This is a genomic window from Rhizobium sp. RU20A (genome assembly GCF_900155885.1).
Lineage (GTDB): Bacteria > Pseudomonadota > Alphaproteobacteria > Rhizobiales > Rhizobiaceae > RU20A.
Map to the genome: position 1 here is coordinate 1583590 of NZ_FTMB01000001.1, position 109439 is coordinate 1693028.

The following is a 109439-nucleotide window of genomic DNA, read 5'->3' on the forward strand; positions in this document are numbered from 1 at the left end:
TGCGCACCCGTCACGGAAAAATGAGCGCCGGCCATGGCGCCAGCGCCGCCGCCCCCTCGGAGAAACGCTCAAAGCCTCCCATATCCCGTCGCAAGACCCGGCCAGATCCGGCAGCGCCCAAAACCCGAACGTCACGATGACGAACCGGTCCAACCACGGAAGTCCGACAATGCCCCGCTTCAATCCCCGCGTCGCAACCCTTGCCCCGCCGCCGATTCCGTCCGTCTTTGCCTGGGCGCGGGATTACGACGGCAGCCAGGGCCCGCTGATCGATCTGTCGCAGGCCGTGCCGGGCTATCCCGCCCATCCGGACATGCTCGCCTGGCTCGGCGAGGCCGCCGCCTCCACCGCCTCGACCGGCTATGGCCCGATCGAGGGCGAGCCGGGCCTTCGCGCCGCCTATGCCCGCCATGCCGGCGCCGTCTATGGCGCAGCGCTCGAGGCCGGCAACATCCACATCACCGCCGGCTGCAACCAGGCCTTCATCGTCACGATGATGGCGCTGGCCGGCGCAGGCGACACCGTGCTCGTCACCAACCCCTTCTATTTCAACCACGAAACGACGCTGACCATGCTTGGCATCGGCGTGGACCTCGTGCCCTGCGACCCGGTGACCGGCTTCCTGCCGGACGTTGGCGCCCTCAAGGACGCGCTGACACCGAAGGTCCGCGCCCTTGCACTCGTGTCGCCCAACAACCCGACCGGCGCCATCTATCCGCCCGAACTGCTGAGCGAGATTTTCGCGCTGTGCAAGGCGAACGGGACCTGGCTGGTGCTCGACGAAACCTACCGCGACTTCCTGCCGGGCGATGCCGCACCGCATGCGCTGTTTTCGCAAGAGGGCTGGGAGGACACGCTGATCGGCCTCTATTCGTTCTCGAAATCCTTCTGCATTCCCGGCCACCGGCTCGGCGCCATCACGGCAAGTCCGGCCGTTGTCGCCGAAATCGCCAAGGTGATGGACAATGTGCAGATCTGCGCGCCCCGCGCGGGCCAGATCGCGCTGGAAAAGGCACTGCCGGCGCTCGACGCCTGGCGGGCCGGCAACCGCGCCGAGATCCTGCGCCGTGCCGAGGCGCTGAAAGCGGTCATGGAGGACGTGCCGGACTGGTCGATCCAGGCGATCGGTGCCTATTTCGCCTATATCCGCCACCCCTACCCGGATATCGACAGCGCCTTCGTGGCCGAAAAGCTCGCCAAGGGCGCCGGCATCATCTGCCTGCCCGGCGATTTCTTCGGCGCGGGTCAGGATGGCTTCCTGCGCTTTGCCTTCGCCAATGCCGGCGTGGATGTCATCGGGCAGGTGCGGGAGCGGCTGCGCCGCTTCGTGCTGCCCGGCATCTGAACGGGGAGGCACGGCAGATCCCCAATAGAAAAGGCCGCCACGGTCAATCGTGGCGGCCTTCTCACGTCAAGGAGGTGGAGTGGCGTCAGAGGGCGCCGAAGACGATCGCGCAGACGAAGCCGAAGGCTGCGAGGCAGACGACACCGGGCACAATCTGCTGGACCCGCACCTTGCGGGCCGGAAGCGCGGCGCAATTCGAATAGGGAACCGACAAAGCCTGACGATGTACCTGCATGGGACCTCCTGCCAATCTTGCAGCCGGAACGACTGCCTTGGAATTGTCACAATGTTTATCGCCTAATCACGACCCAATTGATAGAGATTATTTTGCGTTGTGGGCCGTCGGCATGAAAAATCCGTGCAAAGTCGATTGTTCCAGCCCAGGACGCCCGGCCTGCAAAAAGCCCATCGCCGTTGGGCGCCGTTAACCTGTCAGGCGTAAACGGGGCGGGCGCCTACAGAAATTTGGTCGGACGCACCCTGACTTTCCAGCGTCGAAACCTATATCGTGTGCCGGATATCGCTTTTCCGCTGCGCAGGTCGGACCCAACCCGTGCACAGTCATCGGCGAAAGCGACATCCGCCCCGGGCGGCAGGCCAGCCGCGCCGACCCTGCGGTCGAAGAGTGGTGTAGATGAACGATCCCTTGTTTCCCGCCCCGGCGACGGGACCCTCCGGCAGGCTCGCAGACAGCGAGATGCGGCGCCTCATCGCCGAGCACCCCTGGGAAACGACAGAGCTCGGGCCGATCGCCGACTGGCCGATGACGCTCGTCGTCATGATCCGCACCATTCTCGCCTCGCCAATTCCGATGGCGCTGCTGGTCGGCGAGCGCGGCGCTCTGATCTACAATGATGGCTATGCCCAGATCGCCGCGCGCAAGCACCCCGGCTGCCTCGGTCGCTCCGCCCTCGACGTCTGGCCGGAAGTCGAACCCTTCAATCGCAGTGTCATCGAGGCCGTCGCCCGCTACGAAACGGTGAGCTTCGAGGATCAGAAAATGATCCTCCACCGCAATGGCGTTCCGGAAGAGGTCTGGTTCGATCTCGATTACAGCCCTGTGGTGGACGAGACCGGCAAGGTGCTGGCCGTCCTTGCCATCGTCGGCGAGACAACCAAGCGCGTCGAGGCCGAACGGGCGCTGGCCGCCAGCCGGGAGCAGATGGAACTGGCGCTCGGCTCCTCCTCCATTGTCGGCACCTGGGACTGGCTGGTTGTCGAGGACCGTGTGGAGGCCGACCCGCGCTTCGCCGCGATCTTCGGCATTGAAGTCAACGCGCCGGGACAGCCGATCGAACGCTTCCTGAACGCCATCCATCCCGACGATCTCGACCGTGTGAAGACGGCGATGACCGAAGCCATGGAGACCGGCGACACCTATTCGCAGGAATACCGCATCCGCCAGAGCGATGGCTCCAGTCGCTGGATCCTCGCCGAAGGACGCCCCCTCCTCGATGAGGACGGAAAGGTCGTGCGTTTTCCGGGCGTGGCCGTCGACATCACCAAGCAGCGTAAGGCGCTGGATGACCACGCCCGCGCCGAAACGGCTTTCCGCACCTTGGCCGATGCGATGCCCCAGATGGTCTGGTCCACCCGGCCGGACGGCTTTCACGACTATTACAATGCCCGCTGGTACGAATTCACCGGCGTTCCCGACGGCACCACCGATGGCGAAGGCTGGAACGGCATGTTCCACGAGGAAGATCAGGAGCGCGCCTGGGCCCTCTGGCGTCATTCGCTGGAGACCGGCGAGCCCTACCAGATCGAATACCGTCTGCGGCATCGCTCCGGCGCCTATCGATGGGTGCTCGGCCGTGCACTTGCCGTGCGCGACGGGGCCGGTCGCATCACCCGCTGGTACGGCACCTGCACCGATATTCACGATGCCAAGATTGCAGCAGCCGAGCGCGAGATCGTCGCCCACGAACTCTCCCACCGCATCAAGAACATCTTTTCCGTCATCAACGGCATCATCAGCCTGCAGGCCCGCCAGATGCCAGACATCCGGCCCTTTGCCGAGCAACTGCGGCGCCGTCTCGACGCCATGGGCCGCGCCCATGATTTCGTGCGTCCCCACAGCCGCGATTCCAGGCCCGTCGATATCGACAAGACGCTGATGGGCCTGATGAACGAGCTCCTGGCGCCCTTCTCGGAAGCACGCGAGCGCATCCTGATCGAAGGAGACGACATCGAGATCGGCGACAGCGTGGCAACACCGCTCGCCCTCCTCTTCCACGAGCTCGCCACCAATTCGGCCAAATACGGCGCCCTCTCCACAGACGATGGTCGCCTGATCATCCGCACCCGGCGCGATTCCAACGCCTATGTGGTCTCATGGATCGAGGCGAACGGTCCGCCGATCACCGGTGAGCCGTCCGCGCAAGGCTTCGGCTCCCGCCTGATGGCAATCAGCGTCGAAGGCCAGCTCGGCGGGAGGATCGAGCGTCAATGGGGCGCCGATGGCCTCACGGCAACCATCAGCCTGCCGGTGGAAGCGCTGGTGCGCAGCGGCACGCTACGAAGCGGAGAGCGATAGGGCAGCGGCGCTCCCCTCTGGCTTTTATGGCATCCGGGCGCAGCACCGCTGCCGTCGTTCGCTGCTCCTGTCCTATCCCGCCAGTGAGCGGTGGTGTTGTCCATTGCCGTTTTCGCGCGCGGCTGCATCAGCTTCCCACCAGCCATGGAAATGATGCACCGGCCCGTGACCGCTGCCAACAGACAGATGCCGACCAGCCTCCAGCGCCGCCTGCAGATAGGTTTTCGCCTGCCGGACCGCCTCCGTCAGGCAAAGCCCGCGTGCCAGCCCGGCAGTGATCGCCGCCGCCAGCGTGCAGCCCGTGCCGTGATCGTTGAGCGTATCGACCCGCGGCGCCGTCAAGGTGAGGATGCCGTCCTGCTCTACAAGATAATCGACGCAGAGCGGCCCGTGCCCGTGCCCGCCCTTCATCAAGACGCTCGCAGCGCCGGCCGCCAGCAAGTGCGCGGCCTGGGCCCGCACGGCCTCGGGCGTTGCCGCGACGGACTGTCCCGTCAGGAGCGCGGCCTCCGGCAGGTTGGGCGTCACGACAGCCGCGCGCGGCAAGAGACGATCGATGAGGACGGCAATGGCATCTGGCCTCAGCAGCCGGTCGCCCGAGGTCGCGACCATGACGGGATCCACCACCACCGGCCCGGTGAAATCGCGCAGTCCGTCCGCGATCGCCTCGATCGTCTCGACGCGGGAAACCATGCCGATCTTCACGGCGCCGACATCGAGATCGGAAAACACCGCCTGCATCTGCGCCGCCACCATGTCAGGTGCGATATCGGCGACCGCGCTCACCCCGCGCGTATTCTGCGCGGTCACAGCCGTGATGACGCTGGCGCCGTAGACGCCGAGCGCCGAGAAGGTCTTGAGATCGGCCTGGATGCCGGCACCGCCGCCGCTGTCCGAGCCCGCAATGGTCAAGGCAATCGCCGTCATGCCGCTTCTCCCTTCAACGCATCATCCACCGCACCGCGCAGGGCCCGTGCCGCACCCGCCACATCCGCCGCGCCGAAAACCGCGGAAATCGCCGCAATGCCATCGGCACCGGCCAGCACCAGCGGCGGCACCCGTGCAGCCGTGATGCCGGCAATGGCCCCGACCGGAAGCTCCGGCCGCGCCGCGCGAATCATCGCCCGCATCTGCCGGAAGCCGTCGAGACCGACCGGCGGATCCGGATTGTGCTTGGAAAGCGTCTCGAACACGCCGCCAATGCAGGCATAGTCGACCGGCAACTGCCCGGCCGCGCGCGCCTCCGCCTCGCGCTTAACCGTCATGCCGATGATGGCGGAAGGGCCCAACAGGCGTCGTGCCGTCTCGATCTCCATGTCGTCAGCGCCGAGATGCACGCCATGGGCACCGGCCGCCAGCGCCACGTCCACACGGTCGTTGACGACGAGCGGCACGCCGGAGGCGGCGATGGCCCAGAGAATGGCCCGCGCATTGTCCACCATGCGCCGCGTCGACCCCGTCTTGTCGCGATACTGGAGGATGGTCGCCCCGCCGCTGACGGCGCGGGCCGCGAGCGCCGCAAGCCGCGCGCCACCCGCCTCGCCTTCTGCCTCGACGAGCCCGGCATCGAGAATGGGGTTCAGCCGGTAGTCGACGCGCCGGTTGCCAAAGCGTGCGTCTCGGTAGGCGCCAGCGTGATCATGTCCTGTCATCGAAAATCCTCGCATGGGTCAGAAGCTCGTCCGGCGAAAGCGTCGCCAGAACATCCAGAAAGGCGATGCCGAAGCTCGCCGGTCCGCGCACCCCCGGTGCGGCAAGCTCGGCGGCAACGCCGGTGGTCGAGAGCGCCGCGGCTGCGGCAAGCTGCGCATCCGGCTCGACGGCGAGGAAGGCCGCGATCACCGCGCCGGCAAGGCAGCCCGTGCCCGTCACCCCCGCCATGAGGCGATCGCCGTTTTCGATCCGCAGCGACCGGCGCGCCGTCACCAGCCGGTCCACCGGCCCGGTGGTGATCACGAGACCCGGCGCACAGGGGGCGCCCGCCTGAAGCCCGAGCGCCATCATTTCCGCCGCATTGCCGCGCACGGCGGCGGGGCCGAGCGCTGCCAGCGTTTGCGCGAAAGCGAGTCGCGACGGCGAGTAATCGCAGTGAACGGGATCGACGATCCACGGCTTGCTCTCCGTCCCGGCCACCTCGACCGCCAGCCCGATGGCGCGGCGGCGCGCGGCATCAAGCGTACCGAGATTGACGGCGAGGCTGTCGGCCCGCCGCACGAAGGCACCGACCTCCTCCTCCGACGCGGTCATGGAGGGAATGCCGCCAACGGCGGTCACGCCATCGGCAACGAATTTCTGCACCACCGTGTTCATCAGGCAATGCACGCGCGGCCGGCGCGTGCGCACCCGCTCGAGCAGCGTCGCCGCAACCATGGGATCGACGGGCACATCGACAGGGGCAAGCGCGATCGTCACCGGCCCACCTCCACGGCGATCTCCTCGACCGCCGGGGCAAGGTCGATCAGCCCGCTTTCCGCCATGAAGGCCCCGAAGCGGCGGTAGCGCGCCGTATCGAGTGCCGCCGGGCGCTTGGCAAAGCGCGGCAAAGTATCGGCAAAGGCCTGCCGGTTCAGCCTGTCATCGAGGTCGGGATAGGCCTTGAGGAAGGTGGCAAGCCCTTCCTCGGGGTGGTTGGTGAGGTCGATCGTCGCCTTTTCCACCGCCGCCAGGAAGCGCGGCAGGCGCGGATCGGAAAGCTTTGTTTTGTCGACGACATAGATCAGCTCGTCATAGGCGGGCACGCCGTGCTCTTCGGGATAGAAGGCCCGGCCCTCATGCCCCTCGATCGCCATCTGCGTCAGCTCGAAATTGCGAAAGCCGCCGACCGTGGCGTCCACCTTGCCGGCAATCAGCGAGGGGCTCAGCGCGAAATTGACGTTGACCATCGTCACGTCATCCGCCGTCAGCCCCTGATTGGCCAGCATGCGGCCCAGCAGCGCCGTCTCGAAGCCCGCGACGGAGTAGCCGACCGTCTTGCCCTTGAGGTCGGCGAGCGATTTGATCGGGCCATCTTTCAGAACCGTCAGCGTATTCAGCGGCGTTTCCACCAGCGTCCCGATCCGCATCAGCGGCAGGCCGGCGGCATGGTCGAGGTAAAGGTTTGGCTGGTAGTGGATGCCGATATCGGCCTCTCCGGCCGCCACGAGACGCGGCACCGAAGACGGGTCGGCCGGCGGCACGAGCGTCACATCGAGACCCTCGGCGGCGAAATAGCCCTTCTCTTTCGCGATCACCAGCGGTGCATGGTCGGGGTTCACGAACCATTCCAGCATCACCGTCAGTTTGTCGGCCGGCTTGTCGCTCGCATGCGCGCTCGCGGTAAGGGTGGAGAAAAGGGTCAGGGCGGCAGCAAGGGCGGTCGAGAGGCGGCGTGTCATGCGGTTTCCAGTCGGTGGGTTGGGGGATGGTGGGGTACCGGGCGTTGGGGTGCCGGACGGTGAACTGAAGGGGTGGAAAGCGTGTCGTCGCGCGCCCAGGGCGTCAGCCCGGCCGTCAGACGGTCCACGAGAAGACGAAGCGCCACGCTCATGGCGGCAACGAGGATGAGCGCGGCAAAGAGGGTCGCCGTCTGCATGCGGGCATTGGCCTGCACCATCAGGAAGCCGAGGCCGGAGGAGGCCCCGACCCATTCGCCGACAACGGCGGCGAGCGGGGCAAGCGGCGCGGCGATGCGAAGGCCGGAAACGAGCGCCGGAAGCGCCAGCGGCACCCGCAGCCGCAGCAGGACCTGCAGAGGCGAGGCAGGCGTCAGCGCGGCTGCATCGAGAAGCACGGGGTCGGTGCGCCTCAACCCATCGGCAAAGGCAGAGGCGACGGGGAAGAAGATGACGAGCGTCGCCATGGCGATCTTCGAGGCCAGACCGAAACCGAACCAGATGACGAGCAGCGGCGCGAGCGCGAAGACGGGCACCGCCTGCACCACCATCAGCACCGGCCAGGCAAAGCGCCCGAAGGCCGGAAATGCCGCAACGGCGAAGGCGGCGCCGGCGCCAAGCAGGCTGCCGATCACGAAACCCGCCACGGCCTCCAGCCCCGTCGCCCCGGCATGGGCAGCGAGCGACCCGCCCATGCGCGCAAAGACGGCGGCAACCTCGGCGGGCGCGGGCAACAGATAGGAGGGCGGCGCGGCGAGCGACACGACGGCCTGCCACAGGGCAAGCACGAGCGCGAGGCCGCCGAGGGCATCGGCCGGGCGCATGGCTCAGCGTGCCGTGAGGCTTCGCCGAGGGGTGTGGACGCACGCAGGCGCGGCGCAGAGGGCGCCCGGCGGTGCGCCAAAGGTGGAAACGTCAGCCATGGTCGATCTCCCGATTGTCATCACGGAGATCCAGGTGAAGCGGGGAATGGGAGAGGAGCAGCGCAAGCCGCCTTTTTCCGTTCCTACGCCGGTATGACCCGGATCAGGTTCAAGGGTCCGGCTCACCGCCATCTCAGCATCGTACGATGCCCCCCTCGGAATGACCGAAAGCATCGCGGCATTTTCGCCCCCTGTCAACACTCTCCGTCATGGCCTCTTGACCTTCCCATGATGGGAAGCCCTATCTCTGGAACACCGCCACCACAGATCGGGTTCGGATTGACGATTGCCAGCCGACCCGACGCGGGCAAGGAGACGACGATGGACGCGCACAACGCACACAGGCCGCAAACCGGCCCCACCGGAACACCGGGCCCGACGCTCGCGACCGATATTCCCGTTGAAGGCATGCACTGCGCCTCCTGCGCCGGCCGGGTGGAAAAGGCGATCCGGGCCGTGCCGGGTGTCGCGGATGCTGCCGTCAATATCGCCACCCACCGCGCCACGGTCCGCTTCGAGGAGGCGTCGGCCCTGCCCCTGGCCATGCCGGCCGTCATCACCGCCATTCAGTCCACCGGCTTCAAACCCGTGCTGGAAGAGCGCCGCTTTGCCGTCACCGGCCTGCATTGCGCCTCCTGCGTCGGTCGCACGGAAAAGGCCCTGCTCGCCGTGCCCGGCGTTGCCGCAGCCAGCGTCAATCTCGCCGCCGGCACCGCCTCGGTGTCCACGACGCCGGCGACGCCGCAGTCGGCCCTCGACGCCGCCGTCACGGCTGCCGGCTTCGGCACGCTGGCGCTGGAGAGCACGGCCGGCAAACCAGCGCCCGACCTCGATGCGCTGCGCCGCGCAGAAACGGCGGCACTCGGGCGCGATGTGGCGCTCGCCGCCCTTTTGACCCTGCCACTCTTCATCGTCGAAATGGGGGGGCACCTCTTCCCCACCTTCCACCACGCCCTTGCCGGATTGGTCGGCAATACGCCGTTGCGGATCGGCGAGTTCGTGCTGGCCACGCTGGTGCTCGCCCTTCCCGGCCGCGGCATTCTGATGCTTGGGCTGAAAAGCCTGCTGCGCCGTGCGCCGGAGATGAATGCGCTCGTTCTGCTCGGCGCCGGTTCCGCCTGGCTCTATTCGACCATCGCCACCTTCCTGCCGGGCCTGTTGCCCGAGGGCCGCGCCGATATCTATTTCGAGGCGGCGGCCGTGATCGTCACCCTCATTCTCGCCGGCCGCTATCTCGAGGCCCGCGCCCGGGGCCGGGCCGGCGACGCCATCCGTAAGCTCGCCGGCCTTGCCCCGAAGACCGCGCGCCTTCGCCGCGACGGCGCCGAGATCGACGTCGGCATCGAGACGGTGCGTCCCGGCGATATCGTCCTCATCCGCCCCGGTGAGCGCATCCCGGTCGATGGCACCGTCATCGAGGGACGCTCGCATGTGGACGAGGCCATGGTGACCGGCGAGCCCATGCCGACGGAGAAGACGCCCGAAAGCCCGGTGCTGGCTGGCACCGTCAATGGCACCGGCTCCTTCGCCTTCGAAGCGACGAAGGTGGGCGCCGATACGCTGCTGGCACAGATCGTCCGGCTGGTGGAAACGGCGCAGGGCGCCAAGCTGCCCATCCAGGCACTCGTCGATCGCATCACGGCCCGCTTCGTGCCGGCCGTGATGATGGCGGCGCTCGTCACCCTCGTCGCCTGGCTGGTGCTGGATCCGGCGGCCGGGCTGGGCGGCGCGCTCGTCAATGCCGTCGCCGTCCTCATCATTGCCTGTCCCTGCGCCATGGGGCTTGCCACACCCACCTCCATCATGGTCGCCACCGGCCGGGCCGCCGAACTCGGTATCCTCTTCCGCAAGGGCGATGCGCTGCAGCGCCTGCGCGATGTCGATGTCATCGCCTTCGACAAGACCGGCACGCTGACGGAGGGCCGCCCGGAACTGACCGACCTGTGGACGGTGCCCGGTTATGACCGCGCCAGCGTACTCGCCCTCGCCGCAAGCCTCGAAAGCGCCTCGGAACACCCCGTCGGCGCCGCCATCGTCGCCGCAGCGAAAGCGGAGGGCCTCGCCCTGTCACCGGCGTCAAACGTCACCACCGAGCCCGGCGCCGGGATCACCGGCACCGTCGAAGGCCATCAGCTCCGCGTCGGCACGGCAAGGGGGCTGGAAGCCCATGGCATCGACCTTTCTTCCGTCGCGCTGCAGGCCGAGGGCCTGGCGGGTGCCGGCCGCGCGCCGCTCTTCATCGCCCTTGACGGGCAGTTGGCTGCCATTGGCGCGGTCGCCGATCGCATCAAGCCGACGACCCCAGCCGCGCTGGCGGCGCTTCGCCATGCCGGCGTCAGGCTCGCCATGATCACCGGCGACAATCCGCAGACAGCCGCCAGGATCGCGGCCGATCTTCAGATCGAGCATGTCGTTGCCGGCGTGCTGCCCGGCGGCAAGGTGGACGCGCTGAAAGAATTGCGGGCAAAGCTCGGCGGTGACGGCCGCCCGAGCAACGGCAGGGGCGGCCGCATTGCCTTTGTCGGCGACGGCATCAACGATGCCCCGGCACTGGCCGCCGCCGACGTCGGTATCGCGCTTGGCACCGGCACCGACATTGCCATCGAAAGCGCCGATGTCGTGCTGATGGCCGGCGACCTCACTGCCGTCGTGCGGGCGCTGAAGCTGTCGCGTGCCACGATCCGTAACATTTGGGAAAACCTGTTCTGGGCCTTCGCCTACAATGTCGGGCTGATCCCCGTGGCCGCCGGTGCACTCTATCCTGTGACGGGTACGCTGCTGTCGCCCATGCTGGCCGCCGGCGCCATGGCACTCTCCAGCGCCTTTGTGGTGGGAAATGCCCTGCGCCTGCGCAGCTTCGGCACCGGAAATGATGAGATGGGTGCATGAACATCGGCGAAGCGGCACGGTTGAGCGGCCTCTCGGCCAAGATGATCCGCTATTACGAGGAGATCGGCCTGATCGTGCCGGATCGCACGCCGGGCTCCCAGTATCGGGTCTACGGCACGCATGATCTGCACCGCCTCGGCTTCATCCGTCGCGCCCGCGACCTCGGCTTTTCCGTCGAGCAGATGCGCACCCTGCTGGCGCTCTGGCAGGACCGCGACCGCGCCAGCGCCGACGTAAAGGCCGTCGCGCTCGCCCATATCGCCGAGCTCGAACGCAAACAGGCTGCCATTGCCGCCATGACGAAGACCTTGAAGGACCTCGTGTCCGCCTGCCATGGTGATGCACGCCCGGATTGTCCGATCATCGAAGACTTCGCCGCCGGGCCGTAGACGAAAAATCAAATCGTTTCGCATGTGCACAAAGTGAATTTTTCATCTAAAATGTAAGGTTAACAATTGGTTGATATTGCACTCACGCAAGTTTGTGACATGCTGCGCCGCATCACAAAACGCGCACGCTTCGGCAGAACCCGCCGGAAGGGAAGCGGCACACACAGGAGACGTAGAGATGCAGACGCAGTACGTGATTCTCGATCCGCTCGGCCCGCTCGCCGCCGATCCCACCGCGCTGGAAGGCCAGTTGATGGAATTCGGCATGGACCGTGAAGCCTTCTCGATCTCCCGCCGCAAGGACGGTCGTACGCGCCTGGAATTCTGGGAGCCCGATGGCAGCGAGGCTGAGCGTCTTCTCTCCCGCCTCGGCGGCCTGCCGGCCTGAGAGGCAGATGCTGCACACTTTCCGGTCGCGTCACACGTGAGGCCGCGCATCGCTTGGTCCGTTCGCGCACCAGCGCGGCCCGATCGGAGCGCATCGGGCGAGAGCTCCTACCGCAGCGTGCCGCTGACCAGCGCGCTGCGGATATAGGCCCGTTCCGCTTCACTGACCACTGTACCGGCAAGATGCGCCCGGCCCGCCGCCGTTAGCCTCAACACGCTTTCGCGCTGACGAACCTCGCGCACCGCCGCCCAGACAGAATAGGCCGTGCGCCGCTCCAGAACCACATATCCCCTGCGGATCAGCAGCCTCAGATCCGGCGTCAGGGGCGGTGAATCCTCGGCATTGACGACATAGCCATCCGGCCAGCGTGCGATGTTCCACAATAGCGCCACCAGCCGGCGGCTTTCGGGTGGCTGGGTATGGGGTGCGCGTTCACGTTTCTGCGGGCCGCGCCCTTCCCGCTTCGCCTCGCGCTCTGCGGCGACCCTCGCCTTCCACGTTTCCCGCGCCTGCTGCGCGATCGATATCCCCGCCAGACGTCCCATGCTTGCATCCCTTGCGTGTCATCCGGACACCTGGCCCGCAACGAGGATTGCTGCGGTATCCGGTAGCTTTAAAATCAGGGCGTTAACCCGACGTTCCAGACGCGCTGGCATCGAGAGACCCCTCTTGCCCCACAATGAGCCAGTCATTTCCGCGACGCTGTGACGTCGGGAACAGGGCCGGCACAGGGAAGAATGCAATCACAGACTGCGCGCCCTCAGGATTTATATAGCTGCGGAAAATCAACCTTTAGAAGAAAATAAACCAGCTATCTATCAGTAACAATTATTTAATCAGAAATATAAAAAATAAAAGAAATGAACATTTTCGCATGGCAGGAGGATCTATGCTGCGGCACATTCGTCTCGTTCCCAAAATTGTTGGCATGCTTGCCTTGCTGGGTGCTTGTGGCGTCGGCGGCGCCGTGGTCAGCGGCTTCCAGCTACAAGAGATCGATGCCAATTACTCGCACATGCTGGGGTCCAATCAGGAGAGCGTTCTCTATACCGTTCGCTCGAACCGGGCGACTCAGACCTTCCGCGCCACCGTGGCCGAGATGATCTTCACGAAGGATCAGGAACAGATCAACGATCTTCAGGCGCAGCAGGATTCTACACTTGCAGACATCGACAAATTCTTCACGAAGGCACTGGCGGCACTGCCGGATGACGCCGGCCTGAAGCAGTTGAAGACCGAAGCCCATCGCGTCGTGCACGACGTCTGTCTGCCGATCTCCAAGCGCGGAGGCGAAGCCACAACGGAGGCCGCGATCGCCGCCGTTGCCGCGGACTACTACAGCCAGTGTCAGCCGCAACTGGTGACCCTGACGAAGCTCTACGCAACGGAAACCAACCGGCTGGTCGAAGGTGCCAAGGCGCAGTCTGCCATTCTCACGGCCTCGGCCCGCTCGGCAACGATCTGGCTCGTGTCCTTCATGACCCTCGTCTCTGCCGCCTTTGTCACTCTGGCTGCTCTTCTGGTCAAGAAGGGCGTTACCGGTCCGATCGCCAACCTCAGGGAAACCATGAGCCGTCTGGCGGGCGGTGACCTGAGCGCGCCCGTCACGGATGCCGACCGTCGCGATGAAATCGGCGACATGGCCAAGACCGTGCAGATCTTCAAGGACAACGCCCTGCGCGCCGAAGAGCTGGAGGCGCAGGCCCGCCGCGAGCGCGACATGAGCGAAAGCGAACGTGCCCGCAACCGCGAACTGGAGCGCGACCGCGCCGAGAAGATGGCGACCGCCACCGGTGGCATCGACGAGGCGCTGAAGCATCTCGCCCGCGGCGACCTCACCTATCGCCTCGAACGCCCCTTCTCGGAGGAATTCGAGGGACTGCGCCAGAACTTCAACGCCGCCATCGCCCAGCTTACGGAAACGCTGCGCGCCGTCAGCACCGCCGCCGCCACCATCGACAGCGGCACGCAGGAGCTTTCCGTCTCCGCCAACGACCTGTCCAAGCGTACCGAACAGCAGGCCGCTGCCCTTGAGGAAACCGCCGCCGCGCTGGACGAGATCACCTCCAACGTCGCCTCCTCCACCAAGCGCACTGAGGAGGCCCGTCACAAGGCCGAGCAGGCCAACGAATCGGCCCGCCGCTCCGGCGCGATCATGACGGATGCCGTCAACGCCATGCAGCGCATCGAGAAGTCCTCCTCCGAGATCGGCAACATCATTTCGGTCATCGATGAGATCGCCTTCCAGACCAACCTGCTCGCCCTCAATGCCGGTGTCGAGGCCGCCCGCGCCGGCGAGGCCGGCAAGGGCTTTGCCGTGGTCGCCCAGGAAGTGCGCGAACTCGCCCAGCGCTCGGCCAAGGCTGCCAAGGAGATCAAGGACCTCATCAAGACCTCCGCCGACGAAGTGGCAACAGGCGTGCGCCTCGTCACCGAGACCGGCTCGGCCCTGCAGGTCATCGAAAGCCACGTCGTCGATATCAACGAGCAGCTGAACGCCATCGCCACGGCCGCCAAGGAACAGTCGGTCGGCCTCCTGCAGGTCAACACCGCCGTCAACCAGATGGACCAGTCGACCCAGCAGAACGCCGCCATGGTCGAGCAATCCACTGCCGCGAGCAGCGCGCTCGCGAACGAGGCGGATCGCCTGCGCAACCTTATCGGCCAGTTCCGCACCGACACCGGCGCAAGCGCCGGCCGCCCTGCGGCGACGGCGCCCACCTCCGCCGCGCGCCAGATGGTCACCCGCGTCGCGGAGGCCTTCACCCCGAAGAAACGTGCTGCCGGCGGCGGCAGCGCCGGCGGCTGGGACGAATTCTGATCTCGCCCACCGACTTTACTTCACGCAAAAGCGCGTCATCCGCAAAGGATGGCGCGCTTTGCTTTTGGAAAGTCGAAACAGCGCGCTCCCCTCTACGCAAGACGACATGAACGGGATGTAACGAAACGGACATGTCGGCGTAGGCTTGAGAGGCGCAATCTCCTCTCCTTGGCCCGTACGGCACGTGATCTTCCCCCGCCGACCGGCCTTTCAAGGAGCAGGACGATGTGGATCAACAGGAACAGCTTTGTCACCGCTGGTCTGGTTGTTTTGACAATTGCGGGTACCACAATTGCCGCGACCGGCCAGGCAGAAGCACGCAACAATTTCGGCCGCGGACTGGCCGCCGGCATCGCCGGCACGATCCTCGGCGGCGCCCTCATCGCCGGCGCCTCGCAACCGGCCTACGCGGCACCCCGCCCCGTCTACGGGCCACCGGTGGTGTACGAGCCCGCCTATCCCGTCTGCCACGTCGTCTGGCGGCAGGACGGCTACGGCGACATGTACCGCGCCCGCGTCTGCAATTGACGGGCGCCCGGCCGCACGGGAGAGGGTCTGGTTGCCCCGGTCCACGCTGGGGCTCTTGCTTGGAAGAAATCGGGTGGTGCCCCATGCCGGGATCGAACCAGCACTCCTTTCGGAACTCGATTTTGAGTCGAGCGCGTCTACCAGTTCCGCCAATGGGGCACGGAGGTAGCCGGGCTCGTTTACACGGGCGGCCAAAGGGCGGTCAACGGGATTTTTGGCCTGCGGGGTGCGATCAGCGTTGTCGCATTGCAGCAACGACCTTCGCATCCGCGTTAACGCCGTCGCGAAATTCCGGGGCCGCGGCCTTTTCGTCCGGGGCGTGGATGCAGTAGAACCAGCACATCTGCACCGCCTCTACCGGTGGTGCGCCCTTCCGGAAGCCTTTGCCATGCTGCGCCGCCTCTATGACTGGACCCTCTCGCTCGCCGCCAAGAAATCGGCGGAAGTCTGGCTGGCGGTCATCGCTTTCGTCGAAAGCTCGATCTTTCTCGTTCCGGCCGACGTGCTTTTTCTGCCGATGGCGCTGGCGCGACCGGGGCGCATCTGGCGCTATGCCCTCATCGCCACGGTCAGCTCCGTGCTGGGCGGCATTGCCGGCTGGTATCTCGGCCACTACGCCTATGAGGCCGTCGCCAAGCCGGTCCTTGCCTTCTACGGCAAGCTCGATGCCTTCGAGCAGCTGAAGAACTCGGTCGACTACGAAACGATCGTGCTTTTGCTGATCACCTCGGGCCTTGCGCATCTGCCGCCGATCAAGGTGGTCACGATCCTCTCCGGCGCGGTCAACATCAATCTCTGGCTCTTCGTTGCCACGGCCATCGTGGCGCGCGGCGCGCGCTTCTATCTTCTCGCCTGGCTGCTGCGCCGCTATGGGGAGAACATCCGCCACTTCATCGAAAAGCGGCTGGGCCTGATCGCCGGCCTCGTTTCCGCCGCACTCATCCTCCTCTTCGTCGGTTACCGCCTCGTCCAGTGACGGACGCGGCATGCTGAACGAGACCTACCGACGAGACGTGATCGAAAGCTCCTCACCATGATCGCCACCCGCCCCAGCGCCCCGGCCCTACTGCCCACCCTTCTCCTGACCCTCGGCATGGCCGTCACCGTCGGCACGGCATTGGGCTTCGAGCATCTCGGCGGATACATACCCTGTGCGCTCTGCCTCCTGCAGCGCGAGCCCTATTATTATGGCATCGGGGTTGGCATCGCGGCGCTGGCCGCCATCGGCTTCGGGGCGCCGCGCTGGATCGTGCGCCTGCTTCTCGCCGTGCTCGTCATCATGATGCTGGTCGGGGCCGGCATGGGCGTCTATCACGCGGGCGTCGAATGGGGCTTCTGGGAGGGACCCTCGAGCTGCGCCACGGGCGCCCAGGGTGTCTCCAGCAACGTCAACGATCTCCTTGGCGACCTCGACAGCAAGCACGGGCCTTCCTGCACGCAGGCGGCCTTGCGCGTGCTCGGCCTCTCCTTCGCCGGCTGGAACGTGATTGCAAGCGTCATCCTCGCCGCAATCGGTGGATATGCGCTGCGCAAGGCGTAAGCGCCCGGACGCTGCCGGCAAGCCTTACGGCTGCAGTTCCACATCCCAATAGAGATAGTCCATCCAGCTTTCGTGCAGATGGTTCGGCGGGAAGAGCCGGCCATTGTTGTGGAGGTCCTGCACCGTCGGCGGATAAGGCTTCTGGTTGGGGAACATGCCGGCCTGCTTCGGCAACTTGCCGCCCTTGCGCAGATTGCACGGCGAGCAGGCGGCAACGACATTCTCCCACGTCGTTTCGCCGCCGCAGCAGCGGGGGATGACGTGATCGAAGGTCAGGTCCTCCGTCGCGCCGCAATACTGGCACTCGAACTTGTCGCGCAGGAAGACGTTGAAGCGGGTGAAGGCCGGGTGGCGAGAGGGTTGCACGTAGCTCTTGAGGCACACGACACTCGGCAGGCGCATGGAAAAGCTTGGCGACGACACGGCCTGATCGTATTCGGCCAGGATTGTCACACGGTCAAGGAAGACCGCCTTGATCGCGTCCTGCCAGGACCACAGCGACAAGGGGTAATAACTCAGCGGCCGGAAGTCAGCGTTCAGAACGAGCGCCGGCAAGGCCTGCGGTGAGACTGCAATCGTCAAGCAACTTCTCCTGATCGATTCGGCATCTGCCCTTCTATATTAGGCGCGTCACGACAGGATTGTGAAGCGGAAACAAAAAGGGGTGCCTCACGCCTGTCCGCCGGCCGCCGCCCCCTCGCCTGCCGCGATGCCGCCGTGGCGCGCATAATAGGCCCAGAACAGCCGGGCCGCCACACTGCGAAACGGCGCCCAGAGCGCAGACTGCGCGCGGGTCGCGGCAATATCCGGGCGGGGGTCAAGACAGAAGGCGCGGCCAAGCGCCGCACGCAGCGCCACATCGCCAGCCGGGAAAATGTCGGGGTGGCCGACATGGACGAGGAGATAGACCTCCGCCGTCCAGGCACCTATCCCCGGCAGCGCCGTCAGAGTCGCGATGGCCGATTCGCCCGGAAGATGCCCGACAGCCTGAAGATCGAGCGCGCCGGAAAGGCAGGCCGCCGCCGCGCCCCTCAGCGCCCGCGCCTTCGCGTGCGAAAGGCCGGCGGCCCGGCAGGCAACGTCGTCCAGGCCGGCCATGACCTCCGGCGTAAGGTCTTGGGCCGGCGGGGCGAGACGCGCCCAGATGGCCGCCGCACTCGCCTTCGACACCATCTGCCCGACGATCACCTCCGCCAGCCCCGCAAAGCCCGGCGGCCCGCGCCGCAGCGGCACCGGCCCTGTCGCGGCGATGATCGGCACGAGGCGTGGATCGAGGCCGCCAAGCGCCGTCAGCCCCGCGGCGATGTCGCCCTCGGTCTCGATCGGCCGCAAGCCGCTCCAGTCGTGCTCTGCCATGCGTTCTTCCCCACCGTCCAGGGCGCGATGGCGCCCGGCCCGAATTCATGGCAGAAGGCCAACAGGATCGCCATGACACAGCAACCCGTTTTCCGTTTCGCGCCGAGCCCGAATGGCCGGCTGCACCTCGGCCACGCCCTCTCCGCCCTCCTCAATGACGAGATGGCGCGAAGGGTCGGCGGCGCCTTTCTGCTGCGCATCGAGGATATCGACCAGACCCGCGCCCGGCCGGAATTCGAGGCTGGGATCATCGAGGATCTCGACTGGCTTGGCCTCACCTTTCCCGAACGACCGCGCCGCCAGTCCGAGCATCTGCCGGCCTACCGCAACGCGCTCGACCGCCTCGCGGCGATGGGCCTCGTCTACCCCTCCACCCTCAGCCGCGCCGAAATACGCGCCGCCGTCGCCGCAGCGGAGACGAAGACCGGCCAGCCCTGGCCGCGCGACCCGGACGGCGCACCGCTCTACCCCGGCACCGAGCGGGACTTTTCCACTGCTGCCCGCGCCGAGATCGTGCAGGCAGACAAGCCCTTCTCCTGGCGGCTCGACATGGCGCGCGCTATCGCCGCCACCGCCCGTCCGCTGACCTGGCTGGAGACGGGCGCCGGTCATGCAGGGGAAACCGGCGTGGTCACGGCCGATCCCGCCGCCTGGGGCGATGTCATCCTCTCCCGCTCGGATGCGCCGTCGAGCTACCATCTGTCGGTGACCGTCGACGACGCCGAGCAGGGCGTCACGCATGTGGTGCGTGGCCGCGACCTCTTTCACGCAACAAGCGTGCATCGCCTCATCCAGACGCTGCTCGGCCTGCCGGTGCCCGTCTACCACCACCACCGCCTTATCCTCGGTCCCGACGGCCGGAAGCTCTCCAAGAGCAACGGCGATACGGCGATTGCAGCCTATCGGGAAGCCGGCATGGAAGCGCAGGCGTTACGTGCGCTGGTTCTGGGCGATCAGGGCTGACGCCTCCGCATCGCTGACGGCGCTTTCATCCACATGCCCCGCCTCCCGGCGATTGCGCCAGTGCTGGATCACCATGCGCTTGACCTTGTACTTCATGATCGCCGCATTGATCTCCGCACCGATGATGAACATGGCACCGATCATGTAGAGGAAGACCAGCGCGATCATGATCGAGGCCAGCCCCGCATAGGTGGAGGCGTAGGTCGCGAAACTCGAGAGATAGACGGCAAAGCCATAGGCACCGACCGTCCAGAAGATCATCGTCAGCAGGATGCCCGGCAGGACGTCGGCGATCTTGCGCCGTCCGGCGGGCAGGTAGAGATGGCAGATGGCGAGCGCCATCAGCAGGATCACCAGCACGCCGAGAAAACCCCAGTCGTCGATGATCGCCAGCACGCCGCTGAGGAAGGGAAGCCACTCGCCGGCAAAGCGCAGGGCGAGCGGAACGGCGACGAGGAGGATGCTGATCAGGGCGAGCGCCACGACGCCGGCGAGCACGAAACCGATGCTGACGACGCGGGTGCGATACCAGGGCCGTTCCTCCGTCACGCGATAGGCGCGGTTGAGCGAGACGCGCAGCGCCTCGACGCCGTTGGACGCAAAATAGGCGGCGGCCAGCACCGAGATCGTCAAGAGCCCGCCGCGCGGCGTCGTCAGCACCGCCACCACCTCGCGGGAGATGGGCGCCGCGATCGATTCCGGCCAGGTGTCGAAAATCACGTGAACGGCGGTTTGCGCGAACTGGTCGGCGCCGAGGAAAGAGCCGAGCGCGGTGCCGAAGATGAGAAACGGAAAGAGCGCGAGAAGGCTTGAGAGCGCCACATGGCTCGCCATGGCCCAGCCGTCGTCCTCGGAAAAGTGCCAGACGGCGTCGAAGACCACCTTCCATGCCACGCCGAGCGCGTTGCGCATCCTCTTTCGCCCCGTCTTAGCTCCGCCCACGATGCTGCGGAGCAATTGTAACCTTGGCTGGAATATGGGAAACGGGACCGGAAATTCCACCGGCACCGCCGAGATTCCCTCCTCACGACGCTGTCAGAAAGGCACGGCCATGGCCGAGACGAGCGCGCCGCCGAAGGCCGGCAACGGCGCACCGAGCATCCTCATCACCGGCTGCTCCACCGGCATTGGCGCCTACTGCGCCCGGGCGCTGAAGGCCGAAGGATGGCAGGTTTTCGCGACCGTGCGCCGCGAGGAAGATCGCGCCGGCCTTGAGGCCGACGGCATCGAAACCCATATCATGGACTACACGCAGCACGACACGATCGCCGCGTTGGTTAAGGCCGTGCTTGAAAAGACCGGTGGGCGGCTCGACGCACTCTTCAACAACGGTGCCTATGGCCAGGCTGGCGCCGTCGAAGACCTGCCGACAGAGGCACTGCGGCTGCAGCTCGAGACCAACGTCATCGGCTGGCACGACCTGACACGGCGTATCATCCCCGTCATGCGCCGGCAGGGACACGGCCGCATCGTACAATGCTCATCCATCCTCGGCATCGTGCCGTATAGGTGGAGAGGCGCCTACAACGCCTCGAAATTCGCCCTTGAAGGACTGACATTGACCATGCGCATGGAGCTTGCCGGCACCGGCATCGAGGTGAGCCTCATCGAGCCCGGACCGATCGAGTCCCGCTTCATGGCCAATGCGCTTGTCCATATCGAGCGGCACATCGACATCAAGGGCTCGGTGCACGCCGCCGAATACGACCGCCAGCTTCGCAGGCTGAAGGGCACAAGCGGCCCCGCGACGGGCAAGCTCGGGCCGGAAGCGGTGCATGCGGTGCTGAAGAAGGCGCTGACGGCACCCCGCCCGAAGGCACACTACATCGTCACGACGCCCGCACGCCAGGGCGCCCTCCTGAAGAAGCTGCTGCCGGCAGACCTCTTCTATCGCTTCATCGGCCGGCTCGGCTGATCGTCTGAAAGGGAAGTCCCATGTCCAGTTTTCTCACAGGCCTCACGCTGCTCGTCATGGGCCTCGTGGTCATCGTGCTCGTGCGCGGCCTCGTCAACATGGCCAAGGGCGGCAGCGGCAACACCTCGAACAAGCTGATGCAGGCCCGCGTCGCCCTTCAGGCCCTCGCCATCGTGCTCATCATGCTGGTCCTGTGGATCACCGGCGGCGGACGCCCGGCATAATCGCCGGCATAATCGAGAGACATCAGGAACGACACAGGCATGGTCAAGCTCAACAAGATCTACACCCGCACCGGCGATGACGGCACCACAGGCCTCGTTTCCGGGCCGCGCCGGCGCAAGGACGACCTGCGCATCGAGGCCTACGGCACCGTCGACGAACTGAACAGCGTCATCGGCATGGCCCGGCTGTCGACGGCAGATCATCCCGAGATCGAGGCGATGCTGTCGGCGATCCAGAACGACCTCTTCGATCTCGGCGCCGACCTCGCGACCCCCGACACGGATGAACCGCCGGCCTGGGAACCGCTGCGCATCGTCCAGCCGCAGGTGGACCGCCTCGAGGCGGAGATCGACCGGCTCAACGCCGAGTTGGAACCGCTCACCTCCTTCGTCCTGCCGGCCGGCAACCCGCTCTCGACCGCGCTGCATCTGGCCCGCACCATCGCGCGGCGCGCCGAGCGGCACATGGTGGCGCTCGCCGCGCACGAAACGGTGGGCGCACCCGCCATTGCCTATGTCAACCGCCTCTCCGACCTGCTCTTCGTCGCCGCCCGCACCGCCAATGACCGGGGGCGCACCGACGTGCTATGGGTGCCCGGCAAGAACCGCTGAGCAACCGCATGGAGGCGGAGCAGACGGGCCCGGAGGACGGATGTTCATACCCCTGCACGATGCCAACGATCTGAAGCATATCGACCGGCAATATGTGACGATCATCCTGATCGTCATCAACGTGCTGATCTGGCTGGTGACGGGGCCGATGGCGAGCGATCAGACCGCGGAAGCCGCCGTTCTCGGCCTTGGCTACATCCCTGCCGTGGCCTTCCAGTATGCCGACCTCGACCCCGCCTTCGTTCTCGTGCCGGAACAGGCAACCTACCTGACCTACGCCTTCCTGCACGGCGATTTCTGGCATCTGGCCGGCAACATGCTGTTCCTCTGGGTCTTCGGCGACAATATCGAGGATGCGTTGGGGCATCTGCGCTTCCTCGTCTTCTACCTCGCCTGCGCCGCCGCCGGCGCCCTTGCCCATGGCCTTGTGAACACGGGATCGGAAGCGCCGCTGATCGGTGCGTCCGGCGCCGTCTCCGGCGTCGTTGCCGCCTATCTGATGCTGCATCCCAGGGTGCGCGTCTGGGTGCTGGTGCTGATGCGCATTCCGCTGCCGCTGCCGGCCGCCATTCCGCTGGTGCTCTGGGTGGGCCAGCAATTCCTCATGCTGGCGGTCGACACGGAAGGCACGACCTCCTGGGGCGCCCATGTCGGCGGTATCCTCGCCGGCCTCGTGCTGGTGGTCTTTTTGCGACGTCCGGGCGTACCGCTCTTTGATCGCACGCTGGTCACCCCGCGCGCCGTGCATCCCCGCTCCGTCCCCGTGGTCAGCGCGACGGCCCCGCAGCCCGGCGCGGACGGTCCCGGCCCCTGGGGCAAGCCCCGCTGAGCACCTGGACCGCGCGAAACCGCGGCAAACGCTGGCTTCGACGAACCGTGCAGCGGCAGTGCACCGAAGACGATCCGCCGTACACTTCCCGTCACCGGCATGTCGCCCGGCCCCTTGATCCCGTCAATATTTACGTGTACGTAAACGTCGCTCAATTCTGTGGGAGGAAGCCGCAGGGCCACGGGCAAAGATTGAATTTGGACAAAAATCGCGTATCGATGTCGCCAATCGACAATCGGCCAAACGGCCGAAGATGCATTTTGCGCGCAACGTGTTCTCAGGAAGGGTTCCCATGAAAATCCTCGTCACAGTCAAGCGAGTGGTGGACTACAACGTCAAGATCCGCGTCAAGCCGGATGGCTCGGGCGTTGAGCTTGCCAACGTCAAGATGTCGATGAACCCCTTCGACGAAATCTCCGTCGAGGAGGCGCTGCGCCTCAAGGAAGCCGGCAAGGCGAGCGAAGTGGTTGTCGTCTCGATCGGTCCGGCCAAGGCCGAGGAAACGTTGCGCACCGCGCTCGCCATGGGCGCCGACCGCGCCATCCTCGTTGAAACCGAAGATGCCGTCGAGCCGCTCGCCGTCGCCAAGATCGTCAAGGGCGTCGTCGAAGCCGAACAACCCGGCCTCGTCATCGTCGGCAAGCAGGCGATCGACGACGATTCGAACCAGACCGGCCAGATGCTCGCCGCCCTGCTCGGCTGGGCCCAGGGCACCTTCGCCTCCAAGGTCGAGATCGTCGATGAGAGCAAGGCCAATGTGACGCGCGAAGTCGATGGCGGTCTGCAGACCATCGAAGTCAAGCTTCCGGCGATCGTGACGACGGACCTTCGCCTTAACGAGCCGCGCTATGCCTCGCTGCCGAACATCATGAAGGCCAAGAAGAAGCCGCTCGACAAGAAGAGCCCGGCCGACTTCGGCGTCGATACCGCCCCGCGCCTCAAGGTCCTCAAGACCGAGGAACCGGCAGGCCGCAAGGCCGGCATCAAGGTGAAGACCGTTGCCGAGCTGGTCGAAAAGCTCAAGACCGAAGCCGGCGTACTCTGATCAGCCAGACAAAGGGAGACTAAGACCATGGCCATTCTTCTTCTGGCTGACCACGACAACAAGACGCTTTCCGACCAGACCGCCAAGACGCTGACGGCTGCCACCCAGATCGGCGGCGATGTCCACGTCCTCGTCGCCGGTGCCGGCGCCTCCGCCGTTGCCGAGGAGGCTGCCAAGCTCTCGGGCGTGTCGAAGGTGCTCGTCGCCGATGACGCGGCGCTCGGCCACAGCCTTGCCGAACCGCTCGCCGCCCTGATCGTCTCGCTCGCCGGCTCCTACGACGTCATCCTCGCCGCCGCGACCTCGGTCGGCAAGAACGTCATGCCGCGTGTTGCCGCCCTGCTCGACGTCGCGCAGGTCTCCGAGATCATCGAAGTCGTCTCGGCCGATACGTTCAAGCGCCCGATCTATGCCGGCAACGCCATCCAGACGGTGCAGTCGAGCGAGGCCAAGAAGGTCATCACCGTGCGCACGGCCTCCTTCGCCGCCGCCGCGGCCGGTGGCTCGGCTGCCGTCGAGACCATCTCGGCTGCCGCGAACCCGGGCGTTTCCGCCCATGTGGCCGACGCCCTCTCCTCCTCGGACCGTCCGGAACTGACCTCGGCGAAGATCATCGTCTCCGGTGGCCGCGCCCTTGGCTCGTCCGACAAGTTCAAGGAAGTCATCCTGCCCGTCGCCGACAAGCTCGGCGCTGCCGTCGGTGCCTCGCGCGCCGCGGTCGATGCCGGCTACGCGCCGAACGACTGGCAGGTCGGCCAGACCGGCAAGGTCGTGGCACCGCAGCTCTACATCGCCTGCGGCATTTCCGGTGCCATCCAGCACCTCGCCGGCATGAAGGATTCGAAGGTCATCGTCGCCATCAACAAGGACGAGGAAGCCCCGATCTTCCAGGTCGCCGACTACGGCCTCGTCGGCGACATCTTCGATGTCCTGCCGGAACTCGAAAAAGCGCTCTGAGACGAATGGCCGCAGGGGCGAATCCGCTGGAAAAACATCCCCCATCGCTTTAACAATCAGACCGGGCCGTTCCCCAAGGACGGCCCGGTTTTTCGTTTCGGATGCCGGAGCGCCCGGCCGATCACAATGGAAGCGGGATCGATGATCAAGAACGTCGGAATTATCGGTGCAGGCCAGATGGGATGCGGCATCGCCCACGTCTCGGCCTCAGCCGGCTACAACGTCCACATCTACGATATCTCCGCCGAGCGGATAGAGGCCGGCCTCGCCACGATCAACGGCCAGCTCGCCCGCCAGGTCTCGTCCGGCAAGATGACCGACGAGGACCGCAAGCGCGCCCTGTCCCACATCAAGGGCTCCGCAGACGCCCATGACCTCTCCTCCATGGACCTCGTCATCGAGGCCGCCACGGAAGACGAGCAGGTCAAGCGCAAGATCTACGGCCAGATCTGCCCGGTGCTGAAGCCGGAGGCGCTTCTGGCAACCAACACGTCCTCGCTCTCCATCACCCGCCTTGCCTCCGCCACCGACCGCCCGGAACGCTTCATGGGCATCCATTTCATGAACCCCGTGCCGGTCATGAAGCTCGTGGAACTCGTGCGCGGCATCGCCACCGAGGAATCGACCTTCGCGACCGCCCGCGCCTTCGTCTCCTCGCTCGACAAGACCATCACGGTCGCCGAAGACTTCCCCGCCTTCATCGTCAACCGCATCCTGCTGCCGATGATCAACGAGGCGATCTACACGCTCTATGAAGGCGTCGGCTCGGTCGAAGCCATCGACACCGCCATGAAACTCGGCGCAAACCACCCGATGGGCCCGCTGCAACTCGCCGACTTCATCGGCCTCGACACCTGCCTCTCCATCATGCAGGTCCTGCACGACGGCCTCGCCGATTCCAAGTACCGCCCCTGTCCGCTGCTGGTGAAATATGTCGAAGCCGGCTGGCTCGGCCGCAAATCCGGCCGCGGCTTCTATGACTATCGCGGGGATGTGCCGATTCCGACGCGGTGATCGTGGCGGCACCCACGCGGTCGTCGGACCGACGAGAGGAAGCCCCCTCATCCGCCCTTACGGGCACCTTCTCCCCGCCGGGGAGAAGGAGGATTTGCCACCGGCATCGCCACAACGGCCTTCTCCCTTCGGGGAGAAGGTGGCGGCAGCCGGATGAGGGGGCCACGCCCCCTCCATTCAACCGCCCTCAATCAGCTTCCCACCGCCGCTTTCACCAGCGCCTTGGCATCCTCGCTGTCCCACACCGCCGGGCCGTTCATGGCGCCGACGAGGCAGCCCTTGCCGTCGATGAGGAGGGTCGCCGGCAGGCCGAAGGCGAGGCCTTCTTTTTTCAGGACGTTGAAGACGCCCATGCTGGCGTCGCGGTAAAGGCCGAGCGCATCGACGCCGGTCTCCGTCAGGAAGGTCTTCGGCTTCTCGTCGTCGCCGACATCGATGTTGATGGCGAGAACCTGGAAACGGTCGGAGCCCTCAGCCTTTTCCAGATTGTTCAGCGCCGGCATTTCTTCGCGGCAGGGCACGCACCAGGTAGCCCAGAGATTGACCAGCAAGGTCTTGCCGGAGAAGTCGGCAAGCGTCATGTCCTTGCCCGTGGCGTCCTTGAAGGTCATGGGCGGCAGGGCGTGCGGCGTATCGACGGCGGTCATGGCCGCAACCTGTCCCTTGAGGAAGGGCTTGATCGCCGCGAGCGTGCCGCTGGCCGCTGCGCAATCGCCCTGAACGGCGGCCGTTTCGGTCCCGGCGCCATTGCCAGCACCCGTTTCCCTGACGTATACGGCAGCCGCACCGGCCACGATGCCCGCAAGGGCGGCGAGCGCAAGATAGCGCATGGGCGGCAGCATCGATTTTCTGTCGTTCAAGTCCTGTTTCTCCAAGGCGGAACCGGGGGCGCGGGCGGCACTTTTGAAGGCGGGTTTCCTATGGCTGATGGTACATCCGAAAATGCTTCCTCCAACCAGATGTGGGGCGGCCGCTTCGCCTCCGGTCCGGATGCGATCATGGAGGAGATAAACGCCTCGATCGGCTTCGACAAGAAGCTCTATGCCCAGGACATCCGCGGCTCCATCGCACATGCGACCATGCTCGCCCATCAAGGCATCATTTCGGCCGAGGACAAAGACAAGATCGTTCACGGGCTGAACACGATCCTGTCGGAGATCGAGGCCGGCGGTTTCGAATTCTCCCGCAAGCTCGAAGACATCCACATGAATGTGGAAGCGCGCCTCGCCACTCTCATCGGCCCGGCCGCCGGCCGGTTGCACACCGCCCGCTCGCGCAATGACCAGGTGGCGCTCGATTTCCGCCTCTGGGTGAAGGAAGAGCTGCAGAAGACGGAAAAGGCGCTCTCGGCGCTTATCGCCGCCTTCCTCGACCGCGCTGAAGAGCACGCCGAAACGGTGATGCCCGGCTTCACCCACCTCCAGACCGCCCAGCCGGTCACCTTCGGCCACCACTGCATGGCCTATGTCGAAATGTTCGGTCGCGACCGCTCGCGGGTGCGCGACGCGATCGTGCGGCTTGACGAATGCCCGATCGGCGCCGCCGCGCTCGCCGGCACCGGCTACCCCATCGACCGCCACATGACCGCTGCAGCCCTCGGCTTCCGCGAGCCCACCCGCAACTCCATCGACACGGTCTCCGACCGCGATTTCGCGCTGGAATTCCTGTCGATCGCCTCCATCGCCGCCACGCACCTGTCGCGGCTTGCCGAAGAGATCGTCATCTGGTCGACGCCGCAATTCGGCTTCATCCGCCTGTCGGACGCCTTCTCCACCGGCTCCTCCATCATGCCGCAGAAGAAGAACCCGGATGCGGCCGAGCTGGTGCGCGCCAAGACCGGCCGGATCAACGGCTCGCTGATCGCGCTCCTGACCGTCATGAAGGGCTTGCCGCTCGCCTATTCCAAGGACATGCAGGAAGACAAGGAACAGGTCTTCGACGCCGCCGAGAGCATCGAACTGGCGATCGCCGCGATGACCGGCATGGTGCGCGACATGACGATCCGCGCAGATCGCATGAAGGCCGCCGCCGGCTCCGGCTATTCGACCGCGACCGACCTTGCCGACTGGCTGGTGCGGGCCGTCGGCCTGCCCTTCCGCGACGCCCACCATGTGACGGGCCGCGCCGTGGCGCTCGCCGAACAGAAGGGCTGCGACCTCTCCGAGCTCTCGCTGACCGAGCTGCAGGCAATCAACCCGGCGATCACCGAAGCGGTCTACGACGTCGTGACGGTGGAAGCCTCCGTGGCAAGCCGCAAGAGCTTCGGCGGCACGGCACCGGTGGAAGTACGCCGGCAGATCGCCTGGTGGCGCGAGCGCGTCTGAGCGCTCCGCCCAAAGCTGGAAACAGGCCCTCTACAAGCGGCGCCAAACCGGCTATGAGAAACGTCAAATGGCTTCCGCGCGGAAGCATCCGGAAGGACGACGGACAGATGAGAGCATTGAAGATCGGGCGTCTGGCGCTTCTCGCCGCGGCACTCGCCGTTGCCGCAAGCGGTTGCGGCCGCAAGGGCGACCTCGACCCGCCCGGCACACCCGCGGACCAGATCAACCGGAACGCATCCAAGGACGACAAGAAGACGGCGCCGGAAGATCGCCCGTTCCTGCTGGATCCGCTGCTCTGATCCCTGGCTGACCGAGACCGCCGGCGCATGAAGCGCCCGTGGGACAACGCATTCAACGAGACCTGATCCCGTGAACCACTTCGACTATCGCGATGGCATTCTCTACGCCGAGGATGTGGCCGTTTCCGACATTGCCCGGGCCGTCGGCACGCCCTTTTACTGCTATTCGACGGCAACGCTTGAGCGCCACTACACGGTGTTTGCGAAGGCCTTCGCCGATGTCGATGCCCTCGTCTGCTATGCGATGAAGGCCAATTCGAACCAGGCCGTGCTGAAGACGCTGGCCGCCCTTGGTGCCGGCGTCGATGTCGTCTCCGAAGGCGAACTGCGCCGCGCCGTTGCGGCCGGCGTTCCGGCCAACCGCATCATGTTCTCCGGCGTCGGCAAGACGGTGCGCGAGCTGGATTATGCCCTCGAGGTCGGCATCTACTGCTTCAACGTCGAAAGCGAGCCGGAGCTGGAAGTGCTCAACGCCCGCGCCGTTCGTCTTGGCAAGCGCGCGCCGGTCTCCTTCCGCATCAATCCCGATGTCGATGCCCGCACCCATGCCAAGATCTCGACGGGCAAGAAGGAAAACAAGTTCGGCATTTCCTACGACCGTGCCCGCCACGTCTATGCCCATGCCGCCACGCTTCCCGGCATCGAAGTCACCGGCATCGACATGCATATCGGCAGCCAGATCACCGAGTTGCAGCCCTTCGACGATGCCTTCCGGCTGCTGCGCGAACTGGTGGACCTGCTGCGCACCGACGGCCACACGATCGAGCACGTCGATATCGGTGGCGGCCTCGGCATTCCCTACAAGGATGACAACAATCCGCCGCCGCTGCCCGATGCCTATGCGGACATCGTCAAGAACCAGCTGCGCGGCCTCAACTGCCGAATCGTCACCGAACCCGGCCGCCTGATCGTCGGCAATGCCGGTATTCTGGTGACAGAAGTCATCTATGTGAAGGATGGCGGCGACAAGACCTTCGTCATCGTCGATGCCGCCATGAACGACCTCATCCGCCCGACGCTCTATGAGGCCTGGCACGAGGTGCGTCCGGTAAAGATCCAGGCCGCCAGCGCGCCGCGCATCCGCGCCGATGTCGTCGGTCCGGTCTGCGAGACCGGCGATTATCTGGCGCTGGACCGCGAAATGGCGACGCCGCGCCCCGGCGACCTGATGGCGATCAGCTCCGCCGGTGCCTATGGCGCCGTTCAGGCCGGCACCTACAACAGCCGCCTTCTCGTGCCGGAGGTTCTGGTCAAGGGCGACCGCTTCCACGTGATACGCCCGCGCCTCACCTATGACGACCTGATCGGCCTCGACAGCGTTCCGGACTGGCTCGCCTGAAGGCCTGGCCCTCCCGAAAGGCACCCCCAATCAAGTGCGCCTTTGCGCTTCATTGCGATCACAAGGGCGTCAACGGGCGGTTGTTCAATCCGAGTGCCTCTCCACTTCCCTCCGGTCATCAATGATCGAAGGACATGACATGAACATGCGAAACGCTCTCGTTCCCACGCTTGCGGCCCTGATGGTCTGCGCGCCCCTCACCGCCGCGCGCGCCGACCGGGATCCCACACCGGACGAACGCGGCAGGATCGAATCGGTGCTCAAAACGGCCGGCTATGTCAGCTGGGGCGACATGGAATGGGACGACGACCGCTGGGAGATCGACGATGCCCGCGACGCAGCCGGCAAGAAGTTCGACCTGAAGCTCGACGACGCCCTGACCATCACCCAGACCGAGCCAGACGACTGAGTCGTCGAGCGCTGATCGCCCCTTGTAGCCTCCCGTCGCGAAATGGGAGGCTGCTTTCCCTTCACATTTGCGTTCGCGCCCTCGTCTTCGCCACAAAGACTGGTATCCTCCTCCAATGAGCGGGTGGCTTTGCCGGACCTGTCCACCGCCTGCCCGACCGACGAGGAAAACGCCGGATGACGACTGCCCCGCCGCCAACCCCTGAAAAGGCCCTGCCGCTGAAGCGCCTGCTGGCCGGCAAGCGACTTGCCGCGCGCGCCGTGCTGCTGGCGGAGGCCGTCGCGCCGAGGCTGCTGCTACCGATTTCGATTCTCCTCCTCTTTGCCGCGACCGCGTGGTTCGGCCTCTTCCGCCTCGCACCTTTCTGGCTGCATGTCGCCACGCTCAGCCTCTTCGTCATCGCTTTCCTCGCCTCACTCGTGCCGCTCGCGCGCCTTCGCCTGGCGGCACCGGAGGCGGCCGATCGTATGCTGGAGGCCCGCAATGGCCTGCGCCATCAGGCGATCCGCATCCAGAACGAAACCGTCTCGACCGGCGGGCCAGCCGCCGACGCGCTGTGGCGGGAGCATCAGGCCCGCATGGCGCGCACCATCGGCACGCTCTCGGCCGGCGCACCACAGCCGGATTTGCCGCGCCACGACCCCTTCGCGCTGCGTGCCGCGCCGGTGCTCATCGCCGCGCTCGCCTTTGCCTATTCCTATTCCAACCGCGCCGGCTTCCTCTCCGACGCCTTTCACCTGCCCGAACCTGCGGTGGTGAAGCCGGACCTGCGCATCGACGCCTGGGTGACCCCGCCCGCCTATACCGGCAAGGCCCCGCTGTTCCTGACCGGCGAACAGGCCGGTCCGACACCCGCGCCCGAAGGACAGGCGCTGCTCACCGTTCCGCAGTTTTCCGAAGCCACCGTTCGCCTGTCCGGCGGCGGCAGCGCGCCCGTCAGCTTCGAACCCGAGGCCGGTGGCCCGGCGATCGCGATTGCCGCCGAGGGCAGCGCTGAAAAAGATGGCGAAGCGGCGGGAACACAGACCCCGACACCCGCGGCCCCGCCCGTGCAGGAGGCGGCGGCAACGCCATCCGCGACCGGTGCACAAACCCATCTCTTCAAGATCGACCAGGCCGGCACGCTTGTCGTCGGCGACGAGCGCTGGCGCTTTGCGATCACGCCGGACACCGCGCCCGACATCGCCTTCGACGGCCAGCCGAAGACGACGGTTGCGGCGGCGCTGGAGATCGGTTTCCTTGGCAAGGACGATTACGGCATCACCGAAGCCTGGGCCGAGATCGTGCCGATCGAGACCCAGGCCGCCAATGCCCGCCCGCTCTATCCCGCGCCGGAATACCGGCTGGACCTGCCGCGCCGCAACACCAAGGACATCAAGGGCCTGACGAGCCGCAACCTCAGCGAACATCCCCTCTCCGGCAAGCCCGTGCGCATCACGCTTGTGGCCAAGGACGCCGCCGGACAGGAAGGCCGCAGCCAGCCGCAGGAGATGATCCTGCCCGCCAAGCGCTTCTTCGAGCCGCTTGCGGGCGCGATTGCCGAGCAACGGCAGATCTTCGCCCTCGACGCAAACAAGGTGCCGCGCGCGCTGGAACTGAACGACGCGCTCGCCATCCGCGCCGACGAGACGATCCCCAACGTCACCCATTTCCTCGCCATGCGCTCGGCGCGCAACCGGCTGGCGCTTGCCTATAATGACGACATGCTGCGCGAGGCCGCCGACTATTTCTGGGAGGTGGCGCTCGGCATCGAGGACGGTAATCTCTCGCTCGCCGAACGGCGCCTGCGCGATGCGCAGCAGGCCCTGCAGGATGCACTTCAGAACAATGCCTCGGACGCGGAGATCGCGCGCCTGATGCAGGAGTTGCGCGAGGCCATGCAGGAGTTCATGCAGGCGCTGGCGGAACAGGCCGCGAAGAACCCGCAGAGCGCGATGAACAATCCGCAGATGAACAACATGCTGCGCCAGCAGGACCTGGAGCGCATGATGGACCAGATCGAGAATCTCGCCCGCTCCGGCGCGCGTGATCAGGCCCAGCAGATGCTCTCCGAACTGCAGCGCATGATGAACAATCTGCAGGCCGGCCGACCCCAGCAGGGGCAGCAGGGCGAACAGAACAACGCCATGCGCGAGCAGATGGACAAGCTCGGCCGCCTCATGCAGGAACAGCAGCGCCTGATGGACGAAACCTTCCGCATGGATCAGGCCCTGCGGGACCGCCAGCAGCGCGGCGATCCGCTGGAGGGCGAGAATGAGGAGCTCTTCGGCCAGGAACCGCCAGATCCGCAGCCGGGTGACAATGGCCAGCAACAGCAGGGTGAGAACGGCGAGCAGCAGAACCCGCTCGACAACATGACGGCCGAACAGCTGCGAGAGGCCTTGAAGCAGCTGCGCGCGCAGCAGGAAGGCCTCGGCAAGCAGCTCGGCGAGTTGCAGAAGAGTCTGGAAGGCATGGGCATGCAACCCGGCGAAGGCTTCGGCAAGGCGCAGAGCGAAATGGGCAGCGCGGCCGATGCGCTGGGTCGCAGCCGCGGCGAACAGGCCCTCGGCAGCCAGGGCCGCGCCATGGAAGCGCTGCGCCAGGGCGCGCAGGATATGATGAACCAGATGCAGGCCCAGCAGGGGCAAGGTCAGGGCCAGGGCCAGGGCATGCCGCAAATGGGCCGCAACGGCCGTGACCCGCTCGGCCGCGAGCCGCAGGGCCGCGGTCCGGATTTCGGCGAGCAGGTCAAGGTTCCTGACGAGATCGACACCCAGCGCGCCCGCGAAATCCTCGAGGAAATCCGCCGCAAGCTCGGCGACAACGCCTCACCGGAACTGGAGCGGCAGTATCTGGAACGGTTGCTGGATATTCGGTGAGGTGCGGGTGAATGCCGCCGCGGCTCGCGAGCGTTCCATCATCGCACGCCTCGGCCGCGCACGAGGCGGCAGGATTGCGAAAGCGCTCCCGTCACCCACCGTCATCCTCGGGCTTGACCCGAGGATCCACAGCCACGGGCGCAGCGGGCGGCATGGATGCTCGGGTCAAGCCCGAGCATGACGAGGACCGAGGCGCCCATTGGGGAATAAAACCCGTGAGTTTTGGCCGGAGCCGAAAATCTCGCCGAAAACGCCACCTTGCGACAGACCGCAATCCATCGCTTGACGCCACTCAGGCCGCCAGCGCCACGGCCACCGCCTTGCGGATATCCGGCAGGCTGAACGGCTTGTCCACCACGTCGATGATGCGCGTGGCGAGGTTTTCGCAGCGTTCGCGCTGGTCGGCGTAGCCGGTCATCAGCAGGATCTTCATGCCGGGCCGCGTGTCGGATGCCTTCCAGGCGAGTTCGATGCCATCCATGGCCGGCATGCGGATATCGGACAGCAGGAGATCGAAGGTTTCGGCGGTCACGCGCTCCAGGCCCTCAAGCCCGTCCGCAGCTTCCACCACCTCGTGTCCATCCAGCTTCAGGGCGCGCGCAACAAAGGAACGCAGCGCATCCTCATCTTCGGCGATCAGAATTCTGGCCATCATGGTCTCCATGTCTTGAAGGCTGACCTCGGGCCGGGCGCTTCCGGCATCATGCCGCAAAACCTCCGACCGGGGCTGCTCTTGCCGGCAGCAAAGCCCAGCGCACAGGATCGTGCCGCCCTAAAACATCACCGAAACCTTGTCGTTCGGTAAAGGAGACGGGGTGACATCCAGCGGAACAAGAAGGAGAGGAAGACGTGACGGCAGGCCTCAGGCGTCGCCCGTCACCACGCCCACGAAAGGCAATTCGCGGAAGGCATAGGCGACATCCATGCCGTAGCCGACGACGAAATGGTCGGGGCATTCAAAGCCGACGTAATCCGCCACGAGGTCCACCTGGCGCTTTTCGGTCTTGTCGAGCAGCACGGCGATCGTGACGTTGCGGGCGCCGCGCTCATACATGAGTTCCTTGGCAAAACGCAGCGTGCGGCCCGATTCGAGGATATCGTCGATCAGCAGCACGTCGCGGTCCTTCACGTCGCTGTCGATGTCCTTGATGATCTTGACGCCGCGCGAGACCGTGCCCGTGCCGTAGCTGGAGAGCGTGATGAACTCGACCTCCGGTGCAAGGCCGGCATGATGCAGGGCACGGATGAGATCGGCCGCGAAGATGAAGGAGCCCTTCAGCACCGAGATCACCAGGAGGTCTTCCGTCGGTCCGCGCATGATGTCCTGGGCCAGCGACAGATTGCGCTCGGCAATCACTTCAGCCGTGAACAGGGGTTCGATATTTTTTCCGCGGACGACGGGCATCGGCTCACTCCGGTTTCAAAGCGGTGCGATTAGCACGGTTCACCGGGCCGCAACACCCTGCCCCGCAACGGAAAGGGCAAGGTCAGACACTTTTCCACCTGCATGTGGCAAGCGTGCCGAAAAGCGCTGCGCTGCCCCCGGCGCGATCATCCCATCGCCCGGCGGCACGTCGCCAAGAACCACCCTGCGCCCGGCCGAGATCATCTCCACCCGGACACCGGGAACGGCGAGCGGCTGTGTGGTGGTATTCTCGATCGACCCGTAGACGGACAAGACCTTCAGCCCGCCGCGATCTTCGATCATATGGCCATGGCTGATGATGGTCAGCGGCGCGCGCTGGACCGGCGCCGTCGCGACGGGCCCTGCCGCTGTTGCGAGCGCCAGCGTGAAGGTCCCTGCCCCGCACAGCGCGACGACCGTCGTGAACATCCAGCCGGAAAGGCTCCGCAGCCTGCCTTCCGCGCGCAGCACGGCTTCACTCGCCGCGCCATGGCCGGCAGTTCCCGCCGGCCGCGCGCCCAGCGCATCGGCGGCGCGGGCATTGTCATTGCCGACTGCAAAGGCGGGGCGGCGTTGGGACGGCGCTTCAACGATCGTTTCGAAACTGACATCGACGACATCCATCGAACGCGCCCTTGGCCCGGAACGGGCAGAGCGCGGGGTCTGGTCCGGCGGAAGGAGTTCGGCACGGGGAAAGGTCTGGCGGCGGTCGCGGAAGCTTTGCATGGCACTCTCCCCGCCCGCAATGCCGGCGCAAGGAAACGCAGCGCATGATGCGGGCATTGAAACCAATCTTTCCAAGACGTAAACGGAATTGGTTAATGCTTTGCAAACCCGCCTTCAAAGCGGCCGGATTTGCTGGAAGAAGATGAGTTTGGTCCCGGCGGGGCCCCGCGGCCCGGAAGGGCATGACACGAAGCTGCCGGCACGAAGTCTGGAACGAGGCGTTGATACAATTTGAAAATGTCGGGCTGCGCTATGGCATGGGGCCGGAGATTCTCCGCGACCTCACCTTTTCCATTCCCGGTCGCTCCTTCCAGTTTTTGACCGGCCCGTCCGGCGCCGGCAAGACCACGCTGCTCAAGCTGCTTTTCCTGTCGCTGAAGCCGACGCGTGGCCTGATCCGCATGTTCGACCGCAACATCTCCTCCATCCCGAATGACGAACTGCCCATGCTGCGCCGGCGCGTCGGCATCGTCTTCCAGGATTTCCGCCTGCTCGAACATCTCACCACCTATGAGAACGTGGCGCTGCCGCTGCGCGTGCGCGGCAAGGACGAGGCGACCTACCGTTCCGACGTCATCGAACTCCTGAAATGGGTCGGGCTCGGCGAGCGAATCAATGTGCTGCCGCCGGTCCTCTCCGGCGGGGAAAAGCAGCGCGCGGCCATTGCCCGCGCCCTGATCGACCAGCCCGAAATCCTGCTGGCGGACGAGCCGACCGGCAATGTCGACCCGCCCATGGCGCGCCGCCTGCTGAATCTCTTTCTGGAACTGAACCGTCTCGGCACCGCCGTCGTTATCGCCACCCACGATTTTTCCCTGATGGATCAGGTGGATGCGCGCCGTCTCATCCTCTCCGAAGGGCGGCTCGACATTTATGAGTGAGCACAGGCAAGCCGACACCCGCCCCGGCGCGCCGGCCGAGCGTCGCATCGAGATGAAGGTGCGTCCGACCGGACCGATCGTGCCCTCCACCAATGTCTCCGGCAAGGCGCTGATGGCGGTCATCGCCATCATGTCCTTCCTCGCCTGCCTGACGCTTGGCGCCGTCGGCATGGTGCGCGCGACCGCCCAGAGCTGGCAGAGCCAGATTTCCCGCGAAGTCACCATCCAGATCAAGCCGGCCGAGGGACTCGACATGGAAAAGGCGCTGGCCGACGCGCGCGATCTGGCGCTGACCTTCAGCGGCGCGCTCACCGGCACGATCATGGACCGCGATTCGACCGCGCGCCTCCTCGAGCCCTGGCTCGGCGAAGGCCTCGATATCAGCGAATTGCCGGTGCCGCGCCTTGTCATCATCACCATTGACGAAAACAATCCGCCCGACTTCAACGCCATGCGCACGGCGCTGAAGGAAACCATTCCGCAATCCTTCCTCGACGACCACCGCACCTGGGTGGATCGGCTGGTGGCCATGGCCAACACCACGGCGCTCATCGGCACCGGCGTGCTGGTGCTCGTCTGCTCGGCCATGGTGCTGACCGTGATCTTCGCCACGCGCGGCGCGCTCTCGGGCAACCGGCATATCGTTGAAGTGCTGCATTTCGTCGGGGCGGAGGCAAGCTTCGTGGCAGCCGAGTTCCAGAAGCATTTCCTGAAGATCAGCCTGAAGGGCGCCGGTGCCGGCGGGCTTGCCGCGGCGCTCGCCTTCATCGGCGCCAGCTACTGGCAATCCTCGCGCCTTGCTACGCCCGAAAGCGACCAGACCAATGCGCTCTTCGGCTCCTTCACCATCGGCTGGACAGGCTATGCCGGCATCTTCGCCATCATGCTCGTCATTGCCCTTCTGACCACCGTGACGGCACGCATCACCGTGATGCGCACCATCCGCGAGATCGACCAGATCCGCTCTGACCCGGCCCGCACCGATGGGCTGCCGCCCGCATGACGCCGGTGGCGCGCCGTGTCATGGAACTGGCAAATAGGCAAGGAATAATGGGTTGGCATCCATCCCGCCGTCGCCGCAATGTCGGGCTAGATGCGAATCGGCCTTCGAGGCGCCCGCGGGCGGGCTCCCGAAACGATCACACATTTGGGTGATGCGGATGGACAGGGACAGGGGTTCAAGCGAGGGAACGGGAGGAACGCGCCGCCGGCGTGGGCCACTGCGCCGTTTCGTGCGCTTCGCCTTCTATGCTCTCCTGATCACCGCCGCCATCTTCCTCGCCGGCTTCCTCTACTTTGCCGATGTCGTCGCCTCGCTGCAGCCGCCGGACCGGCCGAAGGCGGATGCGATCGTGGTACTGACCGGCGGCTTCCAGCGTATCGACCAGGCTGTCGAACTGCTGAAAGCCGGAGCCGGTGAGCGACTGTTGATCTCCGGCGTCAACCCTTCCACCAGCGGCAGCCAGATCCGCCGCAATACGCAGACCCCGCGTGACCTCTTCGAATGCTGCGTCGATATCGGCCGGCAGGCGATCGACACGATCGGCAACGCCAACGAGACGGCCCAGTGGGCACGCGGCAAGGGCTATCTTCGCGTGCTTGTCGTGACCAACAACTACCACATGCCGCGCAGCCTGCTGGAACTGCGCCGCGCCGCGCCGGACATCGAGTTCATCGCCTTCCCCGTCGTCAATTCCGACCTCAAGACCAGCAACTGGCTGAGCAATCCGATGGCGCTGCGCACGATCCTGCTCGAATACATCAAGACGATGGCTGCGAGCCTGCGCGATGCGCTCGGCGCCGGACGCTCCAGCGGCCTCAGGGCCGATCTCGGCGGCACGGGCAGCTAACGACTGAGGCCGCCACGAAATCTGCTCGCCACGGGCGCGGCAAGCGAACCGCACCAAATCCGGGTTAGCGCGGCAGCGGAAGCGCGCATGGAGTTTTCGCCGCGCCGATAATCGTGTAGGCAGCGATGCCAAGACCATCCGCCCGGCCCGGCCGCCTTCTGACGAAAGCCCCCTGATGATCCGCCTGCGTTCGATCGCCTTCAACACGCTCTTCTACATGAACCTGATCATCCGCATGATCGTGTTGACCCCGATCTACTTCCTCGTGCCGCGCAAGACCGCCTGGTTCGTGCCGAAAGGCTGGGCCCGCTCCAACAACTGGCTCTTCAAGACCGTCGTTGGCACCACCTTCGAAATCGAGGGGCTGGAGAATATTCCGAAGGACGGCAACTACATCTTTTCCCCCAAGCACCAGTCCTTCTGGGATGTCTATGCCCTGCTGCCCTGGCTGTCGGACCCGTTCTACATCCTCAAGCGCGAACTAATGTGGATCCCGCTCTTCGGCCAGTACGTCATGAAGCAGCGCATGGTGCCGGTAAACCGTGCCGCGCGCGGGAGGGAAATGGCCGCCGTCATGGCCCGTGCCCGCCAGGAGATGGCCTCGGGTCGCCAGCTCATCATCTATCCCGAAGGCACCCGCAAGCAGCCGGGCGCGGCGCCGGACTACAAATACGGGATCGCCCGCCTCTACCGGGACCTCCAGTCCCCCGTCGTCCCCGTCGTCATGCACCCCGGCCTTTTCTGGCCGCGCCGCTCGACGATGCGCTATCCCGGCCACTTCAAGGTGCGCATCCTGCCGCCGATCCCGCCGGGGCTCGATCCGGACGTGTTCTTCGCGCAGTTGATCGAAACCATGGAGCGCGAAAGCGACCGGCTGCTGCTGGAGACGGTGGATGCCAATCCGCATGTGCCGCTGCCGCCCGTCACGGCCGAGCGCGTGCGCACCTTGCGCGCCCTGCAGGCCGAGGGCGCCATGAGCCAGGCGAGCGCCTGAACCGGCCGTCGCCCCATCAGCCGGACGGGCCGGCGATCTGCCGGGCTCGCGCCGCGACGTCTTCCAGCCAGCGATCGCGAATGCCCATCTCGCGCATATGGCTGACGGTGTTCAAGACATAGTCGATGTTCGGTCCGGAGCGGCCGACGGCGCTAGCCACCACATGCGCCGCCTCTTCCACCGCCAGCGCCCCCGCATACTGCACATGCGCGCGGTCGATGACGTAGGAAAGTGCCGACACACGACGCCTGTCCGCCAGCACGACGCTCAGCTGGCGTTCCTTGTAGACATGCGTTACGAGTTCGCGCTCGCGCAGATAGGCCACCACCGCCTCGCGATTATCCGGCGCAATGCGGAAGGCGGCGCCAAGGCAGGAGCCGCCATGATCGAGCCCCAGCACGAGGCCGGGCGAGGCTTCCGTGCCGCGATGCACCCAGGAGCGCACGCACAGCGCCCGGCGATAGCCATGGGACCGGGCGAGCTGCCGCTCCTCATAGGGGAAACCGGGGTTCCACATCAGCGAGCCGTAGCCAAAGACCCAAAATTCGTCCATATCCGGCACCACATGTCGATCCGGCACCGTTGGCCTGCCTTGCCGCCCCGTTCGGGGAAGCGATGCAGCCCCGCAGCGCCGGGATTGAAGGGACACCTGCCCCTCCAGTTCTTCCATCCACCTCTTCTACTGCAAAAGCGCGGCGGCCGGAACGACGGACTGCACGAAAATGCCAGAAGATTGAACGCGTTACACCCTGCACGGTCGCAGCCGGAAACGAACCCGGCCAAAACCCCGCATCGACCGCCCTGACGGTCGCCCGCCCGGAGTCCGCATGTCCCTCTCCACACAGCCAAGCTCCCCTTCCGTCAGCCGCAAGATGGCCCGCCTTGCGATCGGCATTCTCATCTTCATCGCGCTCTATACGGGTCTGTGGTTCTACGCGGCCCGCCAGGCGGAGAGCTACGTGACACGGCTCCTCGCCGTCCCCGGCGTCGATGGCCTCTCGGGGGAATGCGCCGGCCTTGATGTGTCCGGTTATCCCTTCCGCATCGGCCTCTTTTGCGACAGCGTGAAGCTCGACGATGTCAGCATCGGCGCCTCCTTCACCTCGGGCGCCCTGCGCAGCGCATCACAGATCTACAATCCCGGCCACGCCGTCATCGAGCTTGATTCGCCCGCCGAATTCCGCATGACACCGGATCTGGCGGCCGCCGCTACCTGGGACACGCTGCGGGCCAGCCTGCGCGCGGGCTTGAGCGGCCTTTCCCGCTTCTCCAGCGTCAGCGACAATCTTGCCGTCAATTTGAGCCTGCTGTCGATCGGCGAGACAGGCCGGCTGACGGCCCGCCACGGCGAACTCCATGCCCGCCAGAACGGCACCGCACTGGATGTGGCCGCGAGCCTCGAAAACCCTGTTCTAACCATCGGCGGCCAGCCGCTCGCGGCAAGCGCCGTTGCCGTCGACATGACGCTCGCCGACAAGGCCGGGCTGATGGACTATGACATGCGCCTGCCAGGTGGCGCTGACACCGATGCCGGCACGCTGAACCGCGTCTCCATCGACCTTGGAAACGGCATGACCGGCGATCTCTCAGGTCCCTTCACCATCGATGCCGACGGGCTCGTCTCCGGCGACTTCACCCTCGCCATGACCAACCTCGAGGGATGGCGCCAGGCGCTCGGCGCCCTGCTGCCGGAGGACCGCGACACCGTCGACAACATCGTCAATGCCATCACCGCCCTCTCCGGCCAGAACGACCGTGCCAGCGTGAAGCTGACCGCACGCAAGGGGACGGTGTTCCTGACGCTGATCCCGCTGTTTGTGATTCCGCCGCTGTGAAGCGTCGGGCCTGAATTGGTAAGGGCGGATGAGGGTGCCTCACGCGGCCACCGAGCTCGACCCTAGGCCGTCTCCTCCGCCGCCATGCGGCCGAAGTCGGGCTTGGCGGTGTCCTGCCCAGCCTCGATAATCGAGCGGCGGATGGCGCGGGTGCGGGCAAAGAGGTCGAAGAGCTTGTCGCCATCGCCCCAGCGGATCGCCCGCTGCAGATAGGCAAGGTCTTCTGAAAACCGTGCCAGCATTTCAAGGATCGCATCCTTGTTGTGCAGGCACACGTCCCGCCACATGGTGGGATCGGAGGCTGCCAGACGCGTGAAGTCGCGGAAACCCGAGGCGGAATATTTGATGACTTCCGATTCCGTCACCGTCTCCAAATCATCCGCCGTGCCGACGATGTTGTAGGCGATGATATGCGGCAGGTGCGAGACGATGGCCAGCACCTTGTCATGGTGCGCGGCATCCATCTCGTCCACGCGCGAGCCCATGGCTTCCCACAGGGCGCGCAGCCGGGCGACCGCGCCCGCATCGCTGCCTTCCGGCGGCGTCAGGATGCACCAGCGCCCCTTAAAGAGCCCGACGAAGCCGGCGTCCGGGCCGGAATGCTCGGTGCCGGCGATGGGGTGGCCGGGAATGAAATGCACGCCGTCAGGCATGTGCGGCTGCATCTGTGCGATGACCGAGGCTTTGGTGGAGCCGACATCGGTGATGATGGCGCCGGCCTTCAGATGCGGCGCGATCGCCTGCGCCACTGCGCCGGAGGCACCGACCGGCACCGAGACGATGACGAGATCGGCATCGCGCACGGCATCGCCGGCCGATACCGTATAGCTGTCGCCAAGCCCCAGCTCTTCCGCCCGCTTCAGCGTCTCGGCGCTGCGGGTGGAGACGGCGACATGCCCGGCAAGCATGAGGTGCTTGAGTTCGCGCGCAATGGACGAGCCGATGAGGCCGATGCCGACAAGCGCGACGCGATCGAAAAAGACGCTCATCGCCCCTGCTCCACAAAGGCCTTGAGAGCTGCGACGACACCGAGATTGGCCTCTTCGTCGCCGATCGTCAGGCGCAGGGCGTTCGGGAAGCCGTAGCCACGCACCGCCCTGAGGATGAAGCCGCGCGCCATCAGGAACGCATCGGCATCCGCGGCGCGACGTCCCTCTTCATCCGGGAAATGAATGAGAACGAAATTGGCAACGGACGGCGTCACGGTAAGGCCAAGCGCCTCGATCTCCGCCGTCACGCGGGTGCGCCAGATCTCGTTATGCTGGACGGCGGCGGCCATGAAGGCCTGGTCGCGGATCGACTCGGCGCCGGCGGCAATGGCCGGGGCGCTGAGGTTGAACGGGCCGCGCACGCGGTTCAGCGCATCGACGATCTCGGCCGGACCATACAACCAGCCGATGCGCAGCGCCGCAAGCCCGTGCACCTTCGAGAAGGTCCGCGTCATCACCACGTTGTGATTGGCAGAGACGAACTCGATGCCGGCCTCGTAATCGTTGCGGCGCACATATTCGGCATAGGCCGCATCCAGCACCAGCAGCACCGATGGCGGCAGGCCCGCATGGAGGCGACGGATTTCCGCGATCGGCACGTAGGTTCCGGTCGGATTGGCCGGATTGGCGATGAAGACGATGCGCGTGCGCTCGGTAACGGCCGCAAGGATCGCGTCCACGTCCACCCGGCAATTCCGCTCCTTCACGGTCACGGGCGTGCCGCCAGCCGCCAGGATCTCGATCTTGTAGACGAGGAAACCGTGCTCGGTGATGATCCCTTCGTCGCCGGGACCGAGATAGATGCGGGCGAGAAGGGCCAGCAACTCGTCCGAGCCATTGCCGCAGACGATGTTGGCGGGATTGAGCCCGTGGGAGGCGCCGATCGCCTCGCGCAGCGCGAGCGCCTGTCCGTCCGGATAACGCTCCAGCTTTTCGGCGGCGGCCCGGAAAGCTTCGATCGCCTTCGGGCTGGGGCCGAGCGGCGTCTCGTTGGCCGAGAGCTTGTAGACCTTGGCAACCCCCGGCGCATGTTCCTTGCCCGGCACGTAGGCAGCAATGTCGAGAATGCCGGAACGCGGGATGGGACGATCAGGGCAAGCGGGCGTCTGGGCGGTCATGGGAAGCGCTTTCGGGTATGTCCTGTGGGGCGGTTTCAGTCCCACTGCCATTAGACCCAAGCTCCGGCAATGTCGAGACTTTCAAGGGTCGCAGCCGGTGCACGCCCTCAGCCGCCGGCATCGTCCCGCCGCTGCGTCGGCACCCGCGTCGTCGGCACGCCCTGCGGCGCCAGCACCGGCACGAAGACGCGGCGCGAGGCGCGCGAGGCGACCGGCAGGCCCTGGTAGAGCCGCTTCTGCGCCTCGACGATGATGACGCCGCCAAAGGCCGGCCAGAGCGCCCGGCCAATGCGCTCGAAAGGGGTGCGCAGCCGCAGCATGGTGCGCAGCGTGGAGGGCGGGAAGAACAGCGCTTCGGCACTCGCGCCCGGCGTGAAATTCGTCTCGCGCAGCAGCGCCGTCAGCTGCCGCCGCGAATAGGGCCGGCCCGACCCGAAGGGCGTGTGCTCCATGCGCGCCCACACGCCGCGCCGGTTGGGAACGACGATGACGAGCCGCCCGCCGGGCGCCAGCACCCGCCAGATCTCCTTCAGGGTCTCACGCGGGTTTTCGGCAAACTCCAGCGAATGCACCATCAGCACCCGGTCGATCGAGGCATCCGGCAGCGGCAGTTCCTCGTCGAAGACGAGCGCGGTGGAGGAGCGCTCGGCGATCGGCCAGTTCACCGCCCCCTGCCCCGCCGGCATGAAAGCGAAGGTGCGCTCCGTATCGGAGCGGAACTTGTCGAGATAGGGCACGCAATAGCCGAGCCCCACCAGCCGCTCGTCCGGCAGCCGGGCCCAGAGCGATGACAGCGTCATGCCGATCGCGGCCTCGGCGGCACGGCCGAGGGTGGAATGGTAGAACTGGCGGAGATCGACTATATCGGCGTGCATGCCGGGATGTTAGCAGCGCAAGGGTGGACTTCAAGGCGAAGGGGGGTAGATTCCGGCAAAACACAGGTCCGGGAGACACCACCGTGAGCGCCTTAGACATCGAACTCTTTCTCTGCCGCAGCGACAATTTCGGCGTGCTGCTGCACGATCCGAAAACCGGGCTGACCGCCGCGATCGATGCGCCCGAGGAAGCGGCCATCCTGGCGGCACTCGAGCGCCGCGGCTGGACGCTGACCCACATCCTGACCACCCACCACCATGGCGACCACGTGGAGGCGAACCTCGCCCTCAAGGAAAAATTCGGCGCCACCATCATCGGCCCGAAGAACGAAGCCGCCAAGATCCCCGGCCTCGATCGCCCGGTCGGCGATGGCGACACCTTCGAACTGGCCGGCCACCGCGTCAGGGTGATCGAGACCCCCGGTCACACCGCCGGCCACATCTGCTTCCATTTTCCGGACGAAAAGCTGCTCTTTGCCGCCGATACGCTGTTTGCACTCGGCTGCGGCCGGCTGTTCGAACGACCGGCGGCGGACATGTGGACCTCGCTGCAGAAGCTGCTGGCGCTGCCGGACGAGACCGTCATCTATTTCGGCCATGAGTACACGCTGTCCAATGCGCGCTTTGCCGTCACGGTCGATCCCGAAAACATCGAACTGGCCGATCGCGTCAAGGAGATCATCGCCTTGCGTGAGGATGGCCGCTTCACCGCGCCGACGACCATGGCCGCAGAGCGCCGCACCAACCCCTTCCTGCGGCCGGACGCCCCAGGCATTCGCGACACGCTCGCAATGGCGGACGCCACCGACGCCGAAGTGTTTGCCGAAATCCGCAAACGCAAGGACAGTTTTTGATGACGCCATCCACGCCCCAGCTTACCGCCGGCGAGATCATTGCCACGCTCGGCATGGACCGCCACCCCGAAGGCGGCTGGTATGTGCAGACCTTTCGCGACGAGGAAGGCGGCCTGCGCGGCCATTCCACCGCGATCTATTATCTGCTGGAGGCCGGCGAGCGCTCGCACTGGCACCGGGTGCGCGATGCGGCGGAGGTGTGGCACCACTATGCAGGCGCAACGCTGGCGCTCTCCATCGCCCCGCCGGAGGAAGGCCCGGTCGTCCATCGGCTCGGCATGGAGCTTGCCGCCGGCGAACGCCCGCAGGTGATTGTGCCGGCCGGCTGGTGGCAGTCGGCCTTTTCCATGGGCGCCTGGTCGCTGGTCGGCTGCACGGTCGCGCCAGGCTTTGATTTCTCCGCCTTCGAGATGGCCCCGCCCGGCTGGGAGCCGCCGGGCGCCTGACTGAGAAGCCCTCAGGCCGCCTTGCGCTTGACGATCACGTCCTTGGCCGCCAGCACGGCCCCGCCGGTGACGAGCAGGCAGGCCAGCGCAATGCGCCAGGACGGCTCGGCGAAGCCGAAGAGAATGAGCACCAGCGTGGAAAGAACCGGCGCGGCATAGCTCGCGACGCCCAGAAACTGGATGTCGCCATTCTTCACCCCGTAATCCCAGGCATAGAAGGCGGCGCCGACCGGCAGCAGGCCGAGGCCGACGATGGCCAGCCACTGGCTGGTCGCTTCCGGCCAGACCGTCGTCTCAAGCCCGAGATGGCAGACGAGCGAGAGGATCGACGTGGCAAGGCAGAAGCCCGTGACCACATCCGTCGAGACGGCCTCGAAACGGCGCGTCACCAGCGAATAGGTCGACCATGTGAAGGCGCACAAGAGCGCCGCGCCGTAGCCCAGCGCGTAGCCGCTCTCGAAGGCGATACCGTTGCGCGCCACGATCAGCACCGTCCCGGCAAGGCCGAGCACGGCGCCGGCCAGGTGATGGAGCTTCAGCCTCTCGCCCGGCAGCAGCGCCGAACCGACGACGATCAGCAGCGGCCAGAGATAGGCAATCAGCCCGGCCTCGACGGCCGGCGCATTCCTGAGCGCCGTGAAATAGAGGAAGTGATAGCCGAAGAGGCCGGCAATGCCGGTGATCCACACCTTGGCAGGTTGTCTCAGCAGCGCCATGCGCTCAGGCTTCAGCACGAGCACCACGAGGCCAGGCAGGGCGCCGATGAAGAAGCAGATGGCCGAGAGCTGGAAGGGCGGCATGGTGCCCGATGCCGCCGTCATGAGCGCCAGAAGCGCCCACATGAGAATGGCGGTAAAGCCGATGATCGTCGCCTTGAGCTTCATGCCGGGCCCCTCTTCAAAGGAGCCTGCCCGGCGCAGTCTCAGCCGCCGAAGCGCGTGGCCGACACCGTCACCGCCCCAAGGCTCGTTGGAATGCGTACATAGACGGGAGCGTATACATTGACCGCCTCCGCCTTGGCAAACCAGATCTCCATGGTTTTCAGCTTGGCGAGATAGTCGATATCCTTGCGGCCCTTCCTGTAGCCGGACTTCGGTGTGAAGGCGAGGCCGCAGACAATCGCCTCCCCTTCGAAGCCTTCGGTCTTGAAGGGCCGCGTGCCCTTCGGCGACAGCCGGATATCGAGCCGCGATTCGCCGTCGAAGATCGGCAGCGTCTTCGGGCAGACCCGGTTGCGCGCGGGAATGATGAGGCCGGAAAGCGGATCGAAGACATTGCGCATGTCGGCCGCCGAGACCGGCACCCAGTTGTCCGGCAAGTTCGAGCGCTTCGGCGTCATGGTCGCCGAGGTGACGGTGCCATTGCGCAGCGTCATCTCGATCGACCGCTGCTTGGACCCACTCTTGTAGGACATGGAATAGCGCGAAGCCCGCAGCCGATCACGCATCAGCGTTCCCGTCACCTCGGTGCGCCCCGTGGTGCTGCTGAGAATATCGGCAAGCCCGGCCGATTTCATCGTGCCCGAGATCGTGTAGCGGTTGTTGACGAGTTCGGTATCGAAGGAGGCCCGCGCCACCGGCAGGCCCGCCAGTGCAATCGCATAATCGGTGCGATGGCGGATTTCCTCTGCCCGGGCACCAACGCCCGCGACCACGACCGAAAACACGGCGGCCGCCGCCAGAATTGCACGCACCATCATGAAGGCCATCCTTGAGGGAAAGGGGGTAACGAGCCCCTATGGCCAAGATTTTAGGTTTTTCTTGGGTGGCCGCAAGATTTTGTTAACACAACCATCAAGGGATGTTGACGTTTATGCACTTTAAAATAGCATTCACCTGTCCTTGAAACCACAAACCACAGGGGAGTGCCATGCAGGTTGCAGCCGTGTTAGCCCGCGCCGAGTCGGCAACAGATCTCGGAATCCACTACAAGCTTGGAAAGGGAGGGATGAATCCGGGGTTGCCCACGCCGGCCGCAGGTGGTTTCTGCGATTGCTCCGGTTTTGTCGCCTGGTGCTTGTTCATGAGCCGGAAGCTCAACGAAAATTTCTACAAGCACTTCAACGGTGGCTGGCTGGAAACCACCGCCGCCTGGACCGACGTCGGCAACAGCGTCGGCATATTTTCGCAGCTCCCTGGACCAAAGGCCGGCGCCATCGTGGTCTATCCCGACGCCAACGGAAAGCAGGGGCATATCGGGATCATGGTGGATGAGAAAAAGGTCGTTCATTGCTCCGGCGGAAACGACAAGCACCATGGCAATGCGATTCTCATCACCGGCCCCGATGTCTTCCTGGCCCGCAAGGACGTGCGTTTCGGCTGGCTGAACGGCCTGCACTAGAATAGAAGCACGTGGAAAGCCCCGGATCTGCGGGGTTTTCCACGCCTTGCGGCAGGTTTGGCTTGACGCGCCGGGTGAGTCTGACTATAGAACCGCCACTTCCAATAACGGCCAGTCGGGAATGCGGCCTGGGCTCAGGCCCTCAAGATGCGTTTCGATGTGGCGGAAAAACAAAAAATAGGTGCATCATGTCCCGTGTTTGTGAATTGACCGGCAAAGGGGTCCAGACGGGCCACAATGTAAGCCACGCCAACAACAAGACCAAGCGCCGGTTCCTGCCGAACCTGTGCCAGGTCACGCTGATCTCCGACGCCCTCGGCCAGCGCTACCGTCTGCGCGTTTCCGCGCACGCCCTGCGCTCCGTCGAGCATCGCGGTGGCCTCGATGCCTTCCTGCTGAAGGCCAACGAGACCGAACTGTCGATGCGCGCCCGCCTGCTGCGTCGCCAGATCGTCAAGAAGACCGCCGAAGCCGCCTGATACGCGCCGCATCGCGGAGAGTTCGAGGGCTTGCCGGTCCACCGGCGAGCCCTTTTCGCGTGCGGACACCTGACGTAACGTCGTGTCTCGCGCTCCAGTCCACGCCCTGCCCTGTCCGACCGGTCAAAGGCAGCGGCAATCCGAAACGCCAGCTGGTGGCATACCCCAGGATAAAAAAATGCTCTCCTACCGCATGTTTGCCGTCTACACGGCCCTGATGGCCCTCGTCGTCATCGCCTCCAACATTCTCGTCCAGTACCCGCTGCCTGGCTCCATCGCCGGCATGGCGCTCGGCGATCTCCTGACCTGGGGCGCCTTCAGCTATCCCATCGCCTTCCTTGTGACAGACCTTACCAACCGCCAGTTCGGCCCGGCCATTGCGCGCCGCGTCGTCGTTGCCGGTTTCGTCGTCGCCGTCACGCTCTCGATCTGGCTCGCCACGCCGCGCCTCGCCATTGCGTCGGGGTCGGCCTTCCTGATCGGCCAGATGCTCGACATCTCCGTCTTCAACCGCCTGCGTCGGCAGACCTGGTGGCATGCCCCGCTCGCAGGCTCGCTGTTCGGCTCGGTGCTGGATACGGCGATCTTCTTCTCCTTCGCCTTCGCGCCAGCCTTCGCCGTCTTCGGTCCGAACGACGCCTTCGCAATCGAGAACGCACCGTTGCTCGGCCTCTTCTCCGCCGAACTGCCGCGCTGGATCTCCTGGGCTGCCGGCGACCTCTCGGTGAAAATTCTCGTCGGCCTCGTGATGCTGCTGCCCTACGGCGCCCTGATGAGCGTCATTCGTCCCATGCCCGGCGTCGAAGCCAAGGCGTAGGGCGAAAGCGTGAGATCAGTCGCGCAACCTGAACTCCAGCATCAGGTTGCGCTGCAGGATCGAGTGGTTGTCGTCGGAAACGAGGATGACGTGCACCGCGCCATCCGGCATGGTCACGACCTCCAGCCCTTCCATATTGTCGATCTGCGATCGCATGTCGGCTGACAGGATCACCTCGCCATCGACCACGGCGCCGGGCCTGATGCTGTCGCCGGGAATGCGCCGGATTTCCATTCCGACACCTTCGGCAAAGGAAAAGCGGCGCTCCAGGATCAGGAGATCGCCGTTCGGCAGGAAGGCGCCATCGGTGATGGCAAAGGGTTTCCGCTCCTTGACCGCGAAGACACCCTTTCGCGGCCCATCCAGAACCTCGGCAATCAGATTGCCCTTCGCATCGCGCGCAAGCTCGGTGATCGCAACCAGCGCGCCGGCCAGCGGGCTCGAGGCCGGCGCAACAGCCAGCGTCTCCAGCCCGCGATTGGCGGGCAGGCTTTTTGCCGGCATGGACAGCGACAGGCGGCGAAGGGGTTTGGACTGTTCGAAACCGGGATCGGGATAGACATCGACCCGGGCCCACCCTTCATAGCTCGCCAGCACCTCGCCCGGTCTCAGCGCCAGCCCCTCGGCGTCCATGACCCGCTTCGGCACGTTTTCCCGTCCCTTATCGTCGAGCATCGCGGTCGCCTTGAGGTCGGCGATTCCCGAAAGACGCCCGGCAGCATCCCGCGTCACCCGGCCCGTGAGCCAGTGCCCGGTATCCATGATCGCGACGAATTGCTCCCTATCAGGACGAAAGCGAATGGCAGAGACGGCGCCAAACAGCATCTGGCTGGAGGTCATCTCCAGCCCGCCCACAAACTCCAGCGATCCGAATGTCGTCTGGTCGCTGCCGATCCTGAAACTCTCGATCACGCGGCTTTTCACCGGCAGATCGACGACCTCCGCCGCGCGGGTCGGAAGGACAGTGGCAAGGCCGAGCGCCAGGGCGAGCGCGGGAACGAGGCGGGATGATCGCAGCAACGCGTAAGATCCTTCCGGAAGTGATGTGTCGAGGCTTGGCTGGCGATTGTGTCGGAACGAGGGGGCGATGAAGTGGATAATTCGCAGGGGGTGGCTGTACCCCCCTCTGCCCCCGTGACAGGCCAATCTCACATGACAGGCACAGATCGCCTTGCACCCTCTTCTCCCCTTGGGAAGAAGTGCCGAACGCAGTGAGGCGATGAGGGGTTCCCATAGCCTGGTGTCGCGGGGCAACCCCTCATCCGGCCCGTCGGGCCACCTTCTGCCCAAGGGGAGAAGAGGGGTAAGCGCCGCCAACCCCTACCGTCCCCGCCTGCGTCCGCGCGCACTGCCCTCGTCGTCGAACAACGCCGCCAGTTGCTCCGTCATCGCCCCGGCAAGTTCGTCCGCATCGACGATCGTCACGGCGCGGCGATAATAGCGCGTCACATCATGGCCGATGCCGATGGCGAGCAGTTCGACCGGCGAGCGCGTCTCGATCTGCTCGATGACGGCGCGCAGGTGCCGCTCGAGGTAATTGCCGGGATTGACCGACAGGGTGGAATCATCGACCGGCGCACCGTCCGAGATCATCATCAGGATGCGCCGCTGCTCAGGCCGCGCCATCAGGCGGTCATGCGCCCACATAAGCGCCTCGCCGTCGATGTTTTCCTTCAAAAGCCCCTCACGCATCATCAGGCCAAGATTGCGACGCGCGCGCCGCCATGGCGCATCCGCGGACTTGTAGATGATGTGGCGCAGGTCGTTGAGGCGACCGGGCGTTGCGGGCTTGCCCGACGCCAGCCACTTTTCGCGCGATTGCCCGCCCTTCCACGCCTTGGTGGTGAAGCCGAGCAGCTCGACCTTGACGCCGCAGCGCTCCAGCGTGCGGGCGAGAATGTCCGCGCAGGTCGCCGCCACCGTGATCGGCCGTCCGCGCATCGAGCCGGAATTGTCGATCAGCAGCGTCACCACCGTGTCGCGGAAATTCGTATCCTTTTCCCGCTTGAAGGAGAGCGGCTGCATGGGATCGATGACGAGGCGCGTCAGCCGCGCCGTGTCGAGATAGCCCTCTTCGAGGTCGAACTCCCAGGAACGGTTCTGCTGCGCCATCAGGCGGCGCTGCAGCCGGTTGGCGAGACGCCCCACGGCACCCTGCAGATGGGCAAGCTGCTTGTCGAGGAAGGCGCGCAGCCGGTCGAGCTCGGCCTCGTCGCACAGTTCCTCGGCCGTGATCGTCTCGTCGAATTCCTCGCTGAAAACGTGGTAGTCGACCTTCTCGTTGAAGTCGGAGAAGGGCTGGGCCGGTCGCTTGACCTCGCCGGGCGTTTCGCTGTCGTCGTCGCCCTCGTCCTGGAGATCGTCGTCGGAGATCTCCGCCCCGTCCATCTCCCCTTCTTCCATCTGCTCTTCGGCAGATTCGTTTTCGTCCGAAGGCGCGGCATCCTGGCCGGCATCCTCTTCGGAGGAGCTCTGCTCCTCTTCCTGGCTGCGCGGCTGCTCTTCCTCGCTGGTGTCCTCGGCCTCTTCCGGCTCGTCCTCGTCGCCGTAGCGTTCGGCAACGTCCATGGCCGAGAGCATGTTGCGCACGACGCGCGCAAAGGCCTGCTGGTCATTCAGGGCAGACGACAGCCCGTCCATGTCGCCGGCCGCTTTCTCCTCGATGAAGGAGCGCCAGAGATCGACCACCTTGCCTGCGGAGGCCGGCGGCTTCTGACCGGTCAGCTTCTCGCGCACGACGAGCGCGACAGCCTCGGACAGCGGCGCATCCGCCTGCCGTTCGATGGCGCCGAAATTCGCCTTGGCGTATTTCTCGTCCAGCATGCCGGTGATGTTGTCGGCAACGCCCGCCATGCGCAGCGAGCCGATCGCCTCGACGCGGGCCTGCTCGACCGCGTCGAAGATGGCGCGGGCATCCGCCCCCTGCGGCGACATGGTCGCGTGGATGCGGGCATTGTGGCAGGCCTTGCGCAGCGCCATGCTGTCGCCGAGCCCACGCGTGACGGTGACCTCCCGCGCCGTCGGACGCTTGGAAAGCTCCGGCAGGCGGATGCGCTCGCCCGTCATGCCGGGGCGCTCGTTGGCGAAGACGACCTCGACCTCGCCGTCGCCGGCAATCGAGCGCACGCAGCCGCTGAGCGCCCGCCGGAACGGCTCCACGTCGATGACGCCCGTGGGCCTCGGTTTGGAATTGTCGCCGCGGCCTGCCATGGGTTAAGCGGTCGCCTCCAGAACGATATTCGCCGCGCTTTCCTTCAGCTCGACGCCGAAGGCACGCTGGTAATGCTCGGCCACCAGCGCGCGTTCCAGTTCGTCGCACTTGTTGAGGAAAGTGACGCGGAAGGCGAAGGCGACATCGCCGAAGATATGCGCGTTCTCGGCCCAGGTGATGACGGTACGCGGGCTCATCACGGTCGAGAGGTCGCCGTTGATGAAAGCGGCGCGGGTGAGGTCGGCAACACGCACCATCTTCGACACCGTGTCGCGACCGCGCTGCTTGGTGAAATCCTTCACCTTGGAGGCGACGATATCGACTTCTTTGTCGTGCGGCAGATAGTTCAGCGTCGTGACGATCGACCAGCGGTCCATCTGCGCCTGGTTGATCTGCTGCGTGCCGTGGTAGAGGCCGGTCGTATCGCCGAGGCCGACCGTGTTGGCGGTGGCGAACAGGCGGAAGGCGGGGTGCGGCCGGATGACGCGGCTCTGGTCGAGCAGCGTCAGGCGACCCGAGGATTCCAGCACGCGCTGGATGACGAACATCACATCCGGGCGGCCGGCATCGTATTCGTCGAAGACGAGGGCGACATTGTGCTGATAGGCCCAGGGCAGGATGCCGTCCTTGAATTCGGTGACCTGCATGCCTTCCTTGACGACGATGGCGTCCTTGCCGACGAGGTCGATACGGCTGACATGGCTGTCGAGGTTGACGCGCACGCAGGGCCAGTTGAGACGGGCAGCGACCTGCTCGATATGGGTGGACTTGCCCGTGCCGTGGTAGCCCGAGACCATCACCCGGCGGTTATGGGCAAAGCCGGCGAGAATGGCGAGCGTCGTTTCGCGGTCGAAGAGATAGTCGGGGTCGGCGTCCGGCACGTAGGGATCGGCCTTGGAATAGGCCGGCACGCGCAGGTCCGAGTCGATGCCGAAGACCTCGCGAACGGAAATCGTCGTATCGGGAAGATTGGAAATGTCGAGGTCTACCTTGCTCATGATGTCTCCAGGCCGCTGGCTGACCAGCCAGCGGGCATTCCGCTTGAATCTGCATGCAGTCCGCAACGGTTCTAGAGCAAGCCCGCCCCATTGAAAACCGTTTTGCGGCGCTGAAAGACGCCATGGTGACAAGCTTTTCGCCGCACCGCAACGCCCAGGCGCGCTGCGCAGCACAAAGCTGATCCGTCTATCCGGTAAAGCCTGCCTGCTTGAGCAGCTGGTAGGCCTGGATGACGGCGCGGAAGCGCTCTTCCGAGCCGCGATCGCCGCCATTGGCATCGGGATGGTGTTTCTTGACCAGTTCCTTGTAGGCCGCCTTGATGTCGGCCGCCGTCGCGTTTGCGCCAAGCCCCAGCGTTTCGAAAGCCTTGGCCTCCAGCGTCTTCAGCTTGCGCTGGCGTGGCTCGGGACGCGCACCGGCGCGAGCCTGATCGACGAAGCCGAAGGGATCGCGCATCCGGGCCTGGGCGCCGGCCGAGCCGGAACGCGTGTTGGACATGGTCGGGGCGTTCTTGGCATTCTTGTTCACCCCCACCGTCCAGGTCGGACGATGGCCCGTCAGCGCTTCCTTCTGGTAGCGCGCGATCTCGGTGTCGGAGAGGCCGGAGAAGTAGTTGTAGCCCTTGTTATATTCCTTCACATGCTCAAAGCAGAACATGAAGTACTCACCCTCGGCATTGCGGCCGACCGGGGCGCGATGGGCACCCTTCTCCTGGCAGCCGTCCCACTGGCACATGGGCACGACCGTCTCCTGCCGCGGCTCCTTGCGCCGGGGCCGCGTGCGGATCCCATCGAAGTATTTTGAATCGAGTTTCATGGGCCAAAGTATGGGGCGCGCGCGGCGCCACAACAAGAATTGACAAAGCTGATTGTTGCTGGCTTTGTCGAACCATTTTCCTGCGTTTGGCAGGAGGCAGGCGAAAGGCGGGCACCATGTCGGTACGGCAGACGATCGAAGACAGGCTGGCGGCGCATTTCCAGCCGGAACGCCTCGCCGTGATCGACGAAAGCCACCATCATGCCGGCCACCAGCCGGGCTTCGACGGCAGCGGCGAATCCCACCTGCGCGTGCGCATCGTTGCCAAGGCCTTCGCCGGCCTCTCTCGCGTCGCCCGCCACCGCGCCATCAACGATCTCGTCAAACCCGAACTCGATGCAGGCCTGCATGCGCTGGCCGTGGAAGCCGCGGCCCCCGGCGAACCGACGCGCTGGTAGCCGGACCTCGGAACGTGGCGGCGCAGATGCACCGCCAGATTACACGTCCGTGCCCTCGGCCGTGCGGATGCGCAGCTTGACGATCCGGTTCTTCACCCGCTTCATCACCGTGAAACGCTTGCCGTAGAAGGTGAAGGCCTGCCGCTCCTCGGGGATCATCTTTGATTCGTGGATCACGAGGCCGGCGATCGTTGTCGCTTCCTCGTCCGGTAGCGTCCAGTCCAGCGCGCGGTTGAGGTCGCGGATCGGCACGGAGCCGTCGACCACGATCGAGCCATCGGCCTCCGGGCGTACGCCCTGGATGTCGATGTCGTGCTCGTCGGTGATGTCGCCGACGATCTCTTCCAGAATGTCCTCGAGCGTCACCAGCCCCTGCACCTCGCCATACTCGTCCACGACGATGGCGAAGTGGGCGCGGCGGCGCAGGAAGGCGTTCAGCTGTTCCTTGAGGTTGGTGGTATCGGGCACGAACCACGGCTTCTGCGCGATCTTGGTCATGTCGAGATCCGAGGGTTCGCGGTCGGGTTCGGCGAGCGCGCGCAGGAGGTCCTTGGCATGCACGACGCCGATGATGTTGTCGGCGGCGCCGCGCCAGAGCGGCATGCGCGTATAGGGGCTTTCGAGCACGGTGCGCACCAGCACCTCCGGCGGCTCGTCCGCATTCAGCGCCCGCATCGAGGTCCGGTGCACCATCACGTCGGAGACTTCGAGCTCGTCGAGATCGAGCACGCCGCCCAGGCGGTCACGGTCGGCTTTCACCACCGAACCCTCGCGATGCAAAAGGTCCACCGCCCCGCGCAGTTCCTCATGCGCCGTCAGCATGGATTGGTCGGAGGCAAGGCTGACACCGAACCAGGACAGGAGAACGCGGACCATCGCGTTGATCGCGCTGGAAATCGGGCCTGCAACGGCCACGAAAAACCGCACGAAGGGCGCGACGGTGAGCGCGAAGCGATCCGGCGAGGCAATGGCCCAGCTCTTCGGCAGGACTTCGGAGAAGACGACGAGCAGCACCGTCATGCCGAGCGTTGCCACCGCAACGCCCGACTGGCCGAAGAGGCCGATCAACAGGCTTGTCGTCAGGGACGAGGCGAGAATGTTGACGAGGTTGTTGCCGATCAGCAGGGCGCCGATCAGGCGGTCGCGCCGGGCGATCAGCCGGTTGACGATGCCGGCGCGAGGATCGCCATTGGCCTCCAGCGTGTGCATGCGCGAGCGCGACGTCGCCGTCAGCGCCGTCTCCGAGCCGGAGAAAAACGCTGATAACATCAGCAGAAGGATGACAGCGACGAGTGCCGGCCAGTATTCGGCAAAGAAGGCCACGATGGCATCGACTGTCATGATCAGGTCTTCTCCCCGAGGAAGCGCTCGACTTCGGATGCCGGCACATCGTCGGCGATGAAGGACTGGCCGATGTCGCGCGTGAGGATGAAGGTGAGCTGCCCCGACTTCACCTTCTTGTCCTGCGCAATCGCTTCCATGAGCCGTGCGGTGGGAAGTGCCGGCCCCGGAATGTCGCTGATCGCCGTCGGCAGGCCGACCGCTTTCAGATGCGCCTCGACGCGGGCCGCCGCATCAGGGCTCGCCAGGTTCATGCGAGCCGAAAACTGATGCGCCAGCACCATGCCGATCGAAACGGCTTCGCCATGCACCAGGCGGCTGCCATCATACTCGGTGGCCGCCTCCAGCGCATGGCCGAAGGTGTGGCCGAGGTTCAGCAGCGCGCGCCGCCCGTTCTCCCGCTCGTCGGCGGCCACGACATCGGCCTTGGCCTGGCACGACACCGCAATCGCCTCGATCCGCGCTTGCCCCCCGGCAAACACGGCCTGCCAGTTCTTCTCCAGCCAGGCGAAGAAGTCAGGCTTGTCGATCAGTCCGTATTTCGCGACCTCTGCATAGCCGGCGCGGAATTCGCGCGGCGAGAGCGTGTCGAGCACGTCGGTGTCGGCGAGCACCAGATCCGGCTGGTGGAAGACGCCGATGAGGTTCTTGCCATGGCGCGAGTTGATGCCCGTCTTGCCGCCTACGGAACTGTCGACCTGGGCGAGTAGCGAGGTCGGGATCTGGATGAAGCGCGAGCCGCGCCGGGCAATGCCGGCCGCAAAACCCGTGAGGTCACCGATGACCCCGCCGCCGAGCGCGATGACCGCATCGTTGCGCTCGATACGAGCCGCAAGGATCGTATCGCAGGCGGTGATCAGATGCTCGAAGCTCTTGGTCTTCTCCCCGGCCGGCAGGGTCAGCGTTGCCGTCTCGATGCCGGCAGTGCGGAGGTTTTCCACAAGCGGGGACAGATAATGCGCGCCGACATGCTCGTCGGTGATGACGGCCATGCGCCGGCCCTTCAGGCGGCTGGCGATCTCGGCGGCAGCCTCCGCAATCAGGCCGGGCCCGATGAGGATATCATAGGAACGCTCGCCGAGATCGACGCGCACCGTGCGCCGGGCGGAAAGGACATCGGGAGCGGCGGTCATGGTCATCCTGTTCGGTCTTTCGTTGTCTGGACCCCAGCGGCGATCGCGGCCAGCACCTCGTCCACCATCACATCCTTGCTGACGTCGCGGGACATGACGCTGAGATCGGCTTCGGCATAGATCGGGTAGCGCGCATCCATCAGATTGGCGAGCGTCTGCTTGGGGTTTTCGGTCTTCAGCAACGGCCGGGTATCGCGCTTGTTGACGCGCTCCCAGAGAACGTCGAGATCGGCGTTCATCCACACCGAAAGCCCGGATTTCTTGATGTGCCGGCGGGTGTTCTCGTTGATATAGGCGCCCCCGCCGGTCGAGACGACACGCGGGCCGGACCGCAGCAGCCGCTTGATGACGCGGGTCTCCAACTGGCGGAACTCCGCCTCGCCATAGGCGGCGAAGAGCTCCGTGATCGTCATGCGCGAGACGCGCTCGATCTCGTGGTCGGAATCGACGAAGGGAATGGTCATCGCCTGCGCCACCAGCCGGCCGATGGCGGACTTGCCGGCCCCCATCAGGCCCACGAACACGAGATTGCGCCGCCCGAGCACGGCTTTCGCCTCGGCGGCCAGCCTTTGGCGGTCCGTCGTCTTGAGCTGCTCCAGAATCTCGGTCATTGCAGTATCCCCTTTGACATCCGGTATCGACAAATCGCCCGCAAGCGTCAAGCACGGGAACGAGCGAGCCTCGGCACCGGACCTTGCATGGCGGGGGATGCATCCTCATATTGGCGCAGGTGGCGACCGGCCCCTGCGGGCGCCAGCGGAGTAGCGATGCCGACACTCTTCCGATTCCTGTTCTTCTGCGGCATGATCGCCGGCAGCATCTACGCGGTGATGTTCGCACTCGCCACCTTCGTGGAGCCGCGCGAGCGCGAGGTGACGATCCGCATCCCCTCGGAGCGCCTGAACCCGCAACCTGCGACCCCCGCCACCACGGGCGCCATTCCCGCGACGACGAAGCCATGACCGCCGAGGCCGAAGAGGATGCGCGCCCGCGCGCCGCCCTGGATCTCTCCGCTGCGCAGGTGGAATCCTTTCTCGAGATGATGAGCGCCGAGCGCGGCGCTGCCCCCAATACGCTCGCCTCCTACAGTCGCGACCTCGAGGACGTGCGCGCCTTTCTCAAGGGCCGGCGCGTGGCGCTGACGGCCGCGACGAGCGACGACCTGCGCGCCTATCTCTCCCACCTCTCCGACGAGGGCTTCAAGGCGAGCTCGCAGGCCCGCCGCCTCTCCGCCCTGCGGCAATTCTTCAAGTTTCTCTACGCCGAGGGCCTGCGCACCGACGATCCCACCGGCGTGCTCGATGCGCCGCGAAAGGGCCGGCCGCTGCCCAAGACCATGGGCATCGATGCGGTCACCCGGCTTCTGACGCGCGCCGAAACGGAAGCGAGGGAAGAGGGCGAAGGCCGGCTGCAGCGCCTCAGAATGCATGCCCTCGTCGAACTGCTTTATGCGACCGGCATGCGCGTCAGCGAACTCGTCAGCCTGCCGGTCACCGTGCTCGCCCGCGACGGCCGCTTCCTCGTCATCCGGGGCAAGGGCGGCAAGGAGCGGCTGGTGCCGCTCTCGCGCACCGCCGAGGCCGCTGTCGCCACCTATGGCAAGGCCCTCACCGAGGCCAAGGAAGCCGGCCGCGAAGATCCCGACAGCACCTTTCTCTTCCCCTCCGCCGGCAAGGAAGGCTATCTGCCCCGCCAGGTCTTTGCCCGCGACCTCAAGGGCCTTGCCGCCCGCGCCGGCCTTTCCACGGCCACGCTCTCGCCGCATGTGATGCGCCACGCCTTTGCTAGCCACCTTCTGGCCAATGGCGCCGACCTTCGCGCCGTGCAGGAACTGCTCGGCCATTCCGACATATCCACGACGCAAATCTATACGCATGTGCTGGAGGAACGGCTGCATAGCCTGGTGCAAACCCACCACCCTCTTGCCAAACAGGCCAAAAACAAGGATTAGGACGCCCGAGCCCCTGTGGAGTCTGTTTGGAAACTCTGCGGGACAATCCCGGGACAGCGTCTCGCAAACGACCGGAACCGTTTTGATGCACAATTATCTCGACTTCGAAAAACCGATCTCCGACCTTGAGGGCAAGATCCACGAGCTCAAGAAGCTCGCCGGCGAGGACGAGAGCATCGACACGAGCGAGGAAGTCTCGCGGCTGGAGACCCGCACCCGCGAGGCCATGGCCGACATCTATTCCAAGCTGACTCCCTGGCAGAAGACGCAGGTCGCGCGCCATCCGCAGCGTCCGCATTTCGTCGACTACGCCAAGGCGCTCTTCACCGAATTCACGCCGCTTGCCGGCGACCGCAAATTTGCCAATGACGATGCGATCCAGGCCGGCCTCGCCCGCTTCAACGGCATGCCCGTCGCCATCATCGGCCAGGAAAAGGGCAACGACACCAAGTCGCGCATCAAGCACAATTTCGGCAGCCCGCGGCCGGAAGGCTATCGCAAGGCGATCCGCATCATGGAACTCGCCGATCGCTTTTCGCTGCCGCTTATCACCCTCATCGACACGGCAGGCGCCTATCCCGGCGTCGGCGCCGAAGAGCGCGGCCAGGCCGAAGCCATCGCCCGCTCCACCGAAATGTGCCTTAACCTCAAGGTCCCCATCGTCTCCGTCGTCATCGGCGAAGGCGGCTCGGGCGGCGCCATCGCGATTGCCACGGGTAACCGGGTCTACATGCTCGAGCATTCTATCTATTCGGTCATCTCGCCGGAAGGCGCGGCCTCGATCCTGTGGCGCGACAGCACGCGCGCCAAGGAAGCGGCCAGCAACATGAAGATCACCGCCGAGGACCTGAAGTCCTTCGGCATCATCGACGGCATCATCCCCGAGCCCGTTGGCGGCGCACACCGCGATCCCGATTTCGTGATCAGCAGGACTGGCACCGTCATTTCCGATGCGCTGAAGGACCTGACGGCGCTGAAGGGCGAAGACCTGCGCAAGGATCGCCGTCAGAAATACCTCTCCATCGGTCGCACCCTCTAGGCCGACACAGCCGAAACGGGATTGCCTTGACGTGGAACAGTGTGGGAAAACAAAGGCATAAAGCCGAAATCGCTGCAAGGCCCTGCGGCGCCGCAACTTGGCCACACTGTTCCGCTTTTGACGGGAGTTGGGGGCCAGGCCGCTGATGGGGATGCCGGTGGGGCATGGGCGCTTCACGACAGGCCGGAACCAGTTTGGTCTGGTTAAGAATTTGTGAAGTTTCGCTTCGTAAAGATGACGGCGAATGCCTCCGCTGCTAAAACGGCTTTGGTTTCTTGACCGTTTTGGCATTCGAAACGACTTGCAGGACAGGCTGTGCCGATGCGCTTGACACTTCTCGCTGCCGTTTCCGTGACCGTGCTCGCCCTTTCCGGCTGCACGAACGAAACGCTTGACAGCGTCGATATCTCCAAGGTCTCCAACAAGACCGCCTACGAGCTGTCGCCGAAGCTTGTCTCGAAGATGACGGCCATGGGCATCCAGAAGACCGCCCCGGTCGCGCTGCGCATCTTCAAGGAAGAGGGCAAGCTGGAAGTCTGGAAGGCCAACACCGCGGGCCGTTTCCAGCTCGTCAAGAGCTACGACATCTGCGCCTGGTCCGGCAAACTCGGCCCCAAGACCAAGGAAGGCGACCGTCAGGCGCCTGAGGGCTTCTACCCGCTCTCTCCGGCCCAGATGAACCCGAATTCCAGCTATTATCTCGCCATCAATACCGGCTATCCCAATCAGTACGACCGCGCCAATGGCCGCGGCGGCACGCATCTGATGATTCATGGTGCCTGCTCTTCGTCCGGTTGCTATTCGATGACCGACGAGCAGATGATCGAGATCTTCGCCTTTGCCCGCGACGCCTTCAAGGGCGGGCAGAAGACCATCCAGCTTCAGGCCTTCCCCTTCCGCATGACCGCCGAAAACATGGCGCGCCACCGCGACAATCCGCACATGGATTTCTGGAAAATGCTGAAGGTCGGCTACGACCAGTTCGAGGTGACGAAGCGCCCGCCGGAAGTTGCGGTCTGCGAGAGAAAATACGTCTTCAACCAGGAGACCGGCGGCAAGGCGCTGAGCCCGGCCGGCCAGTGCCCCCCCAACATGTCGACGCCGCCGGCCCTCATGGCCGCCATGTCCACCTATGAGAAGGACTATGCGCGCGACTACGACAAAGCGCTGAGAAAATATGACGGGCTCGTCTGGTACGAGCCGAGCGAAGCCGAGCGCAAGGCGATCGTTGCCGACAAGCGCAAGGGCCGCGAACTCGCCTATGCGCCGACCGGCACGTCGCTCGACGCCGGCAAGCTGATGAAGGTATCCGAACTCCAGGCGCGCATCGATGCGCAGAAGGCGGCCGAGGAAGCCCGCGAGGCCGCCAAGGTTCAGCAGGCGGCACTGGCCAAGGCGACCGCGACAGGCTCCGTACCGGTGCCGCGCGAAAACCCGGTCGCTGAGGCCGCTCCCACCGTCCAACAGACCGCCGCCGTGGAAAAGAGCAGCCGCCGCAGCCTCTTCTCGCTGTTCTCCAGCGACGAACCGGCCGCAGCGCCGCTCGCGCAGCCGCAGCCCGCCCAGACGACCGCCACCGTGCCGGTCGCCCAGGCAGCCGCTGCCGGCAACCGGATCGCAACGCCCGCCACCCCGCCGGCAACCGCCACGCAGACCCGCACCGCCGCGACCAACGCCGCGGTCCCCGTCCCCGCAGCCAACCCGACCGAGGCACAGGCTCAGCCGACAACGGTCGCCGAACAGGCCAGCGAGCCGAAGAAGCGTCCCTTCTGGAAGCTCTGGGGCAATTGATGCCCCGGACAGACGCCGAAACTGGCGCGCCGGACGAAGTCGCCAGCAGCGAGACGATCCTCACCTACGATCTGCGCGGGCTGAAATGCCCTCTGCCCGTGCTGCGAACCCGCAAGCGCATGGCAACGCTGTCCCCCGGCACCCGCCTTTGCGTGGAAACCACCGACCCCATGTCGGTGATCGACATTCCGCACTTCTGCCGGGAAGACGGGCATGTGCTGGAAGAGACGGTGAAGACGGAAACGGGCCACCGCTTCGTGATCCGGCGGGTGTGAGAGGCGTTAAGCGCTATCGGTGCTCGAAGGCTTCCGGCCATTGACTGGAGCGAGTTCGCGTCAGTGAAGAGTTACAAAAAACGCATTTGAAATGGTGCTTCTGACCGTGCAGTCTTGTGCTCGACACAGCAAGCGATGCCCATGGTGCATCGGCTCGAACGTTCTATGACATATCTGTCGGATTATGGCTCGATCAGCGCGCTGATAGACCGCGAACACCTCTCCTCCGTCATCCTCGGGCTTGACCCGAGGATCCATCTTTTGAACCACTGACGGCTTGGTCCATGGATGGTCGGGTCAAGCCCGACCATGACGATCGGGAGGTGGTCGCCCTTGATGACAGGATTGTCCAAACCATCATTCCAGGACGCCAGCGCGGCGCTGCGAGGCCAGAAAATCAGATGCGCCGTATCGTGTGTACGGTAAAATCAGGTTGAACGGTACGTGTTGAGAAGTCTCATCATTTCCCCGGCCGACGCAAACGCCCCTTGCTCAGCATCGGCGAGACCGGGATTGACCTTGTCGATAAAGGCTTCCTGCCAGTCGAGGGAATGGCCCCTCTCCAGGGCATCCGCAACGACATCCGTTTCCGCACGCCGCGCCTTGGCGGCGATCCGCTGAACGCGTTCTTTGAGTTCCGGCGAGATATCGAGATGGGTGTCCATGAACGGATTATGCCGAAGACGATGCGGGATGAAAAGCGAAATGGCTCGACATCATTGTGCGGACGGCATCAGCGAGCCAACCGCGGCACGAAGGTGCTCATACTGACGTCTCGTTGTATCAGCGAAGGCATCGTCTCTGCTTGCGGGGCCATCCTGATAATCCGCAGGCGTCACGAATTGGGTTTCGGTGAAATCGATCCGTCGGCCGCCCACTCGATTATAGAAGTGCCAAGAGTCATCAAGCTTGGTCTTGAGAATGTCTCCACCCAAAATATCCTGCACGACCAATGCCGTGACGCCGCACTGCCCGCATGCGGGATTGTCGAGCCGCCACAGCGACGACGTCTCGATAGACCAAGCGCGGAGTAGAATGCTGCGCATCTCCTCGATCGTCACAGCATGGTCAGACATGGCTCAAAACCGCACCCCCGGCACCGCCAGCGGATTGTCGGTGACCGCCGTATGATCGGGCCGGTCCAGCCGTGGCTTGCCGGTGAAGGCATCAAAGAGGTCGCGGACGAAGGCTTCTTCCAGACCCTTGGTGATCAGCACCATGCGGGTCTGGCGCTCCGACCCTTCCGGCCAGGACGGCAGACGGCGCGGCGGGTGGAAGATCGACTGCACCCCGTGCAGGATCAGCGGGCGGTCCGGGTTGTCGGAGAGCTTCACGATCGCCTTCATGCGCAGCAGCTTTTCGCCATGGGCGGATCGCAGCAGGTCGATGAACATATCGACCGCCATCGGGCTGATCGCCTGATCCTCGATGATCGCGAAGGAGCGGATGTCGCGGCCGTGCCGGCTGTGGTCGTGGTGATGCCCGTGATGATCGTGATGGCCGTGATGATGCCCATGATCGCAATCCGGCCCGCATACGTGGCCGTGGCCGTCATGGTCGTGGTCGTGGTCGTGGTCGTGGTCGTGATGATCGTGCCCATGGCCCGCCGCATCGGCCATGGCCTCCGCCTGCAGCCAGCGGCGCACATCCGGCGTCTTGCTGTCGGCATCGTAGAGGCCGCAGGCAAAAAGATCGGCCGAAGCCGCTTCCGGCTGGTCGGCGAAGATCACCGCCGCACCCGGATTGAGCGCCTTCAACTCCGCCAGCAGCCGATCGACAACGCCCGGGCCGGCAAGATCGGCCTTGGTGATGACGATCCGGTCGGCCACCGCAGCCTGCTTCACCGCTTCCTCATGGGCCGCAAGCGTCGCCGTGCCGTTGACGGCATCGACGGCGGTCACGACGCCGTCGAGGCGGTAGCTCTGTGCCAGCACGGGGTGGCCGATGACGGACTGCATGACGGGTGCAGGATCGGCAAGGCCGGTCGTCTCCACCACGACGCGTTTCAGCGGCCGGATGCGGCCCGTCTGCATGCGATCCATGAGGTCGGCCAGTGTGTCGATCAGCTCGCCGCGCACCGTGCAGCACAGGCACCCGTCGGATAGCTCGATCACGCCGTCATTCGAGGTCTCGACGAGGAGATGGTCGATCGCGACTTCGCCGAACTCGTTGATGATCACGGCCGTATCGGTGAGATCAGGATCCTTGAGGAGCCGGTTGAGCAGCGTCGTCTTGCCCGCGCCCAGAAAGCCGGTGAGAATGGTGACGGGCACCGGGTCGAAGGCAGCGATCATGGATGGATTCCGATCAGTTGACGGGACGCGGCACCGGCACGGGAATGTTGCCGATATCGCCCTGGCTCATCGCCTGCTTGCCATCGGCCTTGCCGGCCACCTTCTCCGTACCGGGGATGAGGCCCGCGAAGACCACCTTCGGCTCGCGCGTCATTTCGTGGATATAGGGAGACAGCAGTTTCTGGCGCCCGACCTCGTCACGCCCTTCGCTGCGGACCTTCGCGGCTTCCTTCGAGCAGATCTCTTTGCTGATATCGGCGACATCTGCGAATTCGGCGCCTTCCGGCGGCAATTGCATCAACTGCAGCTGGCCGGCACCGGGATCGGTCAGGCCTGCCTGCAGCAGCCGGGCCGATTCGTCGGCGCGCGCGCCAAGACTGTCGGCCCCGAGCACGACGGACACGACGGCACGGCCGTTGCGCGTCGCCGAGGAGACCTGGTTGAAGCCTGAGGCACAGATGAAGCCGGTCTTCATGCCATCGGCACCGTCGAACCGGCCGATCAGCAGATTGTAGTTCGGATAGATCTTCTTGCCGGTGGTGAAGCCTTCCAAAGCGAAATAGCCCGCATATTCGGGAAACTCGCGCTTCAGCGTGATGGCGAGAATGGCAAGGTCGCGGGCGGTCGTATACTGGCCGAGCTTGGGTAGCCCATGTGGATTGACGAAGCGGGAGTTGCGCATGCCAAGGCGCTGGGCCTCCGCATTCATGCGTGCAATGAACGCCTCTTCGCTGCCGCCAACGGTCTCGGCGATTGCCACCGCCACGTCGTTCGCGGACTTGACGAGCAGGATCTTCATCGCGCTATCGAGCGTGAGCGCCTGTCCGGGCTTGTAGAACATCTTGCTCGGCGGCTCGGCGGCGGCGTTCTTGGTCATTACCACCGGCGTCTCAAGCGAGACCTGCCCGGCGCGGATGGCGCGAAACACGGTGTAGGCCGTCATCAGCTTGGTCAGCGATGCCGGATACCATTTGCGGTCGATATCCTGGTGCTCGACGACCTTCAGCGTCTTCACATCGACGACGAGCCGCGGATTGGCCAGCACATCGGCGCTCATCGTCTGCAGCGCGATCGCGCTTGCGGCGATCAGCGCAGGAAGCCGAAGCGCATGCGCGCGAAGCGAACGGCCAAGGGGTCGGTTGGTTGCCACGTCTGAAACCTCGATTTTCCGGTTTTGCCTCGTCACGAGGCCGTATTTAGCCTATATGGCAGGGGGATGGCAAAGCCATTCCCGCCCCGAAATGCGGCACACCTGCCGCGCATACGACCAGACGCCGCAAGCCCGGACCAGGACATAAGACGATGCCGATCTTGAACAGAGCCGCCGAACTTCAGGAAGAAGTCACGCAGTGGCGCCGCCATATCCACCAGCGGCCCGAGCTCCTGTTCGACGTGGAAAATACCGCCGCCTTCGTCGAAACGAAACTGAAAGAGTTCGGGGTTGACGAGATCGTGACCGGCCTCGGCCGTACCGGCGTCGTCGGCCTCATCCGCGGCACGAAGGGCGATGGCCCGACGGTTGGCCTGCGCGCCGACATGGATGCGCTGCCGATCACCGAGGTTACCGGCAAGCCCTGGGCCTCCACCACAGCCGGCAAGATGCACGCCTGCGGCCATGACGGCCACACGGCCATGCTCTTGGGTGCGGCGCGCTACCTTGCCGAAACCCGCAACTTCAAGGGCGCAGTCGCGGTCATCTTCCAGCCGGCCGAAGAAGGCGGCGGCGGCGGCAATCTCATGGTCAAGGACGGCATGATGGAGCGCTTCGGCATCACCGAAGTCTACGGCATGCACAATATGCCTGGCATGCCGGTCGGCCATTTCGCCATCCGCAAGGGCCCGATCATGGCCTCCACCGACGAATTTTCCATCACCATCACCGGCCGCGGCGGCCACGCCGCCCAGCCGCACCGCACCATTGATCCCATTGTCGTCGGCGCCCAGATCGTCACGGCCCTGCAGACCATCGCCTCGCGCACCGTCGATCCCCTGGAATCGGTGGTCGTCTCCGTCACCAAGTTCAATGCGGGCTTTGCCCACAACGTCATTCCCGACGTCGCCAAGATCGCCGGCACGGTGCGCACGCTGAAGGCCGAGATGCGCGATCTCGCCGAAAAGCGCCTCGACGAAGTCGCCACCGGCATTGCTTCCGCCTGGGGCGCGACCGTCGCGGTGCGCTATGCCCGCAACTACCCGGTGACCGTGAACCACGCCCGCGAGACGGAATACGCCGCCGAGATCGCCGCGGCGATTGCCGGCACGGAGAACGTCAATGCCGAGGTGGAACCCATGATGGGTGGGGAGGATTTCTCCTACATGCTCAACGCCCGCCCCGGCGCCTTCATCTTCATCGGCAATGGCGAGACGGCTGGCCTGCACAATCCCAATTACGACTTTAATGACGAGGTCATCCCGCACGGCATCTCCTACTGGGTGAAGCTTGCCGAAACCCGGCTGGCGGCGGCCTGAGGCGGCCATGGCGCGCAAGCCGGGAGACCGTCCCGTGGACCGCACCCGCTCGACGCCGGCGAAAGATGCGGCCGACGCAACCCCGGAGCTCGACCGCACCGACCGGCGCATCCTCGATATCCTCCAGGCGGACGGGCGCATCACCAATCTGGAGCTCGCCGACCGCATCGGCCTTTCCCCGACCGCCACCAGCGACCGGCTGCGCCGCCTTTTGAAAGACGGCTACGTCTCCGGCTTCGGCGCACGGCTCGATCCGCACAAGCTCGGCTTCGGCCTGCTGGTCTTCATCGAGGTCATGCTGGACAAGACGACGCCCGAGGTCTTCGACCAGTTCGCCGAGGGCATTCGCCGCGCGCCGGCGGTGCTCGAATGCCACATGGTCGCCGGCGGCTTCGACTATCTCGTCAAAACCCGCTTCCGCGACATGAACGCCTACCGCACTTTCCTCGGCCAGGTGCTGTGGACGCTGCCGGGCGTGAAGGAAACGCGCACCTATGCCGTGATGGAAGAGATCAAGAATGACGGGCCACTTCCGCTGACGTGATGTGGCTCAGACGGCCGTGGTTCATGACGCCATGAATTGTAAGCAATATCTTCCATCATCCGAGCTGGAGACGACAGCTTCCACCTGATGTTCCGATGGGATCGTCCCTATTCCATACGTCATCCTCGGGCTTGACCCGAGGATCCATGCGGCAAACGCTGCGCCAAAATTGTGGATCCTCGGGTCAAGCCCGAGGATGACGGCAGAGTGTGGGACTTCGCTCACAGACCTGTCCCGACCTTCACCCCGACGCACTTGGCGGGCTCGAGGAGGCAAGCAATCAGACCAGTCCCGTGCTGTTCAGCCGGACAAGACGCCGCCGATCAGCCCCAGCAACTCCGCCCGATCCCGTGGCGCCGCATCGGCCGGTATCACACCCGCCGCCTTCAGCCGCTCCGCAATCTCATAGACGATCGGCGGCTTCAGTCCGGCATCCGCCAGCAGCGCGGCATCGGCAAACACTGCCTCCGGAATGCCTTCACGCGCCACGCGCAGCCCCGCCACCACGGCAACGCGATCGGCAAAGCCGTAGGCCGCTTCCATGTCGTGGGTGGCGATGACGATCGCCGTGCCCTGCTCGGAAAGCCGCGTCAGCACTGCCATCAACTCCTCCACGCCGGCCGGATCGAGACCGGCGGTCGGTTCGTCGAGCAAGAGCACGGAGGGCTGCATGGCGATCAGTCCGGCAATCGCCACCCGCTTCTTCTGCCCGAAGCTGAGCATGTGCGTCGGCCGCGCAGCGAGCGCCGTGATGCCCAGCGCCGCCAGCGCCTGCTCGACACGGATCCGCACCTCGCTGGTGGAAAGGCCGAGGTTCATCGGTCCGAAGGAGACATCCTCGGCCACCGTTGCCGCAAACAACTGGTCGTCCGGATCCTGCATGACAAGCCCGACGCGGCTGCGAAGCCGTTTGAGATCGGCTCGTGTCGTCCCCGCCGGTGCGCCGTCGAGGAGGATCGTGCCGCTATCCGGTTTCAGCGTGCCATTCAGCGTGAGGAGCAGCGTGGATTTGCCCGCCCCGTTCGACCCCAGCAGCGCCAGCCTTTCGCCGCGCGCGACCGAGAGCGATGCGCCATCGAGCGCCGCCCCGCCGCCCGGATAGGCGTAACCGATATCGATCGCCTGAAGGATCACAGCAGCACACCGCAGACAAGACCGGCAAGCACCAGCCCCGCCGCAATGGCGCCGAGCCGCTGAGGTCTTGCCGCCGCTTCTGTCGAGAGGAATACAAGCTGTCCGTCATAGCCGCGCGCCGCAAGCCCCCGGTCCAGCCGTCCGGCCCGATCCAGCACGCGCGGCAGCAGCGCCGCCAGCAGCAGGCCGCCGCTGCGGATGCGACGGCGCGCGCCGACATCGCCGAGCCGGCCGGCAAGCGAGCGCTGCCCGCTTTGCAGACAGTCGAGCGCCAGCCAGATGATGCGGAACATGACGAGAGCGATATCGCTGATGTCGCGGTTGAGGCCGAGGCGCTGCAGGAAGTGCAGGATCGCCGTCAGCGGCGTCGTCAGCGCCAGGAACAGGAGCGCCGAAACGCAGGTTGCGCTGCGCAGCGCCGCGAAGCCGGCCGCCGCAAGCGCCTCCGGCGGCGCAAGCGCGAGGTAGGATGGCCCGGTCGACAGGGAAACAGCCTGCGCGAGCGTTCCAACGAGGATGAAGAGCGCCGGTACCCGCGCCGCGCCGATGAACTCACCGACCCGGACACGGGCACCAGCGAACGTCACGCTAAGAACCGTTGCCAGCAGCACGCCCTGCGCCGCGACACCATGAAAGGCGAGCGACAGGCCCATGCAGCCGATCGAGAACAGAAGCTTCTCCCCGGCCGCCACGCCGCGCCAGCGGCCGGTTTGCGCAATGCGGTCGATGTCACGCATCGCCCGGCGTCAGGACTTGTCGGCGGCACGGGCGGGCGCGGTGCGCCGCCCGAAATAAAAGCCGACGAGGCCTGCGCCGATCGCGGCCTGCAAGGCAAAGAGCAGGCTTTCGATCTCGCCGCTCGGCGGTTCCCAGAGCGGCGCCGCCCAGGGCTTGTAGTCCGGCCGGATCTCGCCGATCAGCGCCTCGGCCTCACCGTCGGCTCCGGCAAATTCCGCGTTCCCGCCGTGATGGATGACGAGCGGGAGAATGGCGAGGCCGACGACGCCGGCCAGCATCAGAAGATTGCGCTTCAGCATGGGCATCAGGCCTTTCCGGAGATGATGTTGAGGGCAGAGAGTTCGCCGCGGCTATAGCGCTGCAACAGGTTGAAGACGACGACGGTCAGAAGACCTTCGCTGATGGCGAGCGGCACCTGTGTCGGCGCAAAGACCGCGAGGAATTTCACGGCGGCGCCCGCAACGCCCGTGGCCGGATCCGGGAAGGCGGCAGCCAGTTGCAGCGCGGTGACGCAATAGGTGGCGAGACCGCCGAGCGCGGCAGCAAAGAAGATAGCAAGTGCGGCGGAAGCCCCGACCTTTTGCAATCCATGGAACAGGCCATAGGCGACGAAGGGGCCGACGATCGCCATGGAAAAGACATTGGCCCCCAGCGTCGTCAGACCGCCATGGGCGAGAAGCAGGGCCTGGAACAGAAGCACGATCGTGCCGAGCACCGTCGTCACGGTGGGCCCGAAGAGGCTGGCGGCAAGGCCCGTGCCGGTCGGATGCGAGCAGCTGCCCGTCACCGACGGGATCTTCAGCGCCGAGAGTACGAAGACATAGGCGCCGGACGCCGCCATCAGCATCTTGGTTTCGGGCTTTTCGCGCACAAGCGTGATGATTCGCCGGGCGCCATAAACGACGAAGGGTGCCGAGGCCGCACCCCAGAACAGGGCGTGCGAGGCCGGCAGAAAGCCTTCCATGATATGCATGTCACTCTCCCTCTCCGCGCCCACCGCGCGGGACAAGCTGGTGCCGCAGGATGCGGCGATCTTCGAGGGCAGGTCTCCTGGCTTGCGGGTCCTGGCCGGTCATCCGCCTTATCAGCCCGGATGCGCGGGATTGCGCGGGGCCAATGGCATGTCGGATGGGGCTCGCCGCTTACAGTTGCGGGGGCAGCTGCGGTTTCGGTCCCTGATGGGTAGTCCTCACCGCATTCCCTTTTCATCCGCCCTCCCGTTCGGGTCAGGCGGAACCTTCGAAAACATGACGTGCCGGACAACCGGCACAGGTGAAGTCGTAGGACGAAGTTGGCGTGAAAGCAATCGCGATCTACACCGGGTCGCGTCGCAAAACGATGACCGATTCACCGGCCGCGGCAGACGGCCCTCAGCGCCGCGACGATCGCATGGTCGAGGGCAAGATCGCTCGGCATGTCCTGGCTCGAGAGCTTGACGGCGACGGACCCGGATTGCCGGTCCACCCAGATCCACTGGCCGTGAATACCGATCGCAGCGAGTTCCCCCTCGCCCGTCTCATACCAGTAGTTCCGATAGCTGCCGCCGGGGAAAAGCGGGGCCTGATCGCCGCTTGCCCAGGCGGATCGGCTGCCGCCGGTGGCGAGATCGTCGATGAAGGCAGAGGGAACGATGCCGCGCCCGCCCTCCAGCACCAGTTGCCCCATCCGGGCGAGATCGCGGGCGGTCGCCGACATACCGCCGGCCGCCCGCGCCGTGCCGAGCGGATCGACGGTGACGGTCGCATCGCTTGTTGCCCCGAGCGGCTTCCACAGCGCCTGCGACAGGAAATCCGCCCAGCGCCTGCCCGCCGCCCGCTCTACCGCGACGCCCGCGAGGTCCGTGTTGGGCGAGCGATAGGCATGGATCTCGCCGTGATTGCCGGGCTTGCGCGGCAGGGTGACGAGGAAGGAGAGAAGATCCTCGACCGCTTCCCCTTCCTTTTGCGGGGCCCAGCCCATGGAACGGCGATAGCGGATGAAAGCGCCCTTGGTATCGAGATAGTCCTCCACGAAATCGAGGCTGATCGTCATGTCGAAGAGCTGTTGCAAGGTCGCATCCGCATAGGCGGAGCCTGCCGCTTCAGGGATCAGCGAAAGGATCGGTTGCGCAAGATCGAGACGCTCCTGCCCGACCAGCACCCCCGCCATCAGCGCATTCACCGATTTCGTCACCGAGAACATCAGATGCGGCAGACCGGGATCGGCATGGGGCGCCGCCCATTCCGACACGATCCGCCCGCCGCGCATCAGCACGAAGAGATCGGTGTTGCTCTGCGCCAGGAAGGTCTCGAACGTCGCCGCCCGGCCATCCGTGCCGGCGACCGCGATATCGGCGGCTGGACCCAGCGGAACGGCCGGCGCCTCCGCCTGCCGGTTGCCGCGGATCAGCGCCACCGGCACGAATTCGCTGACATGCTGATAGGTAAAGCGCGTCGCCGGAAAGGTCCGCCAGTTGGCGAGCGTGACGGTGCGCCGGTCGAAAGTGTCGGTCATGATGGTGTCTCCCAGGGAGTGTGTGGCGCGCCTTCTCCCGGAGGCGCGGATGCGGGGCGGCCTTAAGTTAAACGCTCGTCAGCAGGCGCCATCGACGCAAGCCCTCTCCTCCGTCATGCTCGGGCTTGACCCGAGCATCCACGCGCCAACCGCTGTGGACGAGGTGTGGATCCTCGGGTCGAGCCCGAGGATGACGGCAGTGGGTGAGGCAGCCATCCGGGTCGCGGCAGGGCAGGTCATTGGCGCTTGCTGCCCGAGACGCGGTCAAACCCAACCTTGACGGTCGTGGACTGGAAACCGCCCCCTCACGCCCCCTCGAACCCCGTGAGAACGCCGACCGCATTCACCCCGATCTCCGCCACCGCATAGCCGCCTTCCATGACGAAGAGCGTCGGCAGGCCGAGCTTGCGGATGCGGGCGCCGATCTTCGGGAAGTCCTCGGTCTTCAGCTTGAACTTGGAGATCGGGTCCTTCTCGAACGTATCGACGCCGAGCGAGACCAGAACCACCTCCGGCTGATAGGCCAGAAGCTTGTGGCAGGCATCGTCGAGCGCCGCCGACCAGGTGTCGAAACTCGTGCCGAAGGGCATGGGATAGTTGAGGTTGAAGCCCTCTCCCTCTCCTGTCCCCCGCTCGTCGGCATGGCCGAGGAAATAAGGATATTCCTGCATCGGGTCGGCATGCAGGTTAATGACCTGTACATCGGCGCGGCCGTAGAAGATTTCCTGCGTGCCGTTGCCGTGGTGATAGTCGACATCGAGGATGGAGACGCGTTTGGCGCCCTTGTCGATGAAGGACTGGGCGGCGACAGCGGCATTGTTGATGTAGCAGTAGCCACCCATGAATCCGGCGCCCGCATGGTGGCCCGGGGGACGGCAGAGCGCGAAGGCGGCGCTTTCGCCTGACTGGATGAGGCCGGCCGCCGTCAGCGCCACGTCATGGGAGGACTTGATCGCATCCCAGGTGCCGGCCACCATGCCGCAGCCGCCATCGAAGGAATAATAGCCGAGCTTGCCGTCGATGAAGTCAGGGCAGACATCGCCCCGCAGCCCGCGCGTCGGCCAGGTGAAGGGCAGCGCGGTGCCGGTGCGCCCGGCCGCCGTCCACAGGTCCCAGACGGTGGGCAGGAAATCGAGGTAGTCCTGCCGGTGCACCCGCGCGGCGATCGAAAGATCGAAATCTTCCGGCTCCAGCACCGGCCCCAGCCCTTCGGATGTCAGGCGTTCCAGAACATAGTCGGCCCGCGACGGCATCTCGAAGGCTGGCACGATGGCGCCGGCGACGAGCTCCAGATTGTTGGCATGGCCGGCATGGCGCGGCGAAAAAACGGTCTTCATGATGTGTCTCCTCCGGGATGGCAGAACGGATCGCGCGGGGCGCGGGGGCTGTGCGATTGGCGTAAATCGCCCCCCGCTCCGTCATCCTCGGGCCTCTGCCACCATCATCTGCGTGCGCCTCACGCCGTCAGCCTCCCGGCCTTCGCGCTGTCATCCTCGGGCTTGACCCGAGGATCCACAGCCAGGGACGCAGGGGCCGCATGGATCCTCGGGTCAAGCCCGAGGATGACGTCTGCGGATGGAGATGCCGTCGAAGCACAACCTGACGCGACGACGGGCCGGAGGATGGCTGCGCACGAAGCGGTTTGCCAACAGCACGAGCCCCGCGCTGTTGCACGGGGCCGTTCTTTCATGCGGTCGTTACTTCTGCAGTTCGGTCCAGATCTTCGTGTAGAGCGCCTGTACGTCCGGCGGGCAGGTCTGCGAGGGTACGCCGACCGACTTGAACTCGTCGGGGATCTTGATCTCCGGCGCGTCCTTCATGTCGGCGGGCATGAAGGCGTCCGAGCCGGCAATGCCATTGGCATAGCGGTGGAAGGCGGAGTTCATGCCGGCGTTTTCCGGATCCATCATGAAGTTCTGGAAGAGCTTGGCGTTCTCGACATTCTTGGCATCCTTGAGGACGACGAGATTGTCGGACCAGTTGACATAGCCTTCCTTGGGATAGCCGAACTTGACCTTGGGATTGGCGAGGCGCTGGCGGAAAGCCGAGCCGTTCCAGTCGCTGGAGGCCATGATGTCGCCGGAGCCCATCTTCTCGATGGTGCCGTATTCCATCGCCACCCAATTGGGCTTGGCCTTCAGCAGCGTGTCACGCACCTTCTTCAAAATCTCGAGGTCGCCGGTGCACTTGGTGCCGCCGTTGTAAAGCACGGCGGCGTCGATGACGTCGGTCATTTCGGGCACGACGTTGACCTTGCCCTTCAGCGCGTCCGGCGTGTCGAAGATGATGCCCCAGGTGTTGATGTCGCCATCATAGGCGGCCGTGTTCACGACCACGCCGACAATGCCCATGGCCCACGGAACCGAATATTTGCGGCCGGGATCGAAGTCCGGATTGGCCCATTCGGGGGCAATGTTCTTGGCATTTTCCATCTTGCCGGGATCGGTCTCGAGCAGCAGCCCTTCGGAGATCCAGATCGGCATGTAATTCTGCGAGGGCACGACCATGTCGAAGCCGGAGCCGCCCTGACGCACCTTGGCGAGCGCCGTGTCGTTCGAATCATAGTCGGTGATCGTCACCTTGACGTTGTACTTGTCCTCGAACTTCTTGATCATCTCGGGGCTGGTGTAATTGCCCCAGTTGTAGATGTTGAGCTCGCCCTCGGCATGCGCGATGCCGGTGCTTGCCATCAGCGCGAAGGTCAGCGCCATAAGGCCGGCCTTCAGTCCTCCAGTTTTCGCGGTCATGGTCGTTCCCTTTCTGCGGTGCGCGTTCAGGCGCGCTTACGGTTGACGAAGAAGAAGACGGTGACGATGGCGATCGAGATCAGCAGGAAGACCGCCGAGATCGCGTTCATCTCCGGGGTAATGGCGCGGCGCATCTGGCCGAGCATATAGGTGGGCAAGGTGTCCTGCCCGCCGGATTTTACGAAATTGGTGATGACGACATCGTCGAGCGAGATCACGAAGGCCAGCATGAAGCCGGCGAGAATGCCGGGCCACAGCAGCGGCAGCGTCACATAGCGAAACGTGTTCCAGGGCGTCGCATAGAGATCGGCCGCCGCCCGCTCCAGCGTCAGATCCATGCTTTCGAGGCGCGCCCGGATCGGCAGATAGGCGAAGGGCACGCAGAACGCCGTATGCGCGACGATGAGATAGGCAAGTCCGTCATAACCGGTCCAGATCTTGATGCGCGAGAAAAAGATCAGCAGCGCCACGGCCGTCACGATTTCCGGGATCATCAGCGGCTGGTTGATGAAGGCATATTTGAAGGTGAGGCCCGGGTAGGGCTCGGTGCGCGTCGTCGCCAGCGCCGCCATGGTCGCCGCGATCGTCGCCACCACGGCCGCCACGCCGGCGATCTGGAGCGACCGCAGCGAGGCATCGATGACCGCGCCGTTCTCCATCGCCCTTTCGAACCAGTGCAGCGAGAAGCCTTCCCAGACGCTGAGGCTGTCGCCAGCATTGAAGGCGAAGACCACCAGCACGGCGATCGGCAGGTAGAGCGCGAAAAACACGATCATCGCGATCGTCGTGAAGCCGGTCTGGCGGCGGATGTCGAAGCGCCTAGCCATGCTTGACCCCCGAGGAGCCGGCGTTGCGGACATAGGCCAGCAGCGCCACCATGACGATCAGCATGAGCGCGATGGAGAGCGCCGAGCCGAGCGGCCAGTTGCGCCCCGCGCCGAACTGCAATTCGATCAGGTTGCCGATCATCAGGTTCTTGCCGCCGCCGAGAATGGAGGGCGTCACATAGGCGCCGAGCGAGGGAATGAAGACCAGGATGGAGCCGGCGATCATGCCCGGCTTGACCAGCGGGATGATGATCCTGGTGAGCACCCGGAACGGCGTCGCATAGAGATCGTAGCCTGCCTCGATCAGCCGGAAATCGAGCTTTTCCATGCTGGCATAGAGCGGCAGAACCATGAGCGGAAGATAGACATAGACCATGCCGGCAAGGATCGCTCCGTCGGTGAACAGCATCTGCAGGGGCTGGTCGATGAGGCCGAACCGGATCAGCATCGTGTTGATCAGCCCCTCGTTGCGGATCACGACGAGCATGGCGAGCGTGCGGATGAGGAGGTTGGTCCAGAAGGGGATGGTGATCAGGAACAGCCAGAGTTCACGCGTGCGCTCCGAGCGCGTGGCAATGAAATAGGCCGTCGGAAAGCCGACGATCAGCGTCACCACCGTCGTCATCAGCGAGAGTTTGATCGATCGCCAGAAGATCGTCAGATGCGCATCCGCGATCGTCAGCGTGTCGTCGAAAATGTCGCGCTGCAGGAAGACGCTGACCCAACCCTCGGTCGAAAAGGTCCATTTCACGTCGCCATAATCACCGGGCGTCAGGAAGGAATAGACGAGGACGATGAAGAGCGGGCCAAGTGCCGCGAAGAGAATGATGAGCAAAGCAGGCGTCGAGAGCAGCCAGCGTGAGCGGATGTCCCGCCGGCGCTCGGCCTCGATCAGGGAAAGGGCGTCGCGCTCGGCCATGTCAGGTCCTCAGCACCCGGGCGGCACCCGGCTCGAAGACGACCTTGACCGGATCGCCGGTCTCGAAGGGATCATGCCGCATCACCCGGTTCTGGCTGCGCACGATGAAGGTTTCGCCTCCGTCGAGATGCACGTGGTAATGGGTATCCGTGCCGAAATAGACCACGTTCGACACCGCGCCGGACAGCGCCGGCAGCACGATGGCGGCATCCGGCCTCGAGAGGCTCGCATGTTCCGGCCGGACAACCACTGTGGCGGCATCCCCGGCAGACAGTCCAGGCCCCGCCGACGCGTTGAGCGTCAACCCGCTGGCAAGCTCCACCGTCGCGTTCCCCTCGCCGGGTGCGATCACCTTGGCGGCGAGGAAATTCGTCTCGCCGATGAAGTCGGCGACGAAACGATCGGCCGGCGTGTCGTAGATGTCGTGCGGCGAGCCGATCTGCAGGATCTTGCCCGACGACATGACTGCGATGCGGTCCGACATGGTCAGCGCTTCTTCCTGATCGTGCGTCACGAAAATGAAGGTGATGCCGGTCTCGGCCTGCAGGCGCTTCAGCTCGATCTGCATTTCCTTGCGCAGCTTGTAATCCAGCGCCGAGAGCGGCTCGTCGAGCAAAAGCACCTTCGGCTGCGGGGCGAGCGCGCGGGCAAGCGCCACACGCTGCTGCTGGCCGCCGGAAATCTGGCTGGTGCGGCGCCCCGCCAGATGCTCCATGCGCACGAGCTTCAGCATCTCCGATACGCGGGCGGAAATCTCAGCCTTCGGACGGCCGAGCATCTGCAGGCCGAAACCGATATTCTCGGCCACTGTCATGTGCGGGAAGAGCGCGTAATTCTGGAAAACAGTGTTGATCGGCCGCTTGTAGGGCGGCATGGCGGCGATGTTCTCGCCCGCCAGAACGATCTCGCCGCGGCTTGGAAACTCGAAGCCGGCGATCAGTCTCAAAAGCGTCGTCTTCCCGCAGCCAGATGGCCCGAGAAGCGTGAAGAACTCGTTCTCGCGGATGGAGACGCTGACATGGTCGACAGCGGCGACGGCGTATTCCCCAAAGCCGAAGACCTTGGAAACACTCTTGATTTCAACTGAATTGCGTTCCGGCATGATGCCCGTCTGCTTTATGGTTCCCCGCCCGGCTGGGGCCGGATCTTGCACCTAGGGGAGCACAGCCCCTTGTCATTGACAATGGGGCTGCGTGCAAAATCGAGCAAGAATTTTCACTGTTTGGAAAATGTCGTGCGCCCGCCGCAGATCGTCATCGCCGGCTTGACAGAGCCGAGACGAGCCGGATCGATGGCCTCGACATCCTGATCGAGGATGACGATATCGGCGAAGAAGCCGGGCTTCAGCCGGCCGTTGCGATCCTCGGTGAAACCGGCATAGGCGCCCTCGGCCGTATAGGCTTCGATGGCCTCCTGGAGCGAGAAGCTCTGGTCGGGATTGTCGGCGGCCCAGGGCGTGCGCGTCACCGCCGTTTCGATGCCGAGCATGGGATCGATGGGGGAAACGGGCCAGTCGGAAGCAAAGCAGATGCGCGCACCCGCAGTCTTCAAGGTCCGCCAGGCATAGCTGAACGGCCAGCGCTTTTCGCCGATCATGTCGACGGTCGGCTTCAGCGGCACGCCTGTGAAGCCCGGAACATGCGGAGGTTGCATGGAAGCGATAACGCCGAGCGCGGCGAACCGCTCGATATCGTCGGGGTGAACGACCTCGATATGCTCGACCCGGTGGCGGCTGTCACGCGCGCCATTGGCGTCACGCGCAGCTTCATACCCGTCCAGAACCGCCTTCACGGCCCCGTCGCCAATGGCATGGACGGCGATTTGCAGGCCGCGCCTGTCGGCCTCGATAGCAAGTTCCTTGAAGCGTTCGGGCCGAAACAGCGGCTCGACGGTGGCGTCCGGATTGTCGGCGAAGGGCTCGACCATCACCGCCGTCCAGCTGTCGAGCACGCCGTCATAGAAGAATTTCACCGTCCCCGATTTCAACCAGTCGCTGTTGTAGCGCTCGCGCATCGTCACTGCCTTGTCGAGCATGGCCGTGTCCATGAAATTCTTGAAATGGAAGGGCACCATGACCCGGCAGGGCAGCCCGCCATCGGCCTTTTCCACAGCCGCGAGAAGTTCGAGCTGGTAGAGATTGCCGTCCATGCACTGGATGGTCGTGATGCCGTGGGCGGCGCAGTAGGTCAGGCCGCGGCGCATGACATCCATGTCGATGGCGAATTCCGCCTCGCTCGGATAGGGCTCCGGCTCGCCGCCCGTGGCAAGGCCGAGCCGGTAACGGCTGAAGCCGCCGGCGATCTGCACGGGATCGAAGGCCTGCATTTCGCGCAGCTCCCCCGTCGCCAGTCCATCCTCGCCCATGACGATCTCGTTGCCCGGACCGACGTCGCGGCCCTGGAGAATGCCGGCGAGTTCCAGCGCCTTGGTATTGGCCCAGCCGGTATGATGGTCGGGCGCAAAGAGCGCGATGGGACGGTCGGGCAGGATCGCGTCGAGGTGATGGCGCGTCAGGCGCTCCTTCTCGCCAAGGATCGGATAATCCGTACCCTGGCCAAAAATCATGCTGTCGCCCGGCCGCTCGGCCGCATATTCGAGGACGGCTTTCTTCAGCGCCTCGAAGCCGCGAAGGCCCGAGAGCTGGAGGTGGTCCAGTTCGGCGGCACCGGAGAAGAGGTGCATGTGGTTTTCCGAAAAGCCGGGCAGCACGGAGCCGCCGGCCGCATCGATGCGCCGCGTTTCCGGCCCTGCCAGTGCTTCGATCTCCGCCGTCGTGCCGACCGCAAGGATGCGTCCGCCCGAAAGCGCGATCGCCTCGGCGCGCGGCCTGTCGGGATCCATGGTCAAAAGCTTGCCGTTCAGAATGATCGTATCGGCCTGCGTGCTCATCACTGCTCCAGATATCTGTGAAAATGGAAGAATTGCGGGGCGTCTACCAGCCTTCGGCCAGCACGCGCTCCAGCATGTCGACGAAGAAATCGGCGCTTTCCTTCGCAAGGCAGAGCGGCGGCTTGATCTTCAGGACATTGAGATAATCGCCGGTCGGCTGCATGATGACGCCGAGGTCGAGCAGCCGGTCGCAAATCGCCGCCGTCTCTTCCGTTGCCGGCTCCAGCGTGTCGCGGTCGCGGACGAATTCGAGTCCGAGATAAAGCCCCATGCCGTGGACGGCGCCGACGAGCGGGAACCGCTGGCCGAGCGCCTCGAGCCGCGCCTTCAGATAATCGCCCACCTCGCGCGCATTGTCGATCAGCCGCTCGTCGCGCAGGACATCGAGCACGGTCATGCCGACGACGGCGGAAACCGGGCTGCCCCCGGAGGAGGAGAAGAAGTAGCCTTCCCGCTCCAGCGCATCGGCGATCTTGCGGCTCGTGATGACCGCGCCCAGCGGCTGGCCGTTGCCCATGCCCTTGGCGACGGTGATGATGTCGGGCACGACGCCCTGCTGCTCGAAGCCCCAGAACGAGTGGCCGAGCCGGCCGTAGCCAACCTGCACCTCATCGGCGATGCACACCCCGCCCCTTGCACGCACCGCCTCGTAGATAGCGGTCAGATAGCCATCGGGCAGTGAGATTCCGCCAGCATTGCCGTAGACAGGCTCGCAGATGAAGCCCGCCAGCCGGTCTCCCAGCGCTTCGATCTTCGCCAGTGCATCCTCAGTGTAGCGCCGGCCGGCATCGGCCCCGCGATACGTGCCGCGATAGAGGTTGGGCGAGGTGACGGGATGCACCCAGTCCGGCCGCGTCGTCAGCGCCTGCGGATTGTCGGCAATCGAGGTGGAGACGGCGTCGCTCGCCACGGTCCAGCCGTGATAGGCCTCAAGCAGCGAGACGATGTTGCGCTGGCCCGATGCCGCCCAGGCGAGACGAACGGCGAGATCGACGGCTTCCGAGCCGCTGTTGACGAGGAAGACCGTGTCGAGCCCGTCCGGTGCCAGACCCGCCAGCCGCTCGGAAAATTCCGCCACGGCCGCGTAGTGGAAGCGCGAATTGGTGTTGAGCATCGACCATTGCCGCCCGACCGCCGCGGCAAGGCGCGGATGGCCATGGCCGATCATCGTGACATTGTTGACCATGTCGAGGAAGCTGCGGCCCTCGACATCGAACATGTGCTCGCGCAGGCCCCGTTCGATCTGCGGCGGCTTGCGATAGTAGTTCTTCTGCGGCCGGGCGAAATGCCGTTGCCGCCGCTCCATCAGGCTTTCGGTTTCGAGGGTCGGCGCATCACAGTCAAAGCCGAGCACCAGCGAAGGCGATGGCGCCAGACGCTGCCAGGCGGCGGCCCGGGACGGGCGCGTCATCAGCGGCGGCACGATATCAGCCTCGCGCGACAGCGCCACCAGCACCAGCCCCTGCCCGTCTCCATCATCCTCCGTCGCCGCAATCGCCGCACCGGCCGCAACCGGCCCTTCGGCAGCCGTGCGCATGCGCCCCGCCAGATGCAGCGTCAGATCCGCCCCCGTCAGCACGATCCCGTCATCGCGAAAGGAGATTGTGCCGTCGAAGGGCGCGACGAACAGCGTATCGACCGGCAGCGATAGCATGACATGCAGCGCGAAGGTCTCCGGTGCATGCGGCAGGATCGGCGCCGTGCGCGTCAGGCGGTACTCGCCGTAGCGGGTCGCGGCATGGCCGGTGCGGCGCGCGGCCAGCTCCAAGAGACGTTCCTCAATGCGCGGGGCGAGAAAATCCGCGGCCTCGAAGGCGGTCGAGGTCGTGGTGAGATCGACGCGATGGACCAGCGCCGGATCGAGCCCGGGGATCAAAAGGCCCATCTCGGGCAGCGGCTGCGGCGCAAAGCCCGCAACCTCCAGGATCGCCGCCTCCATCAACGCCATCGGAACGGAATTGGCGACGTCGAAGATCAGCCGTTCATGGTCGATATTGCCGGCCACATAGTCATTCCCGGGGTCGACGGCCAGTTGCCGCTCGCTGGAGGCGACCAGCACCGTGGCGCGCGCCACGATCAGCGGCCACAGGGCCTTCAACTCCTCTTCCGTCAGCGGCAGGCGAGCATGATAGGCGGCGACCGCCGGAAGGATGGCGAAGGGATCGCCATCGGCATGATGCAGCAGCGCCGCACAGGTGACGGCAAGATCGGCCACCAGCCAGCCGTTCAGGATATCGCCGAAATCGATAACGCCTTCGGGCACCAGCCGTCCCGACCGTTCCTCCCGCGCCACCACATTGTCGTCGGTGACATCGTGATGGACGGCCTGGACGCGCAGCGCGCCGCTCAGCGGCTGGAGCCGCCGCATGGCCGCCACCAGCGGATCGGCCAGCCGGCGCTTGCGCTGCGGATCGGTCAGCGACGACAGAAGATGCAGCGCCACCGGCCCGGCACGCCTCAGATCCCATTGCAGAGCACGATCGAGACCGGGATGGGCAAAATCGGCCAGCGCCAGCGACAGCTCCGCCGCCATCGCACCGAGACCGGCAATCGTTTCGGCGCCAAGATGCGTGCGCCGCGTCAGGGGCTGGCCGTCGAGATAGGTCAAAAGCCGCAGCAGGCAGAGCTCGCCGCGAATGTCGAGCTCGACGATATCGCGCCCATCCACCGATTGCAGCGGCGTCGGCACCATCGGCGCGCCGGCGCGCGCGCCAATATGGCGCATGGCGGCATTTTGTGCATCGAGCGCCTGAAATCCGTAGTCGGCATGGCAGACCTTCAGCACGAATCGGCGCCCGTCTTCGGTTTCCAACCGAAAATTGCGATCCTGCTGGCTGCCGAGTTCGACGATCCGACCGCGCACCCCGAACACGCCGTCCAGAATGACGGCAGCGTCTTCCACCGTCACCGCCGGGCGCGCGCGCTCCGCCTGATCGAGAAAACCCTGTTCCGCCATCATGAAGTCCCCAAGAATCGCCTGACCACCAGTCTAAAGCATGCCGCGCGAAAGTGTCCTGTGGTTTTCCCGCCACCACATCCACCAAAACAAGGGCTTATACCAAAGATCATTGATGATGACCCATTCGACCGGATCGATTTTGACGTCCGGCTAGGAGAAAGCCGCAGTCGGACCACAAGGTCCGGCGAGGGTTTTCGACACCGACCGGACGCCAAAAGCGACCGGCCTCGAAGGGATGGCCTGGAAATCGGTCACCGGAGGGCGTCGAAATCCTCGACCGATGCGAAACATCGCTCTGCGGTTTCTCCTGCCCGGATGTCCGTTTCCAGGCCATCGAATGGGTCATCATCCGTGATCTTTGGTATGAAACCAAAGATCGCCGCCGCTCTTGCCGGTCGCAACGGATGTCTACCCCATGGCAGGCGGGCCGGGAAGGCGCGGGCACCCGGAATGGTGGGAGCGATGAGGGGTCAGGTCTCGATGGACTCTCCTCGAAATCCTCACATCGTCATCAAGTCGTTGTGATCGCCGACGATAAGGGCCGAATATCCAAGAGGCCGGCCCGACCATGCTTCAAAACCTGCAGTTTCCCCAAACCGCCCCGCCACGGCTGTCCGTGGTCATCCCCGCCCGCAACGAGGCGGAGAACATTGTCGGCCTTGTCGAGGCGATCGATGCGGCCCTGCGGCCGGAAGGCCTCTTCGAGATCATTGTCGTGGACGATGCCTCCACCGATGACAGCCTGGCCCGCCTGGCAGCCCTGGCCGCGCGCATGCCGCATCTCGTCATTCTCGCCCACGACAGGCGGGGTGGCCAGAGCGCCGCCGTGCATAGCGGCACCCATGCGGCGCGTGCGCCGATCATCCTGACGCTCGACGGCGACGGCCAGAACCCGCCGGCCGAACTGCCGAAGCTGGCCGCTCCTCTCCTCAACGATCCCGCCGGCACGATCGGTCTTGTCGCCGGCCAGCGGGTCGGGCGGCAGGATACGCTGTCGAAGCGCCTCGCCTCGCGCCTTGCCAACGGCATCCGCGCCCGGGTGTTGTCCGACGGCACGCGCGACACGGGCTGCGGCCTCAAGGGCTTTCGCCGCGACGCCTTTCTGGCGCTTCCCTATTTCGATCACATGCACCGCTATCTGCCGGCACTCTTTGCGCGCGATGGCTGGCAGGTGGTGCATGTCGATGTCAGCCACCGTCCCCGCATCGCGGGCCGCTCCAACTATTCCAACCTGCAGCGCGGCCTTGTCGGCATTGTCGATCTCGCCGCTGTCGCCTGGCTGATCCGCCGGCGCAAGAAGGCACGCGGCCAGCCGATTGTCGTCGATCCCGCGCCTTTGCTGGCCCCCGCGCCGGCGAGCCGAGAGGAGCCGGCCCCGTGATGCAGACGCTGATGTCCTGGCTGCATGTCACCTCCCGCAGCGAACTCCTGTGGGTCGTCTTCGGCTTTGCGGCACAGCTGATGTTCACGGGACGCTTTCTCGTCCAGTGGCTGGCATCGGAAAAGGCACAGAAGTCGGTCATGCCGGTGGCCTTCTGGTACTTTTCCATGGCCGGCGGCACCATGCTCCTCGCCTACGCCATCAAGCGGGGCGATCCGGTCTTCATCTTCGGTCAGGCGCTTGGCGTCTTCATCTATGCGCGCAACCTGTGGCTCATTCATCGCGACCGGTTTCGCCGCCCCGCGACGCTCTCCTCCATGGCCGTTTCCATGACGGTGCCGACAGAGCGCGCCGGTGCCGGCTGGCTGCCGGCCGCCCTCGGCATCGTCGGCGCCATCACGCTGGTGCGCGTCCTCGTTCTTGCCATGGACGGGCGCGACCTCTTTGTGGACGAAGCGCAGTACTGGCTCTGGAGCCAGCATATGGAGCTCGGCTATTACTCCAAGCCCCCGCTGATAGCCTGGGCGATCGCCGCCTCCACGGCGCTTGGCGGCAGCGATGCGCCCTTCTGGGTTCGCCTGCCCGGCCCGCTCTGTCATGGCGTCACGGCGCTTCTTCTTGCCGCGCTTGCCGCTCGCCATGGCGGGCGAATGGCGGCGCTGCGGACAGCGCTTGCCTATGCCACCCTGCCGATGGTTGGGCTCGGCAGCCTTGTCATCTCCACCGATACGATCATGGCGCCCTTCTTCGCCGCCGCCCTGCTCTTCCATGACCGGCTGCTCAGCGAAGGCCGCGCCCGCGACGCGGTCCTGACCGGGCTGATGATCGGCCTTGCCTGCCTTGCCAAATATGCCGGGCTCTATGTGCTCCTCGGCATCGCAATGGCCGCCATTGCCGACCGACGCGCCCGCCCCACCGCCGTCAACGGCCTCCTGATCGCCGCCGCCCTGCTTCTTGTCCTCTCGCCCAATCTCGCCTGGAACGCCCTGAACCATGGCGAAACCCTCTCTCATACGGCCGACAATATCGGCTGGGTCCGTCAGGCCTCGCCCTTTGCCGGCTTCGGCCTCGATGGCCTTGCCGAGTTCCTCGCCAGCCAGTTCGGCGTCTTCGGTCCCGGCCTGATGGTCGCGCTCATCGTTTCCCTCCTCCGCGGTCTCGGCCGTAAGGGCGATGCGGCGCAGGCCGCAGCAATGGCCCCGCGCCAGTTCGTCTGGTTCGTCTGGCCCATCCTTGCCGTCGTGTCCGTACAGGCGCTGATGGACAAGGCCTATGCCAACTGGGCCGCCGGCGCCTATCTCGCCGGCACGCTGATTGCGCTGTCGGTTCTGGCCGCCTGGCCGCGCCTCAGAACCATCGCGATCGGCATCAATGCCGCCACCTGCCTCGTGCTTCTGGTGATGACGGCGCTGCCGACGGTCGGCGCGGCGGGCAATGTCTTCACCGCCCGCTATCTCGGCCGGGCTGCCATGAGCAAGACGCTGATGGATCTCGCCCGCCGCGAGGGGACCGCCGCCATCGTCTCCGACAACCGCGATATCCTGGCCGACCTGTTCTACACCGGCCGCAATGCCAGCGACCTTGCCTTCTACGCCCGCCCAAGCGGGGCCGGTGCAAGGAACCATTACGAGATGCGATACCCCCTGCCGCAGACTTTCGCGGGCGCCGTCCTGCTCGTCACCGAGCATCCCCCGGCCTGTGCCGGACGGCCTCTGGCCATCGACACGGCCGGCGGCGCCTATGCCCGCCGCACCATCGCCGCCTACCGGACCGATGCAGGCTGCGCCGGGCGCAAATGAAGCGCGAGGACGGACGGCGTTCAAGCAGAGCCGGAACATGATCCAGTGCCCCGGATGGGGTCCTCTCTCGAAACGGGCCGAAAGCAGGCCTCAGGACCGGCTTGCGTTCAGCCTGCTGTCAGCCAGCGGCGCGATGACACCATGGCGAAGACGGGAGAGACCGAAAGACGGTCGTTGCAGGCGCGGTGCGCACCGTGACGATCGGCCTTTGTCCAATCGTCATGCGCATTTCATCACCATGTCACCAAGTGACGTCAAACGTCACATTCTCGATTTCTGATATGACACGGCACCCCATGACCTTTCAGACACCGACCTTCGGCCCGCACCGCAATCCGCGCGCAACTATGGCAACCCCCACGCCCATCCTGACCTGCCTTGCGGTCACCACGTGCCTGTCGCTTCTGTTCATCGCGCTGCCATCACTGGATCGCACCGTCACCAGCCTGTTTTTCGTGGCCGGCCTCGGCTTTCCGGCCCGGAGCGTCCACATGCTGCAGCAGTTGCGCGCCGTCGGCCAGTACGTGCCCATGGCCTTTGCGATCGCGATGGTGCTGGGCACGATCATGAAGATCGCCTACCCGTCGCGGCCCAGCCTTTTCCCGCCGCGCTTCATGGTGTTCTTTGCCAGCCTCTATCTTCTCGGCCCCGGCCTGATCATCAACTGCATCCTGAAGCCCTTCTGGGATCGCCCGCGCCCGATCGACACGATCGATTTCGGCGGCCGCTTCACCTTCGTCGATGCCTGGAGCATGGGCGAGACGATCTTCTCCAACCGCTCCTTCGCCTCGGGTGAAGCCGCCGCCGTCGTCTGCCTCCTGCCGCTTGCGCTCTTCGTGCACCCGGCCTGGCGCCGCAGCGTCACCACGCTCCTCGTCACCTTCGCCATCGCCGTCAGCGCCAACCGCATCGTCTTCGGCGCCCACTTCCTCTCCGACGTCCTCATCGCCAGCGCCCTCATGGCCACCCTCACCGCCATCCTCTGGCACGCCTTCTTCGGCCGCAACGCCCCGACGGACGAGGATGTCGACCAGGCACTGAGCGCCATCGGGTTTGGCATTGCCGCGCGGGTGAAGGCTGTGGGGCGGCGCTTGTGGAATCTTGCCGGGATGATCAGAGGCGTGAGGGCGTAATTGACGCTCTGTCCGCCGATCAGATCTGCCTCACCCGCGTAGACGACATGGGAAGCTCAAAAGTTGCCCCACCCTGAACAAGGGCGGACTGGGTCTCGATAGTGGCCCACAGCGCAAGGATGCGCTCCATCTGCTTCAGCAATGGCGCCTTCTGTAAACCACTGGAAAGAAAGAAGCCGACGAGAAGCGACGCCCGGAAGGCGTTGTATTCAGCTTTGTTGCGCGTGATACGCCTGTCGCCTGAAATGACAACCCAGCGGCCGTCCCGGCTCAATTCGGCAATCCATTGAAGATCGGTCGTCCCCGGACCAAACCGGTCGCGAATATGAAGGATCTCGTGCTTTCCAGCAAAAAGAGCGCTCAGGGAGCGAGCCAGGGCGGGAGGAAGATTCTCGTCAATCAGGACCTTCAAGCCGCTCTCTTTAGGTCATTTTCGAAGTCGACCGCGTCGCGAAGAACGGCAGGTGGAACGTCAAAGATACGAGCCGCCTCTTCGACCGAGCCTTCCGCCACAACGGCGTCTGCCAGTACGACGGTCGGAACACCAAATTCGGTTGCGATCGGCTGCCCAAAGGAACGGCGCGGATCAATGACGATCGATTGTTTTCCATGATGCGGCCGCCAGCGGACGACGGCCTCGCCCTCGATATCGAGATCCTTGAAGGTGCGCTCCACGATATCTTTGAAGACGAATTGCTTTTTCTTCAAATCCAGCAGCGTGGATACCGGCATTTTGTCGGCATTCTGCTCAACGCTATCAAGGAAAATGGTGCGCCCGTCTGTCCGAAACTTTCGCGTCGAAAACGGGCGCTCATCGCGCGCGCATTCACAGGCGTAAGCAAGGCAGTTCCGTATCGCTTGCAGTCCGACGCCCGCATCGAGAAAAGCTTTCACGAAACGAAGTTCGATCAGGTCGCGAAAACCGATCTCAAGATGCCCCTCCTCGATCCCCGCATGCTCACTGCGCCAAAGCGGCGGCATGGTGATGGGCTTACCCGCGTTGCTGTAAGTGTAACCACCAAGCCAGCGCCTAAGATTACGCGGCTTCATTCGCAAGAGACGCGCAGCCTCGGGAGCAGTGTAGGATCCCACACCGATTGTATCGGAAACCAAATCTCGAGCCTGGGCATTCACCATAAACGCGAGCCTACCTGTAAATCAGACGTTCGCAAGAGCTTAATGCTCGCATCGCAACGCGTTTAATATGACCCGGAAGACCACAATTGCTATCAGCCAAATGCAATGCATCGAGCAAGGGTCGCATCAAAAAAATAATCAGCGGAATGGTAGCGGAGGAGGGATTCGAACCCCCGACACAAGGATTATGATTCCTCTGCTCTAACCTACTGAGCTACTCCGCCGGGCGGTCACGGGAAAAGCCGTGCCAGCGGGGCGGTGTATAGGTCGGCGGATTGGCTGGTGTCAACATCGCGGCGACACTTTTTTGAGGATCGGCTGACGCTTCCTGCGCCGCCGGGAAGACAGCCGATTCGCCGGCCAGGCGACATGGTCGCGCACAGCCGGCCGAATGCACCGGAAACGCCCCGGAATGGGCGCTGCAGCGCGCGCCGCGCGGCGATGGTCAGGCGGCTGCCGGTTGGGCGAGGATGGCCTTCAGGGCGTCCTCCGCGCCCTTCTCGCGCTCGGAGCGGCGGATGAAGCCGCCGCCATAGACGCGGGCGTCTTCGCCGATGCCGGAATAGAGGACGCAGGCCTGGCCGGCCGCGATTCCCGCCTCGCCCTCGGCGAGCTCCACATAGAGGCCTTCGCCATCGCGCGCCAGCACGGCCGGGGCCGGCTGGCGGGTGGAGCGTACCTTGGCGAAACAGGGAAAGCCACCGGCCGCCGCATCGTCGATCGTGCCGTCGCCCAGCCAGTTGATGTCGCGCAGATAGACACGGCGCGTTTCCAGCGCCTCCTTCGGCCCGACGATCACCCGGCGCGAGCGCGCATCGAGATAGACGACATAGAGCGGCTCGCCCGTGGCGATGCCGATGCCGCGCCGCTGGCCGATCGTGTAGTGCAAGATGCCCTCGTGCCGGCCAAGCACGCGCCCGTCGAGATGCACGATCTCGCCGGAGAGCGAGGCATCCGGCTTCAGCTTGGCGACGATGTCGCTGTACTTGCCCTGCGGCACGAAGCAGATGTCCTGGCTGTCGGCCTTGGCAGCGACGACGAGGCCCATCTCGTCGGCGAGCGCGCGCGTTTCGGCCTTGGTCAGGTGCCCCAGCGGAAAGCGCAGGTAATCCACCTGCTCCTGCGTGGTGGCGAAGAGGAAATAGCTTTGGTCGCGCTCGGCATCGGCAGGGCGATAGAGTGCGCGGCGCCCCGGTACGGCGCTGTCCGGGCTCGGCCGCGAGCGGATATAATGGCCGGTCGCCAGCGCGTCGGCACCGAGATCGCGCGCGGTCGCCAGAAGATCGGCAAACTTGACCGTCTGGTTGCAGGCAATGCAGGGCACCGGGGTTTCGCCGGCCACATAGCTTTCGGCGAAGGGATTGATCACCTGCTCGCGGAAGCGCTGCTCGTAGTCGAGCACGTAATGGGGAATGCCGAGCGTTTCGCACACGCGCCGGGCATCGTCGATGTCCTGGCCCGCGCAGCACGAGCCGGCCCGGTGCACCGCGGCACCGTGGTCATAAAGCTGCAGCGTGATGCCGAGCACGTCATAGCCCTCGCGCTTCAGCAGGCCGGCGACGACGGAGGAATCGACACCCCCGGACATGGCGACGACGACGCGCGTGTCCTCGGGCTTCCGGTCGAAATCGAGACTGTTCACGGCGTTGTTCCGCTTCCTTCGCCGCCCGGCTGATCGTCTCAGGCACGGCGGGCTTGAACCTTCAAAATGGGCGAGAGGCGCAGATCCGCGCCATCACCGACCGGCCGGTCGGCACCGAAGGCCGAAAGGCACCGCGCCGGCTCCGGGGTCCGCCCGCGGCAGTCCCCTCGCCCATATAGAAAGTTGCGCGGCGGCGGACAAGCCCGCAGCCGCGCAACGCCCGCCCCCGCAGGATCAGAGAAGCTTGAGCCGGATGGCCCGGGCAATGGCCTGCATCCGGTTGACGGCGCCGAGCTTGCGCGTTGCCGTCTTGAAATAGCTGGAGACCGTGTAGGCGGAAATGCCGAGGATGATGGCGATTTCATCGCTGCTCTTGCCCGCCGCCGCCCAGCGCAGACATTCGACCTCGCGCATCGACAGGCGCTCCGTCGCGGTCACACGGCTTGCCATGGCGCGCTCGTAGCGGTCCATGATCTGCAACAGCGAGAAATAGAGCCGCGGCACCTCATCGGCATCCGGCAGCGCGCGGCTTCCGGCAAGGGTCAGCACCACGCCCTGCTCGTCGCCCGTCAGCATCATCACGGCGAAGATCGAGACCATGCCAAGGCCGGTAAAGGCGGCGTGCAGGCCGTGATCCTGCCGCCGGTCGGCCGACAGCATGAGGGCAATGTCGCCATAGACAGGCAGGCGCGTCTGCCGCACGCGATCGACGAGGAGACTTGCCGCAAACACGTCGGCCTGATCGTACTGGCGCACCAGATCGGCCGGCCAGTTGGACAGGATCAGACGATCCTGGAACCGCTGCACGTCGCTGGAAGGCGGACGCGCGACCATGAAATGCGAAAAACCCGCATCCGTCGTCATCTGACGCAGGAGCCGGAGGATTTCGTAGTCCGTCTGGACCGCGCCCTTGCCGTCGCCCGCCACCGGTGAAGTGCTCCCCGACAACGGGGGCAGCATGTCATTTTTCATAGCCCAACCCAACATCCGGCGCGAAGGCCGGCAAATGCAATTTGTTTCCTGCCCTCGAGAATCCGCACAGACACGAAGCCTCGCAAATATCCCGCGTCCTTTTGCCAATGAAGCGCAGGATATCGTCAGTAGCATCGCCGACCAGATGAGACCCTGGCACAGCATCGCCGCCTGACGGCACCGGGATGTAAGGCAGCTCGCCCATTTTCCGTTTTGCGTTTCATAGCATCATCTTTGCACCGCTCCCATTCCGTAGGATTGGGGAGGTAAATGCCTTGCAAAGCAACAAACTCCTCGGCAGCGACCGGTTGCAACCGGCAGAAGCCGCTTATTCGTTTAGGCAAATGTTAAAGGTGGGGCCCTAGAGTGGCGCCAATGGTCTTGTGTGTATGTAGAGAGTCCAATGACCGAAATGATTAGACCCCGCGTAAAGTATGTCATCGGCCCCGATGGCAGCCCCCTGACGATTGCCGATCTACCGCCGGCCAATACACGGCGCTGGGTGATCCGTCGAAAGGCTGAAGTCGTCGCCGCTGTCCGCGGGGGCCTCCTGAGCCTGGAAGAAGCGTGCGAACGCTACACGCTGACCGTGGAAGAGTTTCTGTCCTGGCAGTCCTCCATCAACGATCACGGCCTTGCAGGCCTGCGCACGACCCGCATCCAGCAGTATCGCCACTGACGACGACAGCCAGCGACTGCTCCGCCCGGACCGGCGATCGCGCCGCGCCCGGACATGCGCGCAGGTGAGCTGAAGGCGCTGACCATTCGCCTCCCGCCCTCACCTGCCCGCGTCCCTCGGCCGCCTTTCCCCTCCTCCCCTGCCTGCATTCGCGTCTCCGTGACAGGCCGTAACCTTGGCACATCCCCGCGCCGGACCTACATTCCCCTCATGGCCACGACCAGGGAGATTGGCGCGATGGAAATCCTGACAAGCGAAGAGGGCGCCCACGGGCGCTACAGCGTGACGGTCGATGGCCACGAGGCCGCGATGACCTATTCGCGCACCTCACCCGAACTCATCATCATCGATCACACCGCCGTTCCCGATGCGCTGCGCGGCAAGGGTGTCGGCCAGGCGCTTGCCGAACATGCGGTGCATGCCGCTCGCGCCGGTGGCTGGAAAATCATGCCGCTCTGCCCCTTCATGCGTGCGCAGATGCAGCGCCATGCCGATTGGCAGGATGTGGCCAAGAGCTAGATCTGACCGGGCGAGATGCGACGAGGGCGGCTGATACCCCCGCCCCCGCAAGACGGCGCCTTCGGCGCAAATCCAGCGCAAACGCAGGCATCCACCGCACGGATCCGGTCGGGTCCGTGCGGTGGATGCCTTTGAAAGGCGCCCGCTTCAGCGATCAGTCGGCCGGGCGCTCACGCGCGCAGACGAACCGAGCTGTCGCGCTCTTCGAGGGCCGCAGCCTTCTGGAATTCGGCCTTGACCTCTTCCAGGGCGATTTCGGCCGCGTCCTGCTGCACCTTCAACTCGCGGATCGACACCTGCAGATTGTCGGCACGCTGGCGCGCCGCCTTTGCAAAGGTCGGATAGGCGAAATGAGAGGGATCGGAAATGCCCGACTTCTTCTCTTCGATGGCGATCTGGCTTTCCAGATCCTTCGCCATCCGTTCGAACTCGGCCATCATCATCTGAAGCTGGTTCAGCTGACGCTGCTTTTCCTTGACCTGAAATTCCTTCAGGCGCGTAAGGCTCTCACGTGACTTCATACGCAATACTCCGTGGATAGCGAGACCCCGGTTTCTAGAAGCCGTGCCGGAATTCATCCCCGCGCGGACCCTTAACGATTTTTTTCCACCGGCCTTAATCAAATCCTACCGGCGGTAACCTTTCGTTTACGGGCATCGTTAATCATAGGGGTGATGATTTAAGGCTCAGTAAATCACGGACCGAATTTATCGGGGGCGTCGATTTGATGAGTCGGCTGAATCACTTAATCGCATCTGCTCACGTCGAACATGAAGGTCGGCAATTCGGATTCCTGTTTGTTTTCAGAGGACTGCGAAAAAAAATTAACATTCTCGATACACCTTGCCAGAGGGAATCAGAATTTGTTAACCATTTCGTGGCAGCCTCCAAATCAGGACATAACTGGATCCGTATCGCGTTGTGGGCGAGCTCGACCTTGCGGCGGCGGAATAGGGGATAATTATGCGGGTTCTACTGATCGAAGACGATAGCGCGACGGCACAGAGCATCGAACTGATGCTGAAGTCGGAGAGCTTCAACGTCTACACCACCGATCTGGGTGAGGAAGGCGTCGATCTCGGGAAGCTCTATGATTACGACATCATCCTTCTCGATCTCAATCTTCCGGATATGTCGGGCTACGAGGTGCTGCGCACGCTGCGTCTTTCCAAGGTGAAGACGCCAATCCTCATCCTCTCCGGCATGGCCGGCATCGAGGACAAGGTTCGCGGCCTCGGCTTCGGCGCCGACGATTACATGACGAAGCCCTTCCACAAGGACGAGCTGGTGGCCCGCATCCACGCGATCGTTCGCCGGTCCAAGGGTCACGCCCAGTCGGTCATCGCCACGGGCGATCTCGTGGTGAACCTTGATGCCAAGACCGTCGAAGTCGGCGGCCAGCGCGTTCACCTGACGGGCAAGGAATACCAGATGCTCGAGCTGCTCTCGCTGCGCAAGGGCACGACGCTCACCAAGGAAATGTTCCTCAACCACCTCTATGGCGGCATGGACGAACCCGAACTGAAGATCATCGACGTCTTCATCTGCAAGCTGCGCAAGAAGCTGGCCAACGCCGCCGGCGGTGCCAACTACATCGAAACCGTCTGGGGCCGCGGCTATGTGCTGCGCGAGCCCGACAGCAACGAATATCAGGAAACGGCCTGATCATTTTGCCGCGTTCCTCGCGCGCGGCCAAGGCCATCCCACCGAGACTGAACGCGCACCCGCCGGAAACGGCGGGTTTTGCGTTTTCGGGGACACGCCACCCGCCTTGCCTGACCTGAACGCACGACGGAAAAGGCGCCGCATTTCGGCTGCGGCGCCTTTCGAAAAGTCGGGAGGGATTGAAATCAGGCCGCGATCGCCTGGCTGGCAAAAACGCTGGTCAGGATCTTGCGATCGAAGGGCTTGAGAAGGAAGTCGTCCGCCCCGGCACGCTTGCCGGCCATCATCTTCTTCAGATCGGCCTCGATGACGCAGTAATAGATCTTCACGCTTTTGCCGCCTTCCATGAGGCGGACATTGGCGATCAGGTCGAGCGCGCCTTCGAGCGCGGCATCGACGATGAGAATATCCGGCATTTCGGCTTCGCAGCGCGCCAGAGCTTCAAGACCGCTCTGCGATTCGGCGACCAGGAAACCGATCCCGGTCAGAATGCGCCTGCCCACCTTGCGAACCACATCCGATTCATCAGCAATCATCAACCGTCGCATACGCACTCCTTCTCCATCCGCAGGTCTGCGAAGGGACTGTTACAGGAATTCAGCATACTGCCGGTTTGACAAACAAAGCGTTACCAGACGCGCAAATCACGCTGCCATCTTGGCAGTGAAGACGATCGCCTCGCCGGTGGAGACGACGTCGATCTCCATACCGGCCTCTTCGGCCAAAAGCACGGTGTAATAGGGCTGGATCGAGTGGGCATCGATGGCTTCTTCCACCGTGCCGGTCAGAAGTTCCACCAGCTTCGGCGGCACGCGCATCATCTTGCCGGTCGCCGTCAGCGTGAAATGCGCCGCGTTCTCAGGATCTTCGAGCGCCACGGCAATCTGGCCGCCGCGCGGGATCGCGCCATAGGCAATGAGGAAGAGGTTCAGCAAGAGCTTGACCCGGTTCTTGGCGACGATGGCGCGCGGACCGGTCCAGATGACCTCGGTCTTCTTTTCGGCGCCGGCGAAATCCTTGGCCGCCTTTTCCGCTTCGCCCGTATCGATGGAGGCGCCGACGGACCCCGAAGCGCCGAAGGCAAGCCGGGCGAATTTCAGCCGCGCAGAGGCGTTCGTGGCGCTGGCCTTGATGAGTTCCATGGCCTCGACATCCGCGCCGCCTTCTTCCAGAAGCTCCAGCCCGTTGTTGATGGCCCCGACCGGCGAAATGATATCATGGCATACGCGGCTGCACAGCAGCGATGCGAGATCCGGGCCGGTCAGCGTCAGGTTGGCATTCTTCATCATCATCATGTCCTCGATTGGAGCTGCGCATCGGCGCCCGGCCACCCGGTCCGCGATGGCCCTTGCGGGCTCAGGCGGGCGCGGCACAACAGGATTCCCGTCCCGGAACCCTACGCTTTCAGCAGTCATAATGACACCACATTTGGTAAACCGATTGTTAAGACGATGGGTTCAAAGTGCGCGAAATGACGCGAACCGCCCCATGGAGGAAACGATGCGCGCCCTTTCAAACGTCCTGAGGACGGCCACCCCTGTCATCGCCCTTGTGATCGGGGCGACACTCGCAATCCTTGGCCTGACGCTTGCGCCCGCCGCCGCCCAGAGCCGCAGCAGTGGCACCCAGTATTCGATGCAGGAAATCGTCGATGCCGGCCACGGCTTCTTCGGCTCCACCTCCGGCGGCCTCGCCAAGGTCGTGGAGCGCGCCTTCCAGCAGTATGGCCTGCCGAACGGCTATATTCTCGGCCAGGAAGGCTCCGGAGCCTTCGTCGCGGGCCTCACCTATGGCGAAGGACAGCTCTACACCAAGAACGCCGGCCAGCACGATGTCTACTGGCAGGGCCCCTCCCTCGGCCTCGACGTGGGCGGACAGGGCAGCCGCGCCATGATGCTCGTCTACAACCTGCCGAGCGTGCCGGCCCTCTACAAGCGCTTCGGCGGCGTCAACGGCTCGGCCTATGTGGTCGCCGGTGTCGGCATGACGGTGCTGACCGACGACAACATCGTCGTCGTGCCGATCCGCACCGGCATAGGCGCCCGCCTTGGGGTCAGCGTCGGCTACTTGAAGCTGACCCAGCAGCCGACCTGGAATCCCTTCTGACAACGCAAGGTCCGCCGTTTTGCGCGGACAGCAGGGAACAGACGCTCTCCTTCCCGGTTGGAACTCGACCGGGACTGTTCATTCCCGGCGCCGCGGCTCATGTCAGGCGGCGACGGATCGCAAAGGTGTGTTGCACACGGGTTGCGGATGCGTGACGGGCGAATAATTCGCCCCTATAATGCGTATAAGACCCATGATGGGACCCAGAAAGTACGGATCGGCCGACGCCCGTGATCGAATTTGTTCTGTTGTATTCGCTGGGATTTCTGTCGGCAGGTCTTTTGGCCCTGCTGGTGGCGCCGATCATCCAGCGGCGCGTCGTGCGCTTTGCCGAAGATCGCCTCAAGGCCACCATGCCGATTTCGCCCGCGGAAGTCCGCGCCCAGAAGGATGCGGTGCGCGCCGCCGCCGCCGCAGAACAGGCCAAGACCCTCATCGACCTGCGCAAGGAGCGTGACCGCGGCGTGGCGCTGATGGTCAAGAGCGAGACGCTTGCCACCGATCTCCGGCGCACCAGCGAGGAAAATCGCGAATTGCAGGCCCAGATCGCCCGCATGAGCGAGGAGGCCGCCGATATGCGCGTGGCCCTGCGCGACCAGGAAAAGCGCGTCGACCGGCTGAAGGAAGCGCTCGACAAGGCAGAGGCCGATGGTGCGGCAAAGGCGGAAGAGGTGCGCACCCTGCTGCGACAGATCGACCTCATCTCCGCCGACATCGACCGTCTGCGCGAGGACATCGGCGCGCGCGACAACGAGATCGACAGCCTGCGCAGCCGCAATGCCGGGCTGCGGGACGAACGCGAGACGATCCGCGAGGAATTGAAGACCGAGACGGCGAAAGCTCGCGCCATCGAATTGCAGCTGGCCCGCGACGAAACACGCCTGCGGCAGATGGAAAGCCGGCTGGAACAGGAGACGAGTTCCCGAACGGACAAGGACGTGCTGCTGGAACGCCGCGGCAAGGAAATCGACCGCCTGAAGGCCAAGCTGAAGGATGCCAATGGCGAGGTCCGCGAGGCCATGCGGGCCCTGCGCCTCGCCGGCATCAAGATGGACCGCCCGGCCACGACAACCGTCGCCGAAGACGCGAAGGACAGGGACAGCCGCCCCGTCGCCAGCCGGTCTGCAAGGAACGCGCGAAGCGCAGAAGCGGAGGCGGCCTTGCCCGCCCCTGTTCTCGATCCTGTTGCCCTCACCGAAGAGACGCGCAACCGCGCCACAGCGCTCGCCGAGCGGCTGGCCAGCGCCCGCAAGCCGAACGGCCACGACGAGGCTCTCAGGATGGAGCTGGCCGACGTCGCCGCCGCCATGGTCGCGATCACCGCCACCCGCGAGGGACCGACCTCGCCCATCCAGCCGTTCATCGCGGCTGGGCGCGCCGAAAAGCCCTCTCCCCGCCGCAGCCTCGCCCGCCGCGTCGCCGATATCCTGCCGCCGGAAAAGTAGGCTTCAGATGAGCCCGTTGAGCGCGGCCGCGTGATGCAGCGCGATGCCGGCGGCGGTTGCCACATTGAGACTGTCGAGGCCGGGACGCTGGCGGATGCGCAGCGTCGGCAGCGCCGCCATCAAATGCGGCGGCAGCCCCTCCCCTTCCGTTCCCATGACCAGCGCCGTGCGCGCCGCAGGCTTCAGATCCTGCAACGCCAACTCGCCGCGCGGCGAAAGACCGAACAGGCTGAAGCCGGCCGCCGTCAAGGCCGAGAGCATGTCGCTCGCCGATCCGCCCCTGACCTGCGGCACCGTCAGCACGGATCCGACCGACACGCGCAGCGCCTTGCGGTAGAAGGGATCGCACGAGGTCTCGTCGATCAGCACCGCCTCCGCCCCGAAGGCGGCGGCATTGCGGAACAGCGCGCCCATATTGTCGTGGTTGGAAATGCCGATGGCGGTGAGCACCAGCGCACGCTCCGGCAGACGCGCGATCACCGTCTCCAGCGACGGCATCTGACCGCGACGGCCGATCGCCATCACGCCGCGATGCATGTCGAAACCGGCAATCGCGTTGAACACGGCCCGATCCGCCACATAGACCGGAACCTCCGGCCCGAAACGCTCGAGGATCGGTTCAACCCCGTTCAGACGGTTTTCGAGCAGCAGCACCGCTTCCGCCACGATGCCATCGCCCCGCCCATGGGCGGCGGCGAGCAGCGAGAGCACCACCGTGCCCTCCGCGATGAAGCGCCCCTCGCGGCCTGCCAGATCCCGCTCCTTCACCGAAACGAAGGCCGCAATCCGCGGGTCGGCGGGATCGGTGATGCGGATCGCACGTCCAGCCATGGCAGGCGTGCCCGTCAGTTCGTGGTGACCCTGACGTCGGCAACGACGCGGCCGGCAGCGATGTCGTAGACCACGGCCTTGCGCTCGCCCTCGGTGGTACGGCCCCAGAAGAGAAGCTGGCCGTTGGCGAGGCTGACGCTCTCGATGGTGAAGCCGACCGGCAGCGCCGCGACGGCCGAGACCGGCGCTTCGCTCGGCACCAGCCCTTGGCCGGCAACGGCCCGCTCCGCGGGCTTGCCCTGCGTGACCTTGTAGACAATCGTTGCCAGCACGGCCATAAGCATCAGAAGCATGATGCCGCCCGAGGCGAGTTGAAGCTTCACCATCTTGCGGCGCACATTTTCCATGGCCGGATCGAGCGGCTTATCTTCCTGGTCCTGGGGTTCGACGGCGGACATCAACAGACCTTCCAAGCGTGAATGAGTACGGTACGAATGAACGACCCGTTTAACCAAGAGCCGACAGATAGGAAAGTCCTTATCGCCGGGGAGGACGCCGAAGGCCGCCTCGATGCGTGGCTTGCGGCCCATCTGGACGGCGCCTATTCGCGCAGCCGCATCAAGGCACTGATCGAAGACGGCGCCGTCACCGTGGGCGGCCAGCCCACCACGGAGCCGAAACGCAAGGTCAAACCGGGCGACGAGATCGCCATCATCGTGCCGCCGCCGGAAGACCCGGAGCCGAAGGGGGAAGATATCCCCCTCGACGTGCTCTACGAGGACGATGACCTGATCGTGATCGCCAAGCCGCCCGGTCTCGTCGTGCATCCGGCCGCCGGCAACTGGACAGGAACGCTGGTCAATGCGCTGATTTACCACTGCGGAGACAGCCTGTCGGGCATCGGCGGCGTCAAGCGCCCGGGGATCGTCCACCGCCTCGACAAGGATACGAGCGGCGTGATGGTGGTGGCCAAAAACGACCACGCCCACCGCCACCTCTCCGACCAGTTCGCCGACCACGGCCGCACCGGCCCGCTGGAGCGCGCCTACATGGCGCTCGTTTGGGGCCGTCCGAAGACGTTGCGTGGCACGATCGACGCGCCGCTCGGCCGTGCCTCCAGCGACCGCACCAAGCGCGCCGTGGTGCGCGAGACCAATGACGACGCCCGCGAGGCGATCACCCATTACGAGGTGATCGAGCGGTTCCTGGAGCAGCCGGACGCCACCGCCATGGCCTCGCTTGTGGAGTGCCGGCTGGAGACGGGGCGCACCCACCAGATCCGCGTCCACATGGCCCATCTCGGCCATCCCCTGATCGGCGACCCCGATTACGGCGCGGCCTTCAAGACCAAGGCCAACCGCCTGCCGGATGACAGCCGCAAAGCCGTGGAGCGCTTCCGCCGGCAGGCGCTGCACGCCTACCTGCTCGCCTTCGAACACCCCGTCACGGGCGAAGCCTTGCATTTCGAGGCGCCGATCCCGGAGGATTTCGAAAGGCTGCTGGACGCCTTTCGCCAGGCCGAATGAGGGCGCCCTCGCTAATCCTGGCGGTGCGCTGCCTTCATAACCTTGAAACTGTCCCGCCAACTCCCGATCTGAGATCCATCAGAAGATGAACAATTTGTAAGGTCGTTTTGCCCTGACAGGCAAAGTGGGCGCCTTGAATCATGTTTGTTGCCTCCTTATCTCTGGTGTCGGGCGGAGTCTGAGAACCGCCCGGACCCGGGCTTGCCGAATGGAAGCCGGGACAGGAGAAAGGGGTGCTTCATGGCCCGCAATACATTGCCCAGCATTACCGCCGGTGAAGGCGGTCTCAACCGGTATCTCGACGAGATCCGCAAGTTTCCCATGCTCGAACCGCAGGAAGAGTACATGCTCGCCAAGCGGTATCAGGAGCATGATGACCGCAAGGCTGCCCACAAGCTGGTGACAAGCCACCTGCGCCTCGTGGCGAAGATCGCCATGGGTTATCGCGGCTATGGCCTGCCGATCGGCGAAGTCGTTTCCGAAGGCAATGTCGGCCTGATGCAGGCCGTCAAGAAGTTCGAGCCCGACCGCGGCTTCCGTCTTGCGACCTACGCCATGTGGTGGATCAAGGCCGCCATCCAGGAATATATCCTGCGGTCATGGTCGCTGGTCAAAATGGGCACGACTGCAAACCAGAAGCGCCTGTTCTTCAACCTGCGCCGCCTCAAGGGCAAGATCCAGGCGCTGGACGAAGGCGACCTGAAGCCCGAGCACGTCAAGGAAATCGCCACGACCCTCAAGGTGTCCGAGGAGGAAGTGATTTCCATGAACCGCCGCCTGTCCGGCGATGCCTCGCTCAACGCGCCCATCAAGGCAAGCGAAGGCGAGAGCGGCCAGTGGCAGGATTGGCTTGTCGACGACCACGACAACCAGGAAGCCATGCTCATCGAGCAGGACGAGTTGGAGAACCGTCGCGGCATGCTCGGCAACGCGCTGAAGGTTCTGAACGACCGCGAACGCCGCATTTTCGAAGCCCGCCGCCTGCGCGAAGATCCGGTGACGCTGGAGGACCTTTCGAGCGAGTTCGACATCAGCCGCGAGCGCGTGCGCCAGATCGAGGTCCGCGCCTTCGAAAAGGTGCAGGAGGCGGTTCAGAAGGCTGCCCTTGCCCAGGCGCAGGCGCTGCGGGTGGTCGAAGAGGACGCCTGAGCCGATCCGCCACGCAGCAAGCCAATCGACCTCAAAAAACAAGCCCTCCGGCAGGACCGTGCCGGAGGGCTTTTTGTTGGTGTCAGCGGCGCGCTCGTTACTGGCCGTTGGCAGGCGCGGTGGATGGAAGCTTCGCCCACGCCTGCAGCGCCGTGTTGAAGGCCTGCCGACCCGTCTGGCCCTTTTCCAGCGTCAGCAAGGCGCGGCGACCGTTGCGGTAGGTGATCGGAATATCGATCCAGGAACGGCTTTCCAGCAGTTGCAGGTTGGTCGTCACCGCTTCCGGGAAGTCGTTGAGCGCGATCATGTAGAAGTCGTCGGTGATCTTGGCCGGCACAGCGATCAGGGCGTCGCCGCGATCCTGCTCGGTGCGCTTCATCGCCACGCGCTGCACCGCATCGATCGAGCCGCCCTCGAAATTGTCGGGAACGGAGAAGACGAATTCGATGACATGGCTTGCCGGCAACGAACTATCGGTATTGCGCTTGATGGTCATCAGTGCAGTCAGGCCACGATCGGGAACTGTGATCTGCGCCTGTATGACCGGCTCCGGCTTGGCATCGCCGCCGGGCGATTCCTCCTTGACGGACCAGACGGCCGTGCCCGGAATGGCGGTCGGCGAAGTCTGGCCGAGCCGCTCTTCGTAAAGGAACATCTTCTCGCCCGGCAGGGCGCTCGCCGCTTCGCCAGCGGCAGGTGTCGTCTGCACCGGCGTGGTCGTCGTCTGCGCAGCATCAGCCGGCGGGGTGCCGGTCGTTGCATCGCTGGCCCCGGCGGCCAAGCCTGGCGCTGTATCCGTCTTCTCGGCCACCGACTTGCCTTCGCTGACCGTCGGATCCGCGCTGGCCAGCGCCGCCGGCCCGGCATCGATTTCCGTTCCATCGGCCTGGAGGCGCTGGGTAAACTTCTGCGGGCCGGGGTCGATCGCAGCCACTTCGGTCTGGCCGGACGCCGTTGGCGGTACGGAACCGGCACCCGGCTCTCCCGAACCGCTCGCCGAAAGTTCCCCCGCCGGCGCCGTCGTCGCACCGTTTGCTGGCGTGTCCGAAGGCGGCGCTGTCTGCGCTGTGCCGCCATTGGAGGTGACGGAGGCGACCAGCGACTTGGCCCAGTCGTTCACCGTCTGCTGGTTCGTGTAATAGGCGTAACCGCCGCCGCCAAGCGCGAGAACGGCCACGACGAGAACGGCCACGAGCGGTGACATCCGCCGCTTCGGCTGCACGCGATAGGAGAGCGGCTTTCCGGCGGGAATGACGGGATCGCGCTCCGGCAAGGCATCGGGATCGGCATAGGCCGACGAGGGCGCACCCCCATAGCCCGCACCGCCAACGCCTGCACCGCCCGCATTGGCCATACCGCCAAGGGCGATGCCTGCGCCGGCAACAGCGGCACCCGCTGGTGCATTGCCACGCGCTTCGTCCGCAAGGATCTGGTCGAGCTCGCGTGCGGCCCAATTGTCAGCGTCTGTGTTGCGCGCGGTCGATCCCGCTGCGTCTTGCTCAACCGCAAACCTGTCTTCCGGTTTGTCGTCCGGCCAGGACCAGTCGGCCATCGGGTCACGGGCGGAGGGATCGAGGGAAACAGGGTCCTCTGCCAGCGTTGGTGCACGGGGGGCGGGCGTGAGCAGATCGTGCGGGTTACCGGAAAGATCGTAGCGTGCGCCCGTATCCAGCGGATGGGTCTCGACCGGGACCTCGCCATGCGCATCGGCCGGTGGCGTCACCGTCCAGGCGGGCACGGCATCCCATGGCGTCGCCTGCGGCTCAGGCGCGGGAACCGAGACGGGTTCGATCTCGGCGCGATCCGGCCAAAAACCGAGCGGTGCGGCTTCCGCCGCCGCTTCGGCCGGGCCGGCTGCGGCGAAAGGCTCATCCTGCTCGTGGGAATGCACATCAGGGATGTGCTCGCTCTCGTAGGGCGCCGACACGCTGGCCTCGACAGCAACCGGCTCATCATGATCGGCGGCCAGCACAGCATCGCGCAGCGTATCAGGCGTGGGGGACACGCTGCTATCAGGGCCTGATACCGAACTGAAGAAGGCGTCGAGATCCGCTTCGGCCGTGCGCGCATCGATCGCAAAGGCTGCGGGTCCACCGCCTTCCGTCACCGGCTCCTCGTCACGCGCGGGCTCGACCGTCCAGGCGGCCTCTTCCTGTTCCGCCACCGGCTCGATCGCGAGCTCGGGAGCCGCAGGCTCCTCCCCTTGCTGTGCCGCTGCTGCGGCGGCGTCCGCCTCCGATTGCGGCGGCCATGCCGCCAGCACGTCATCCTGCGAGACGGGGCTTGCGGCGGGTGCTTCGACCGCGTCGTCGCGTTCCTCGCTCCAGGCAGCAACCGGCTCGACCGGCGGCTCTTCCTCAAACGGAGCGGCGGGTTGCGATTCAGCAGCCGCTTCGGACAAAACTTCAGGTTCAGGCTGGGCTGTATCGATCTCAGGCTCGATAGGAGCCGCCTCTACAACCTCCGCCGCTTCAGACTGACCGGATGCAGCAGGCTCCCCGCCCCCGTCACCCGTTTCGGCCGCCGGTTCGGTGGCCGAACGCTCTGCCGGCTCTGCCTGCGGCCAGGGTGCGGTTGCCTCAGCTGCCCAGGCATCCACGGGAGCCGCAGGCTCTTCCTGCGGGGGAACATCCGGCGCTTCCTCGGATGGCGCGGGTTCGGCAGCCTCAGCCGTTGCAGCAGGTTCATCGTCGCGAACCGGGTCGTCAGCGGCATCCGCAACACCGACCTGCGCGGCGACAGGCCCCTGCTCGGGCGCGGCCGGATGGGCCGGCGCCGGCGTCTCGGTTTCCTCAGGCGCAGCGTGCGACCCGCTGGCGGCTGCAACGTCTTCCGCACCCGCAGTGTCGGCATCCAGCGGCGGCAGCGCTTCGGCATTTTCGCCTTCCACCAGCGCGATCGCCTGTTCGAGCTTGGCCATCTGCCGGCCGATCATCTCGTCCGACGGGCGCGGCGTCATGTTCTCCAGCTGCCGTCGCACGGCACCACGCGCCTTGTCGTAGACTTTCGCGCGCATATCGGGGACATTCTCGGAGAGGCCGTCCACGGTCCTGCGGATCACTGCGACGAAATCAGCCATAAGAACTTTCTCGAACTCGTATCTACACGGACAGCGCCGTACATCGAAAATGACGTGCGGCGCTGAACAATGTCTTCAGGTCTGCACCATAAATTTGACGACAGCACGGGCGCTTGTCACAAATTATGGCCCAGGTTGGCGGCCCTGCCGCAGATCAGCGGCAGTGAAAGCTTAGTCCTCAAACGGATCGGTCACAAGTATCGTGTCGTCGCGCTCGGGGCTAGTGGACAGCAGCGCCACCGGCGCGCCGATCAGTTCCTCGACCTGACGCACATACTTGATCGCCTGCGCCGGCAGATCCGCCCAGCTGCGCGCACCCACGGTCGATTCCTTCCAGCCTTCGAGCGTGATGTAGATCGGCTCGACGCGGGCCTGCTGCGACTGGCTGGCCGGCAGATATTCGATCTCCACGCCATCCAGCTTGTAACCGACGCAGATCTTCAGCTCTTCAAGACCATCGAGAACGTCGAGCTTGGTCAGCGCGATGCCGGTAATGCCGTTGGTGGCCACCGACTGGCGCACCAGCGCGGCATCGAACCAGCCGCAGCGGCGCGGACGGCCGGTATTGACGCCGACTTCCCGGCCGACCGATGCGAGGTGCTTGCCGATCGCATCGTCGAGCTCGCAGGGGAACGGACCTTCGCCGACGCGCGTCGTATAGGCCTTGGTGATCCCGAGCACATAATCGATTGCCGTCGGACCGAGGCCCGAACCGGCGGCAGCTTGGCCGGCCACCGTGTTCGACGAGGTGACGAAGGGATAGGTGCCGTGGTCGTTGTCGAGCAGCGATCCCTGCGCGCCTTCGAACAGGATGCGCGCGCCGGCGCGGCGCTTCTTGTCCAGCAGGTCCCAGACCCGGTCGATATAGGGCAGGATGTGCCCGGCAACCGAGGTCAGCTCTTCCTCGAGCGACTCGACGGAGATTTCCGCAAGACCCATGCCGCGGCGCAGCGCATTGTGATGCGTCAGCAGGCGCTCGATCTTCGGGCGCAGCGTGGCGGGCTCGGCGAGATCCACCACGCGAATGGCGCGGCGGCCGACCTTGTCCTCATAGGCCGGGCCGATGCCGCGGCGCGTCGTCCCGATCTTCGTGCCGTTCGCCGAAGCGGCGTCTTCGCGCAGCGCATCGAGATCGCGGTGAAGCGACAGAATGAGCGGTGCATTGTCGGCGATGCGCAGCACCTCGGGCGTGACGTCCACGCCCTGGGCGCGCAGCTTCTCGACTTCGCCGACGAAGTGGTGCGGATCGACCACGACGCCATTGCCGATCACGCTCAGCTTGCCGCGCACCAGGCCGGACGGCAGCAGCGCCAGCTTGTAGCTGACCCCGTTGATGACGAGCGTATGGCCGGCATTGTGACCACCCTGATAGCGGACGATGACCTCAGCCCGCTCCGAAAGCCAGTCGACAATCTTACCCTTGCCCTCGTCTCCCCACTGGGAGCCGACCACCACGACATTCGCCATAACAATCCGATCCTGAACGATGCACCAGCGCACCTCGGCTGGCTCAAACCCGCGCATCTATACTGTGTTGTCCGGATGATTGCGACCCCGATCTGAGGGGCCAAAAGGCTTTTTGCGTGGCGCCGGGCGCGCCAAGCGCGTATCACAGGGCCGGCCGCAACCCGCTTCGGCCCAAAAGTCTCCGCATGAAAGCCGATTCCCGTGAACATCAAGGCCTATCTCTTCCTCACCATCGCAACGCTGTTCTGGGGCGGCAATGCCGTGGCAGGCAAGATGGCCGTCGGCCATGTCAGCCCGCTGCTCCTCACCTCCATGCGCTGGGCGGTGGCGCTCGCGATTATCCTCGCCGTCATGACGCCGCAGATCCGGCGCGACTGGCCGAAGGTGAAGGAAAGCTGGAAGCTGCTGATGGGCCTTGGCGTCGTCGGCTTCACGCTCTTCAACGTGCTGCTCTATACGGCGCTGAACTTTACGACGGCCATCAACGTCTCCATCGAACAGGCCGGCATTCCCGTCGTCATCTTCCTCTTCAATTTCATTCTGTTCCGCATCAAGGCAAGCCCCGCCCAGATGCTGGGCTTCACGGTGACACTGATCGGCATCATCACGACCGCCACCCACGGCAACATCACGGCCATCGGCAGCCTGAGCCTCAATTTCGGCGACCTGCTGATGCTGGGCGCGGTGCTGTGTTATTCGGTCTATACGATCATGCTGCGCTGGAAGCCTGCAGTACACTGGCAGACGCTGATCGCTGCCTCCGCGTTTGGCGCCCTCGTAAGCGCCCTGCCGCTTCTCGCCTTCGAATTTGCAAGTGGCGCAATGATCGCGCCGGACGTCACGGGCTGGAGCGTCATTCTCTACACCGCGATCTTTCCCTCCCTCGCCTCGCAGGTGCTCTATGTGCGCGGGGTGGAACTGATCGGCGCCAACCGCGCCGGCCTTTTCATCAACGCTATCCCCATTTTCGGCACGCTGCTGTCCCTGCTCTTCCTTGGCGAGGCGCTGCAGACCTTCCATGTCGTCGCCCTTCTCCTCGTCCTCGCCGGCATCGCCATCGCCGAGCGCGGCGCGCCGAAGAGGATCGCCTGAGAAAGAAAAGGAAGAGGCCGCCCGCGGCGAACCGGGGCGGCCTCTTTTCATCGGGGTGTCGTGGCCCGATCAGTCGACGTTGAAGACCAGCGGCTTCACCTGCCGGATCGCCGGATTGGCGGTGAGCTTGGCCACCACGTCATCGTTCAGCGGACCATCCACGTAGAGCAGCGCGATCGCATCGCCGCCCTGCGTGTCACGGCCGAGCTGGAAGTTGGCGATGTTGACGCCGGCTTCGCCGAGCGTCGTGCCGATGAAGCCGATCATGCCGGGAACGTCGGTGTTGGAGATGTAGACCATGTGGTTGCCCACGTCGGCATCGAGGTTGATGCCCTTGATCTGGATGAAGCGCGGCTTGCCATCGGAGAACACCGTGCCGGCGATGGCGCGGGTCTGCGTGTCCGTCTTCACCGTCAGGCGGATATAGCCGTCGAAAACGCCGGACTTGTCGCGCTTGACCTCGGACAGGATGATGCCCTTTTCCTTGATCATCACCGGGGCGGAGACCATGTTGACGTCGGCCACCTGCGGACGGATAAGACCGGCAAGAACGGCGCTCGTCAGGGCCTTGGTGTTCATTGCCGCCGTCGAGCCGTCATAGAGGATCTCGATTTCCTTGATGGCGTTTTCCGTGACCTGGCCGACAAAGGCGCCGAGAACATCGGCAAGCCGGATGAAGGGCTTCAGGATCGGCGCTTCCTCGGCGGTGATCGAGGGCATGTTGATGGCGTTGGAAACGGCGCCCTTCACCAGATAGTCCGACATCTGCTCGGCAACCTGAAGGGCGACGTTTTCCTGCGCTTCCGTGGTGGAGGCGCCGAGATGCGGCGTGCAGACCACGTTCGGCAGACCGAAGAGCGGGCTTTCGGTGGCGGGCTCGACCTCGAAGACGTCGAAGCCTGCGCCGGCGACATGGCCGGACTTGATGGCGTCGGCCAGCGCCGCCTCGTCCACCAGACCGCCGCGGGCGCAGTTGATGATGCGCACGCCGGGCTTGGTCTTGGCGAGCGCTTCCCGGTTCAGGATGCCGCGCGTCTTGTCGGTCATCGGCACATGCAGGGTGATGAAATCGGCCTGGGCCAGAAGCTCGTCGAGCTCGACCTTGGTGACGCCCATTTCCTGGGCCCGCTCGGCCGACAGGAACGGATCGTAGGCGATCACGCGCATGCCAAGGCCGATCGCCTTCTTGCAGACGATGCCGCCAATATTGCCGGCGCCGATGACACCGAGCGTCTTGCCGGTGATCTCGACACCCATGAACTTCGACTTTTCCCACTTGCCGGCCTGCGTGGAGGTGTCGGCAGCCGGAAGCTGGCGGGCGACGGCGAACATCAGCGCGATGGCATGTTCGGCCGTCGTGATCGAGTTGCCGAAGGGCGTGTTCATGACGATGATGCCGCGGCGCGAGGCGGCCGGGATATCGACATTGTCGACGCCGATGCCGGCGCGGCCGATGACCTTGAGATTGGTCGCGGCGGCGATCAGCTTTTCGGTCGCCTTGGTGGCGGAGCGGATGGCGAGACCATCATAATTGCCGATGATCTCGGCCAGCTTTTCCTTGTCCTTGCCGAGCTTCGGCTGGAAATCAACCTCGACGCCACGGTCGCGGAAGATCTGGACGGCAGTTTCGGAAAGTTCATCGGATACGAGGACGCGCGGTGCCATGGAGGCCTCCTGGGTTAGAAGCGTTCTGCGGTAAAATGGAAAAGGAGCGGAAGGGCTGCGCCGCATCGGGCGCAGCCGGAAGGATCAGGCCGCGGCCTGCGAGAGCGTCGCCTTCTGCGTCGCGAAGGCCCAGTCGAGCCAGGGCAGCAAGGCTTCGATATCGGCCGTGTCGATCGTCGCGCCGGTCCAGATGCGAAGGCCGGACGGCGCATCGCGATAGGCACCGATGTCATGGGCAACGCCCGCCTTTTCGAGCGCGGCAACGATGCCCTTGGCGAAAGCGGCCTGCGCATCGGCATCGAGCGCCTTGACGGCGGGATCGACGATTGTGAGGCACACCGAGGTGTTCGAGCGCGTGGCCGGATCGACGGCGAGGTTGGCGAGCCAGGTGGACTTGTCCGTGAAGGCGTTCAGCACCGCCGCATTGGCGTCAGCCCGGGCCATCAGGGCGTTCAGGCCACCGAGCGACTTCGCCCACTTCAGCGCGTCGATATAGTCCTCGACGCAGAGCATGGAGGGCGTGTTGATGGTCTCGCCGACGAAGATGCCCTCGATCAGCTTGCCGCCCTTGGTCATGCGGAAGATCTTCGGCAGCGGCCAGGCAGGTGTGTAGCTTTCGAGACGCTGAACGGCGCGCGGCGACAGGATGATGACGCCATGGCTGCCCTCGCCGCCCAGCACCTTCTGCCAGGAGAAGGTCACGACATCGAGCTTGGCAAAGTCGAGGTTCTGCGCAAACGCCGCCGAGGTGGCGTCGCAGATCGTCAGTCCCTCGCGGTCAGCAGGGATGAAATCGGCATTCGGAACGCGAACGCCCGACGTCGTACCGTTCCAGGTGAAGACCACATCGCGGTTGAAATCGATCGCGGAAAGGTCGGGCAGCTTGCCGTAATCGGCGGTCAGCTTGCGCACGTCGGGAAGCTTGAGTTCCTTGACGACATCCGAGACCCAGCCCGAACCGAAGCTTTCCCAGGCGACCATGTCGACGCCGCGCGCGCCGAGCAGCGACCAGAGCGCCATTTCGACGGCGCCGGTATCGGAAGCCGGAACGATGCCGATGCGGTAATCCGCAGGCACTTCCAGAACGTCACGGGTGAGATCGATAGCTTCCTTGAGCTTCGCCTTGCCGACCTTGGCACGGTGCGAACGACCGAGCGGGGCATCAGCGAGCGCATCGAGCGACCAACCGGGACGCTTCGAGCAAGGGCCAGAAGAGAAATGGGTGTTGTTCGGACGTACGTCCGGCTTTGCGAGATCCGCCATATGGCTATCCTTCCAGATAGAAAGCCTCTCGTTGGGGAGAGGTGTCCCGCCGGCGCTTGTAAGGGAGAGCGCATGAAAGCGCAAGAGGAAAAGCGAGGGTGTTTTGTGAAGATTGCGTGTCGATGCGCGACATAGAGGGAATGGAATGCGACGCCTTCGTCGGATCCCACTCTCTGATCAGGGCGTCACGCCGCGCGCGGCTGGATGCGGGACAGCGCCGGCGCGATCTCCCGGCGCCTCTCCATGAGGTCGAAATCGGCCTGAAGCCCCAGAAACATGCCCTCGGAGACGCCGAAATAGCGTGCCAATCTCAGGTCCGTGTCGGCAGTGACGGCGCGCTTGCCAAGCACGATTTCGTTGATTCGGCGGGGCGGTACATCGATCGCCCGCGCCAGCGCGTTCTGACTGACGCCCATCGGCTTCAGGAAGTCTTCGAGAAGAATCTCGCCGGGATGCGGGTTGGGAAGAAAGTCAGCCGTGGTCGTCGACGATTCCGACATGCGTCGGCCCTCCCTCGCGCCAGATGAAACAGATGCGCCATTGATCGTTGATGCGAATGCTGTGCATGCCCGACCGATCGCCCTTCAGTGCCTCCAGCCGATTGCCGGGTGGCACGCGCAGATCTTCGAGCCGCTGAGCCTGATTGAGAACACGAAGTTTGCGCAGCGCCACCGCCTGAATGTCGGAGGGCAGCTTCCGGCTTCTTCGGCCGGACCAGATCATCTCCGTCTCGGCGTCAGCAAAGCTCTGGATCATGTGGCAAAGCTAAGGGGCAGCAGCCTATAACGCAATACGTTATGGGGCGGATTTCACCACAGGCTGACCCGCACCCCCGCCCGGAATTCGTGCCGGCCGAAGCCGTCGTCGCTGCTCTTTGCGCCATTGCCGCCGGCCGGTTCGCTGGCGCCGAAGCGGAAGGTGTCGCCGGAGGTGATCTGCTGGAAGCGATAGCCGAGGTCGAGCTTGACCCGGTCGGTGATGTCGTAGGAAAGGCCAGCCATCAGGGCATAGCTGAAGCGCCAGCTATCGATGCCGGACAGCGTTTCGCTGCTCCCAAGCGGCGCCGCGCAGGCCACACTGCCCGCCACGCAGGCAGACGATGCGGAGAAGCCGCCGAAGTCGAGCCGCGTCACGCCGAGGCCGGCGCCGAGATAGGGCGTGACGCCGGCGAGCGTGGCGAGATCGACATAGGCATTCGCCATGACGCTCGTACCTGTCACGTCGCCCTTGAAGCTCTGAGCGCAGGCCGTGCTGGCCGCCTGGCCCGCGCAGGGGCTCGCCACCGAAGCATGGCCGGCAAAATCGCTCGTGAATCGCTCGGCCGTAAGATCGGCGCGGAACGTGTCGGTGAACTGAACACCGATGCCGACGCCGCCGGAACGGGCATGGCCGAATCGCTCGCTGTCGAAAGGCGTGGTCAGGACTTGGCCACCGATCGCGGTGCGCAGCGTCGGATCGCCCTCGCCCGTCCACCCGGTATAGCCGAGATCGCCGCG

General features: G+C 64.9%; 111 protein-coding genes, 2 tRNA genes, 1 pseudogene and 2 riboswitches (2 of these 116 only partly in view). Of the genes and pseudogenes, 53 read left to right on the forward strand and 61 right to left on the reverse strand.

The genetic code is table 11. The features are described 5' to 3' along the window. On the forward strand, nt 1-140 hold the end of the coding sequence (locus F3H41_RS07625; protein ID WP_149737956.1) for a LysR substrate-binding domain-containing protein. The gene continues 919 nt to the left of window position 1, outside the view; the window shows 140 of its 1059 coding nt (coding positions 920-1059); its start codon lies beyond the left edge, outside the window; the stop codon is at nt 138-140. A 29-nt stretch (nt 141-169) separates the two neighbouring features. Further along, the gene (locus F3H41_RS07630) at nt 170-1345 is read left to right on the forward strand and encodes an aminotransferase (protein ID WP_149737957.1); all 1176 of its coding nucleotides are present in this window, start codon (nt 170-172) and stop codon (nt 1343-1345) included. An 85-nt stretch (nt 1346-1430) separates the two neighbouring features. On the opposite strand, the gene F3H41_RS21215 is transcribed toward F3H41_RS07630, so the two are convergent. Further along, nucleotides 1431-1580, reverse strand: coding sequence for a hypothetical protein (locus tag F3H41_RS21215; protein WP_188129366.1), 150 nt, complete (start codon nt 1578-1580; stop codon nt 1431-1433). Nucleotides 1581-1979: 399 nt separating this feature from the next. On the opposite strand from F3H41_RS21215, the gene F3H41_RS07635 reads away from it, so the two are divergent. Then, nucleotides 1980-3881: a PAS domain-containing protein gene (locus F3H41_RS07635; RefSeq protein WP_149737958.1), complete on the forward strand. Its 1902-nt coding sequence runs from the start codon at nt 1980-1982 to the stop codon at nt 3879-3881. A 72-nt stretch (nt 3882-3953) separates the two neighbouring features. On the opposite strand, the gene thiD is transcribed toward F3H41_RS07635, so the two are convergent. Genes thiD through F3H41_RS07660 form a run of 5 tightly spaced genes read right to left on the reverse strand, consistent with a single transcriptional unit; the run spans nt 3954 to nt 8076 of the window. Then, nucleotides 3954-4808, reverse strand: coding sequence for a bifunctional hydroxymethylpyrimidine kinase/phosphomethylpyrimidine kinase (gene thiD / locus F3H41_RS07640; RefSeq protein WP_149737959.1), 855 nt, complete (start codon nt 4806-4808; stop codon nt 3954-3956). Next, nucleotides 4805-5533, reverse strand: coding sequence for a thiamine phosphate synthase (thiE, locus tag F3H41_RS07645; protein ID WP_149737960.1), 729 nt, complete (start codon nt 5531-5533; stop codon nt 4805-4807). Before thiE ends, thiD begins: the two co-directional genes overlap by 4 nt. After that, nucleotides 5520-6251, reverse strand: a complete 732-nt coding sequence (locus tag F3H41_RS07650) for a hydroxyethylthiazole kinase (protein ID WP_149738265.1) — start codon at nt 6249-6251, stop codon at nt 5520-5522. The genes thiE and F3H41_RS07650 overlap by 14 nt, the downstream gene beginning before the upstream one ends. Before the next feature lie 38 nt (nt 6252-6289). Beyond that, nucleotides 6290-7255, reverse strand: coding sequence for an ABC transporter substrate-binding protein (locus F3H41_RS07655; RefSeq protein ID WP_149737961.1), 966 nt, complete (start codon nt 7253-7255; stop codon nt 6290-6292). Continuing rightward, nucleotides 7252-8076, reverse strand: coding sequence for an ABC transporter permease (locus F3H41_RS07660; protein WP_149737962.1), 825 nt, complete (start codon nt 8074-8076; stop codon nt 7252-7254). The genes F3H41_RS07655 and F3H41_RS07660 overlap by 4 nt, the downstream gene beginning before the upstream one ends. Nucleotides 8077-8238: 162 nt before the next feature. Continuing rightward, nucleotides 8239-8341, reverse strand: a riboswitch (TPP riboswitch). 155 nt (nt 8342-8496) lie between these two features. Between F3H41_RS07660 and F3H41_RS07665 the strand changes: the two genes are divergently transcribed. The 3 genes from F3H41_RS07665 to F3H41_RS07675 all read left to right on the forward strand — a co-directional run bounded on the left by F3H41_RS07665 (nt 8497) and on the right by F3H41_RS07675 (nt 11841). Then, nucleotides 8497-11064: a heavy metal translocating P-type ATPase gene (locus F3H41_RS07665; RefSeq protein ID WP_244616099.1), complete on the forward strand. Its 2568-nt coding sequence runs from the start codon at nt 8497-8499 to the stop codon at nt 11062-11064. Next, nucleotides 11061-11453 carry a Cu(I)-responsive transcriptional regulator gene (gene cueR, locus F3H41_RS07670; RefSeq protein WP_149737963.1) on the forward strand — a complete coding sequence of 131 codons (393 nt, stop codon included), beginning with the start codon at nt 11061-11063 and terminating at the stop codon, nt 11451-11453. Before F3H41_RS07665 ends, cueR begins: the two co-directional genes overlap by 4 nt. Nucleotides 11454-11631: 178 nt before the next feature. Next, complete coding sequence (locus F3H41_RS07675; RefSeq protein ID WP_149737964.1) at nt 11632-11841, forward strand: hypothetical protein; 210 nt, start codon at nt 11632-11634, stop codon at nt 11839-11841. Nucleotides 11842-11948: 107 nt separating this feature from the next. On the opposite strand, the gene F3H41_RS07680 is transcribed toward F3H41_RS07675, so the two are convergent. Then, nucleotides 11949-12386, reverse strand: coding sequence for a hypothetical protein (locus tag F3H41_RS07680; RefSeq protein ID WP_149737965.1), 438 nt, complete (start codon nt 12384-12386; stop codon nt 11949-11951). Between the two features lie 344 nt (nt 12387-12730). On the opposite strand from F3H41_RS07680, the gene F3H41_RS07685 reads away from it, so the two are divergent. Continuing rightward, a complete protein-coding gene (locus F3H41_RS07685; RefSeq protein ID WP_244616100.1) occupies nt 12731-14662 on the forward strand; it encodes a methyl-accepting chemotaxis protein in 1932 nt (643 codons plus the stop codon). 225 nt (nt 14663-14887) lie between these two features. Then, entirely contained in the window at nt 14888-15190 is a 303-nt protein-coding gene (locus F3H41_RS07690) for a hypothetical protein (RefSeq protein WP_149737966.1), read from the forward strand. Nucleotides 15191-15264: 74 nt separating this feature from the next. Here the strand turns inward: F3H41_RS07690 and F3H41_RS07695 are convergent. Continuing rightward, nucleotides 15265-15349 (reverse strand) — tRNA-Leu (locus tag F3H41_RS07695). Nucleotides 15350-15578: 229 nt separating this feature from the next. Between F3H41_RS07695 and F3H41_RS07700 the strand changes: the two genes are divergently transcribed. Together F3H41_RS07700 and F3H41_RS07705 are read left to right on the forward strand one after the other, a co-directional pair. Then, nucleotides 15579-16166 carry a YqaA family protein gene (locus F3H41_RS07700; protein WP_149737967.1) on the forward strand — a complete coding sequence of 196 codons (588 nt, stop codon included), beginning with the start codon at nt 15579-15581 and terminating at the stop codon, nt 16164-16166. Nucleotides 16167-16223: 57 nt separating this feature from the next. Then, the gene (locus tag F3H41_RS07705) at nt 16224-16730 is read left to right on the forward strand and encodes a disulfide bond formation protein B (RefSeq protein WP_149737968.1); all 507 of its coding nucleotides are present in this window, start codon (nt 16224-16226) and stop codon (nt 16728-16730) included. A 24-nt stretch (nt 16731-16754) separates the two neighbouring features. On the opposite strand, the gene F3H41_RS07710 is transcribed toward F3H41_RS07705, so the two are convergent. Both F3H41_RS07710 and F3H41_RS07715 read right to left on the reverse strand, forming a co-directional pair. Next, on the reverse strand, nt 16755-17312 hold the full coding sequence (locus F3H41_RS07710; protein ID WP_149737969.1) for an HNH endonuclease: 558 nt from the start codon (nt 17310-17312) through the stop codon (nt 16755-16757). 87 nt (nt 17313-17399) lie between these two features. Beyond that, nucleotides 17400-18062, reverse strand: coding sequence for a DNA-3-methyladenine glycosylase (locus F3H41_RS07715; protein WP_149738268.1), 663 nt, complete (start codon nt 18060-18062; stop codon nt 17400-17402). A 96-nt stretch (nt 18063-18158) separates the two neighbouring features. Here F3H41_RS07715 and gluQRS point away from each other — a divergent pair, with 96 nt between their 5' ends. Next, nucleotides 18159-19049, forward strand: coding sequence for a tRNA glutamyl-Q(34) synthetase GluQRS (gene gluQRS, locus F3H41_RS07720; RefSeq protein ID WP_244616101.1), 891 nt, complete (start codon nt 18159-18161; stop codon nt 19047-19049). Here gluQRS and F3H41_RS07725 read toward each other — a convergent pair. After that, entirely contained in the window at nt 19017-19961 is a 945-nt protein-coding gene (locus tag F3H41_RS07725; protein WP_149737971.1) for a YihY/virulence factor BrkB family protein, read from the reverse strand. The two genes, gluQRS and F3H41_RS07725, sit on opposite strands and share 33 nt — an antisense overlap. Nucleotides 19962-20100: 139 nt before the next feature. Here F3H41_RS07725 and F3H41_RS07730 point away from each other — a divergent pair, with 139 nt between their 5' ends. The 7 genes from F3H41_RS07730 (at nt 20101) to F3H41_RS07760 (ending at nt 25645) form a co-directional block, all read left to right on the forward strand. Beyond that, entirely contained in the window at nt 20101-20964 is an 864-nt protein-coding gene (locus F3H41_RS07730; RefSeq protein WP_149737972.1) for an SDR family oxidoreductase, read from the forward strand. A gap of 20 nt (nt 20965-20984) precedes the next feature. Then, nucleotides 20985-21188 (forward strand): twin transmembrane helix small protein, encoded by a 204-nt coding sequence (locus tag F3H41_RS07735; RefSeq protein ID WP_149737973.1) that lies wholly within the window; start codon nt 20985-20987, stop codon nt 21186-21188. Nucleotides 21189-21227: 39 nt separating this feature from the next. Beyond that, nucleotides 21228-21800 carry a cob(I)yrinic acid a,c-diamide adenosyltransferase gene (locus tag F3H41_RS07740; RefSeq protein ID WP_149737974.1) on the forward strand — a complete coding sequence of 191 codons (573 nt, stop codon included), beginning with the start codon at nt 21228-21230 and terminating at the stop codon, nt 21798-21800. Nucleotides 21801-21840: 40 nt separating this feature from the next. After that, complete coding sequence (locus tag F3H41_RS07745) at nt 21841-22629, forward strand: rhomboid family intramembrane serine protease (protein WP_149737975.1); 789 nt, start codon at nt 21841-21843, stop codon at nt 22627-22629. A 292-nt stretch (nt 22630-22921) separates the two neighbouring features. Then, a complete protein-coding gene (locus F3H41_RS07750) occupies nt 22922-23674 on the forward strand; it encodes an electron transfer flavoprotein subunit beta/FixA family protein (protein WP_149737976.1) in 753 nt (250 codons plus the stop codon). A gap of 27 nt (nt 23675-23701) precedes the next feature. Then, entirely contained in the window at nt 23702-24631 is a 930-nt protein-coding gene (locus tag F3H41_RS07755) for an electron transfer flavoprotein subunit alpha/FixB family protein (protein ID WP_149737977.1), read from the forward strand. Nucleotides 24632-24772: 141 nt separating this feature from the next. Continuing rightward, the gene (locus tag F3H41_RS07760) at nt 24773-25645 is read left to right on the forward strand and encodes a 3-hydroxybutyryl-CoA dehydrogenase (protein WP_149737978.1); all 873 of its coding nucleotides are present in this window, start codon (nt 24773-24775) and stop codon (nt 25643-25645) included. 191 nt (nt 25646-25836) lie between these two features. Here the strand turns inward: F3H41_RS07760 and F3H41_RS07765 are convergent, their stop codons facing one another. After that, nucleotides 25837-26487, reverse strand: a complete 651-nt coding sequence (locus F3H41_RS07765; protein WP_149738269.1) for a TlpA disulfide reductase family protein — start codon at nt 26485-26487, stop codon at nt 25837-25839. 78 nt (nt 26488-26565) lie between these two features. Between F3H41_RS07765 and argH the strand changes: the two genes are divergently transcribed. The 5 genes from argH to F3H41_RS07790 all read left to right on the forward strand — a co-directional run bounded on the left by argH (nt 26566) and on the right by F3H41_RS07790 (nt 32877). Then, a complete protein-coding gene (argH, locus tag F3H41_RS07770; protein WP_149737979.1) occupies nt 26566-27969 on the forward strand; it encodes an argininosuccinate lyase in 1404 nt (467 codons plus the stop codon). A gap of 107 nt (nt 27970-28076) precedes the next feature. Further along, nucleotides 28077-28268, forward strand: a complete 192-nt coding sequence (locus F3H41_RS07775) for a hypothetical protein (RefSeq protein ID WP_149737980.1) — start codon at nt 28077-28079, stop codon at nt 28266-28268. A 70-nt stretch (nt 28269-28338) separates the two neighbouring features. After that, entirely contained in the window at nt 28339-29607 is a 1269-nt protein-coding gene (gene lysA / locus F3H41_RS07780) for a diaminopimelate decarboxylase (protein ID WP_149737981.1), read from the forward strand. Between the two features lie 139 nt (nt 29608-29746). Further along, nucleotides 29747-30016: a PepSY domain-containing protein gene (locus F3H41_RS07785; protein ID WP_244616102.1), complete on the forward strand. Its 270-nt coding sequence runs from the start codon at nt 29747-29749 to the stop codon at nt 30014-30016. A gap of 176 nt (nt 30017-30192) precedes the next feature. Next, nucleotides 30193-32877: a TIGR02302 family protein gene (locus F3H41_RS07790; protein ID WP_149737982.1), complete on the forward strand. Its 2685-nt coding sequence runs from the start codon at nt 30193-30195 to the stop codon at nt 32875-32877. Nucleotides 32878-33169: 292 nt separating this feature from the next. On the opposite strand, the gene F3H41_RS07795 is transcribed toward F3H41_RS07790, so the two are convergent. The 3 genes from F3H41_RS07795 to F3H41_RS07805 all read right to left on the reverse strand — a co-directional run bounded on the left by F3H41_RS07795 (nt 33170) and on the right by F3H41_RS07805 (nt 35008). Further along, the gene (locus tag F3H41_RS07795; RefSeq protein WP_149737983.1) at nt 33170-33529 is read right to left on the reverse strand and encodes a response regulator; all 360 of its coding nucleotides are present in this window, start codon (nt 33527-33529) and stop codon (nt 33170-33172) included. Nucleotides 33530-33739: 210 nt separating this feature from the next. Next, nucleotides 33740-34282 carry a hypoxanthine phosphoribosyltransferase gene (hpt, locus tag F3H41_RS07800; protein WP_149737984.1) on the reverse strand — a complete coding sequence of 181 codons (543 nt, stop codon included), beginning with the start codon at nt 34280-34282 and terminating at the stop codon, nt 33740-33742. Nucleotides 34283-34321: 39 nt separating this feature from the next. After that, nucleotides 34322-35008, reverse strand: a complete 687-nt coding sequence (locus F3H41_RS07805) for a hypothetical protein (RefSeq protein WP_149737985.1) — start codon at nt 35006-35008, stop codon at nt 34322-34324. Between the two features lie 221 nt (nt 35009-35229). Here F3H41_RS07805 and ftsE point away from each other — a divergent pair, with 221 nt between their 5' ends. From ftsE to F3H41_RS07825, 4 genes are all read left to right on the forward strand, one after another. Beyond that, nucleotides 35230-35889 carry a cell division ATP-binding protein FtsE gene (gene ftsE / locus F3H41_RS07810; protein ID WP_188129391.1) on the forward strand — a complete coding sequence of 220 codons (660 nt, stop codon included), beginning with the start codon at nt 35230-35232 and terminating at the stop codon, nt 35887-35889. Continuing rightward, the gene (locus F3H41_RS07815; protein ID WP_149737987.1) at nt 35882-36892 is read left to right on the forward strand and encodes an ABC transporter permease; all 1011 of its coding nucleotides are present in this window, start codon (nt 35882-35884) and stop codon (nt 36890-36892) included. Before ftsE ends, F3H41_RS07815 begins: the two co-directional genes overlap by 8 nt. A 157-nt stretch (nt 36893-37049) precedes the next feature. After that, entirely contained in the window at nt 37050-37739 is a 690-nt protein-coding gene (locus F3H41_RS07820; RefSeq protein ID WP_149737988.1) for a YdcF family protein, read from the forward strand. Between the two features lie 175 nt (nt 37740-37914). Beyond that, the gene (locus tag F3H41_RS07825) at nt 37915-38733 is read left to right on the forward strand and encodes a 1-acyl-sn-glycerol-3-phosphate acyltransferase (RefSeq protein WP_149737989.1); all 819 of its coding nucleotides are present in this window, start codon (nt 37915-37917) and stop codon (nt 38731-38733) included. A 16-nt stretch (nt 38734-38749) separates the two neighbouring features. On the opposite strand, the gene F3H41_RS07830 is transcribed toward F3H41_RS07825, so the two are convergent. Beyond that, the gene (locus F3H41_RS07830; RefSeq protein ID WP_149738271.1) at nt 38750-39298 is read right to left on the reverse strand and encodes a gamma-glutamylcyclotransferase; all 549 of its coding nucleotides are present in this window, start codon (nt 39296-39298) and stop codon (nt 38750-38752) included. Between the two features lie 262 nt (nt 39299-39560). Here F3H41_RS07830 and F3H41_RS07835 point away from each other — a divergent pair, with 262 nt between their 5' ends. Next, the gene (locus F3H41_RS07835) at nt 39561-40568 is read left to right on the forward strand and encodes a DUF2125 domain-containing protein (RefSeq protein WP_149737990.1); all 1008 of its coding nucleotides are present in this window, start codon (nt 39561-39563) and stop codon (nt 40566-40568) included. 62 nt (nt 40569-40630) lie between these two features. Here the strand turns inward: F3H41_RS07835 and F3H41_RS07840 are convergent, their stop codons facing one another. The 3 genes from F3H41_RS07840 to F3H41_RS07850 all read right to left on the reverse strand — a co-directional run bounded on the left by F3H41_RS07840 (nt 40631) and on the right by F3H41_RS07850 (nt 43550). Further along, complete coding sequence (locus F3H41_RS07840; protein WP_149737991.1) at nt 40631-41557, reverse strand: prephenate/arogenate dehydrogenase family protein; 927 nt, start codon at nt 41555-41557, stop codon at nt 40631-40633. Then, entirely contained in the window at nt 41554-42675 is a 1122-nt protein-coding gene (hisC, locus tag F3H41_RS07845; RefSeq protein WP_149737992.1) for a histidinol-phosphate transaminase, read from the reverse strand. Before hisC ends, F3H41_RS07840 begins: the two co-directional genes overlap by 4 nt. Before the next feature lie 107 nt (nt 42676-42782). Continuing rightward, nucleotides 42783-43550: a class I SAM-dependent methyltransferase gene (locus F3H41_RS07850; RefSeq protein WP_149737993.1), complete on the reverse strand. Its 768-nt coding sequence runs from the start codon at nt 43548-43550 to the stop codon at nt 42783-42785. Nucleotides 43551-43633: 83 nt separating this feature from the next. Between F3H41_RS07850 and gloB the strand changes: the two genes are divergently transcribed. Together gloB and F3H41_RS07860 are read left to right on the forward strand one after the other, a co-directional pair. Continuing rightward, nucleotides 43634-44404, forward strand: a complete 771-nt coding sequence (gloB, locus tag F3H41_RS07855) for a hydroxyacylglutathione hydrolase (protein ID WP_149737994.1) — start codon at nt 43634-43636, stop codon at nt 44402-44404. Beyond that, the gene (locus tag F3H41_RS07860) at nt 44404-44850 is read left to right on the forward strand and encodes a cupin domain-containing protein (RefSeq protein WP_149737995.1); all 447 of its coding nucleotides are present in this window, start codon (nt 44404-44406) and stop codon (nt 44848-44850) included. The genes gloB and F3H41_RS07860 overlap by 1 nt, the downstream gene beginning before the upstream one ends. 11 nt (nt 44851-44861) lie before the next feature. Here the strand turns inward: F3H41_RS07860 and F3H41_RS07865 are convergent, their stop codons facing one another. Beyond that, a complete protein-coding gene (locus F3H41_RS07865) occupies nt 44862-45734 on the reverse strand; it encodes an EamA family transporter (protein ID WP_149737996.1) in 873 nt (290 codons plus the stop codon). 38 nt (nt 45735-45772) lie between these two features. Then, a complete protein-coding gene (locus F3H41_RS07870; protein WP_149737997.1) occupies nt 45773-46549 on the reverse strand; it encodes a DUF3108 domain-containing protein in 777 nt (258 codons plus the stop codon). A 170-nt stretch (nt 46550-46719) separates the two neighbouring features. On the opposite strand from F3H41_RS07870, the gene F3H41_RS07875 reads away from it, so the two are divergent. The 3 genes from F3H41_RS07875 (at nt 46720) to F3H41_RS07885 (ending at nt 48486) form a co-directional block, all read left to right on the forward strand. Beyond that, entirely contained in the window at nt 46720-47190 is a 471-nt protein-coding gene (locus tag F3H41_RS07875; RefSeq protein ID WP_149737998.1) for a CHAP domain-containing protein, read from the forward strand. Between the two features lie 188 nt (nt 47191-47378). Further along, entirely contained in the window at nt 47379-47669 is a 291-nt protein-coding gene (gene rpmB, locus F3H41_RS07880; RefSeq protein ID WP_149737999.1) for a 50S ribosomal protein L28, read from the forward strand. Between the two features lie 178 nt (nt 47670-47847). Further along, nucleotides 47848-48486 carry a VUT family protein gene (locus F3H41_RS07885; protein WP_149738000.1) on the forward strand — a complete coding sequence of 213 codons (639 nt, stop codon included), beginning with the start codon at nt 47848-47850 and terminating at the stop codon, nt 48484-48486. A gap of 15 nt (nt 48487-48501) precedes the next feature. Here the strand turns inward: F3H41_RS07885 and F3H41_RS07890 are convergent, their stop codons facing one another. The 4 genes from F3H41_RS07890 to F3H41_RS07905 form a co-directional block, all read right to left on the reverse strand. Further along, nucleotides 48502-49470, reverse strand: a complete 969-nt coding sequence (locus F3H41_RS07890; protein ID WP_244616136.1) for an esterase-like activity of phytase family protein — start codon at nt 49468-49470, stop codon at nt 48502-48504. Nucleotides 49471-49806: 336 nt separating this feature from the next. Beyond that, entirely contained in the window at nt 49807-51696 is a 1890-nt protein-coding gene (cobT, locus tag F3H41_RS07895) for a cobaltochelatase subunit CobT (RefSeq protein WP_149738002.1), read from the reverse strand. Nucleotides 51697-51699: 3 nt separating this feature from the next. Further along, nucleotides 51700-52695, reverse strand: coding sequence for a cobaltochelatase subunit CobS (cobS, locus tag F3H41_RS07900; RefSeq protein WP_149738003.1), 996 nt, complete (start codon nt 52693-52695; stop codon nt 51700-51702). Between the two features lie 187 nt (nt 52696-52882). Then, nucleotides 52883-53512, reverse strand: a complete 630-nt coding sequence (locus tag F3H41_RS07905; protein ID WP_149738004.1) for a J domain-containing protein — start codon at nt 53510-53512, stop codon at nt 52883-52885. Between the two features lie 116 nt (nt 53513-53628). Between F3H41_RS07905 and F3H41_RS07910 the strand changes: the two genes are divergently transcribed. Beyond that, entirely contained in the window at nt 53629-53910 is a 282-nt protein-coding gene (locus F3H41_RS07910; protein WP_149738005.1) for a BolA family transcriptional regulator, read from the forward strand. A 39-nt stretch (nt 53911-53949) separates the two neighbouring features. Here the strand turns inward: F3H41_RS07910 and F3H41_RS07915 are convergent, their stop codons facing one another. From F3H41_RS07915 to F3H41_RS07925, 3 genes are read right to left on the reverse strand one after another with little or no spacing between them, the layout of a single operon-like run. Then, nucleotides 53950-55251 (reverse strand): HlyC/CorC family transporter, encoded by a 1302-nt coding sequence (locus F3H41_RS07915; RefSeq protein WP_149738006.1) that lies wholly within the window; start codon nt 55249-55251, stop codon nt 53950-53952. Nucleotides 55252-55253: 2 nt separating this feature from the next. Next, a complete protein-coding gene (aroB, locus tag F3H41_RS07920) occupies nt 55254-56384 on the reverse strand; it encodes a 3-dehydroquinate synthase (RefSeq protein ID WP_149738007.1) in 1131 nt (376 codons plus the stop codon). 2 nt (nt 56385-56386) lie between these two features. Continuing rightward, entirely contained in the window at nt 56387-56995 is a 609-nt protein-coding gene (locus F3H41_RS07925; protein WP_149738008.1) for a shikimate kinase, read from the reverse strand. Nucleotides 56996-57151: 156 nt separating this feature from the next. Here F3H41_RS07925 and F3H41_RS07930 point away from each other — a divergent pair, with 156 nt between their 5' ends. The 5 genes from F3H41_RS07930 (at nt 57152) to F3H41_RS07950 (ending at nt 61440) form a co-directional block, all read left to right on the forward strand. Beyond that, complete coding sequence (locus F3H41_RS07930; protein ID WP_149738009.1) at nt 57152-57346, forward strand: hypothetical protein; 195 nt, start codon at nt 57152-57154, stop codon at nt 57344-57346. Further along, on the forward strand, nt 57343-58335 hold the full coding sequence (locus tag F3H41_RS07935) for a site-specific tyrosine recombinase XerD (RefSeq protein WP_149738010.1): 993 nt from the start codon (nt 57343-57345) through the stop codon (nt 58333-58335). The genes F3H41_RS07930 and F3H41_RS07935 overlap by 4 nt, the downstream gene beginning before the upstream one ends. Nucleotides 58336-58420: 85 nt before the next feature. Beyond that, nucleotides 58421-59374: an acetyl-CoA carboxylase carboxyltransferase subunit alpha gene (locus F3H41_RS07940; protein ID WP_149738011.1), complete on the forward strand. Its 954-nt coding sequence runs from the start codon at nt 58421-58423 to the stop codon at nt 59372-59374. Between the two features lie 321 nt (nt 59375-59695). Beyond that, nucleotides 59696-61165: a murein L,D-transpeptidase family protein gene (locus F3H41_RS07945; RefSeq protein ID WP_149738012.1), complete on the forward strand. Its 1470-nt coding sequence runs from the start codon at nt 59696-59698 to the stop codon at nt 61163-61165. Beyond that, nucleotides 61165-61440, forward strand: a complete 276-nt coding sequence (locus F3H41_RS07950; RefSeq protein WP_149738013.1) for a sulfurtransferase TusA family protein — start codon at nt 61165-61167, stop codon at nt 61438-61440. Before F3H41_RS07945 ends, F3H41_RS07950 begins: the two co-directional genes overlap by 1 nt. Nucleotides 61441-61868: 428 nt before the next feature. Here the strand turns inward: F3H41_RS07950 and F3H41_RS07955 are convergent, their stop codons facing one another. The 4 genes from F3H41_RS07955 to F3H41_RS07970 are packed head-to-tail and all read right to left on the reverse strand — an operon-like array spanning nt 61869 to nt 64791. Next, nucleotides 61869-62105 (reverse strand): transcriptional regulator, encoded by a 237-nt coding sequence (locus F3H41_RS07955; protein ID WP_149738014.1) that lies wholly within the window; start codon nt 62103-62105, stop codon nt 61869-61871. A 51-nt stretch (nt 62106-62156) separates the two neighbouring features. After that, nucleotides 62157-62516: a hypothetical protein gene (locus tag F3H41_RS07960; protein ID WP_188129367.1), complete on the reverse strand. Its 360-nt coding sequence runs from the start codon at nt 62514-62516 to the stop codon at nt 62157-62159. 3 nt (nt 62517-62519) lie between these two features. Then, nucleotides 62520-63734, reverse strand: a complete 1215-nt coding sequence (locus F3H41_RS07965) for a GTP-binding protein (RefSeq protein ID WP_149738015.1) — start codon at nt 63732-63734, stop codon at nt 62520-62522. Nucleotides 63735-63747: 13 nt separating this feature from the next. Next, complete coding sequence (locus F3H41_RS07970) at nt 63748-64791, reverse strand: D-alanyl-D-alanine carboxypeptidase family protein (protein WP_149738273.1); 1044 nt, start codon at nt 64789-64791, stop codon at nt 63748-63750. Between the two features lie 245 nt (nt 64792-65036). On the opposite strand from F3H41_RS07970, the gene F3H41_RS07975 reads away from it, so the two are divergent. Both F3H41_RS07975 and F3H41_RS07980 read left to right on the forward strand, forming a co-directional pair. Beyond that, nucleotides 65037-66203 carry a M20 aminoacylase family protein gene (locus F3H41_RS07975; RefSeq protein WP_149738016.1) on the forward strand — a complete coding sequence of 389 codons (1167 nt, stop codon included), beginning with the start codon at nt 65037-65039 and terminating at the stop codon, nt 66201-66203. Between the two features lie 34 nt (nt 66204-66237). Next, nucleotides 66238-66747: an Lrp/AsnC ligand binding domain-containing protein gene (locus tag F3H41_RS07980; protein WP_149738017.1), complete on the forward strand. Its 510-nt coding sequence runs from the start codon at nt 66238-66240 to the stop codon at nt 66745-66747. A 300-nt stretch (nt 66748-67047) separates the two neighbouring features. Here F3H41_RS07980 and F3H41_RS07985 read toward each other — a convergent pair whose 3' ends face one another. The 12 genes from F3H41_RS07985 to F3H41_RS08040 all read right to left on the reverse strand — a co-directional run bounded on the left by F3H41_RS07985 (nt 67048) and on the right by F3H41_RS08040 (nt 81453). Beyond that, complete coding sequence (locus F3H41_RS07985) at nt 67048-67881, reverse strand: ABC transporter ATP-binding protein (protein WP_149738018.1); 834 nt, start codon at nt 67879-67881, stop codon at nt 67048-67050. Further along, nucleotides 67878-68618 carry a CbiQ family ECF transporter T component gene (locus F3H41_RS07990; RefSeq protein WP_149738019.1) on the reverse strand — a complete coding sequence of 247 codons (741 nt, stop codon included), beginning with the start codon at nt 68616-68618 and terminating at the stop codon, nt 67878-67880. Before F3H41_RS07990 ends, F3H41_RS07985 begins: the two co-directional genes overlap by 4 nt. 9 nt (nt 68619-68627) lie before the next feature. Then, complete coding sequence (locus tag F3H41_RS07995) at nt 68628-68924, reverse strand: energy-coupling factor ABC transporter substrate-binding protein (RefSeq protein ID WP_244616103.1); 297 nt, start codon at nt 68922-68924, stop codon at nt 68628-68630. After that, nucleotides 68924-69592: an energy-coupling factor ABC transporter permease gene (locus F3H41_RS08000; protein ID WP_149738020.1), complete on the reverse strand. Its 669-nt coding sequence runs from the start codon at nt 69590-69592 to the stop codon at nt 68924-68926. The genes F3H41_RS07995 and F3H41_RS08000 overlap by 1 nt, the downstream gene beginning before the upstream one ends. 49 nt (nt 69593-69641) lie before the next feature. Further along, a riboswitch (cobalamin riboswitch) is annotated at nt 69642-69875 on the reverse strand. Nucleotides 69876-69966: 91 nt separating this feature from the next. Continuing rightward, nucleotides 69967-71112, reverse strand: coding sequence for a serine hydrolase (locus F3H41_RS08005; protein ID WP_149738021.1), 1146 nt, complete (start codon nt 71110-71112; stop codon nt 69967-69969). 305 nt (nt 71113-71417) lie between these two features. Further along, nucleotides 71418-72449, reverse strand: coding sequence for a histone deacetylase family protein (locus F3H41_RS08010; protein WP_149738022.1), 1032 nt, complete (start codon nt 72447-72449; stop codon nt 71418-71420). Nucleotides 72450-72809: 360 nt separating this feature from the next. After that, a complete protein-coding gene (locus F3H41_RS08015; RefSeq protein WP_188129368.1) occupies nt 72810-73859 on the reverse strand; it encodes an extracellular solute-binding protein in 1050 nt (349 codons plus the stop codon). A gap of 26 nt (nt 73860-73885) precedes the next feature. Then, the gene (locus F3H41_RS08020) at nt 73886-74686 is read right to left on the reverse strand and encodes an ABC transporter permease (protein WP_149738023.1); all 801 of its coding nucleotides are present in this window, start codon (nt 74684-74686) and stop codon (nt 73886-73888) included. Then, a complete protein-coding gene (locus F3H41_RS08025) occupies nt 74679-75605 on the reverse strand; it encodes an ABC transporter permease (protein WP_149738024.1) in 927 nt (308 codons plus the stop codon). Before F3H41_RS08025 ends, F3H41_RS08020 begins: the two co-directional genes overlap by 8 nt. 1 nt (nt 75606) lies before the next feature. Then, nucleotides 75607-76707: an ABC transporter ATP-binding protein gene (locus tag F3H41_RS08030; protein ID WP_149738025.1), complete on the reverse strand. Its 1101-nt coding sequence runs from the start codon at nt 76705-76707 to the stop codon at nt 75607-75609. Nucleotides 76708-76820: 113 nt separating this feature from the next. After that, nucleotides 76821-78494 (reverse strand): amidohydrolase, encoded by a 1674-nt coding sequence (locus F3H41_RS08035; protein WP_149738026.1) that lies wholly within the window; start codon nt 78492-78494, stop codon nt 76821-76823. 43 nt (nt 78495-78537) lie between these two features. Next, nucleotides 78538-81453, reverse strand: coding sequence for an aminotransferase (locus F3H41_RS08040; protein ID WP_188129369.1), 2916 nt, complete (start codon nt 81451-81453; stop codon nt 78538-78540). A 568-nt stretch (nt 81454-82021) separates the two neighbouring features. Here F3H41_RS08040 and F3H41_RS08045 point away from each other — a divergent pair. From F3H41_RS08045 to F3H41_RS08055, 4 genes and pseudogenes are all read left to right on the forward strand, one after another. Next, entirely contained in the window at nt 82022-82834 is an 813-nt protein-coding gene (locus F3H41_RS08045; protein WP_149738027.1) for a glycosyltransferase family 2 protein, read from the forward strand. Beyond that, nucleotides 82834-83139, forward strand: a pseudogene (locus tag F3H41_RS21490) (lipid-A-disaccharide synthase N-terminal domain-containing protein); the annotation flags it as partial. The gene F3H41_RS08045 and the pseudogene F3H41_RS21490, both read left to right, overlap by 1 nt. A gap of 24 nt (nt 83140-83163) precedes the next feature. Further along, the gene (locus F3H41_RS08050; RefSeq protein WP_348532486.1) at nt 83164-84633 is read left to right on the forward strand and encodes a glycosyltransferase family 39 protein; all 1470 of its coding nucleotides are present in this window, start codon (nt 83164-83166) and stop codon (nt 84631-84633) included. A 296-nt stretch (nt 84634-84929) separates the two neighbouring features. Next, on the forward strand, nt 84930-85766 hold the full coding sequence (locus F3H41_RS08055) for a phosphatase PAP2 family protein (protein ID WP_188129370.1): 837 nt from the start codon (nt 84930-84932) through the stop codon (nt 85764-85766). A gap of 19 nt (nt 85767-85785) precedes the next feature. Here F3H41_RS08055 and F3H41_RS08060 read toward each other — a convergent pair whose 3' ends face one another. From F3H41_RS08060 to F3H41_RS21695, 5 genes are all read right to left on the reverse strand, one after another. Then, a complete protein-coding gene (locus F3H41_RS08060) occupies nt 85786-86178 on the reverse strand; it encodes a DUF5615 family PIN-like protein (RefSeq protein ID WP_149738030.1) in 393 nt (130 codons plus the stop codon). Beyond that, the gene (locus F3H41_RS08065; RefSeq protein ID WP_188129371.1) at nt 86175-86903 is read right to left on the reverse strand and encodes a hypothetical protein; all 729 of its coding nucleotides are present in this window, start codon (nt 86901-86903) and stop codon (nt 86175-86177) included. The genes F3H41_RS08060 and F3H41_RS08065 overlap by 4 nt, the downstream gene beginning before the upstream one ends. 147 nt (nt 86904-87050) lie before the next feature. Next, nucleotides 87051-87127: transfer RNA gene (locus F3H41_RS08070), tRNA-Met, on the reverse strand. A 221-nt stretch (nt 87128-87348) separates the two neighbouring features. Then, entirely contained in the window at nt 87349-88545 is a 1197-nt protein-coding gene (gene mnmA / locus F3H41_RS08075; protein WP_149738031.1) for a tRNA 2-thiouridine(34) synthase MnmA, read from the reverse strand. A 234-nt stretch (nt 88546-88779) separates the two neighbouring features. After that, nucleotides 88780-89505 (reverse strand): LuxR C-terminal-related transcriptional regulator, encoded by a 726-nt coding sequence (locus tag F3H41_RS21695; protein WP_188129372.1) that lies wholly within the window; start codon nt 89503-89505, stop codon nt 88780-88782. A gap of 415 nt (nt 89506-89920) precedes the next feature. Between F3H41_RS21695 and F3H41_RS08085 the strand changes: the two genes are divergently transcribed. After that, complete coding sequence (locus F3H41_RS08085; RefSeq protein WP_018327815.1) at nt 89921-90196, forward strand: DUF1153 domain-containing protein; 276 nt, start codon at nt 89921-89923, stop codon at nt 90194-90196. Nucleotides 90197-90433: 237 nt separating this feature from the next. After that, nucleotides 90434-90715 (forward strand): GNAT family N-acetyltransferase, encoded by a 282-nt coding sequence (locus F3H41_RS08090; protein ID WP_149738033.1) that lies wholly within the window; start codon nt 90434-90436, stop codon nt 90713-90715. Between the two features lie 170 nt (nt 90716-90885). On the opposite strand, the gene F3H41_RS08095 is transcribed toward F3H41_RS08090, so the two are convergent. Further along, nucleotides 90886-91236: a flagellar export protein FliJ gene (locus tag F3H41_RS08095; RefSeq protein ID WP_149738034.1), complete on the reverse strand. Its 351-nt coding sequence runs from the start codon at nt 91234-91236 to the stop codon at nt 90886-90888. A 442-nt stretch (nt 91237-91678) separates the two neighbouring features. Between F3H41_RS08095 and ctrA the strand changes: the two genes are divergently transcribed. Beyond that, nucleotides 91679-92380, forward strand: coding sequence for a cell cycle two-component system response regulator CtrA (gene ctrA / locus F3H41_RS08100; protein ID WP_149738035.1), 702 nt, complete (start codon nt 91679-91681; stop codon nt 92378-92380). A 185-nt stretch (nt 92381-92565) separates the two neighbouring features. Here ctrA and F3H41_RS08105 read toward each other — a convergent pair whose 3' ends face one another. Both F3H41_RS08105 and F3H41_RS08110 read right to left on the reverse strand, forming a co-directional pair. Next, nucleotides 92566-92928 carry a response regulator gene (locus F3H41_RS08105; protein ID WP_149738036.1) on the reverse strand — a complete coding sequence of 121 codons (363 nt, stop codon included), beginning with the start codon at nt 92926-92928 and terminating at the stop codon, nt 92566-92568. 96 nt (nt 92929-93024) lie between these two features. Then, complete coding sequence (locus tag F3H41_RS08110; RefSeq protein WP_188129373.1) at nt 93025-93669, reverse strand: histidine phosphotransferase family protein; 645 nt, start codon at nt 93667-93669, stop codon at nt 93025-93027. Nucleotides 93670-93880: 211 nt separating this feature from the next. Here F3H41_RS08110 and F3H41_RS08115 point away from each other — a divergent pair, with 211 nt between their 5' ends. Together F3H41_RS08115 and F3H41_RS08120 are read left to right on the forward strand one after the other, a co-directional pair. Further along, nucleotides 93881-94486 (forward strand): EipA family protein, encoded by a 606-nt coding sequence (locus tag F3H41_RS08115; RefSeq protein ID WP_149738038.1) that lies wholly within the window; start codon nt 93881-93883, stop codon nt 94484-94486. 230 nt (nt 94487-94716) lie between these two features. Further along, nucleotides 94717-95931: a hypothetical protein gene (locus F3H41_RS08120; protein ID WP_149738039.1), complete on the forward strand. Its 1215-nt coding sequence runs from the start codon at nt 94717-94719 to the stop codon at nt 95929-95931. A gap of 3 nt (nt 95932-95934) precedes the next feature. On the opposite strand, the gene F3H41_RS08125 is transcribed toward F3H41_RS08120, so the two are convergent. Continuing rightward, nucleotides 95935-96762: an RNA methyltransferase gene (locus F3H41_RS08125; protein WP_149738040.1), complete on the reverse strand. Its 828-nt coding sequence runs from the start codon at nt 96760-96762 to the stop codon at nt 95935-95937. A gap of 14 nt (nt 96763-96776) precedes the next feature. Next, nucleotides 96777-97160, reverse strand: coding sequence for a hypothetical protein (locus F3H41_RS08130; RefSeq protein ID WP_149738041.1), 384 nt, complete (start codon nt 97158-97160; stop codon nt 96777-96779). Nucleotides 97161-97196: 36 nt separating this feature from the next. Here F3H41_RS08130 and F3H41_RS08135 point away from each other — a divergent pair, with 36 nt between their 5' ends. Both F3H41_RS08135 and rpoH read left to right on the forward strand, forming a co-directional pair. Then, nucleotides 97197-98228: an RluA family pseudouridine synthase gene (locus F3H41_RS08135; RefSeq protein WP_149738042.1), complete on the forward strand. Its 1032-nt coding sequence runs from the start codon at nt 97197-97199 to the stop codon at nt 98226-98228. A gap of 240 nt (nt 98229-98468) precedes the next feature. Next, on the forward strand, nt 98469-99377 hold the full coding sequence (gene rpoH, locus F3H41_RS08140; RefSeq protein ID WP_149738043.1) for an RNA polymerase sigma factor RpoH: 909 nt from the start codon (nt 98469-98471) through the stop codon (nt 99375-99377). A gap of 97 nt (nt 99378-99474) precedes the next feature. Here the strand turns inward: rpoH and F3H41_RS08145 are convergent, their stop codons facing one another. Together F3H41_RS08145 and F3H41_RS08150 are read right to left on the reverse strand one after the other, a co-directional pair. After that, a complete protein-coding gene (locus F3H41_RS08145) occupies nt 99475-102456 on the reverse strand; it encodes a hypothetical protein (protein WP_149738044.1) in 2982 nt (993 codons plus the stop codon). A 171-nt stretch (nt 102457-102627) separates the two neighbouring features. After that, the gene (locus tag F3H41_RS08150; protein WP_149738045.1) at nt 102628-103923 is read right to left on the reverse strand and encodes an adenylosuccinate synthase; all 1296 of its coding nucleotides are present in this window, start codon (nt 103921-103923) and stop codon (nt 102628-102630) included. Nucleotides 103924-104124: 201 nt separating this feature from the next. Here F3H41_RS08150 and F3H41_RS08155 point away from each other — a divergent pair, with 201 nt between their 5' ends. Next, nucleotides 104125-105015 carry a DMT family transporter gene (locus F3H41_RS08155; RefSeq protein ID WP_149738046.1) on the forward strand — a complete coding sequence of 297 codons (891 nt, stop codon included), beginning with the start codon at nt 104125-104127 and terminating at the stop codon, nt 105013-105015. 69 nt (nt 105016-105084) lie between these two features. Here the strand turns inward: F3H41_RS08155 and serA are convergent, their stop codons facing one another. The 5 genes from serA to F3H41_RS08180 all read right to left on the reverse strand — a co-directional run. Continuing rightward, complete coding sequence (gene serA, locus F3H41_RS08160; RefSeq protein WP_149738047.1) at nt 105085-106680, reverse strand: phosphoglycerate dehydrogenase; 1596 nt, start codon at nt 106678-106680, stop codon at nt 105085-105087. An 84-nt stretch (nt 106681-106764) separates the two neighbouring features. Then, on the reverse strand, nt 106765-107943 hold the full coding sequence (locus F3H41_RS08165) for a phosphoserine transaminase (protein WP_149738048.1): 1179 nt from the start codon (nt 107941-107943) through the stop codon (nt 106765-106767). A 185-nt stretch (nt 107944-108128) separates the two neighbouring features. After that, a complete protein-coding gene (locus F3H41_RS08170) occupies nt 108129-108443 on the reverse strand; it encodes a HigA family addiction module antitoxin (protein ID WP_149738049.1) in 315 nt (104 codons plus the stop codon). Beyond that, nucleotides 108415-108699, reverse strand: coding sequence for a type II toxin-antitoxin system RelE/ParE family toxin (locus F3H41_RS08175; protein WP_149738050.1), 285 nt, complete (start codon nt 108697-108699; stop codon nt 108415-108417). Before F3H41_RS08175 ends, F3H41_RS08170 begins: the two co-directional genes overlap by 29 nt. Before the next feature lie 53 nt (nt 108700-108752). Next, on the reverse strand, nt 108753-109439 hold the 3' portion of the coding sequence (locus F3H41_RS08180) for an outer membrane beta-barrel protein (protein WP_149738051.1). It continues 162 nt past the right edge of the window; the window shows 687 of its 849 coding nt (coding positions 163-849); the start codon falls outside the window, past its right edge — the gene reads right to left on this strand; it ends in the stop codon at nt 108753-108755.

What these genes read in the sequence shown, in the direction of transcription:
- F3H41_RS07630 (WP_149737957.1), top strand. Translation starts at nt 170, where the DNA reads ATGCCCCGCTTCAATCCCCGCGTCGCAACCCTTGCCCCGCCGCCGATT.
- F3H41_RS21215 (WP_188129366.1), bottom strand. Translation starts at nt 1,580, where the DNA reads ATGCAGGTACATCGTCAGGCTTTGTCGGTTCCCTATTCGAATTGCGCC.
- F3H41_RS07635 (WP_149737958.1), top strand. Translation starts at nt 1,980, where the DNA reads ATGAACGATCCCTTGTTTCCCGCCCCGGCGACGGGACCCTCCGGCAGG.
- thiD (WP_149737959.1), bottom strand. Translation starts at nt 4,808, where the DNA reads ATGACGGCGATTGCCTTGACCATTGCGGGCTCGGACAGCGGCGGCGGT.
- thiE (WP_149737960.1), bottom strand. Translation starts at nt 5,533, where the DNA reads ATGACAGGACATGATCACGCTGGCGCCTACCGAGACGCACGCTTTGGC.
- F3H41_RS07650 (WP_149738265.1), bottom strand. Translation starts at nt 6,251, where the DNA reads ATGGTTGCGGCGACGCTGCTCGAGCGGGTGCGCACGCGCCGGCCGCGC.
- F3H41_RS07655 (WP_149737961.1), bottom strand. Translation starts at nt 7,255, where the DNA reads ATGACACGCCGCCTCTCGACCGCCCTTGCTGCCGCCCTGACCCTTTTC.
- F3H41_RS07660 (WP_149737962.1), bottom strand. Translation starts at nt 8,076, where the DNA reads ATGCGCCCGGCCGATGCCCTCGGCGGCCTCGCGCTCGTGCTTGCCCTG.
- F3H41_RS07665 (WP_244616099.1), top strand. Translation starts at nt 8,497, where the DNA reads ATGGACGCGCACAACGCACACAGGCCGCAAACCGGCCCCACCGGAACA.
- cueR (WP_149737963.1), top strand. Translation starts at nt 11,061, where the DNA reads ATGAACATCGGCGAAGCGGCACGGTTGAGCGGCCTCTCGGCCAAGATG.
- F3H41_RS07675 (WP_149737964.1), top strand. Translation starts at nt 11,632, where the DNA reads ATGCAGACGCAGTACGTGATTCTCGATCCGCTCGGCCCGCTCGCCGCC.
- F3H41_RS07680 (WP_149737965.1), bottom strand. Translation starts at nt 12,386, where the DNA reads ATGGGACGTCTGGCGGGGATATCGATCGCGCAGCAGGCGCGGGAAACG.
- F3H41_RS07685 (WP_244616100.1), top strand. Translation starts at nt 12,731, where the DNA reads ATGCTGCGGCACATTCGTCTCGTTCCCAAAATTGTTGGCATGCTTGCC.
- F3H41_RS07690 (WP_149737966.1), top strand. Translation starts at nt 14,888, where the DNA reads ATGTGGATCAACAGGAACAGCTTTGTCACCGCTGGTCTGGTTGTTTTG.
- F3H41_RS07700 (WP_149737967.1), top strand. Translation starts at nt 15,579, where the DNA reads ATGCTGCGCCGCCTCTATGACTGGACCCTCTCGCTCGCCGCCAAGAAA.
- F3H41_RS07705 (WP_149737968.1), top strand. Translation starts at nt 16,224, where the DNA reads ATGATCGCCACCCGCCCCAGCGCCCCGGCCCTACTGCCCACCCTTCTC.
- gluQRS (WP_244616101.1), top strand. Translation starts at nt 18,159, where the DNA reads ATGACACAGCAACCCGTTTTCCGTTTCGCGCCGAGCCCGAATGGCCGG.
- F3H41_RS07725 (WP_149737971.1), bottom strand. Translation starts at nt 19,961, where the DNA reads ATGCGCAACGCGCTCGGCGTGGCATGGAAGGTGGTCTTCGACGCCGTC.
- F3H41_RS07730 (WP_149737972.1), top strand. Translation starts at nt 20,101, where the DNA reads ATGGCCGAGACGAGCGCGCCGCCGAAGGCCGGCAACGGCGCACCGAGC.
- F3H41_RS07735 (WP_149737973.1), top strand. Translation starts at nt 20,985, where the DNA reads ATGTCCAGTTTTCTCACAGGCCTCACGCTGCTCGTCATGGGCCTCGTG.
- F3H41_RS07740 (WP_149737974.1), top strand. Translation starts at nt 21,228, where the DNA reads ATGGTCAAGCTCAACAAGATCTACACCCGCACCGGCGATGACGGCACC.
- F3H41_RS07745 (WP_149737975.1), top strand. Translation starts at nt 21,841, where the DNA reads ATGTTCATACCCCTGCACGATGCCAACGATCTGAAGCATATCGACCGG.
- F3H41_RS07750 (WP_149737976.1), top strand. Translation starts at nt 22,922, where the DNA reads ATGAAAATCCTCGTCACAGTCAAGCGAGTGGTGGACTACAACGTCAAG.
- F3H41_RS07755 (WP_149737977.1), top strand. Translation starts at nt 23,702, where the DNA reads ATGGCCATTCTTCTTCTGGCTGACCACGACAACAAGACGCTTTCCGAC.
- F3H41_RS07760 (WP_149737978.1), top strand. Translation starts at nt 24,773, where the DNA reads ATGATCAAGAACGTCGGAATTATCGGTGCAGGCCAGATGGGATGCGGC.
- F3H41_RS07765 (WP_149738269.1), bottom strand. Translation starts at nt 26,487, where the DNA reads ATGCTGCCGCCCATGCGCTATCTTGCGCTCGCCGCCCTTGCGGGCATC.
- argH (WP_149737979.1), top strand. Translation starts at nt 26,566, where the DNA reads ATGGCTGATGGTACATCCGAAAATGCTTCCTCCAACCAGATGTGGGGC.
- F3H41_RS07775 (WP_149737980.1), top strand. Translation starts at nt 28,077, where the DNA reads ATGAGAGCATTGAAGATCGGGCGTCTGGCGCTTCTCGCCGCGGCACTC.
- F3H41_RS07785 (WP_244616102.1), top strand. Translation starts at nt 29,747, where the DNA reads ATGAACATGCGAAACGCTCTCGTTCCCACGCTTGCGGCCCTGATGGTC.
- F3H41_RS07790 (WP_149737982.1), top strand. Translation starts at nt 30,193, where the DNA reads ATGACGACTGCCCCGCCGCCAACCCCTGAAAAGGCCCTGCCGCTGAAG.
- F3H41_RS07795 (WP_149737983.1), bottom strand. Translation starts at nt 33,529, where the DNA reads ATGGCCAGAATTCTGATCGCCGAAGATGAGGATGCGCTGCGTTCCTTT.
- hpt (WP_149737984.1), bottom strand. Translation starts at nt 34,282, where the DNA reads ATGCCCGTCGTCCGCGGAAAAAATATCGAACCCCTGTTCACGGCTGAA.
- F3H41_RS07805 (WP_149737985.1), bottom strand. Translation starts at nt 35,008, where the DNA reads ATGCAAAGCTTCCGCGACCGCCGCCAGACCTTTCCCCGTGCCGAACTC.
- F3H41_RS07815 (WP_149737987.1), top strand. Translation starts at nt 35,882, where the DNA reads ATGAGTGAGCACAGGCAAGCCGACACCCGCCCCGGCGCGCCGGCCGAG.
- F3H41_RS07820 (WP_149737988.1), top strand. Translation starts at nt 37,050, where the DNA reads ATGGACAGGGACAGGGGTTCAAGCGAGGGAACGGGAGGAACGCGCCGC.
- F3H41_RS07825 (WP_149737989.1), top strand. Translation starts at nt 37,915, where the DNA reads ATGATCCGCCTGCGTTCGATCGCCTTCAACACGCTCTTCTACATGAAC.
- F3H41_RS07835 (WP_149737990.1), top strand. Translation starts at nt 39,561, where the DNA reads ATGTCCCTCTCCACACAGCCAAGCTCCCCTTCCGTCAGCCGCAAGATG.
- F3H41_RS07840 (WP_149737991.1), bottom strand. Translation starts at nt 41,557, where the DNA reads ATGAGCGTCTTTTTCGATCGCGTCGCGCTTGTCGGCATCGGCCTCATC.
- hisC (WP_149737992.1), bottom strand. Translation starts at nt 42,675, where the DNA reads ATGACCGCCCAGACGCCCGCTTGCCCTGATCGTCCCATCCCGCGTTCC.
- F3H41_RS07850 (WP_149737993.1), bottom strand. Translation starts at nt 43,550, where the DNA reads ATGCACGCCGATATAGTCGATCTCCGCCAGTTCTACCATTCCACCCTC.
- F3H41_RS07860 (WP_149737995.1), top strand. Translation starts at nt 44,404, where the DNA reads ATGACGCCATCCACGCCCCAGCTTACCGCCGGCGAGATCATTGCCACG.
- F3H41_RS07865 (WP_149737996.1), bottom strand. Translation starts at nt 45,734, where the DNA reads ATGAAGCTCAAGGCGACGATCATCGGCTTTACCGCCATTCTCATGTGG.
- F3H41_RS07870 (WP_149737997.1), bottom strand. Translation starts at nt 46,549, where the DNA reads ATGATGGTGCGTGCAATTCTGGCGGCGGCCGCCGTGTTTTCGGTCGTG.
- F3H41_RS07875 (WP_149737998.1), top strand. Translation starts at nt 46,720, where the DNA reads ATGCAGGTTGCAGCCGTGTTAGCCCGCGCCGAGTCGGCAACAGATCTC.
- rpmB (WP_149737999.1), top strand. Translation starts at nt 47,379, where the DNA reads ATGTCCCGTGTTTGTGAATTGACCGGCAAAGGGGTCCAGACGGGCCAC.
- F3H41_RS07885 (WP_149738000.1), top strand. Translation starts at nt 47,848, where the DNA reads ATGCTCTCCTACCGCATGTTTGCCGTCTACACGGCCCTGATGGCCCTC.
- cobT (WP_149738002.1), bottom strand. Translation starts at nt 51,696, where the DNA reads ATGGCAGGCCGCGGCGACAATTCCAAACCGAGGCCCACGGGCGTCATC.
- cobS (WP_149738003.1), bottom strand. Translation starts at nt 52,695, where the DNA reads ATGAGCAAGGTAGACCTCGACATTTCCAATCTTCCCGATACGACGATT.
- F3H41_RS07905 (WP_149738004.1), bottom strand. Translation starts at nt 53,512, where the DNA reads ATGAAACTCGATTCAAAATACTTCGATGGGATCCGCACGCGGCCCCGG.
- F3H41_RS07910 (WP_149738005.1), top strand. Translation starts at nt 53,629, where the DNA reads ATGTCGGTACGGCAGACGATCGAAGACAGGCTGGCGGCGCATTTCCAG.
- F3H41_RS07915 (WP_149738006.1), bottom strand. Translation starts at nt 55,251, where the DNA reads ATGACAGTCGATGCCATCGTGGCCTTCTTTGCCGAATACTGGCCGGCA.
- aroB (WP_149738007.1), bottom strand. Translation starts at nt 56,384, where the DNA reads ATGACCGCCGCTCCCGATGTCCTTTCCGCCCGGCGCACGGTGCGCGTC.
- F3H41_RS07925 (WP_149738008.1), bottom strand. Translation starts at nt 56,995, where the DNA reads ATGACCGAGATTCTGGAGCAGCTCAAGACGACGGACCGCCAAAGGCTG.
- F3H41_RS07930 (WP_149738009.1), top strand. Translation starts at nt 57,152, where the DNA reads ATGCCGACACTCTTCCGATTCCTGTTCTTCTGCGGCATGATCGCCGGC.
- F3H41_RS07935 (WP_149738010.1), top strand. Translation starts at nt 57,343, where the DNA reads ATGACCGCCGAGGCCGAAGAGGATGCGCGCCCGCGCGCCGCCCTGGAT.
- F3H41_RS07940 (WP_149738011.1), top strand. Translation starts at nt 58,421, where the DNA reads ATGCACAATTATCTCGACTTCGAAAAACCGATCTCCGACCTTGAGGGC.
- F3H41_RS07945 (WP_149738012.1), top strand. Translation starts at nt 59,696, where the DNA reads ATGCGCTTGACACTTCTCGCTGCCGTTTCCGTGACCGTGCTCGCCCTT.
- F3H41_RS07950 (WP_149738013.1), top strand. Translation starts at nt 61,165, where the DNA reads ATGCCCCGGACAGACGCCGAAACTGGCGCGCCGGACGAAGTCGCCAGC.
- F3H41_RS07955 (WP_149738014.1), bottom strand. Translation starts at nt 62,105, where the DNA reads ATGGACACCCATCTCGATATCTCGCCGGAACTCAAAGAACGCGTTCAG.
- F3H41_RS07960 (WP_188129367.1), bottom strand. Translation starts at nt 62,516, where the DNA reads ATGTCTGACCATGCTGTGACGATCGAGGAGATGCGCAGCATTCTACTC.
- F3H41_RS07965 (WP_149738015.1), bottom strand. Translation starts at nt 63,734, where the DNA reads ATGATCGCTGCCTTCGACCCGGTGCCCGTCACCATTCTCACCGGCTTT.
- F3H41_RS07970 (WP_149738273.1), bottom strand. Translation starts at nt 64,791, where the DNA reads ATGAGCGCCGATGTGCTGGCCAATCCGCGGCTCGTCGTCGATGTGAAG.
- F3H41_RS07975 (WP_149738016.1), top strand. Translation starts at nt 65,037, where the DNA reads ATGCCGATCTTGAACAGAGCCGCCGAACTTCAGGAAGAAGTCACGCAG.
- F3H41_RS07990 (WP_149738019.1), bottom strand. Translation starts at nt 68,618, where the DNA reads ATGCGTGACATCGACCGCATTGCGCAAACCGGCCGCTGGCGCGGCGTG.
- F3H41_RS07995 (WP_244616103.1), bottom strand. Translation starts at nt 68,924, where the DNA reads ATGCCCATGCTGAAGCGCAATCTTCTGATGCTGGCCGGCGTCGTCGGC.
- F3H41_RS08000 (WP_149738020.1), bottom strand. Translation starts at nt 69,592, where the DNA reads ATGCATATCATGGAAGGCTTTCTGCCGGCCTCGCACGCCCTGTTCTGG.
- F3H41_RS08005 (WP_149738021.1), bottom strand. Translation starts at nt 71,112, where the DNA reads ATGACCGACACTTTCGACCGGCGCACCGTCACGCTCGCCAACTGGCGG.
- F3H41_RS08010 (WP_149738022.1), bottom strand. Translation starts at nt 72,449, where the DNA reads ATGAAGACCGTTTTTTCGCCGCGCCATGCCGGCCATGCCAACAATCTG.
- F3H41_RS08015 (WP_188129368.1), bottom strand. Translation starts at nt 73,859, where the DNA reads ATGACCGCGAAAACTGGAGGACTGAAGGCCGGCCTTATGGCGCTGACC.
- F3H41_RS08020 (WP_149738023.1), bottom strand. Translation starts at nt 74,686, where the DNA reads ATGGCTAGGCGCTTCGACATCCGCCGCCAGACCGGCTTCACGACGATC.
- F3H41_RS08025 (WP_149738024.1), bottom strand. Translation starts at nt 75,605, where the DNA reads ATGGCCGAGCGCGACGCCCTTTCCCTGATCGAGGCCGAGCGCCGGCGG.
- F3H41_RS08030 (WP_149738025.1), bottom strand. Translation starts at nt 76,707, where the DNA reads ATGCCGGAACGCAATTCAGTTGAAATCAAGAGTGTTTCCAAGGTCTTC.
- F3H41_RS08035 (WP_149738026.1), bottom strand. Translation starts at nt 78,494, where the DNA reads ATGAGCACGCAGGCCGATACGATCATTCTGAACGGCAAGCTTTTGACC.
- F3H41_RS08040 (WP_188129369.1), bottom strand. Translation starts at nt 81,453, where the DNA reads ATGATGGCGGAACAGGGTTTTCTCGATCAGGCGGAGCGCGCGCGCCCG.
- F3H41_RS08045 (WP_149738027.1), top strand. Translation starts at nt 82,022, where the DNA reads ATGCTTCAAAACCTGCAGTTTCCCCAAACCGCCCCGCCACGGCTGTCC.
- F3H41_RS08050 (WP_348532486.1), top strand. Translation starts at nt 83,164, where the DNA reads ATGACGGTGCCGACAGAGCGCGCCGGTGCCGGCTGGCTGCCGGCCGCC.
- F3H41_RS08055 (WP_188129370.1), top strand. Translation starts at nt 84,930, where the DNA reads ATGACCTTTCAGACACCGACCTTCGGCCCGCACCGCAATCCGCGCGCA.
- F3H41_RS08065 (WP_188129371.1), bottom strand. Translation starts at nt 86,903, where the DNA reads ATGGTGAATGCCCAGGCTCGAGATTTGGTTTCCGATACAATCGGTGTG.
- F3H41_RS21695 (WP_188129372.1), bottom strand. Translation starts at nt 89,505, where the DNA reads ATGCTGCCCCCGTTGTCGGGGAGCACTTCACCGGTGGCGGGCGACGGC.
- F3H41_RS08085 (WP_018327815.1), top strand. Translation starts at nt 89,921, where the DNA reads ATGACCGAAATGATTAGACCCCGCGTAAAGTATGTCATCGGCCCCGAT.
- F3H41_RS08090 (WP_149738033.1), top strand. Translation starts at nt 90,434, where the DNA reads ATGGAAATCCTGACAAGCGAAGAGGGCGCCCACGGGCGCTACAGCGTG.
- F3H41_RS08095 (WP_149738034.1), bottom strand. Translation starts at nt 91,236, where the DNA reads ATGAAGTCACGTGAGAGCCTTACGCGCCTGAAGGAATTTCAGGTCAAG.
- ctrA (WP_149738035.1), top strand. Translation starts at nt 91,679, where the DNA reads ATGCGGGTTCTACTGATCGAAGACGATAGCGCGACGGCACAGAGCATC.
- F3H41_RS08105 (WP_149738036.1), bottom strand. Translation starts at nt 92,928, where the DNA reads ATGCGACGGTTGATGATTGCTGATGAATCGGATGTGGTTCGCAAGGTG.
- F3H41_RS08110 (WP_188129373.1), bottom strand. Translation starts at nt 93,669, where the DNA reads ATGATGAAGAATGCCAACCTGACGCTGACCGGCCCGGATCTCGCATCG.
- F3H41_RS08115 (WP_149738038.1), top strand. Translation starts at nt 93,881, where the DNA reads ATGCGCGCCCTTTCAAACGTCCTGAGGACGGCCACCCCTGTCATCGCC.
- F3H41_RS08125 (WP_149738040.1), bottom strand. Translation starts at nt 96,762, where the DNA reads ATGGCTGGACGTGCGATCCGCATCACCGATCCCGCCGACCCGCGGATT.
- F3H41_RS08130 (WP_149738041.1), bottom strand. Translation starts at nt 97,160, where the DNA reads ATGTCCGCCGTCGAACCCCAGGACCAGGAAGATAAGCCGCTCGATCCG.
- F3H41_RS08135 (WP_149738042.1), top strand. Translation starts at nt 97,197, where the DNA reads ATGAACGACCCGTTTAACCAAGAGCCGACAGATAGGAAAGTCCTTATC.
- rpoH (WP_149738043.1), top strand. Translation starts at nt 98,469, where the DNA reads ATGGCCCGCAATACATTGCCCAGCATTACCGCCGGTGAAGGCGGTCTC.
- F3H41_RS08145 (WP_149738044.1), bottom strand. Translation starts at nt 102,456, where the DNA reads ATGGCTGATTTCGTCGCAGTGATCCGCAGGACCGTGGACGGCCTCTCC.
- F3H41_RS08150 (WP_149738045.1), bottom strand. Translation starts at nt 103,923, where the DNA reads ATGGCGAATGTCGTGGTGGTCGGCTCCCAGTGGGGAGACGAGGGCAAG.
- serA (WP_149738047.1), bottom strand. Translation starts at nt 106,680, where the DNA reads ATGGCACCGCGCGTCCTCGTATCCGATGAACTTTCCGAAACTGCCGTC.
- F3H41_RS08165 (WP_149738048.1), bottom strand. Translation starts at nt 107,943, where the DNA reads ATGGCGGATCTCGCAAAGCCGGACGTACGTCCGAACAACACCCATTTC.
- F3H41_RS08170 (WP_149738049.1), bottom strand. Translation starts at nt 108,443, where the DNA reads ATGTCGGAATCGTCGACGACCACGGCTGACTTTCTTCCCAACCCGCAT.
- F3H41_RS08175 (WP_149738050.1), bottom strand. Translation starts at nt 108,699, where the DNA reads ATGATCCAGAGCTTTGCTGACGCCGAGACGGAGATGATCTGGTCCGGC.